At 43.1% G+C, this 111,873-nt stretch carries 135 protein-coding genes, 4 tRNA genes and 4 pseudogenes (1 of these 143 only partly in view); 86 read left to right on the top strand and 57 right to left on the bottom strand.

Annotated elements, in window-relative coordinates; all coding sequences use genetic code 11:
* The 11 genes and pseudogenes from PTE_RS14835 to PTE_RS14785 form a co-directional block, all read left to right on the top strand.
* On the top strand, positions 1–5,025 hold the 3' portion of the coding sequence (locus PTE_RS14835) for an AMP-binding protein (RefSeq protein WP_036847942.1). 1,437 nt of this gene lie to the left of the window's left edge; only the last 5,025 of its 6,462 coding nucleotides appear in the window; its start codon lies off the left edge, out of view; its stop codon occupies positions 5,023–5,025.
* Positions 5,022–10,049, top strand: a complete 5,028-nt coding sequence (locus PTE_RS14830) for a type I polyketide synthase (RefSeq protein WP_241826074.1) — start codon at positions 5,022–5,024, stop codon at positions 10,047–10,049. The genes PTE_RS14835 and PTE_RS14830 overlap by 4 nt, the downstream gene beginning before the upstream one ends.
* Before the next feature lie 12 nt (positions 10,050–10,061).
* The gene (locus PTE_RS14825; RefSeq protein ID WP_051477416.1) at positions 10,062–11,177 is read left to right on the top strand and encodes a cupin-like domain-containing protein; all 1,116 of its coding nucleotides are present in this window, start codon (positions 10,062–10,064) and stop codon (positions 11,175–11,177) included.
* Positions 11,170–12,000, top strand: coding sequence for a thioesterase II family protein (locus PTE_RS14820; protein WP_036847940.1), 831 nt, complete (start codon positions 11,170–11,172; stop codon positions 11,998–12,000). Before PTE_RS14825 ends, PTE_RS14820 begins: the two co-directional genes overlap by 8 nt.
* 53 nt (positions 12,001–12,053) lie before the next feature.
* Positions 12,054–12,734: a GNAT family N-acetyltransferase gene (locus PTE_RS14815; protein WP_241826073.1), complete on the top strand. Its 681-nt coding sequence runs from the start codon at positions 12,054–12,056 to the stop codon at positions 12,732–12,734.
* A 70-nt stretch (positions 12,735–12,804) separates the two neighbouring features.
* Entirely contained in the window at positions 12,805–13,656 is an 852-nt protein-coding gene (locus PTE_RS14810) for a 3-hydroxyacyl-CoA dehydrogenase family protein (protein ID WP_036847937.1), read from the top strand.
* Positions 13,657–14,454: 798 nt separating this feature from the next.
* A complete protein-coding gene (locus PTE_RS14805; protein ID WP_036847936.1) occupies positions 14,455–15,105 on the top strand; it encodes a DUF4431 domain-containing protein in 651 nt (216 codons plus the stop codon).
* 422 nt (positions 15,106–15,527) lie between these two features.
* Entirely contained in the window at positions 15,528–15,794 is a 267-nt protein-coding gene (locus tag PTE_RS14800; protein WP_036847935.1) for a hypothetical protein, read from the top strand.
* Between the two features lie 23 nt (positions 15,795–15,817).
* Positions 15,818–16,294, top strand: a pseudogene (locus PTE_RS14795) (phage tail protein); the annotation flags it as partial.
* The gene (locus PTE_RS14790; RefSeq protein WP_036847931.1) at positions 16,294–16,890 is read left to right on the top strand and encodes a tail fiber assembly protein; all 597 of its coding nucleotides are present in this window, start codon (positions 16,294–16,296) and stop codon (positions 16,888–16,890) included. The pseudogene PTE_RS14795 and the gene PTE_RS14790, both read left to right, overlap by 1 nt.
* Positions 16,891–17,554: 664 nt before the next feature.
* A pseudogene (locus PTE_RS14785) lies at positions 17,555–17,930 on the top strand (IS5 family transposase); the annotation flags it as partial.
* 30 nt (positions 17,931–17,960) lie between these two features.
* On the opposite strand, the gene PTE_RS14780 reads toward PTE_RS14785, so the two are convergent.
* The 4 genes and pseudogenes from PTE_RS14780 to PTE_RS14770 all read right to left on the bottom strand — a co-directional run.
* Positions 17,961–18,251, bottom strand: a complete 291-nt coding sequence (locus PTE_RS14780; RefSeq protein ID WP_036847929.1) for a hypothetical protein — start codon at positions 18,249–18,251, stop codon at positions 17,961–17,963.
* 29 nt (positions 18,252–18,280) lie between these two features.
* Positions 18,281–18,559 carry a transcriptional antitermination N peptide gene (locus PTE_RS27450; protein WP_479687515.1) on the bottom strand — a complete coding sequence of 93 codons (279 nt, stop codon included), beginning with the start codon at positions 18,557–18,559 and terminating at the stop codon, positions 18,281–18,283.
* Positions 18,560–18,792: 233 nt separating this feature from the next.
* Positions 18,793–19,944 (bottom strand): type I restriction endonuclease, encoded by a 1,152-nt coding sequence (locus PTE_RS14775; protein ID WP_036847927.1) that lies wholly within the window; start codon positions 19,942–19,944, stop codon positions 18,793–18,795.
* Between the two features lie 9 nt (positions 19,945–19,953).
* Positions 19,954–20,151, bottom strand: a pseudogene (locus tag PTE_RS14770) (S24 family peptidase); the annotation flags it as partial.
* Here PTE_RS14770 and PTE_RS27310 point away from each other — a divergent pair.
* The 6 genes and pseudogenes from PTE_RS27310 to PTE_RS14750 all read left to right on the top strand — a co-directional run bounded on the left by PTE_RS27310 (position 20,117) and on the right by PTE_RS14750 (position 22,507).
* Positions 20,117–20,347 carry a CII family transcriptional regulator gene (locus PTE_RS27310; RefSeq protein ID WP_081738249.1) on the top strand — a complete coding sequence of 77 codons (231 nt, stop codon included), beginning with the start codon at positions 20,117–20,119 and terminating at the stop codon, positions 20,345–20,347. The pseudogene PTE_RS14770 and the gene PTE_RS27310 sit on opposite strands and share 35 nt — an antisense overlap.
* 146 nt (positions 20,348–20,493) lie before the next feature.
* Positions 20,494–20,844 (top strand): hypothetical protein, encoded by a 351-nt coding sequence (locus tag PTE_RS14765; RefSeq protein ID WP_036847925.1) that lies wholly within the window; start codon positions 20,494–20,496, stop codon positions 20,842–20,844.
* An 18-nt stretch (positions 20,845–20,862) separates the two neighbouring features.
* A complete protein-coding gene (locus PTE_RS14760; protein WP_036847923.1) occupies positions 20,863–21,588 on the top strand; it encodes a hypothetical protein in 726 nt (241 codons plus the stop codon).
* A gap of 81 nt (positions 21,589–21,669) precedes the next feature.
* Positions 21,670–21,816 (top strand): annotated as a pseudogene (locus PTE_RS14755) (DNA circularization N-terminal domain-containing protein); the annotation flags it as partial.
* 215 nt (positions 21,817–22,031) lie between these two features.
* On the top strand, positions 22,032–22,238 hold the full coding sequence (locus PTE_RS23885) for an ogr/Delta-like zinc finger family protein (RefSeq protein ID WP_071992988.1): 207 nt from the start codon (positions 22,032–22,034) through the stop codon (positions 22,236–22,238).
* Between the two features lie 20 nt (positions 22,239–22,258).
* Complete coding sequence (locus PTE_RS14750) at positions 22,259–22,507, top strand: hypothetical protein (protein WP_036847919.1); 249 nt, start codon at positions 22,259–22,261, stop codon at positions 22,505–22,507.
* Positions 22,508–22,719: 212 nt separating this feature from the next.
* On the opposite strand, the gene PTE_RS14745 is transcribed toward PTE_RS14750, so the two are convergent.
* From PTE_RS14745 to PTE_RS14630, 23 genes are all read right to left on the bottom strand, one after another.
* Entirely contained in the window at positions 22,720–23,736 is a 1,017-nt protein-coding gene (locus PTE_RS14745; RefSeq protein ID WP_036847916.1) for a tyrosine-type recombinase/integrase, read from the bottom strand.
* Positions 23,736–23,963 carry a DUF4224 domain-containing protein gene (locus PTE_RS14740; protein ID WP_036847914.1) on the bottom strand — a complete coding sequence of 76 codons (228 nt, stop codon included), beginning with the start codon at positions 23,961–23,963 and terminating at the stop codon, positions 23,736–23,738. The genes PTE_RS14745 and PTE_RS14740 overlap by 1 nt, the downstream gene beginning before the upstream one ends.
* A gap of 220 nt (positions 23,964–24,183) precedes the next feature.
* Positions 24,184–24,429, bottom strand: coding sequence for a hypothetical protein (locus PTE_RS14730; protein ID WP_036847911.1), 246 nt, complete (start codon positions 24,427–24,429; stop codon positions 24,184–24,186).
* A complete protein-coding gene (locus PTE_RS14725) occupies positions 24,416–24,967 on the bottom strand; it encodes a phage N-6-adenine-methyltransferase (RefSeq protein WP_036847909.1) in 552 nt (183 codons plus the stop codon). Before PTE_RS14725 ends, PTE_RS14730 begins: the two co-directional genes overlap by 14 nt.
* Positions 24,968–25,181: 214 nt before the next feature.
* Positions 25,182–25,478 carry a hypothetical protein gene (locus tag PTE_RS14715; protein WP_036847903.1) on the bottom strand — a complete coding sequence of 99 codons (297 nt, stop codon included), beginning with the start codon at positions 25,476–25,478 and terminating at the stop codon, positions 25,182–25,184.
* Between the two features lie 5 nt (positions 25,479–25,483).
* Positions 25,484–25,924, bottom strand: a complete 441-nt coding sequence (locus PTE_RS14710; RefSeq protein WP_036847901.1) for a zinc-finger-containing protein — start codon at positions 25,922–25,924, stop codon at positions 25,484–25,486.
* A gap of 10 nt (positions 25,925–25,934) precedes the next feature.
* On the bottom strand, positions 25,935–26,291 hold the full coding sequence (locus PTE_RS14705) for a hypothetical protein (RefSeq protein ID WP_036847898.1): 357 nt from the start codon (positions 26,289–26,291) through the stop codon (positions 25,935–25,937).
* A 30-nt stretch (positions 26,292–26,321) separates the two neighbouring features.
* Positions 26,322–27,173 (bottom strand): phosphoadenosine phosphosulfate reductase domain-containing protein, encoded by an 852-nt coding sequence (locus PTE_RS14700; RefSeq protein WP_036847895.1) that lies wholly within the window; start codon positions 27,171–27,173, stop codon positions 26,322–26,324.
* Complete coding sequence (locus PTE_RS14695; RefSeq protein WP_051477414.1) at positions 27,157–27,411, bottom strand: hypothetical protein; 255 nt, start codon at positions 27,409–27,411, stop codon at positions 27,157–27,159. Before PTE_RS14695 ends, PTE_RS14700 begins: the two co-directional genes overlap by 17 nt.
* Positions 27,392–28,231 carry a hypothetical protein gene (locus PTE_RS14690; RefSeq protein WP_036847892.1) on the bottom strand — a complete coding sequence of 280 codons (840 nt, stop codon included), beginning with the start codon at positions 28,229–28,231 and terminating at the stop codon, positions 27,392–27,394. The genes PTE_RS14695 and PTE_RS14690 overlap by 20 nt, the downstream gene beginning before the upstream one ends.
* The gene (locus PTE_RS14685; protein ID WP_036847888.1) at positions 28,224–29,045 is read right to left on the bottom strand and encodes a PD-(D/E)XK nuclease-like domain-containing protein; all 822 of its coding nucleotides are present in this window, start codon (positions 29,043–29,045) and stop codon (positions 28,224–28,226) included. Before PTE_RS14685 ends, PTE_RS14690 begins: the two co-directional genes overlap by 8 nt.
* A gap of 13 nt (positions 29,046–29,058) precedes the next feature.
* Positions 29,059–29,406, bottom strand: coding sequence for a hypothetical protein (locus tag PTE_RS14680; protein WP_070974709.1), 348 nt, complete (start codon positions 29,404–29,406; stop codon positions 29,059–29,061).
* An 81-nt stretch (positions 29,407–29,487) separates the two neighbouring features.
* Positions 29,488–29,613, bottom strand: coding sequence for a hypothetical protein (locus PTE_RS26860; RefSeq protein ID WP_274534098.1), 126 nt, complete (start codon positions 29,611–29,613; stop codon positions 29,488–29,490).
* A 40-nt stretch (positions 29,614–29,653) separates the two neighbouring features.
* On the bottom strand, positions 29,654–30,046 hold the full coding sequence (locus PTE_RS14675; protein WP_036847882.1) for a hypothetical protein: 393 nt from the start codon (positions 30,044–30,046) through the stop codon (positions 29,654–29,656).
* 2 nt (positions 30,047–30,048) lie between these two features.
* Positions 30,049–30,252 carry a hypothetical protein gene (locus PTE_RS14670; RefSeq protein ID WP_036847879.1) on the bottom strand — a complete coding sequence of 68 codons (204 nt, stop codon included), beginning with the start codon at positions 30,250–30,252 and terminating at the stop codon, positions 30,049–30,051.
* A gap of 12 nt (positions 30,253–30,264) precedes the next feature.
* Complete coding sequence (locus PTE_RS14665) at positions 30,265–30,453, bottom strand: hypothetical protein (protein ID WP_036847876.1); 189 nt, start codon at positions 30,451–30,453, stop codon at positions 30,265–30,267.
* Positions 30,454–30,467: 14 nt separating this feature from the next.
* Positions 30,468–31,445 (bottom strand): hypothetical protein, encoded by a 978-nt coding sequence (locus PTE_RS14660; RefSeq protein WP_036847873.1) that lies wholly within the window; start codon positions 31,443–31,445, stop codon positions 30,468–30,470.
* A gap of 42 nt (positions 31,446–31,487) precedes the next feature.
* The gene (locus tag PTE_RS25795; protein ID WP_157890156.1) at positions 31,488–31,658 is read right to left on the bottom strand and encodes a hypothetical protein; all 171 of its coding nucleotides are present in this window, start codon (positions 31,656–31,658) and stop codon (positions 31,488–31,490) included.
* Between the two features lie 186 nt (positions 31,659–31,844).
* Positions 31,845–32,435, bottom strand: a complete 591-nt coding sequence (locus PTE_RS14655; protein WP_036847870.1) for a DUF5420 family protein — start codon at positions 32,433–32,435, stop codon at positions 31,845–31,847.
* A 53-nt stretch (positions 32,436–32,488) separates the two neighbouring features.
* A complete protein-coding gene (locus PTE_RS14650; protein ID WP_036847867.1) occupies positions 32,489–32,680 on the bottom strand; it encodes a hypothetical protein in 192 nt (63 codons plus the stop codon).
* Between the two features lie 4 nt (positions 32,681–32,684).
* Positions 32,685–32,966, bottom strand: coding sequence for a transcriptional antitermination N peptide (locus tag PTE_RS14645; RefSeq protein ID WP_036847862.1), 282 nt, complete (start codon positions 32,964–32,966; stop codon positions 32,685–32,687).
* A gap of 856 nt (positions 32,967–33,822) precedes the next feature.
* Positions 33,823–34,830 (bottom strand): hypothetical protein, encoded by a 1,008-nt coding sequence (locus PTE_RS25790; RefSeq protein ID WP_051477413.1) that lies wholly within the window; start codon positions 34,828–34,830, stop codon positions 33,823–33,825.
* 197 nt (positions 34,831–35,027) lie between these two features.
* Complete coding sequence (locus PTE_RS14630) at positions 35,028–35,432, bottom strand: helix-turn-helix domain-containing protein (RefSeq protein ID WP_036847856.1); 405 nt, start codon at positions 35,430–35,432, stop codon at positions 35,028–35,030.
* A 105-nt stretch (positions 35,433–35,537) separates the two neighbouring features.
* Between PTE_RS14630 and PTE_RS14625 the strand changes: the two genes are divergently transcribed.
* The 15 genes from PTE_RS14625 to PTE_RS23870 all read left to right on the top strand — a co-directional run bounded on the left by PTE_RS14625 (position 35,538) and on the right by PTE_RS23870 (position 42,697).
* Complete coding sequence (locus tag PTE_RS14625) at positions 35,538–35,747, top strand: helix-turn-helix transcriptional regulator (protein ID WP_036847853.1); 210 nt, start codon at positions 35,538–35,540, stop codon at positions 35,745–35,747.
* A 140-nt stretch (positions 35,748–35,887) separates the two neighbouring features.
* Complete coding sequence (locus PTE_RS14620) at positions 35,888–36,202, top strand: CII family transcriptional regulator (RefSeq protein WP_036847850.1); 315 nt, start codon at positions 35,888–35,890, stop codon at positions 36,200–36,202.
* A gap of 17 nt (positions 36,203–36,219) precedes the next feature.
* Entirely contained in the window at positions 36,220–36,546 is a 327-nt protein-coding gene (locus tag PTE_RS14615; RefSeq protein ID WP_110742921.1) for a hypothetical protein, read from the top strand.
* A gap of 272 nt (positions 36,547–36,818) precedes the next feature.
* Entirely contained in the window at positions 36,819–37,256 is a 438-nt protein-coding gene (locus PTE_RS14610; protein ID WP_036848412.1) for a replication/maintenance protein RepL, read from the top strand.
* A 2-nt stretch (positions 37,257–37,258) separates the two neighbouring features.
* Positions 37,259–38,797, top strand: a complete 1,539-nt coding sequence (locus tag PTE_RS14605; RefSeq protein ID WP_036847848.1) for a DEAD/DEAH box helicase — start codon at positions 37,259–37,261, stop codon at positions 38,795–38,797.
* Complete coding sequence (locus tag PTE_RS14600) at positions 38,760–39,713, top strand: toprim domain-containing protein (protein WP_036847845.1); 954 nt, start codon at positions 38,760–38,762, stop codon at positions 39,711–39,713. Before PTE_RS14605 ends, PTE_RS14600 begins: the two co-directional genes overlap by 38 nt.
* A 12-nt stretch (positions 39,714–39,725) precedes the next feature.
* Positions 39,726–39,959 carry a DUF551 domain-containing protein gene (locus tag PTE_RS14595; protein WP_036847842.1) on the top strand — a complete coding sequence of 78 codons (234 nt, stop codon included), beginning with the start codon at positions 39,726–39,728 and terminating at the stop codon, positions 39,957–39,959.
* On the top strand, positions 39,956–40,165 hold the full coding sequence (locus PTE_RS27305; protein ID WP_036847839.1) for a Lar family restriction alleviation protein: 210 nt from the start codon (positions 39,956–39,958) through the stop codon (positions 40,163–40,165). The genes PTE_RS14595 and PTE_RS27305 overlap by 4 nt, the downstream gene beginning before the upstream one ends.
* The gene (locus tag PTE_RS14585) at positions 40,155–40,598 is read left to right on the top strand and encodes a YbcN family protein (RefSeq protein WP_036847836.1); all 444 of its coding nucleotides are present in this window, start codon (positions 40,155–40,157) and stop codon (positions 40,596–40,598) included. Before PTE_RS27305 ends, PTE_RS14585 begins: the two co-directional genes overlap by 11 nt.
* Positions 40,595–40,816, top strand: a complete 222-nt coding sequence (locus PTE_RS14580) for a hypothetical protein (protein ID WP_036847834.1) — start codon at positions 40,595–40,597, stop codon at positions 40,814–40,816. Before PTE_RS14585 ends, PTE_RS14580 begins: the two co-directional genes overlap by 4 nt.
* Positions 40,776–40,979, top strand: coding sequence for a NinE family protein (locus PTE_RS23875; protein WP_071992987.1), 204 nt, complete (start codon positions 40,776–40,778; stop codon positions 40,977–40,979). The genes PTE_RS14580 and PTE_RS23875 overlap by 41 nt, the downstream gene beginning before the upstream one ends.
* Positions 40,939–41,538, top strand: coding sequence for a recombination protein NinG (locus PTE_RS14575; RefSeq protein WP_036847832.1), 600 nt, complete (start codon positions 40,939–40,941; stop codon positions 41,536–41,538). Before PTE_RS23875 ends, PTE_RS14575 begins: the two co-directional genes overlap by 41 nt.
* 187 nt (positions 41,539–41,725) lie before the next feature.
* A complete protein-coding gene (locus PTE_RS14565; protein ID WP_036847827.1) occupies positions 41,726–42,124 on the top strand; it encodes an antiterminator Q family protein in 399 nt (132 codons plus the stop codon).
* Positions 42,125–42,232: 108 nt separating this feature from the next.
* Positions 42,233–42,308 (top strand) — tRNA-Phe (locus PTE_RS14560).
* Between the two features lie 59 nt (positions 42,309–42,367).
* Positions 42,368–42,697, top strand: coding sequence for a hypothetical protein (locus PTE_RS23870; RefSeq protein ID WP_070974705.1), 330 nt, complete (start codon positions 42,368–42,370; stop codon positions 42,695–42,697).
* Here the strand turns inward: PTE_RS23870 and PTE_RS14550 are convergent.
* Positions 42,663–42,896, bottom strand: a complete 234-nt coding sequence (locus tag PTE_RS14550; protein WP_036847822.1) for a hypothetical protein — start codon at positions 42,894–42,896, stop codon at positions 42,663–42,665. The two genes, PTE_RS23870 and PTE_RS14550, sit on opposite strands and share 35 nt — an antisense overlap.
* A gap of 158 nt (positions 42,897–43,054) precedes the next feature.
* Between PTE_RS14550 and PTE_RS14545 the strand changes: the two genes are divergently transcribed.
* The 6 genes from PTE_RS14545 (at position 43,055) to PTE_RS14520 (ending at position 46,081) form a co-directional block, all read left to right on the top strand.
* A complete protein-coding gene (locus PTE_RS14545; protein WP_036847821.1) occupies positions 43,055–43,573 on the top strand; it encodes a hypothetical protein in 519 nt (172 codons plus the stop codon).
* Between the two features lie 132 nt (positions 43,574–43,705).
* Complete coding sequence (locus PTE_RS14540) at positions 43,706–44,032, top strand: phage holin, lambda family (RefSeq protein ID WP_036848409.1); 327 nt, start codon at positions 43,706–43,708, stop codon at positions 44,030–44,032.
* Positions 44,029–44,436 (top strand): structural protein, encoded by a 408-nt coding sequence (locus tag PTE_RS14535; protein ID WP_036847820.1) that lies wholly within the window; start codon positions 44,029–44,031, stop codon positions 44,434–44,436. The genes PTE_RS14540 and PTE_RS14535 overlap by 4 nt, the downstream gene beginning before the upstream one ends.
* Positions 44,437–44,445: 9 nt before the next feature.
* The gene (locus PTE_RS25125; protein ID WP_051477412.1) at positions 44,446–44,895 is read left to right on the top strand and encodes a lysis protein; all 450 of its coding nucleotides are present in this window, start codon (positions 44,446–44,448) and stop codon (positions 44,893–44,895) included.
* A 414-nt stretch (positions 44,896–45,309) separates the two neighbouring features.
* Positions 45,310–45,891 (top strand): Rha family transcriptional regulator, encoded by a 582-nt coding sequence (locus tag PTE_RS14525; protein ID WP_198539166.1) that lies wholly within the window; start codon positions 45,310–45,312, stop codon positions 45,889–45,891.
* Complete coding sequence (locus tag PTE_RS14520; RefSeq protein ID WP_036847818.1) at positions 45,869–46,081, top strand: hypothetical protein; 213 nt, start codon at positions 45,869–45,871, stop codon at positions 46,079–46,081. The genes PTE_RS14525 and PTE_RS14520 overlap by 23 nt, the downstream gene beginning before the upstream one ends.
* A gap of 223 nt (positions 46,082–46,304) precedes the next feature.
* Here PTE_RS14520 and PTE_RS27300 read toward each other — a convergent pair whose 3' ends face one another.
* The gene (locus PTE_RS27300; protein ID WP_422615330.1) at positions 46,305–46,517 is read right to left on the bottom strand and encodes an ECs_2282 family putative zinc-binding protein; all 213 of its coding nucleotides are present in this window, start codon (positions 46,515–46,517) and stop codon (positions 46,305–46,307) included.
* 151 nt (positions 46,518–46,668) lie between these two features.
* Between PTE_RS27300 and PTE_RS14510 the strand changes: the two genes are divergently transcribed.
* The 20 genes from PTE_RS14510 to PTE_RS14415 all read left to right on the top strand — a co-directional run bounded on the left by PTE_RS14510 (position 46,669) and on the right by PTE_RS14415 (position 61,547).
* Positions 46,669–46,848, top strand: coding sequence for a hypothetical protein (locus PTE_RS14510; RefSeq protein WP_036847814.1), 180 nt, complete (start codon positions 46,669–46,671; stop codon positions 46,846–46,848).
* A 15-nt stretch (positions 46,849–46,863) separates the two neighbouring features.
* Entirely contained in the window at positions 46,864–47,523 is a 660-nt protein-coding gene (locus PTE_RS14505) for a hypothetical protein (protein WP_036847812.1), read from the top strand.
* Between the two features lie 84 nt (positions 47,524–47,607).
* Positions 47,608–47,748, top strand: coding sequence for a hypothetical protein (locus PTE_RS25780; protein WP_157890155.1), 141 nt, complete (start codon positions 47,608–47,610; stop codon positions 47,746–47,748).
* Positions 47,749–47,983: 235 nt separating this feature from the next.
* The gene (locus PTE_RS14495) at positions 47,984–48,547 is read left to right on the top strand and encodes an RNA polymerase subunit sigma-70 (protein ID WP_241826094.1); all 564 of its coding nucleotides are present in this window, start codon (positions 47,984–47,986) and stop codon (positions 48,545–48,547) included.
* Complete coding sequence (locus PTE_RS14490; RefSeq protein WP_036847806.1) at positions 48,522–50,498, top strand: phage terminase large subunit family protein; 1,977 nt, start codon at positions 48,522–48,524, stop codon at positions 50,496–50,498. The genes PTE_RS14495 and PTE_RS14490 overlap by 26 nt, the downstream gene beginning before the upstream one ends.
* 24 nt (positions 50,499–50,522) lie before the next feature.
* Positions 50,523–50,786, top strand: a complete 264-nt coding sequence (gene gpW / locus PTE_RS14485; protein WP_036847803.1) for a gpW family head-tail joining protein — start codon at positions 50,523–50,525, stop codon at positions 50,784–50,786.
* Position 50,787: 1 nt separating this feature from the next.
* The gene (locus PTE_RS14480) at positions 50,788–52,428 is read left to right on the top strand and encodes a phage portal protein (RefSeq protein WP_036847800.1); all 1,641 of its coding nucleotides are present in this window, start codon (positions 50,788–50,790) and stop codon (positions 52,426–52,428) included.
* Complete coding sequence (locus tag PTE_RS14475) at positions 52,428–53,279, top strand: S49 family peptidase (RefSeq protein ID WP_036847797.1); 852 nt, start codon at positions 52,428–52,430, stop codon at positions 53,277–53,279. Before PTE_RS14480 ends, PTE_RS14475 begins: the two co-directional genes overlap by 1 nt.
* Before the next feature lie 30 nt (positions 53,280–53,309).
* A complete protein-coding gene (locus PTE_RS25775; protein ID WP_165577092.1) occupies positions 53,310–53,894 on the top strand; it encodes a hypothetical protein in 585 nt (194 codons plus the stop codon).
* Positions 53,894–54,295: a head decoration protein gene (locus PTE_RS14465; RefSeq protein WP_036847791.1), complete on the top strand. Its 402-nt coding sequence runs from the start codon at positions 53,894–53,896 to the stop codon at positions 54,293–54,295. Before PTE_RS25775 ends, PTE_RS14465 begins: the two co-directional genes overlap by 1 nt.
* Before the next feature lie 103 nt (positions 54,296–54,398).
* Complete coding sequence (locus tag PTE_RS14460) at positions 54,399–55,457, top strand: major capsid protein (RefSeq protein WP_036847788.1); 1,059 nt, start codon at positions 54,399–54,401, stop codon at positions 55,455–55,457.
* A gap of 1 nt (position 55,458) precedes the next feature.
* The gene (locus PTE_RS14455; protein ID WP_036847785.1) at positions 55,459–55,821 is read left to right on the top strand and encodes a hypothetical protein; all 363 of its coding nucleotides are present in this window, start codon (positions 55,459–55,461) and stop codon (positions 55,819–55,821) included.
* A 2-nt stretch (positions 55,822–55,823) separates the two neighbouring features.
* Positions 55,824–56,168, top strand: a complete 345-nt coding sequence (locus tag PTE_RS14450) for a head-tail joining protein (RefSeq protein WP_036847782.1) — start codon at positions 55,824–55,826, stop codon at positions 56,166–56,168.
* Positions 56,165–56,710: a hypothetical protein gene (locus PTE_RS14445; RefSeq protein WP_036847780.1), complete on the top strand. Its 546-nt coding sequence runs from the start codon at positions 56,165–56,167 to the stop codon at positions 56,708–56,710. Before PTE_RS14450 ends, PTE_RS14445 begins: the two co-directional genes overlap by 4 nt.
* 3 nt (positions 56,711–56,713) lie before the next feature.
* Complete coding sequence (locus tag PTE_RS14440; protein ID WP_036847777.1) at positions 56,714–56,893, top strand: DUF2635 domain-containing protein; 180 nt, start codon at positions 56,714–56,716, stop codon at positions 56,891–56,893.
* On the top strand, positions 56,893–58,395 hold the full coding sequence (locus tag PTE_RS14435; protein ID WP_036847774.1) for a phage tail sheath subtilisin-like domain-containing protein: 1,503 nt from the start codon (positions 56,893–56,895) through the stop codon (positions 58,393–58,395). Before PTE_RS14440 ends, PTE_RS14435 begins: the two co-directional genes overlap by 1 nt.
* Before the next feature lie 9 nt (positions 58,396–58,404).
* Positions 58,405–58,773 carry a phage tail tube protein gene (locus PTE_RS14430; protein ID WP_036847771.1) on the top strand — a complete coding sequence of 123 codons (369 nt, stop codon included), beginning with the start codon at positions 58,405–58,407 and terminating at the stop codon, positions 58,771–58,773.
* A 17-nt stretch (positions 58,774–58,790) separates the two neighbouring features.
* Complete coding sequence (locus PTE_RS14425; RefSeq protein ID WP_036847768.1) at positions 58,791–59,084, top strand: phage tail assembly protein; 294 nt, start codon at positions 58,791–58,793, stop codon at positions 59,082–59,084.
* Positions 59,085–59,198: 114 nt separating this feature from the next.
* Positions 59,199–61,097, top strand: a complete 1,899-nt coding sequence (locus PTE_RS14420; protein ID WP_036847765.1) for a hypothetical protein — start codon at positions 59,199–59,201, stop codon at positions 61,095–61,097.
* Positions 61,098–61,148: 51 nt separating this feature from the next.
* On the top strand, positions 61,149–61,547 hold the full coding sequence (locus PTE_RS14415; protein ID WP_036847762.1) for a hypothetical protein: 399 nt from the start codon (positions 61,149–61,151) through the stop codon (positions 61,545–61,547).
* A 51-nt stretch (positions 61,548–61,598) separates the two neighbouring features.
* Here the strand turns inward: PTE_RS14415 and PTE_RS14410 are convergent, their stop codons facing one another.
* Positions 61,599–61,937: an SWIM zinc finger family protein gene (locus tag PTE_RS14410; protein WP_036847759.1), complete on the bottom strand. Its 339-nt coding sequence runs from the start codon at positions 61,935–61,937 to the stop codon at positions 61,599–61,601.
* A 28-nt stretch (positions 61,938–61,965) separates the two neighbouring features.
* On the bottom strand, positions 61,966–62,208 hold the full coding sequence (locus PTE_RS14405; protein ID WP_036847756.1) for an Arc family DNA-binding protein: 243 nt from the start codon (positions 62,206–62,208) through the stop codon (positions 61,966–61,968).
* Positions 62,209–62,328: 120 nt separating this feature from the next.
* Here PTE_RS14405 and PTE_RS24600 point away from each other — a divergent pair, with 120 nt between their 5' ends.
* Both PTE_RS24600 and PTE_RS14400 read left to right on the top strand, forming a co-directional pair.
* A complete protein-coding gene (locus PTE_RS24600; protein ID WP_157890154.1) occupies positions 62,329–62,484 on the top strand; it encodes an Arc family DNA-binding protein in 156 nt (51 codons plus the stop codon).
* 65 nt (positions 62,485–62,549) lie between these two features.
* Positions 62,550–63,254: a P22AR C-terminal domain-containing protein gene (locus PTE_RS14400; protein WP_110742915.1), complete on the top strand. Its 705-nt coding sequence runs from the start codon at positions 62,550–62,552 to the stop codon at positions 63,252–63,254.
* 60 nt (positions 63,255–63,314) lie between these two features.
* On the opposite strand, the gene PTE_RS14395 is transcribed toward PTE_RS14400, so the two are convergent.
* Positions 63,315–63,686 (bottom strand): helix-turn-helix domain-containing protein, encoded by a 372-nt coding sequence (locus PTE_RS14395; protein WP_036847753.1) that lies wholly within the window; start codon positions 63,684–63,686, stop codon positions 63,315–63,317.
* Positions 63,687–63,688: 2 nt separating this feature from the next.
* Complete coding sequence (locus PTE_RS14390) at positions 63,689–63,991, bottom strand: type II toxin-antitoxin system HigB family toxin (RefSeq protein ID WP_036847750.1); 303 nt, start codon at positions 63,989–63,991, stop codon at positions 63,689–63,691.
* A gap of 93 nt (positions 63,992–64,084) precedes the next feature.
* On the opposite strand from PTE_RS14390, the gene PTE_RS14385 reads away from it, so the two are divergent.
* The 8 genes from PTE_RS14385 to PTE_RS14350 are packed head-to-tail and all read left to right on the top strand — an operon-like array spanning position 64,085 to position 71,153.
* Complete coding sequence (locus PTE_RS14385) at positions 64,085–65,485, top strand: DNA circularization protein (protein ID WP_036847748.1); 1,401 nt, start codon at positions 64,085–64,087, stop codon at positions 65,483–65,485.
* Complete coding sequence (locus PTE_RS14380; protein WP_245219053.1) at positions 65,482–66,558, top strand: phage baseplate assembly protein; 1,077 nt, start codon at positions 65,482–65,484, stop codon at positions 66,556–66,558. Before PTE_RS14385 ends, PTE_RS14380 begins: the two co-directional genes overlap by 4 nt.
* Positions 66,558–67,145: a phage baseplate assembly protein domain-containing protein gene (locus PTE_RS14375; protein WP_036848395.1), complete on the top strand. Its 588-nt coding sequence runs from the start codon at positions 66,558–66,560 to the stop codon at positions 67,143–67,145. The genes PTE_RS14380 and PTE_RS14375 overlap by 1 nt, the downstream gene beginning before the upstream one ends.
* Positions 67,142–67,588 (top strand): phage GP46 family protein, encoded by a 447-nt coding sequence (locus PTE_RS14370; RefSeq protein WP_036847745.1) that lies wholly within the window; start codon positions 67,142–67,144, stop codon positions 67,586–67,588. Before PTE_RS14375 ends, PTE_RS14370 begins: the two co-directional genes overlap by 4 nt.
* On the top strand, positions 67,578–68,717 hold the full coding sequence (locus PTE_RS14365; RefSeq protein WP_036847742.1) for a baseplate J/gp47 family protein: 1,140 nt from the start codon (positions 67,578–67,580) through the stop codon (positions 68,715–68,717). The genes PTE_RS14370 and PTE_RS14365 overlap by 11 nt, the downstream gene beginning before the upstream one ends.
* On the top strand, positions 68,714–69,310 hold the full coding sequence (locus PTE_RS14360; protein WP_036847739.1) for a YmfQ family protein: 597 nt from the start codon (positions 68,714–68,716) through the stop codon (positions 69,308–69,310). Before PTE_RS14365 ends, PTE_RS14360 begins: the two co-directional genes overlap by 4 nt.
* Positions 69,311–69,360: 50 nt before the next feature.
* Positions 69,361–70,527 (top strand): phage tail protein, encoded by a 1,167-nt coding sequence (locus PTE_RS27295; RefSeq protein ID WP_051477411.1) that lies wholly within the window; start codon positions 69,361–69,363, stop codon positions 70,525–70,527.
* The gene (locus PTE_RS14350) at positions 70,527–71,153 is read left to right on the top strand and encodes a tail fiber assembly protein (RefSeq protein WP_036847736.1); all 627 of its coding nucleotides are present in this window, start codon (positions 70,527–70,529) and stop codon (positions 71,151–71,153) included. Before PTE_RS27295 ends, PTE_RS14350 begins: the two co-directional genes overlap by 1 nt.
* A 121-nt stretch (positions 71,154–71,274) precedes the next feature.
* Here PTE_RS14350 and PTE_RS14345 read toward each other — a convergent pair.
* From PTE_RS14345 to uvrY, 6 genes are all read right to left on the bottom strand, one after another.
* Positions 71,275–71,361: transfer RNA gene (locus PTE_RS14345), tRNA-Leu, on the bottom strand.
* Positions 71,362–71,367: 6 nt separating this feature from the next.
* Positions 71,368–71,441: transfer RNA gene (locus tag PTE_RS14340), tRNA-Cys, on the bottom strand.
* A 49-nt stretch (positions 71,442–71,490) separates the two neighbouring features.
* A tRNA-Gly gene (locus tag PTE_RS14335) sits at positions 71,491–71,566 on the bottom strand.
* Positions 71,567–71,710: 144 nt separating this feature from the next.
* Positions 71,711–72,259, bottom strand: coding sequence for a CDP-diacylglycerol--glycerol-3-phosphate 3-phosphatidyltransferase (gene pgsA, locus PTE_RS14330; RefSeq protein WP_036847733.1), 549 nt, complete (start codon positions 72,257–72,259; stop codon positions 71,711–71,713).
* 57 nt (positions 72,260–72,316) lie between these two features.
* Positions 72,317–74,149 (bottom strand): excinuclease ABC subunit UvrC, encoded by a 1,833-nt coding sequence (gene uvrC, locus PTE_RS14325; RefSeq protein ID WP_036847730.1) that lies wholly within the window; start codon positions 74,147–74,149, stop codon positions 72,317–72,319.
* Positions 74,133–74,798 carry a UvrY/SirA/GacA family response regulator transcription factor gene (uvrY, locus tag PTE_RS14320; protein ID WP_036848389.1) on the bottom strand — a complete coding sequence of 222 codons (666 nt, stop codon included), beginning with the start codon at positions 74,796–74,798 and terminating at the stop codon, positions 74,133–74,135. The genes uvrC and uvrY overlap by 17 nt, the downstream gene beginning before the upstream one ends.
* A gap of 436 nt (positions 74,799–75,234) precedes the next feature.
* On the opposite strand from uvrY, the gene PTE_RS14310 reads away from it, so the two are divergent.
* The 8 genes from PTE_RS14310 (at position 75,235) to PTE_RS14275 (ending at position 81,522) form a co-directional block, all read left to right on the top strand.
* The gene (locus PTE_RS14310; RefSeq protein ID WP_036847726.1) at positions 75,235–75,459 is read left to right on the top strand and encodes a DUF2594 family protein; all 225 of its coding nucleotides are present in this window, start codon (positions 75,235–75,237) and stop codon (positions 75,457–75,459) included.
* Positions 75,460–75,717: 258 nt separating this feature from the next.
* The gene (locus tag PTE_RS14305; protein WP_036847723.1) at positions 75,718–76,146 is read left to right on the top strand and encodes a universal stress protein; all 429 of its coding nucleotides are present in this window, start codon (positions 75,718–75,720) and stop codon (positions 76,144–76,146) included.
* A 304-nt stretch (positions 76,147–76,450) separates the two neighbouring features.
* On the top strand, positions 76,451–76,888 hold the full coding sequence (locus tag PTE_RS14300; protein WP_036847721.1) for a universal stress protein: 438 nt from the start codon (positions 76,451–76,453) through the stop codon (positions 76,886–76,888).
* Between the two features lie 364 nt (positions 76,889–77,252).
* On the top strand, positions 77,253–77,948 hold the full coding sequence (gene aqpZ / locus PTE_RS14295; protein ID WP_036847718.1) for an aquaporin Z: 696 nt from the start codon (positions 77,253–77,255) through the stop codon (positions 77,946–77,948).
* Between the two features lie 267 nt (positions 77,949–78,215).
* Positions 78,216–79,223 (top strand): endonuclease, encoded by a 1,008-nt coding sequence (locus tag PTE_RS14290; RefSeq protein WP_036848387.1) that lies wholly within the window; start codon positions 78,216–78,218, stop codon positions 79,221–79,223.
* A 729-nt stretch (positions 79,224–79,952) separates the two neighbouring features.
* Positions 79,953–80,201: a hypothetical protein gene (locus PTE_RS14285; protein WP_036847716.1), complete on the top strand. Its 249-nt coding sequence runs from the start codon at positions 79,953–79,955 to the stop codon at positions 80,199–80,201.
* A 30-nt stretch (positions 80,202–80,231) separates the two neighbouring features.
* Positions 80,232–81,248: an AMP-binding protein gene (locus tag PTE_RS14280; protein ID WP_036847713.1), complete on the top strand. Its 1,017-nt coding sequence runs from the start codon at positions 80,232–80,234 to the stop codon at positions 81,246–81,248.
* Positions 81,214–81,522, top strand: a complete 309-nt coding sequence (locus PTE_RS14275; protein WP_051477410.1) for a phosphopantetheine-binding protein — start codon at positions 81,214–81,216, stop codon at positions 81,520–81,522. Before PTE_RS14280 ends, PTE_RS14275 begins: the two co-directional genes overlap by 35 nt.
* A gap of 152 nt (positions 81,523–81,674) precedes the next feature.
* Here PTE_RS14275 and PTE_RS14270 read toward each other — a convergent pair whose 3' ends face one another.
* The 8 genes from PTE_RS14270 to PTE_RS14240 form a co-directional block, all read right to left on the bottom strand.
* Positions 81,675–81,962: a type II toxin-antitoxin system RelE family toxin gene (locus PTE_RS14270; protein WP_036847710.1), complete on the bottom strand. Its 288-nt coding sequence runs from the start codon at positions 81,960–81,962 to the stop codon at positions 81,675–81,677.
* Positions 81,959–82,210 carry a type II toxin-antitoxin system Phd/YefM family antitoxin gene (locus PTE_RS14265; RefSeq protein WP_036847707.1) on the bottom strand — a complete coding sequence of 84 codons (252 nt, stop codon included), beginning with the start codon at positions 82,208–82,210 and terminating at the stop codon, positions 81,959–81,961. The genes PTE_RS14270 and PTE_RS14265 overlap by 4 nt, the downstream gene beginning before the upstream one ends.
* A 304-nt stretch (positions 82,211–82,514) precedes the next feature.
* Complete coding sequence (locus PTE_RS23845) at positions 82,515–83,024, bottom strand: RHS domain-containing protein (protein WP_051477409.1); 510 nt, start codon at positions 83,022–83,024, stop codon at positions 82,515–82,517.
* The gene (locus PTE_RS23840; RefSeq protein ID WP_071992985.1) at positions 82,961–83,233 is read right to left on the bottom strand and encodes an RHS repeat domain-containing protein; all 273 of its coding nucleotides are present in this window, start codon (positions 83,231–83,233) and stop codon (positions 82,961–82,963) included. The genes PTE_RS23845 and PTE_RS23840 overlap by 64 nt, the downstream gene beginning before the upstream one ends.
* Positions 83,234–83,649: 416 nt before the next feature.
* The gene (locus PTE_RS14255) at positions 83,650–84,933 is read right to left on the bottom strand and encodes an FAD-dependent oxidoreductase (protein WP_081738233.1); all 1,284 of its coding nucleotides are present in this window, start codon (positions 84,931–84,933) and stop codon (positions 83,650–83,652) included.
* A gap of 2 nt (positions 84,934–84,935) precedes the next feature.
* Positions 84,936–85,190 (bottom strand): (2Fe-2S)-binding protein, encoded by a 255-nt coding sequence (locus tag PTE_RS14250; RefSeq protein ID WP_036847704.1) that lies wholly within the window; start codon positions 85,188–85,190, stop codon positions 84,936–84,938.
* Positions 85,187–86,317 carry an NAD(P)/FAD-dependent oxidoreductase gene (locus PTE_RS14245; RefSeq protein ID WP_036847701.1) on the bottom strand — a complete coding sequence of 377 codons (1,131 nt, stop codon included), beginning with the start codon at positions 86,315–86,317 and terminating at the stop codon, positions 85,187–85,189. Before PTE_RS14245 ends, PTE_RS14250 begins: the two co-directional genes overlap by 4 nt.
* On the bottom strand, positions 86,314–87,264 hold the full coding sequence (locus PTE_RS14240; RefSeq protein ID WP_036847698.1) for a 4-hydroxyproline epimerase: 951 nt from the start codon (positions 87,262–87,264) through the stop codon (positions 86,314–86,316). Before PTE_RS14240 ends, PTE_RS14245 begins: the two co-directional genes overlap by 4 nt.
* Before the next feature lie 340 nt (positions 87,265–87,604).
* Here PTE_RS14240 and PTE_RS14235 point away from each other — a divergent pair, with 340 nt between their 5' ends.
* The 4 genes from PTE_RS14235 to PTE_RS14220 all read left to right on the top strand — a co-directional run bounded on the left by PTE_RS14235 (position 87,605) and on the right by PTE_RS14220 (position 93,272).
* Positions 87,605–88,468 (top strand): AraC family transcriptional regulator, encoded by an 864-nt coding sequence (locus PTE_RS14235; protein WP_036848377.1) that lies wholly within the window; start codon positions 87,605–87,607, stop codon positions 88,466–88,468.
* 530 nt (positions 88,469–88,998) lie between these two features.
* A complete protein-coding gene (locus PTE_RS14230; protein ID WP_036847696.1) occupies positions 88,999–89,919 on the top strand; it encodes a dihydrodipicolinate synthase family protein in 921 nt (306 codons plus the stop codon).
* Positions 89,920–89,979: 60 nt separating this feature from the next.
* Entirely contained in the window at positions 89,980–91,563 is a 1,584-nt protein-coding gene (locus PTE_RS14225) for an aldehyde dehydrogenase (NADP(+)) (RefSeq protein ID WP_036847693.1), read from the top strand.
* Between the two features lie 107 nt (positions 91,564–91,670).
* Positions 91,671–93,272 carry an APC family permease gene (locus tag PTE_RS14220; RefSeq protein WP_051477408.1) on the top strand — a complete coding sequence of 534 codons (1,602 nt, stop codon included), beginning with the start codon at positions 91,671–91,673 and terminating at the stop codon, positions 93,270–93,272.
* A gap of 193 nt (positions 93,273–93,465) precedes the next feature.
* Here the strand turns inward: PTE_RS14220 and PTE_RS14215 are convergent, their stop codons facing one another.
* From PTE_RS14215 to PTE_RS14195, 6 genes are all read right to left on the bottom strand, one after another.
* Complete coding sequence (locus PTE_RS14215) at positions 93,466–94,203, bottom strand: class I SAM-dependent DNA methyltransferase (RefSeq protein ID WP_036847690.1); 738 nt, start codon at positions 94,201–94,203, stop codon at positions 93,466–93,468.
* Positions 94,204–94,726: 523 nt separating this feature from the next.
* Positions 94,727–95,563, bottom strand: a complete 837-nt coding sequence (locus PTE_RS14210) for a siderophore-interacting protein (protein WP_036847687.1) — start codon at positions 95,561–95,563, stop codon at positions 94,727–94,729.
* A gap of 138 nt (positions 95,564–95,701) precedes the next feature.
* Complete coding sequence (locus PTE_RS14205) at positions 95,702–96,790, bottom strand: histidine kinase (RefSeq protein WP_239002303.1); 1,089 nt, start codon at positions 96,788–96,790, stop codon at positions 95,702–95,704.
* A gap of 208 nt (positions 96,791–96,998) precedes the next feature.
* A complete protein-coding gene (locus PTE_RS23835) occupies positions 96,999–97,157 on the bottom strand; it encodes a DUF2474 domain-containing protein (RefSeq protein WP_071992984.1) in 159 nt (52 codons plus the stop codon).
* Complete coding sequence (gene cydB, locus PTE_RS14200) at positions 97,138–98,145, bottom strand: cytochrome d ubiquinol oxidase subunit II (RefSeq protein ID WP_036847681.1); 1,008 nt, start codon at positions 98,143–98,145, stop codon at positions 97,138–97,140. Before cydB ends, PTE_RS23835 begins: the two co-directional genes overlap by 20 nt.
* Complete coding sequence (locus PTE_RS14195; protein ID WP_036847678.1) at positions 98,135–99,472, bottom strand: cytochrome ubiquinol oxidase subunit I; 1,338 nt, start codon at positions 99,470–99,472, stop codon at positions 98,135–98,137. The genes cydB and PTE_RS14195 overlap by 11 nt, the downstream gene beginning before the upstream one ends.
* A 130-nt stretch (positions 99,473–99,602) precedes the next feature.
* Here PTE_RS14195 and PTE_RS14190 point away from each other — a divergent pair, with 130 nt between their 5' ends.
* From PTE_RS14190 to vapC, 3 genes are all read left to right on the top strand, one after another.
* A complete protein-coding gene (locus PTE_RS14190) occupies positions 99,603–101,024 on the top strand; it encodes an aminotransferase-like domain-containing protein (protein ID WP_036847676.1) in 1,422 nt (473 codons plus the stop codon).
* Positions 101,025–101,193: 169 nt separating this feature from the next.
* Positions 101,194–101,424, top strand: a complete 231-nt coding sequence (gene vapB / locus PTE_RS14185) for a type II toxin-antitoxin system VapB family antitoxin (RefSeq protein WP_036847672.1) — start codon at positions 101,194–101,196, stop codon at positions 101,422–101,424.
* The gene (gene vapC, locus PTE_RS14180) at positions 101,424–101,825 is read left to right on the top strand and encodes a type II toxin-antitoxin system tRNA(fMet)-specific endonuclease VapC (RefSeq protein ID WP_036847669.1); all 402 of its coding nucleotides are present in this window, start codon (positions 101,424–101,426) and stop codon (positions 101,823–101,825) included. The genes vapB and vapC overlap by 1 nt, the downstream gene beginning before the upstream one ends.
* Positions 101,826–101,964: 139 nt before the next feature.
* Here vapC and PTE_RS14175 read toward each other — a convergent pair whose 3' ends face one another.
* Both PTE_RS14175 and PTE_RS14170 read right to left on the bottom strand, forming a co-directional pair.
* On the bottom strand, positions 101,965–102,780 hold the full coding sequence (locus PTE_RS14175) for a hypothetical protein (protein ID WP_036847667.1): 816 nt from the start codon (positions 102,778–102,780) through the stop codon (positions 101,965–101,967).
* 552 nt (positions 102,781–103,332) lie between these two features.
* Positions 103,333–104,139 (bottom strand): hypothetical protein, encoded by an 807-nt coding sequence (locus PTE_RS14170; protein ID WP_036847665.1) that lies wholly within the window; start codon positions 104,137–104,139, stop codon positions 103,333–103,335.
* A gap of 594 nt (positions 104,140–104,733) precedes the next feature.
* Between PTE_RS14170 and PTE_RS25765 the strand changes: the two genes are divergently transcribed.
* Positions 104,734–104,931, top strand: a complete 198-nt coding sequence (locus PTE_RS25765; protein WP_157890153.1) for a hypothetical protein — start codon at positions 104,734–104,736, stop codon at positions 104,929–104,931.
* A gap of 179 nt (positions 104,932–105,110) precedes the next feature.
* Here PTE_RS25765 and ychF read toward each other — a convergent pair whose 3' ends face one another.
* On the bottom strand, positions 105,111–106,202 hold the full coding sequence (ychF, locus tag PTE_RS14160) for a redox-regulated ATPase YchF (RefSeq protein ID WP_036847661.1): 1,092 nt from the start codon (positions 106,200–106,202) through the stop codon (positions 105,111–105,113).
* Between the two features lie 137 nt (positions 106,203–106,339).
* Positions 106,340–106,930, bottom strand: coding sequence for an aminoacyl-tRNA hydrolase (gene pth, locus PTE_RS14155; RefSeq protein ID WP_036847659.1), 591 nt, complete (start codon positions 106,928–106,930; stop codon positions 106,340–106,342).
* Between the two features lie 365 nt (positions 106,931–107,295).
* Here pth and PTE_RS14150 point away from each other — a divergent pair, with 365 nt between their 5' ends.
* Both PTE_RS14150 and PTE_RS22895 read left to right on the top strand, forming a co-directional pair.
* Positions 107,296–108,984, top strand: coding sequence for a phage tail protein (locus PTE_RS14150; protein WP_036847657.1), 1,689 nt, complete (start codon positions 107,296–107,298; stop codon positions 108,982–108,984).
* A gap of 370 nt (positions 108,985–109,354) precedes the next feature.
* Positions 109,355–111,556, top strand: coding sequence for an inverse autotransporter beta domain-containing protein (locus PTE_RS22895; protein WP_051477407.1), 2,202 nt, complete (start codon positions 109,355–109,357; stop codon positions 111,554–111,556).
* Positions 111,557–111,873: the final 317 nt, after the last annotated feature.

The following is a 111,873-nucleotide window of genomic DNA, read 5'->3' as shown; positions in this document are numbered from 1 at the left end:
GCGAACCACACTTTTGACTACTTTGTACTGGAGTGTGTCGAGTGTCTGACGCAGGACATCGTATTGGTCATGCTGCCGGAAGAGGCACGCATAGACGCCGGGAAGTGTGTCAAATTCCTGCGGGAAAACCGCATTGATCTGTTGTTCACCACGACGGTGTTGGCGGAAGAGATCATGGTGCAGGGTGATATTCCTGGCTTACAGCAACTGTATTTCGGTGGTGAAAGTCTGCGGACGTTTCAAAAGAATAACTACGAGCTGTTTAATGTATATGGTCCCAGCGAAACTGGCGTTATTACCACCTATTTGCCCATAGTGCGTAATGACCAGAAAATGACTGTCGGTAAGCCGGTGAGCGGCTGCCAGTGTGTCGTGGTGTTTCCCGATACCTTAGAGCCATGCCCAATCGGCGTGCCGGGTGAATTGTTGATAGGTGGCGTCGGAGTGGGTGCAGGTTACATTAATCGCCCGGATCTCACAGAGAAGGCATTTATATACCTAGATACTGAATGGCTGAAGGGGAAATATTATCGCAGCGGAGATCTCTGCTGCTGGGACATCCAAGGAGAGATTGAAATCCTGGGGAGGCACGATCGCCAACTAAAAGTGAACGGTTTCCGTGTCGAACTGGACGCAATTGAAAAGAGCATACTGGACTTACCGATAGTGTCCCAAGTGGCGGTTATCGGCATAGAAGACAAACGGGGACACGCCCGTGTGGGGGCCTTCATCGTTGCGATGGACAGCTGGGTAACGGAGCAAAATATAAGGGAAGCGTTATTAAGCCGGATACCGGCTTATATGGTTCCCAGTCAGATTATTTTGGTGTCGGAATTGCCGCTGACACGCAATGGCAAGCTGGATCGGCAGGCGCTAAAACAAATACTTGGCAAAGCTGCGCATGGCGATATTGTTCGGCCCAACGGCCCAACCCAAGAATGGCTAGTGACCTGTTGGGCGCGGCATTTGGAACTGGAGGTTGATGCGCTGTCGGTAGACAAAAGCTTTTTCGCTTTGGGTGGACACTCGTTGCGGGCAGGGAGAGTTCTGGCGGAAATTCAACATGAGTTTGGACAGGTCGTGTCTTTATTGACGTTTTTCCAAAACGATACGATCGAAAGTCTGGCGAAAATAATCGACGCCCAACTTATCGATGAAGACAGCATGACGATGAACGGCTTCTCTCGTCTGCTGGAAACGGCTTCCCTGCCTTCGGTTGACGGGCGTGGGCCGTTATCGGCGCAAGAAGCCCGGCTTTATGCGCAATATCGTCTGCATCCGGAATCACTGGCTTATATTCTGGCTCTGGAGATCCCTTTATCGCATGAAGTCTCCGCTGACACAGTGAAACGAGCACTACAAGCTCTGATCGATCGCCACGATATTCTGCGCACTCGATACCGCATAAATAACGAAGGGATTCCCTATGCTGAGATATTACCGTCACTCGCGGTTGATCGGGTGTTGATCGATGCGCGGAACTTGTGGTTGCAAGTGCAGGTACGGGCTTTCGATTTGGGTGAGGGCCCTCTGCTGAGAGGCTATCTACAGGAAGTGAACACGGAGCACGCCTGTTTGCAGTTGCAAATCCATCACATATTAGTGGATAAACCTTCACTGGAAATTCTCCAGAGCGAGTTTGAGCAGTTGTTGGCGCAGGCATCGCTGGCTCCTGTTGTGTTGAGTTACCGGAGCTACGCTATGGCATTGACGGACGCCCGTCAGTGCCAGGTTTGGGAACAGGCCGGGACATTTTGGAAAAACTATCTTGAGGGGCTTGAGTTCGATCCGTTCGGGCATGGCGCGGTGGACGCTGGCAGCAAGATGGGAACTGTATCCTGGTGCCTGTCGGCGGCGAACATGGCAGAAGTGAAACGTCTTTGCGGGACATTAAATGTAACCTCGGCTACGCTCTTCCTGGCGGTGTGGGGCCTTGCCGTAGCGCGTGCGGGGCGTAGCAATGCATTTTCCATTTCAGTGGCTAATGCGTTTCGTCCAAGGCGCACGCTGGAGACGGTGGGTATGTTCGTTTCATTATCCCCTTGCGCATTTCGCTTTGATCAGCAGACAGGGACTTTGGATGAATTTATCAAAAAGCTGGCGGGTGAGCAGTGGAGTGCGGTTGATCATCTTTTTTTCCCGATTGAGGAAGCCTTTGCGTTGTTCAGTCGTGATCCGCGGATGTTTGGCAGCAATCCGTTGCTCAATGTTGCTTATTCCTACATTGACATAGCGGAGGGGGAGCATGAGGTGCCGGGCGCAGACGATTCATCGGTGGAAGCGCACGGGCCGCTTAATCTTGCAGTAACCCATAGCGCGCAAAGCTGCCGACTCACTCTGGAGTATCAGGTTGACACCTTCACGGATTCACAAATAGAAACTATCGCAATCCGCTATCAGGAAATCTTGCAGCAAGTCCTGAGTCACGACCCTTACACTTTGCAGGTTGATGAACTGATCGTGTCCACCGGGGCGGTTAGAAAGGCGTTTCGGTCGGTTCAACGGCGTGAGTCATATACCCAAATTGATGCAATGCTGATTAACGCGTTTTTGACATTGGCTGACCGGCCAGCGGTTATTGACGACGAAGGCGTTGTCACTTGGGGGGAGTTCGCCGAGTTGACCGCTGTGTATACGCGGGCCTTAAACCAGAACACGATCCGGCGGGCGCTAATTTTGGAGCGTCAGGGGCGTCGGTTACAGGCGTTTTTGGCGGCCTGTTTCCTGACGCGCACGACCTATCTGGCGCTGGAGACGGGAACGCCGGAGGAACGTATTAAGGAAGTTATCCGCCATGCGGAGCCAGATCTCGTGGTTAAGACCGGCGCTGTTGCGCCGGATGGATGCGCTCAATCGCAGGATAACGCTATGGTTGATCTTCCTCCCATAGATTGGTGCGATTTTCAAAGTGTGAAATCCCGCGACGATAATCCTATCGCATGGATACTGTATAGCTCCGGCACGACCGGCAGACCTAAAGGCATTTGCGTCGCTGCGCATACGGCGGCGCAATATGTGGATTCTCTTGTCAATACGCTGGGGTTGAAACAAGGATTGAGGGTGGCGCAGCAGTTTTCTCCCAGTTTTGACGGTTATCTTGAAGAAGTTTTGCTGGCCTGGGCGTTGCAAGGAACGAGCGTAGTGGCCGACCGCTACAGTTTGCTGAATGAGCGCAAGGCGAGGGCGTTTTTAGCTCACTACCGGCCCGATGTCATTTCCGCCGCTCCTGCCCTTGTCTCTGCCTGGAACCGTATGCCGGATTTGGAACCCTTGCCCAAGGTTTGTATCTCCGGCGGTGATTTCCTCGCCGCTGGAGATATCAGCCAGTTGCTCGAACGGACGCAGATTTGGAACAGTTATGGCCCCACGGAGACCTGCATCGCCGTATCGATGGTGAATTGTGCGCGGTTGGCGTCAGGAACGGCGCTTTCCATCGGCGAACCATTTGGTCACGTCGCCTTTGCCGTGGTTGGCCCGGATGGCATTCGGCTCCAGCCTGGTCAATGGGGAGAGCTGGTGATCTATGGGGATTTTGAACGTCATGGTTATCTGAATGATCCGGCGCTTACCGCGCGTAAATTTGGTCGGGACGATCAGGGGGATTTCTTCCGCACCGGCGATTTAGTAATGGTGGATAAAGACGGACTGTTTTACCTCAAAGGGCGCATGGACGATAGCTGTAAGGTGAGGGGCAATTTTATTGGTCTGGGCGAACTGGAGAACAAAGCCGGACAATATCCGGGCGTGACCGCGGCGGGTGCTGCGGTGGCGTTCGCCGGAACGCCGGAGGCCTGCTTGGTTCTGGCGATTGAAGGAGAGATGAGTGAAGGAAAAGCCAATATTCAATCAGGTCTGCAACAGTATCTGGCCCGACATTACCCCCGATCCCATCTGCCGTCAGCGATATTTCCGGTGACGTATTTGCCCCGAACTGAAATAGGCAAGCTGGACCGGCAGCGGATCGTGGCGCTGTTTCAGGAGTGGAGCGAATACGCGCATCAAACTATGGAAGAACAGGTTTCGATGATGGACGAGGGGCTGCAAAAGCTGATCACCTGCTGGAGGAAATGTCTGGAATATAAAGGGGCGTTGACACTGGACTCCGACTTCTTCTTGGTGTCCGGATCGTCCCTGAGCGCTGTACGTCTGGCGTGTCAACTGGAAACGCTGTTCGGTATTACGTTCAGCCCTGTCGATGTGTTCCGCAACGCCACAATCGGCGAACAATGGTCGTTGATCAAAGGACGGCGGGAGCTTCATAGGGTGCGCGACACACTATTAGAGGAGCGTTTCCTGAATGCTGATGAGCCGGGCATTCCCAAACTCATGCTGCTGCCACCGGCGTTAGGTGGGCTGATTGAATTGCAGGCTCTGGCGGACAAGCTGGCGGGGCGAGTGACAGTATCTGTTTTGACGACAGAACCCGGTGCCGTCGAAAACCTGCCGGAGCAGGGGTTTAAAGAGGCGTTGTTAAGTACTCTGACGTCACGCATTGAAGCGCAGGGTACCCATCCGTTACGGCCGCTGTGGCTGGGAGGCTATTCCCTCGGGGCTGAGATATTGGCGTCATTGCTGGAGCAACAACCGGAATTGTCACAACACATCAACAAGCTGGTGTTTCTTGATCCCAATCTGCAAACCGAAGTGTTCGGCGGTGATGAGTTGTATTCGGAGTTCGTTGAATTCTTTCGCGGCGTTAATTGCCTGACCTTCGATAGCGCCGGTATTAATGTTGAGACGTTACAGAGGGAGTTCCCTGCGCTTTACCAGGAATGGTGCTATTACCGGTTACAGCACCGGATCCTTGAAGAGAGAACATTCTATGAACGGATTTTGGCTCTGTCGTTAAAGAATGTCTCCGTCACAATGTTTTTTTCCGACGACGCAGACGGAGAGTGTATTGATGGGCTTACGCAAAAACTAAAAGGATGTTGCTCCGTCCATCGCAAAAGCGGCGATCACTTTGAATTCGTTAAACAATTAACTCCCAATGACTTTATAGACCCGGAACAAGGTAAGACATGATGAGTGCAGAAATAAGAGAAGATTTGGATATCGCCGTCGTCGGTTTGTCAGGTCGATTTCCGGGTGCCGGAAACTGCGGTGAATTTTGGCGAAATCTGCTTATGGGAAGGGACGGGATCTCTCGCTTTACGGAAGATGAGTTACTTAAAGCGGGGCATGACGCCAGCAAGATACGCAATAAAGATTTTGTGCCAGTCAACGGTGTGCTTGAAGGCGCGCAGTATTTTGATGCGGAATTTTTCGGCTACAGTCAGGCGGAAGCGGCGCTTTTGGATCCGCAAACCCGTTTAATGATGGAGTGCGTCTGGCATGCTCTGGAGAACGCTGGTATCGATCCTGATAAACGGGGTCGCAATATCGGGCTGTTCTTGGGCGCGCGCAGCACGGTGCAGTGGACCATGCAGTCGATGTTGTCCGAACAGGTTGAGAATGTAGGTGGCTTTCTTGCCTCTCAGCTGTCTAATAAAGACGCGATGAGCACGCTGATCTCCTGGAAGCTGGGGCTGGAAGGCCCCAGTTTCACCCTCCAGACTGCCTGTTCAACCAGTTTGGTTAGCGTGCATCAGGCCGTGCAGAGTTTGTTGAGCGGCGAGTGTGATTTCGCCGTCGCTGGTGGAATCAGTCTGTTGTTGCCGCAACAAAATGGGCATACCTATCAAGACGGCATGTTGTTCTCAAAAGATGGTAAGACCCGTGCGTTTGATGCGGAGGCCACCGGCAGTGTGTTCGGCAGCGGCCTGGGAGCAGTGGTATTGCGGCGTGCAGGGGACGCTATCGCCGATAAAGATCCTATATGGGCTATTCTCAAAGGTTCCGCCATTAATAATGACGGCGCTCGCAAGGTAGGCTATACCGCCCCCAGTGTTAAGGGACAGGCGGAAGTGATTCGTTCCGCGTTGCAGATGGCAGAAATCGACGCTGCGGAGCTGGATTTTATCGAGTGTCATGGAACGGCGACCTCTTTGGGAGACAGCATCGAGTTCATGGCGTTGCGTGAGGTTTTCAATGAAGCGGGATCTTCCGTTGGTGCAGTGGAGACCTTGAATCCATGTATGTTAAACCAATGCGCGCTGGGTGCCGTTAAAACCAACATCGGACATCTGGACGCCGCTGCCGGCATCGCCGGTTTCATCAAAATGGTGTTGGCGCTCAGACACGGCGTGATCCCGCCTACGTTGCATTTCCAACGCCCTAATCTTCAGTTGGAGTTTGAGCAGTCGCCGTTTTATATCAACACCCGCGCTGAACTCTGGTCTTCAAAAGAAGGGAAATTGAGAACCGGTGGCGTCAGTAGCTTCGGCATCGGCGGAACTAATGCGCATATAGTGCTCCAGCAATATGCTTCCCCTCTGGAGGCCAGTGATGCGAGCGGCGACGATAAAGCGCCCGAAGTCTGTTTTTTCCCGTTTTCAGCTAAAAACAAAGCTTCTCTGGCGCTGCAATTGGCGTCGGTATCCCATTGGCTGGTATCGCAAACCGGTTCGGATTTACCTGCGTTGTCCCATACCTTGAGCAAGCGACATAATTTTCCGTGTCGAGTGATGTTCGCGGCGGATTCGAAGTTTGCTCTGATGCGACAAATTGAACAATATCTGGCGCTTGGTGAAGAGGCCGATGTTCTGGCATTGATTCGACAATCTTTGGAAAAACAAGTCTTAGAAACGACGTTGCCAGATAATCTCTCAGAGAAGCTTGAGGCTATTTCCAACTGGGTGTCCGGTAAGACGAAAGAGCTTGGAAAACTTCTTTTCAACCCCTTTAACGGACAATTGTTAATGGATGTGCCTGGATATGCTTTCATTCGCGAAGAGCATGGCGCAGGGCACATTGCGGATAAGACTTGGGCGCAAATTGCTAACATTGTTGCTGCACCCGACGGTAAAAGCTTGTCTAAAAACGCGCCGGGTCTGCTGGTGCCATTCTGGCGGCCGGTACGCTTGCCGGGAGAACCGATGCAAGAGGATAAGCCGTACGTCGTACTGCTGGTTGACCACTCTTTAGCGTTTTTTACCAGCGGGTTGGCAGACAAAAATCAGATTGAGTCAGTCAGCCTGAATATGCTGTGCCCGGCACAAGTACGAAGTGCTCTCGCGGGGCTGTCTATCGGCTCGCAAAAGGACACATCTCTGGTGTTGTCGCTGGCGTTCCCGACGGATGGATTTTCCTTTTCTCCAACTTCGCTCCAAATCTTATCTGAATTGGGCAAGACGCTTGCAGAGGCCGATTTCTCCACATTTACTTCTGTGCATATTTACTTGATCACCTCTTATTTCTCCAGAACAGGTGATAGCGAACGCCTGACCGAATCCGTATTGACGATGGCAGCTCTTAAGGCGTTGGCTTTAGTGATGCCCCAGGAGATCCCTGGCATTAATTGCGCGTTTTTGTGTATTCAGAATCCAAGTGCGGATTGGACGCCTACGGTTCTGACTGGATTGTTGCAAACTCCACTGCACGGGCCTTTGAAGCTTAATGACGAGGGGCTGTTTGTTGAAGATTTCCGTTGCCCGGATGCGGAAGAGAATGAGGTATTGGATGAAGCGCGCTTCACGGGGAAAACCTATGTTATAACCGGTGCCGGCGGCAGAATGGCCGGGGCGATGGCGAAGGTGATTGCACGGCGTTTTCAGGGACGGCTGGCGTTAATCAGCCGCCAGTCTGCTGATTCTCCTGCCATGAAGCGCTTGCAGGAGGAGCTGAAGGAAGCGGGTGCCGGGGCGGTGGAGATTTTCCCGTATGCCCTGGAGTCAGAAGCCGATGCATTGGCGTCGTTTGAGTCCATTCGTCATCGTTTGGGCGATATTAGTGTGGTTATTCACGCTGCCGGCGTCACGGATGGGGACTCTTTTTCTCCGTTGGTTCAGCTCAATGCCGACCATTACCGCGCACAACTTGAGCCAAAAGCCCGGGTGGCGGAAGTTCTGGCCAAAGTATTCGAAAGTATTCCTGTCGAATATTGCTTCGTAACTTCTTCTATGTCGACGTTTTTCGGCGGTATTGCACATGCGGCATATGCTACGGCCAACCTGTTCCTGGACAGTTGGGGACAGATTCAAAACAGAAGACCATCGGGGCCTCGTTGGGTCGTTGTGAACTGGGAAACCGTCCACTTTGAAGCGGATCCTCGAGGCGATACGTTTGTTTGGGGCGTCAACGAAGTCGCTTTCGCCGGCGCTGAGTTTCCTGCCTTGTTCGAGCGTAGCCTGCGTGAATACGACCACGAAAACCAGAAAATATTCTCTGCCGGCCAGTTTATGGACAGGTTGTACGCCTGGGGAGGAAGGCGCACCTCCAGTGGCGACCGCAGAGCGCAGTTAGCAGGTGGCGTCAAACTAAAGCCCAGGCCGGAAACGTTGACCTCTGTTTATCAACTTCCCGCTAATGATATACAGAAGGAAATCGTTGCTATATGGAGCGGCATTCTCGGCGTTGATGGCATCAGCATCGATGATAGATTTATGGAGCTGGGTGGCGATAGTCTGAAAACCATTGTAATGGCGGAAAAAGTGTATAAAAAACTCGGTAAACGAGTTTCCATTCAGGATTTTTTCGTGCAACCCACCATCCGCGAGATTGAACGGCAGTTTCTCAACGACCAAGAGGCTTCCCATCCGGTCTTGCTGGCTGTCGATCTGTCTGAACCGATTGTCGCCAGTGCAGATCAGGAGTTGCTGTACATACATCAGACAACTTTTACCGACGCCAGTTATAACATGCCTGTGGCTTTTCAATGTCCGAGTTCGGTCAGTGCGATCTCTATCGCCGCAGCGATAGAGCAGGTTGCCGACAGGCATCCGGTGTTGAAATGTCTGTTTAAAAGACAGAACGCCAATCTGATGATGTTGCCTCAGCTTGACGCTAAAGTCAGCTTGACCGTGTTTGAGGCTGGACCGACTCAGGAGGAAAACCTTGCTCGCCTCGAACAGTTTGCCAGAACGCCTTTTGATATGCATGCTGAACTTCCAATTCGCGCCATGGTGATAAAAGACGCAGACGCAGGCCGGTTTCATCAGGTGCTGATCGTCGTTCACCACATTGTATGCGACGCTGTTTCTCTGGGCATCCTCGCCCATGATTTTCAAAGCAGGCTTGAGGGGCGGCGGTTAGCTGCACCGGAGTATAGTTTCGCCGCATATCGACGCCACCAGTTAGAGTCCGGAAATGAGGATCAGGTACGGAAAAATAAAGCCTATTGGCTTGCCAACCTGTTGCCTTTGCCAGCGCCGCTGGCGCTGCCGACAGTGGATGATTATGACGGGCATGTCGGTACTGAAAGTCACCGGGGTGTAACGCTGGTCAAAAGTCTTTCGCCACAAACTAGTGAAGAAATTAGGTGCTTTTGTAGTGAGCTTGGTCTGCCCACGTTTACCTTTTTCCTCGGGACGTTCGGCGTGTTGATGACGAAAATCGCCCGTGCCGAGTCCTTTCTGCTTGGTGTTCCGGTCACGGGACGCACACAGCCGGAAGAACTGACTCTGGTCGGCTATCTTGTCAACATGTTGGCTTTGAAAATTGAGCCGGATGCGGACTTTCTCATAGCGGATTATCTCCTGGAGCTTAACGCGCAGTGGTCTGAAAGCGCGCCTTATCAAACTTATCCGATGAGCACACTGCTGGAAGATCTGAGTGCTGAACGCTATTGCCAAAGCCGTCAAGGTAAGCATCCGCTGTTTGACGTGGTTTTCGGATATCTGCCCCTGAGTTTGAACGGTGCCGATGAAGCGGCCTGGCGGTCTGGATTTTCCCGACTTGAACTGGCGTCGGATACAGCCAAGTTTGATTTGTTGATGGAAGTGTCTGAAACCGGAGAAGTCTTTGATTGCACTATACAGTTTCGTGAACGCATGTTTAGCGAAGCAACCATTGCGGCGGTGTTTGAGTACTTCTTCACTTTGATAGATGAGGTGCTTACTGATCCTGACGTGGAAATACAGGCACTGCTCAAGAGCCTCGGCTATGAGCATACGCTGGATGAGTCTGCTCAGGCGATCGACCGGGATGTGGATTTAGAGTTTAATTTTTAGGGAGGGTGAAACATGAGTTTTTTCGGCAATACATGGAATGCGCTCGGCGATATCGCGATGTGGACGTTCGAAGAAGTGAGCATTTATCGGCGCAGACAGGGGGGGCAACGGGAAACTGGAAGCAACGACGCGCTGGCACGCCTTGAGGCGGCCGAATACCGCAACGTGGAGAAAGTCTCGGATATTTCCATCACCGAGTTCAGCGAACGCTACTTGATGAAAAACGAGCCGGTTATTATCGCCGATGGTTTAAGAGACTGGCGAGCGCAGCAGATTTGGAGTTTTGACTACTTTTGCCAGCAGTTTGGCGATATGTCCGTGCAGTTGCAGGATGCCGGATTCAAACCGAAAAAGTGTGTCGAGCTGCGAACCTACCTGCGGGAGATCGCTTCATTGCCTGCCGTTGAACTGGGTGAGATGGGGAATGACCATGATTATTTGCGATACACCTACGACTCGTTTTTTAAACACCTGCTGCTCACTTGGGGATTTGGCAATTGGGTGAATACTAACTCGTTCAGTTTCCTAGCATTTCAACATATTCAGGAACATTGGCGCAGACCTTATTTCCTGCCGGATGGCGGTTATAAGATCCCTTGGGTTCAGGTGGGGTCTCTGCATCCCAACAAACGGATGTGCCAGGATTGGGGACTCTACTTTTCCGCACCGGGAGCTTGCACCCGTTTACACGTCGATGGTATGCGGACCAATGCGGTGTTGTGCCAAGTAGAGGGCAAAAAAGCGGGCTGGATCTTTTCCGCCTCGCTTGAAGATGCGGTCAGAAACGCTGCCGAGGGCCGTGCTGCTTCATCACAACCCGCTGGTGGGGAAAATCAGAGAGGCCAACCTCACAGTGAAGATCGAATATGGCGATTCGATTTGTTGCCGGGTGAGATCATGCTGATACCCAAAGGACTCGCTCATGAGGTGCATACCTTATCGCCCAGCATTTCTTTGACTTATAACTTTGTCACCAACCCGGAATACCGGGATTACTTCAATTTCAAAAGCGAGCGCGGCTCTGGATGGATAGCCAGCGCGCCAATTGCTGCCGTTCCGGAGTTCGCTCTCATTCACCAGCGCAACCCATTCCCCATCAACACAACTAAAGGGCTTAACCTTGTCTAATTCAGTTTTATTTCCTGCGATTAAAAGACCGGAGGCCGAAGTTCAGCTGGTGTTTTTACACCATGCAGGTGGTTCCAGTTACCCTTATCTGCAATTGGCTCACAAGCTATCCGGATTGATTGAAGCCTATTGTCTGGAACTGGCGGGCAGAGGCGCACGCATTTCCGAGCCTTTCCAGTCGGACGTTGAAACTGTGCTGTCCGATATCCTTGCTGCGATAAAACATTTGGGATTAGGAGAGGATAAACCCTTGCTGTTGTGCGGACACAGTTTGGGCGCGGAGCTTGCCTATCAGACTGCGTATAGACTTGAGCGCGAAGCGCCTGGAAAGAAGCTTAGCCTCATTATTTCCGCGCGTAGCTTTGTCGAGCCTGACGTCTTGGGGAGTGAGCTGCATGACGCGTTGTCGGATGCCGATATATTGCACCTGCTTGAACAGTATGAGGGAACGCCCTCAGAGATTCTGGCTGATCCTGAGTGGCGACAATATGTGATTAGCGTAATGCGAAATGATTTGCGTTTGCTGGCGTCTCTGTCCAGGTTGCCTAAGCCGGCGTTAAATGTCCAGGCTCATTTGGTGGGAGGTGATCAGGACCGTCGTGTTCCTGTTTCCCGGCTGGCGGAATGGAATCGGGTATTTACTGTGCCGGTGACGCAAAAAATTTTCACAGGAGGACATTTTTACCTGTTTACCCATGATGAAGTGATCCCATGGATCGAAGAACGAGCCAGAGAGTTGGCAGAACAAACTTCCGTTCGTCTTTCCCACGGTTCTTTAACTGAGCGCGATTGTGTGCTTAATGATTCTAACCAAGCCGAGTAAGAAATATGTCTTTATTTTCACAAACGATAACTGACTTCTGGCGGACACCATTTTTGAACGGAGACGTTCTTTATCGTGATGAAGTCTTTACTGTTGTTATCAACCCTGAACTGAGAGAAGACCGTCGGGTCATGGTGCTGGAAACTTCCGATGGCCGGATTATGGCGGTCCTGACACCGGCGCTGGCCGATAAGTTAAGCCTGTATCAGCGACAAGATCTGTCTGAGTCGATGTTTCGCCGGAAATTGAATGAAGCGGGAGTCACTCTGCATGGTGCAGACTATCTTTTTTATTTTTCAGAAGCGGATAAGAACGTATTGCTGCAAGAAAACCTAGAAGGTGTCTTGCGTCGGTTAACAGAGCAAGATGATGCGGTTTTCTCCGAGTTCCAGTCCTCCGCTTCGGAACAAGACTTGGACGACGCTTATGTGGAATTGGATCACTGGGCAGTGTTCGGTTCTTTTGAGCAAAAACGTCTGGTCAGCGCCGCCAGCATGTATCCTTGGGAGAATGCGCCAATTGCAGATCTCGGCGTACTGACTCTAACGCCCTTTAGAGGAAAAGGTCACGCTCGCAAAGTAGTACGTTCAATCAGCAAGTACGCCTGTGATCAGGGATATGAACCTCAGTACCGATGTCAGCTTGATAATCAGACGTCTGTGTCGCTGGCTAAAGCGGCGGGTTTAACGCTATTTGGCAAGTGGGAAGTGATCTCTCCCGATTCCACTGATTGAGCGATGGTTGTAATCCAAGAAGTGAACCTGAAATAGAAACCTGTTAAAACTCAATAAGAAAGTAGTCACTATGTCAAAACTTAAAATAGCCGTGGTTGGCGGCGGAAATATTGGTTCCAGTCTTGCTTTCGATTGTGCTCTGAAGGGGCATGATGTGGTTGTTATTGAAAAAGACGCGCTCTCTTGCGAACAGAGCAGGGCGCGCATCACGGAAACTGCCGGCTACGCCCCCTTATTCAGCCCGCTCGCCAAAGGAAAAACACCTGAGGAGATACTGTCCAACATCATCTGGTCGCAGGATTTGCAAGCCGTGTCCGATTGTGCATTTGTGGTGGAAAACATCACGGAAAATATAGCGCTTAAACAGTCGTTATATGCGCGAATGTCTGAGTTTATCGCGTTCGATGCAGTGCTGGCGGCGAACACTTCCTGCATTCCTATCACTAAACTGGGTTCGTTCCATAAAACGCCCTCTCAGGTGATTGGCGTGCATTTTATGAATCCGGTTTATCTTAAGCATACCGTAGAGGTTATCGTCGGCCTTAACACTTCCGAACAAACCAAAGATCGATGCCTGGAGATCCTGGGTATGTTGGCTAAAAAAGCTGTTGTGGTGAAAGACGGCCCCGGTTTTGTCTCCAACCGGATTTCCCATTTATTTATGAATGAAGCCGCTTTCACCATACAGGACGGCGTAGCTCAACCCGCGGACGTGGACGCCATATTTAAAGAATGCTTCGGCCATAAAATGGGGCCGCTCGAAACGGCAGACTTGATTGGCATTGACACGGTGGTAAATTCCCTCGATGTGCTCTACCAGATGTTTCAGGATTCAAAATACCGGGTTTGCCCACTGATGCGGACAATGGTCGATGCAGGTCATTTGGGACGTAAATCCGGCAGGGGCTTTTACACTTATTAAATATTAGATCCTTTGCGGATCAGATAATCACTTTAAATACGTAGTGTATATGTTAATAACAACAAGCCACCTGATTTGGTGGCTTTTTTGTCGCATCTCACATTAACCGCCTCTGTGAAGTGAACTCTTATGTATGGGTTAGTGTCTAACATTATTTAAATAGTTTTGAATGGTTAGAAATAAAAAAATTGGAGTGTAAATGTATTATGAGGAAATTAATATTATTGATTTTACTGCCATTTTTTGCATTTGCTAATAATGGTGCCAAAAGAGATAAGAATATGAACATCTCTATTGTAGATGGTGAATATTCTTGCAAGGTAAGAAGTGCTCCTGACGGCGGGGGGCATTTAATGAGTTAAATAATCAGCCAATTATAGGGAATGCAATATTAAATATATTCGGAGACGGCTCTCAGAAAAAAATAAAAATTGATATTCCAGATGTAAATAATACCTTTGAGTTCTCTGCTCCGTTAAAAGAAAAGAATTCCCTGATGATCAGTTATGTTATGGCTGGTAAGAAATCAATGTCTATAGTAATGGCGACTGAGCAATACGGAGTCAATGTACTTCTGATGAGAAAATCTCTGGATGATGGAGTTAATATAGTTTTGACAAATTGCCTGTTGAATAAATCCGGTGATTCGGCTAAATCCCGTTAGATCTTCGTGTATCTTGTCAGAAAAGCATCGCAAGCGGAAAGACAAATAGCAATGCTGAAAGAAATAGTAGATAAGCAAGATAAAATGATTAGTGAATTATAAGAAATTAAGCGTAATTGATTAAGGAGTAAAGGATGTTAAAGAAGGTTGCTGTTGTTTTGTTTCTGGTGTCTTTTGCTGCCAATTCTGCCAGCTTTGACTGTACAAAAGCGGCCAGTCAGGCTGAAAAGCTAATCTGTTCGACCACCACATTATCCCAAGCTGACGATAGCCTGTATATTGATTACCTTCAGGCGAAATTGGCTACAGCCAACAATGCAGACTTTAAAGCGTTGGCAAAACAAAATTGGAAACTTCGTGAGAAATGCACAACGGTTGAATGTCTTCAGAATTGGTATCAACGGTCATCTGAAATGTACAGAAGAATTGCAGCGAGTAAAACAACAGAGAACTGCCATGAAGAAGGGCAAAAAATAACTCTTGATGGCACGTTACTAAGGATCACCTATCCTGGCCCACCAAATTACGAAAGTGTGGAAAACGGGGATGACCCAGAGACTTATTGGGTGCTGCAACCGGATAAGGCGATAGGATGCGCTAAGGGTGCACCAGAATGGGGGGATCGTAACTTTATGCAACTGGTAGTCCAGTCTGAATTTTATAACGAGTATCGAAGCCTTGTCGGGCGCCGTGTGAGCGTAACTGGAACTATTATGTATGCGATTTCCGGACATCACCATACACCAATCATGCTCGAAACCCAGCGGATTGAAGCTGCTAAATAATCTAGAGGTAGTAACGCAGGAAGTTTTGTTGAATAATATTAAATAAAGCCTCTATGGGGCTTATTTTTTACCCATTGAAGTTGATGATAGATATTTATTGAATTGCGGGAAAGGATGAAAGGAAAAATATTTTCAGATGTTAAATGTAAATTTTGAATATATTTTCTATTCCGAAATATTGAAATACTTATTTCTGTCAATTATATAAAACAGTTAACCTTATAAGAAATAGGAATGCCGCATTATTCTTTTTCTGAACTAGACTTTGATTGGTGTGAATTGAATAGGGAGTGTTTTTATAATAACTTAATATGTTTATTACATGATAAAATCATTTAATTTAAGAGGAGTATATGAGCAGGAAAATAATTTTAAGGCTTTATATATTAATGATAATACTAATGTCATGAGTCAAGGAAAATATGAAGATAGCCAAACTCATTGATCAATTAAATTTGGGCAATAACGACACATTGGCGGTTACACAAAAGCTTGTTCAAAAAATAATAAATTCATTACGTGAAGAAATTAATATACTTGTGGGTTCTCCTATTCCGTGGTCATTGCCCGATCTTTCAGTAAACGCTGTAAATTATCCAACTGGAACAGAATGGTCAGCGGATTCTAATTTTATAGGAGTGTCAAGACCACGAAACATGGCATTTAACTATATTGTAAGGGTAGCATAATGAACATATCTGTACTTGAAGAGATCCCGGTAGGAATACCACTTCCTTGGCCGACTAACATACCACCAAATGGGTGGGCGAAATGTAATGGAGCGATCTTTGATAAATTTTTATATCCAAAATTAGCGGAAGCTTATCCTAGTGGCATATTACCCGATTTACGGGGTGAATTTATTCGTGGTTGGGATGATGGGCGCGGGGTGGACGTTAATCGATATCTACTTTCCAATCAATTGGCAGATATTGCTCCACATAGTCACAGGATTGGCCGGATGTGGTCCAACTCAAATGCTGGAGCCGAGGGTTTGGGTACACCAAGCCGTATTCTCAATAGTGTCTACCAAGGCGTTAACTACGGAATTGATTCTCGCGGACTGGGCATTGCTATTGGAATGGGATCGGGTGGTTTCGGTTATATGGATAATGCGGTTGCTGCTTCAACAGGAACAGAAACACGTCCGCGAAACGTAGCATTTAATTACATTGTGAGGATTGCCTGATGAATAAGGCTGTACTGGATAAAAATAATATTGCTATCAGTACCGGAAGTATCATTGTGTTTAATTACGATGCGATTACGCTAGAGTATTTAAACAGTACTGATGAGTATCTTCCTGTTGGTGTCGGTCTTCCTGCTAATTCTTGCACAGATGCACCACCTGATACCCAAGAGGGATATGTTGCCTGCCGTTCATCTGATTTAAGTAATTGGATGATTGTACCCGATTACCGTGGAAAAGCAGCTTATAACATGGAGACACGTTTACCGCAGGAAGTTACTGAAATAGGTGAGCTACCCGAAACCCTGACTTTCAAAAAACCCGTCACCGATTACGATAAGTGGGATGGTCAAGAGTGGGTAGTTGATAAAGACCTACTGAAATCCCATCAAATCGAAGAGGACAAACAGCAGAAAGCAACACTGTTACGACAAGCGAATGAAACACTATCGTTACTTCAAGACTCTGTTGACCTGGAAATCGCGACAGAGGCCGAAGAAATCGCTTTATTGGCATGGAAGAAATACCGGGTATTACTGAGCAGGGTAGATATTTCACAGGCTCCCGATGTTGAGTGGCCGGAGGTGCCGGAGTAAGGAAAGGTAAATAGGATGAGGTAGAATTATAGTGAAATGTGATTTGTGCCATAAAAAGCTACCTAAAGGTAGCTTTTCTCTAATCCTTGGATAGAGCGCTTATATTCAATTTTCCTGTGCTCGATAATTTCTTTATTTGAATAGCCAATTTTATTATAGAGTTCCGTTTCTTTATTTTCCCCCTGATGTTGATGAATATTCATTTTATAAGTCCTCGATTTTATATCCCCGGATATCGAAATATTTCTTTATTTCATTGAAGCAAGAAGTTGTTGAGTTAAATACATCTTCTGTATTTTCCTGTATAATAACATCCTTGTTTGATGTTATCTATTTCAATTATGTTCCCGTCTTTAGTTGAGATAGTTATAAAAAAATCACAATGAATCTTAAACATAATTACCTCATGAAGATTAGCGTTAATGTCCTAAAAATAATACATTGCTATTAACTAATCACTTTCGCTAATCGTTTTTTTTTCATATTGAGCTAACTCGAAAAGTTGCATATTGCAGCATTAGAGTTGCTAATTAAATTAACATTTAATGCTAATGATTTATCTTGGTTAAATTCAAGAATTATTTTTTCTTGATTCTTAGATAGTGTCGTCATAAATAAATTCATGTAATAATAACCCCATATTACATGAATGGATTACTTAACCATGAACACACCAGCACACCGCCGTCACGATATTTCTGATCATGTTTGGTGTTTACTTGAGCCTCACCTGCCAGGACGTAAAGGTGAGTCTGGGGAGCATCGCTTATGATAATCGGTTATTTATTAATGCCGTGTTCTGGATTTTACGGACAGGTGCACCCTGGCGAGATTTACCGCCCGATTATGGTGACTGGAAAAATACGCATCGCCGTTTTTGTCGGTGGCGTGACAAAGGAATATGGGAAGGATTGCTTGAGCAGCTCATCTTTGAACCGGATTTCGAATGGTTGATGATTGATGCCAGTCACATTAAGGTTCATCCCCATGCCGCAGGCGCAGAAGGCGGCAATCAGGATATGGGGCGTACAAAAGGGGGCTCAATACCAGAATACCGTGCGAATCAGATCTTACTTTAAATGTAATGCAATCATTTTCCCTTGTTTGTCTGATGATAATTTGATGATTTTTGGAGAAATATTTGTCGTAGGGAGATTATCATAATAAAAAACATCCTTTCCACACTTTTGACATGTTGCATTAGGGATTAGGAAGGATGATTTTGTGCTTAACTTTCTATCTTTGGATTGATGTTTTGGTGTAACTACATGAGATTGGATATTATAATTAGCAGCAATTTCGTCATCTACTAGCATGGGTACAACTCGGCCGTTAATTGTTCTGAAAATCGTTTTACCCATTTAATAACCCCCCTACTAATCCTTTTAAATTAAGCTCTCGCCGTTTTTTCACCTGATTCCAAAATCTTAGCATGATTTCTATGTTTTGCTGAATAAAGAGCTACTTTACTTATACAGCAATTATTGAAACTTGGTGTTGGTTCTTGTTGCTCTTCGTTGCCTTTAACTTGAGTGATTAGACCGAATATGACATTTGCACTGTCGTTTTCTGGCGTGTGCTTGAGAGTTAATACCTTGCGCGGCTCGGTTTCTACACCAAAAGCTTTATCAATAATGTTTTCCAGAACTTTTGTTTCGGACTGGCGAATATGTTTACTTCCAGATTAACGATGTTGCACTTATTATGTGAATCTACCTAATACTTTATATAAAACAAGAATTACTTGTTTAAAACAAAGGAATGCTCATGGAAATTTATATTTACTTGTTTTTAAAATGGATTTATTTTTGTGAATAGTTTGAAATGTGACCGATTAGGCGTTTTAGGTTGGTAGTAAGAAGCGAGTGAGGGAAAGCCACCGCTTGGCAGTGGCTGATATAACTATTGCGCTTTCTTTCTAAAGTTATTGTCGTTTTTAACGAACTCGAAAGCATCAAGGATAATACCTGTAATCCTCAATATATCTTCTGGGGATTCGATAAATATTCTTGAGTTATTAACAGATAACCCAGCTCTATTAACTTCGTTAGTTAGGATGTCAGTGATTTCAATAGGTATCAGGATGTAAGGTTTATTCTTTTTGTCAAAGTACCTTATAATCCATCTGTTTGATTTTCCTTGATAAAGAATGCCAAAGTAAGATTCTGTATCCTTATATTGCAAATCAACAGAATCGCCAACTATTGATTTTGCTTTTTCATATAGAGTCAATTCGTTCTTAGTGGTAACAATATTAGGATTGTCTGGATCTGCTATTTCTTCTAATTCTTGCAGGCTCTCTTGAGATTCTATTTCGTCTGGAGTGCCATCAATCGGAACATGTTTATTTGAGAGACCAGAAACAACCATTGCGCTAACAGATTTCTCAACGGCTTGCTTTACCAGTGGAGTGATTGATTCAATAAAACGCTGATTTAATTGGCGTTCGACGTTAGACCTACTGGCAACATACCTTACAAACTCACTATCAACATCCCTCAGGCTGGTGCTAATGGTTTTAGTGAAGGTGGATAGGTAAACGCTTTCTTCTGCGAGCGTTCTTAGTGCTTCTGGTTTGAATTTATCGTGTCTAAATCGATAGAGTTGGCTTACGTCTGCATCGCTAACTTCATCCATTTTGATACGTAGGAATGGCGTAGGGTCCATTACGTTTTTTTGCTTTAAATCGGTAAAGAAACGCCACTCTATTCCATTTGTAATGGCCGAAATAGTTACTTCTGGAGTGGAATTAAAATATCTAGATAACTGAGGACAGTGATTATCCAGCTTTTCGCTGTATCCTTTTGCCTCAATAAACATTACTGGAACACTTTGGCAGAACAAGGCGTAATCAACTCGTTCATTTGCTTTTACGCCGGGGAAATCTGCCCCATACTCAGCTTTAACCTTTTGAGGATCATACGGGTTAAACCCCAGAATATCTAAAAAAGGCAATATTAATGCCTGCTTAGTTGTTTCTTCGGTGGTGCAGTGTTGCCCGACGTTATTAACGTGGTTAACATGATGTTTTATTTTTATCTTAAAATTTTCCATTCCATAACCTTAGTAATCTAAAACGGAATACCAGAACATTCTTCCGATGATAAGCACTTGATCCTCATCTGTAACCTCATCTTCGTATTCATCACGGTTGTAGCTTCTGATAAGAATTTTTCCTTTCGGGCGTCTATAAAGACATTTCAGGCGTTTTAATCCATCCTGTTCAATTGCATACACTTTTCCATCAATAATTTTTTTATCACGAATACGAAAGGGAATTGTCATTACCGGGCCGAAGCATGTTGCAAATGCGGTCGGTGTACATCAATCACAGATAAGTCGCTGGCAAACAGAGCCCCTTATGGGCTTTTGTTCGTTAATGGACAGTCAGATTAGAAAGCATAAGCAACTTAGAATAACCTTAATTCAAGGATGGCTTAAATCTGAAACATTTTGATACATTACAGAACAACAAGAACACAACTTTGGTTGTTAAATTTGTTGAACTAGGGGGTCAATCGAACTATTATCACCGTAGCGATATCGTAATTTGATAACTGCTAAACATCTATTCACTTTAATTTCATAATGTTAGGGGGCTATATGAGAACTGAACATACCAGATCTATACAGACTATTAGCCACTCAACAGAAGTTATTGACTCCTTCAAGGATAATAATACAGATAAACTTTTTTGCGTCCTTCGCCTTAGTGAAAGGCGGGATGCTAACAGACAATTGTTTATTGTAACGCTTAAAGATGATAATAAAAGTGATGATTTCTATATTGTGCCATTTGCTGAATTGGTTATCAGAAGGGAAAGGGTGAAATATCTTGTTTCTCCTGAAAATCAATATCCAGAATTTGGCGATGATATTAGTTTCATTATGAAACGGATTGAGTCCGTTGTTAAGATTTTCATTGATAATTACAAACTAACGACTACCCATTAAATTATTATAGGGATAGCGATGGCCCCCAATCTTATTAGTTCATATTCAAAGGACTTGAGCAAAAAGCCAAGTTGTGTTTCATCGAATATTATTGACGAGTTTTATCATTTATCGCCGGAAGATGATTTATTGAAAATAATAGAATATGCTCTTACTGGAAGTGAGTACAATTACTATTTAGAAATAATTTATATGGGACGCTCTACTCCTGATTTTTACTCTGAACACGCAGAATGTCTGAGAAAATGCGGGTATAGCACTGAGAGAATTATCGATGAATTACTTTCTTTGGATATGCATGAATCATCAGAAGATGCTTTGGTTGGAAGAGTTTCATATAACGACTTTAATTTTGTCGATAAAGAGATAACCCAAACTGGTAAGCAAATAAAAGGTGTTTATATAGATATAGATTATCAGAGGGCAGGGCTGGCTAGTTCCATTTATAATATTTTGTTATTGAAACATAGATATCTTATTTGCGACAGTATTCAGAGTCTGTCAGGTGGTTCTCTATGGGCTGGTAGTATCATTAAATTGGGTGAAGTTCGCATTTATGATGTTATCGAAAAGAAGTTCTTGGATGTATTAACTCCACATGGCGTCGGTGTAAATGGTGTTGTTCCGTGGAGTGCCCTAGATTTGCCTGTTAGTGAGTTACCCAAGTGGGAACCAAGACCTTTATCGCCAGAATCTTGCCATCATATTGTTAACATTATAAGCAAAGATAAATTATACAGCTAAATCCGCTTTCGGTAGATTTTTTCATATCTGGCCGCTTAATTGCGGTTTTTTTTGTATCTAAAAATAACCATAGGTGGTGATATGCCATTGATTAAAGACGCCATTTCATCATTTTTGGGGAAAGATGAGGCTTGGAAATGGTCGGAGCATTTGCATCCTGCCTCGTTTCGCGGTGTGCCATTTGCTGTAGTGTCTGGTGAAAGCGTTTTCGGTAGACGTCAGGCTTCAAGTTTCAAATTGACCCGGCAGAGACTGGACACCGACCATCAACCCATCCCTAAGTGACAGTGGGTTAATGTCTTCTCTGCAATTGGAAGTGGAAGTAAAGATTTCTGATTTAGATATGATGTAGTCATGTTTAGTGTCAGTTCCAGCTATGGCAACCCATTTGTTGAAGTGTTTGCCGATGATGAGATTCCTCTCTATGTGGTCATGCCGCCCACATCCGCAGCAGTTTTGGACATACAACCCAAACCAAAGAGTGTTACAACCAGTGCCAGAATATCAATTGTAGTACGACGTTCGTTAGCTATGAAACCTTTGTCCGGTTCGTGACTACACCAACATTGATTGGGATGGTTCCGCCTCATCCTATTAATCTACTAATGATCAGTGAGCCTTATGTCTTTTTAATTAGATCCGTTGAATAAATAATCATAAAAAGTACATCATGATTCGTTCAGATGTGCTTTTTTATGTGAAAAATATTTTTCTGATGATGCTTCGAGAGGGGGAGAGATTGCCTGAAATAGATAGTGTGGATTTATACAGTGGTGCCAAGGTGCTGCCAATCTGCTGCCATTTTGCGATTTTCATGCCATCGCAGAAAGCAAAAAAAGCCACCTTACGGTGGCTTTTTCTTTTCCCTAACTCACTGAATTATCAGCAAGTTTTATATGGTGCCCAGGGCGGGACTTGAACCCGCACAGCCTTACAGCCGAGGGATTTTAAATCAGGTGTTATAATGAGATTTATCAGATAGTTACACTCTATTTTCACTATAAAAATGGATTTTATCGATCAAGAAAATCAATTAGTTAAAAACCGTAAATAATTAATATAGTGAAGATAAAAGGGATCAAAATAGAAAGGACTATAAGTCACCGGGCATTAAATTATCATATGTAATAGCTATTTTTCTTGACCGCCAACGACGGGAACTACTTTCACTTTTCTGTCGTATCTCGCCGTTTGAGTAATGTTCTTATGCCCTGAAATTTTTTGTTTTTCTGTTAATGGTCCTTCCAAGTCAGATATCCCTTTGGCTTTTAAATCATGAAACGTAAAATCAAAATCTAGTTCCGGAAATTTTTTGACAGCTTCTTCATGCGCTTTGCTCCATCTGCTATTAAATCCATCCCTAGTATATCGGGAGCCTTTACGTTGATGAACTACATATATGCTACTGATTCCGCTAGCCAGTGGTAACGATTTACTCATTTCAATAACGTTATTTAGCCGCTCTGTCCACCGTTTAATTTGTGCAACCGCCGTTTTACCTTGTTTAATAAATATTCCTGCGTCGCTTATTTGGGCATATGTCATAGCCAAAACATCCGCCTGTCTTGCGCAACATAAATATGCAAGCTCCATCGCTACTTTAACAACCGGAGGAGAAACAGAATATAGTGCGTTATATTCATCATCGGTAATATACCGATCTCGCACCTTTTCTTTAAATTGCCGCACGCCCTTACATGGGTTTCCTTTAACTAATCCCCGCTCATATCCCCAACCAAATGTCCTGGATAAAAAGCTTTTCTCTCTGTTTGCTTGAACCTTGCTCTTTAACCCGCGTTTGTCCATATATTTTCTGATGTGCTCCGGCTTAATATTATCCGGGTTCATTTTTCCAAAAACAGGCAGTAATTTATTTGAATATTTGAGGTAATCTTTTTGAGTTTCCGCACTTAGATCGGTGAAGTCAGGTGAGAGGAAGAAGGCTTTAACTAATCCTGCCAGAGTTTCCTCATTTTTCTGTTCAGATAGCATTTTTTCATATGCTACCCAAACTTCCGCTTGGGTAGATGAAAAACTACATAAACGAATAGTTCGGCCATCTTGTGCAAGAAATTCATAAGCCGATCGCCCCCGGCGAACTCGCGGAGGCATCCAATTATCTGACGGGTTTTTACGCTTTCTACCCATTAGTCTAAAGCTCCGAAATTGGGTTCTTGTGGAGACTGAGAATAATCTCTAACCCTTTGAGACAGAGGATTGTTGAAATGTTCCCATGTCGTTTTTGGTTTACCGTCTCGACGGATGACAAAAAATATTCCAGCCTCTTTTAATGCTTTGCATTGTTTGGATGGAATTTTGTATCCGGTTAGTTCTGCGATATCCGTGTCGCTAATAATGCCGGTTTGCGCATCCATATTTATTCCTTTTGCAAATTTCTGACATACTGAGAAAGCCAGGCTTTCGGCGTTGACTTCCTCATCTGATGCTCAGACATAATTAATTTGAATCGCTGTGTATATTTATCAAGAATAGCTGTAACTGCTTTGTCATCGTATTTCGATAGTTGAGTGAGCTCGTTTAAGCATTCCTTTGCTATTGCTCTGCGTCCGTTCTCATAAATTTGCTCTGACATATTCAGACTTGAACTAATGTTTCTTTCCAGTCGATATCTTCTAAATCGACACGCGCAACTGGCATGCAAAAAGTACTAAATTTAGATGCAAGCCACACCCCGTCATTCAAATTTGGTGCTTCACGATATGCATATATAAATCCGTCTTTATCTGTTGCGAGACATTCTATAAGCCTCGGAACTGTTAATTGAATGCCGAAGTAGTCAACAGTCTTTGTTTCGATCGGAAATGTGCTAATAAGTTTCATGATGCTTTATTTCCTTTAATATATTTGAGCCGATTCTAGCTAACTCTGATTTGTCAATTGTTGTGAACATACAGCGCGGCTTGATAAACGGACGCCATATTAATAGCAAGCTTCCTTTTGTATTTCCTTTTTTCTCCTTTCCATTACCAGCATTAATAAATGAAATCCTTCCACCTGTTATTATACGAATCTCATCTACAGAGTTCATAGCTAATTTAAACCAGCCCACAGATGTATCAGCCGGGACTAACATAACAACCGGCTGTAGTTGCTTCCTGCATTGTTCAGCGGCCTTTATTACCCACGGCGATATATCAGAATACGGCGGATTACAATATATTGCTCCGTAGCTAATCCATTCACTATTTAGTGCATTATTTCGTTCCGTTAGATAATGAGCACATAGAGCATTTTCATAGTCTGCTGCTGCATCGAGATAAAAACCAAATTCTATGTCTAACGCTGTGAATATCTCAATCGGGGTTTGCCATTTATCTTTTAATTCTTTGGGAGTATTACTGCCTCCGAGGTCTGCCATTAATCACTCCAATAAGATAATGCTTTTTGTGCCGCATCATGCGGATGAATATATTTCCAATCGCCATCCTTTTTTGAATATGATTCAATCTCACATTCTGCTACATGTTTTGCGTCGGATAATTTCATGCCACGATAGACAAGTACATTTACAATATATCTCTTGAACATTCGTTTCCATATGAAATAAAAGTGATGACATAAATAATCATTCATTATTCACCTATTAGTTTATTGGCATATTCATGAATTGCATTAGCCTTAATTTTCCTGATTTCAGCAATTACCTGATTCGGTGAACCCGTGTCATCTTCTTCTTTAATGCCCACAGCATCAGCTATAGAAGCTAAACCCATGCATGATTCAGCAAACATCTGCTTATAGTTTTCTCGTTCTTTTTGCAAAGAAATTAATCTATCTGCAATTTCATTCAGAATTAAATAATCGTCACAGCTTGCTACTCTTGCTAACTCGTGACATGCAGATATTAAAGACTCTGTATTTTTAGTCATGATAGTTACCTCTTTTTAATAATCATATTTTCACAAATTTCTTTTGCTCTATGACATGTGTCAACATCGAACCAGCCGAAGTGACATTCACATTTATTAATTCCTAATTTTCTTGCCAGCCACTTATACGCATCCGTTCGCGTCAATTTCCCTGATTGCCATATTTCTTCAAAATATCTTTTACTGCTTAGTCTTGCATTACGAGTTGCTTTATCTGCTAATGTGCCGAGTGGAATATCTGTAAATGGATGCATGCCAACATATGCCCCACACGATGTACATATATATAGCCACGGCCATTTGCTATAACTTTTGCCGAATACATTTTCATGATGAGCTATTGTTATGTGACCGCAGCAGTATCGACATCTTACAGGAATTGGTAACGGGTCTTTAACACGTTGAATTGCTCGTTGACTGGGATTCCACGGCGTTTTCTGAGTCATATTCACCTCATTAAATAAACTTCGGTAATTTTTTACCCGTTAATTTTTCAGCCTCATCGATAAATTCATTTGCATGTGTTTCTGTACCAACATTGAGAGCGTATTTATGAACAATGCCCTTCGTAACAAATGCGCCGGCAAATAGAACTTTTTTTAGATATTTATTGCGGCGATTGACTTTAGCTAGTCGTTTCTTTAATCTCCTGCTTTCTTGTGCTAGTTTATGAGTTTCATTTGCTAATTCGATAAACTCTTTCACTTTTGCTCTGTACTTTCTCGCGAAATAGTGCTCGAGTTCTTCATTTGGAAAAATATCTGTTGGAATTGCTTTTCGGGATAAAATAATATTTATTTGAGATTCAGTCATTATTGCCTCTTATTGATTAATAGGGTGGGGTTAAAATAGGTCTAGTTGAAATATTTCACATGATTCAGAGCAAGAACCGGTATCGAATCTTTTTGCTCTGATCATCTCTTGATATAGATTTTGATAATCTGCATTCGAATACATTCTTGCTATTCCGTCAAGTGACATATTACCTCTGTACATAATTTCTTTTGATGTTTTCCGATGGCCGTCTCTAACATGCTTTCCTGTAATACAAGTCAATTCGAATACTCTTTTTAAGCCCGGCTCATCTTGACACGCCAGTCCAATTTTTTTGCTGCTCTTTTTAATACAAAACACGCAATTACCTAAATGTTCTGGTATTTGCAGATCGAACGGTTGCTGACTCCACCAGTTCATAATATCCTGTTTATCAAAATCCGAGATATCAGCTAAATAACTTACTCCATCCTTGCGAGTTAATCTTTTCGGCTCATCTGCACGAATACCAATCCACGTGTGATAATTTCCTTTTCCGAAATTGTCATTGCAATAATCACGAAACGGCCTTAATTTCAGTCTGTCTGTACAGAATGCGCCGCCGATGTAAGGTGTGCCATATTTTTTTACCATGTCTCGAAATGGCTTTAGCACCGGCATTCGCGTTTGAATATCTTTCGGTTCCCAGACAGTATAGCTATTAGATGAACCCAGATTTGGGTTCATGTCAGCTTGCAATATGACTAACGGAATATCCCAGAATTTAACTATTTCTCTGACGAACTTATATGTCAGAGGATGTTCAGCTCCGGTATCCATAAAAATATAGCGGACATCTTCGCCAGCTTTTCGTCGTTGTTCAATTAAATACACGAGATAAGCCGATGTTCTGCCGCCTGAAAAACTAACGACATTGATCATTGTTATATCCTATTAATAATTTATTCACTCTTTCAGGATTTCCAAGAACAAATACTTTATGAGTAAAATCATCGGGATTGACTTTATTTTTACTTTCTCGCTTGGGCTTTTGAGCTTTATTTTTCGATTTCTTTTGACCGGCAATCTGACATTCAACACAATTCCCGTTTGCCATGTATCTCAACGTATGCCCGAATGGGCATGGTTTGCCAGTATACTTATTCGGTTCCTCTTTCATTGGTCGGATTCCCCATATTATTTAGTTCATCAACTTTATTTTGAGTTGTTTCAGGTTTTTCAAACCAGTCATCTATACTTGACATGCCATCACGCAAGCTTGCATAGATTTTCTTCATCTGGACCATTTGAGCGGGGCGCATAGCTTCAACACGGCACTGTATGCGCTTCTGAATTTGTTCACTTGTAACGCCAAATTCATCTTTAAACACTGAGACCATTTTCTTGATGGCATCAGGGGATGTATCAGCGTTGCTTCTGAGTGTCACGTCACACTGATTAACTGCGGCTTCGATAACATCACCGGGTATTACACCCAAAATACACGCCCGCAAACGCCTTGATCCTTGGTTTGCCACAATTTCGTAGATATCGCGTGGATCTTCCAGCTTTTTCTTTCCCTGTCGCGTAAATCGAACATGCGGAACAGTAAAGGTCTTAACTTGACGTGTGTTTGTTTCAATATCCCACGCAAACGCTTCAACAGACGATTCACCGTTTTTTTGCTCAAGCTCGCGTATACCAAACTGTATATTTCCCCAGTTTTGAGCAACGGCCTCAGCTAACCTGATGCTTGGTCCTGTCACTTCAGCGCCGCCTCTTGAGTAAGAATACAAGGCACTTTCCGCAAGAGTGGGTCGTGTACATGCTTGCAAAATTCTGTCCATTGCAACAATTGGGTCGCGGGGGAATTTCTTTGCGATCACCATCGCGGCTTGAACTTCTTGTATGGCTCTTTGTTGCTCAACTGCAACCATTCCATTTGCTTGTTGCGTATGTTGTGCACTTGAGCTAAACGGGTTAATAACACTATTATTCATCTCTTCTCCTCGCCCAGATTGGGCGTTGAATTTTTTCAAATCCCAGCCCCCAGTTACCCGTTGAGTGGCATTTGTGATATACATCTAAATCTCTTCGAAATAGATTGAAGCCAACTTCCCTGTCGTATTGATCCAATACAAACAAGCGAACTGGATATTTACCGCAGTCGATAGATTCACTGACCGCCAAAAAGCAAAATGTGGGAATAGTTCCATTTGTATACTGCCGATATCCTTCGCTATACATTGCATCCTGTACGTGATAGCGAAATTCTTCGATATGGGTGGGAAATCTATCGATATCCGAAACTTTTTTAACATCAAGAATGATATCTTTGTCGGGTATTAGCTTATCCGGCCTAATCCTGCATAACTCCTCTGTTTTGGTGTCATTCCAGTAAATTGATGATTCACAATATCCATCTGCTTCCAAAAGAAGCCTGGCTCCCGGATGAGCCATGACACTATCACGCATTATTTTCAGCTTCCGATGCTGTTCATAGTCCATGACTGTTTTCCCCGAGCCGGAGCACTTTTCAAGAAATTCCTTTTCCTCTTCTTTCCCTGCGTTAGTTCGACGACTAAACTTCGGCGCTTCGATAAATCGATTATTGAACTCGTCGGGTTCTAACAATAAACAATGAAGAGCCGTTCCCATATTAAGCGCATCCTTTTTCTCTTCATCTTCGGGAGCGTCATTGTCCCACAATAAAAGCGCCGCCTCTTTTGCGATCACATCCAACTGTGATTTACTGACTCCGGGTCCAAGATGATAATCTTCATTCGATATGTCATAATAAATACCGGGTTTCATCGTTTACCCCCAATTAAAGCCATCCGCTGGCATCTAATAATTCAAGTTCAGTTGGGTCTTGAGCTTGACTCAATTCAATATAACGCTCAATCATTGAAATCCTTTTCAATATTTCCGTTTGAGTGTCATATAAATATTCATCCATAAAATCAGAGTCAGCTAATCCGTTTAAATCATCATTGCTTAATATCATTCCGCAAATCCGTGCGTCTATGATAACCCTTTTGAGCGAAGTTAAAGTTAATTCATTTCTTTTGCATTCAATTTTATATTCAATAATCTCCTCTTCTAAAGGATTGTTGTATAATATTTTTTCATAAGCTAATAATCTCTCATCAGCTATTTGTCCGCGGGTTTTCATATTGTTTATCTCAGAAAAATTAAAATGATTGTTGCGAATAAAATTAAACAAGATGGATATAACATAGCAAAGAGCCATTCTTTAATCATATTCATAGCTTAATCTCAAATATTGCATTGCTATAAACCAGTTTATTTCGCTCATTAAGTGACGAGCAATATAAGCTTCACATTGAGCTAACTCAAAAAGTTGTTTGTTGATTTTCATGATATACCCTGAGCCGTCCGCTGGCTTTTACTCCATGTTATTAAAACTCACCCTTATTAATTTTAATTAATGCTTTATGATATTGTTTAGCTGCTTCTTCTGTTAGATGAACGAGACCATTTTTCAATAAAGAATTGTCATCGTAACTTCCACGCCAGGCATTATAGCAAACACCCAACAAAGAATTAACATACCAATACTCTTGCCCCGCTTTTAGTTCATAATCAACAGGCTTTGGAAAGCTGACTTTGCCGATAGTGATCATTTCTGGCTTGCGACGATATTTAGAATCTTTGATCCACCAGGGATGATCATCTAAGTCATCCCACCCGTCAGCGCCGTCACCTATTTCCCACAGCTTCCACGGCTTATCAGTTTTCAACGCATCTTGAGCATATTGCAACATTTTTTCAGCGTGTACGTGTGCGGCCATATTCAATCTCTCTTAATATTTATATCAATTCGTACTGCTGAATCATGTACGTGATCTTCAAAAAACATTTCGAACCAATTTCTGAGCGCGTTTATATCATTACTGTGAGCGTCCCGACACATATTAAAATAACAATCTTCATTACATACTAAAGAATTTATAATCTCATCAAATTCTTCTTGTTTTAATGTGATATCAACTTTCATACAATGTTTCCTTTAGTTCAGTTCATCTGGATAGCTCATCCAGCAATTTAATTGAATAAATTCATCAGATTCGATAACAACATTTTCAGGTTCAACTGTTAGCCACCCCCCGTTAAATTCGTCGGGGATGTCTAATTTACAGTTCATCCATTCATTACCACAACGCATTTTTAACAGTTCAATTAGTTCTGCTATTGTCATGAAGTGTACTCCTGTTATTTGTTTTGTAGATATCCAGTTCCATTGCAATGAGAACATTGTTCAATCGGTGTGTGAATAGTGTTCATCAACTCTGATAAGAAATTATCGATCATTTCTTTTAATTCCCACTCGTTACTTGCAGAAAACCCCTTGATGGCTGTATATCCCTTATAGTTCTCTTGTGCGTGAGTCATTTGGTAAATGGATATTTCTTTAGATTTTGCTGTCTTGAAATGTAGCTTTTCTCTTTGCTTTTTAGTTCTAGCAAAAACATCATGATAAGAATATATATGAGGCTCGAGTATGGGTATTATTTTTTTAACCTCAAAACAAAAACCAAAGTCGCTACTTATTCTTGCAAGTTTTGGATTTATATTATCTCTAACGTGCTGCCGAACAAGATCATACATCTCTTTTGATGATATTTCACACGGACTATTAGCTCGCAATGGAGCTGGAACGACAATGCAATCTATTAGAGAATGCTTTATATTTTGATTTGTTACGCTGTATTGCTGTTCTGAGAAGTCGTATTTCCTAACCGCTGGATAGTTAAATTCGGGTGCATCTTTAAAGTTATCAACTTCGCATATTAAATTAAAATAAACATTAATTTGTTTTAAATAATCTGGAGCGATGTCATACGCCAGAAAATAAAGAGAAGTCAACATATCTTCATCAAATTCATTCCTCTCATTGAGAGGTATTTCCAATGGAAATTTTGAACTTTGAAGTTCATCATCTTTTAATTTAAATCGTTTATTTTTTCTTTCGCCAGTAATTAATATTTCTACTTTTTTTGGATATATTGGTATTTCAAACCAACATCTCGCAAATGTTTCTTTGGGTTTATGACCATCAAATAAAAGCTTGTCTATTTGTGTTTTATGGTAATTAAAATTATAACCATTGATCTCGTTGCAGTCGGTAATAAAGCACTTACCGACATTTGTTTTAATGATGTTTATTTGTAATACTTTTTTATCTTCCATCTTCTTATCCTCTAGTCGTAATCATTTCGCTATCTCAATGATTTAGTTTTCGATACTATAAATTAACTCATCACCGAAGGCGTCAGAGTAAAATTTATTCATCGCCATTTCATCTGCACTTTGCTCGTTAGCTTTTTCTATAGCCCATCTTGTAGCATATTCTTCAGCGGTTCTGGGCTTAGTTGGCTTACCCCAAATATCATTGTACTGCACATTATGTTGTTCATTGCACTGCTCGCAAACTTCGATAAAATCACGTTATGAAATTCTAGCTCCGAATTTTGCGTATATTGCTTTAACTTGATTAATGGTGATTGCGTTCATGATTAACCCTCATTTTTAATAAATAGCTTCCCTGCCGATAATTCCCTATTGTTATTCCCCGTGTGGCGAAATTAATCATTCGCTTAAATCATAAAAAGTACCGTAAGTTATCTCTTCAAAACATTCAGGAACTTTCGGTATTGTATCCCAATCCTCTCTCTCTACACTGGGAATAGCGAATAAAAGAATGCTATTATCTTTTGATGCCTTTCCCACTGATGTTGAAATCACTGGAATGCCACGTTGATTTGGTTTTTGAGTTCCTAATGTTGTGCAACAAATATTGAATTTCTCAATAAGAAAATCTTTGTAAGTAGGCAGTTTCTTTAACTTCCTGTTTGTTTCTTCGGTTAAATCAGCAATCTTTTTATTAAATTCCTTCCCTGACTTTGAATTGCTTTTTGCATGAACTACTTTTAATTCATCGTTTTTCACAATAATTTTTACAGCAAAATCAAATTCTTTCTCTATTGGAAAAGCAAATCTTTCTATTAATGTTCCATTTACACCATACCCATGTTGAAATGTTGCCCCCTTTGCACCGATGCTATCTTTTGCAGTTTTAAGAACTTCCGCTCGCTTCTCATTGATAATTTGAAATTCATCATCAATCTGTTTAACGATATCACCAATTAGACGATAGTATTTAAAATCTCTTTCGCTCATATATCCTCCCATGATTAACTCACCACAGCCCACTCGTAAATGAGCTGGATTTATTACTGAGACAAATGAAATGGATAGATAATGTCTTCGTATATTTTCATACACTTTATTCCCGCAACACATCCTGCTAAACTTTTTAAACATTTCTCTTTGTCTAAAATATTAATTCTTTCTGCACGCAATAACGCTTCAATACTTTCTGTAATTCTTTTAAGTTCGTGTTCAGCTAAATTTTCAATAGTCATTTTATTAACCCCTCGCTGTGATACTCTTGCTGCTTTTCTTGCCGACTGAGTAGATAAATACATTAGGCATCAAACAATTATTTATTGAATCAATAACAGATGTGGTTTTTACCGAAACTGCTTTATCAACTCGATTCATTGCAGTGCGCTTAATTGTCAGAACCGGACGGACTGGCTTAACTTCTTTATCAGGATTAATCCCGTTTGTTTGGTTATATGCCTCAGTCAATGCCTGTCTACTGTCACGACGACGTTTAGCAGCGTTGTTATATGCATAACATTTCATAAATTTTCTCCTGTTGATTTCTGATTAAGCTATCTCGATAGCTCAGTCAGAAACCGACTGGTTGAAAATGTGCACTTTTCAGTGCTGTCTGTTAAAGAGCGAAACTTCCTGTTAGTTACTGCTTACTGTTATTACTGGTACTGCGTTGTTTCTTTGCACTTGCGAATCATCCGGTTCTTCGTGCGCTACCGGCAGATACTTCATGGGCTTTCCCTGCCTGTTCGCTATCTTGTGTGCCTTTGATGTGATGGATAATCACATATTGTGTTTTGATCGTCAACACGAAATGTGATTTATTTTGTAGAGCAAATATCATGTGTTTGATTTTTAAATTAATTTATTTCAAAAAATTTTTCAGGAGAGAGATTGGCTTTGGGGGTGATTGGGGGAGAGGAGGGAGTAAAAAAGCCCTCAAGGGAGGGCTAGTTATTGTTCGCTATTTATCTTATCAAAGATATCGTGGTTCAATTTTTGAACTTCCAAAAAATTGATAATAAAGAAAATAATTGAATAAATCAGCAGGCCGCAAAATAATATGGGAAAGCTAAAATAAATTGTTATTCCTTTAATATCATACGAATAGCTTGAATCAGGCAGATATTGGTTTAGCAAAAGGTAAGTTGTTGCTAAACCAAAATGCACTAAAAAGGAGTTTCTAACACTCCTTAAGCTTAACCTTATATCCTGGATGTAATTTTTATTTTTTACACCAGATATATTAAATGTAACTATCAATCCTAGACCGATGGAAAACATGATTCCGGCTACGGTATACAATGTTGAGATCAAAAAGGAATCGGGTCGTGCATCAACTAAGGATGAACAACCTACAACTATTACTATGATAAATAGTAAACTAACTACTTTCCGTTTCATTTTTCAGCTCAACAAGGAACTTGCTCATCTCTTGAAAAACCTGCTGTTCAACAAGTTTACCTGTTTCTGTTACTTCTATGTCAACAGGTTTTATTCTTAAAAGATCTTTTCCTTTTACTTCTGTTTTTCCATCAGCCCTTTTGAATGAAATGTTATCAAGATCACTAACTGGCTTCAAGTAAGCACCAAGTATATTGGCGTATTCTTCTTGTGTCATTTTTCTGGGTTTTTTGAATTTTATCAATAACTCAGCCGATATTAATTGACTATCTTGGATTTGCGCAAAAGTGGTCGTGTTTGACATTACACTACTCAAATAGGCCATGACCGCTTCCGTTAGTTTTATTTTTGTTGATGATTCAGCTATCTGTGTCGTTTGATTTTTATTATTTATTGCTGTGTTACTAGATGCTGGTAGAGGGGCAGGATCTCGGACAATGATTGCTTTTATATCTTTCAACTTAGTCTGGTTGTTGACGTCTATCATAGGCGTGAACTCAACAAGCTCGTTGTTTATAAACCAGCCAATATAGGTCTGTAGAGAGGGTATTGTTTTATTTAGAGCTAAATTTGTGACTAAAAAATCATTGCTTATAGCAAAATAGTAATGATCCTTACAAATGACCGTGGATTCAATGCCTGCACCTTCGAGCTCCTCCATAGTGAAATTTTTTTTCTCAAGCAAATTATCCGGGATTTGCTCTATCTCACTACTTGGTGCAATTCTGAGCATGGTACAAAAAACAGCATTGGCTTGTTCTGACGTTTGATAACATGAAATTAGGTCTTGTTCTTTTTTAGGATCTTCTGAACTAAGAAGCATGCATCTATCTTTTACCATAGCTGTATTATTAAGCTTAGTAAGTAACGAGTCTTTAACCTCACTGTGAGATCTAGTAATGTCAGTATTTTTTATTTTAAATGCTCGTAGTTTAATGGTTTTCGGTTTTCTGGAACGCTCAGTGATGGTATTTTTCTCTTCTTTCATAACGCCACCTTAAGTAAATCAATTTTTGACTAGTAGCGAAGGAGTGAGCTATTTTAATTCACTTGCCTTTCAAATCACTTATTCGCCAACGTGTGGGGCACCATACTGAATCACTATTACCAAGTTATTGTGTGGTAATGCTCAGAATGCGATCCATCCCCATAAACGGGGAACATTTTGATTATTAAAAAAATTCTTTATGCTTTCTTTTTGCTTTTCTTCTGTGATAGTTCTTCTAGTAATTGATTGTAATACCGTTTTTTTTCTTCAAGAGTTTTTAAAAGTTCGTCAGCTTCGCTGTCTGGTAGTTCATCGAATAGTTCAAGAAGTATTTCTTGACGTCGGCTCAACTCCTTACTTTTAAGTTGGCTATCTACACAGCATTCTTGTTGTTCGCCGAACATTAATTCAGATGGAGAAACATCAAGGGCTTTAGATAAAATGACTGCATCATCAGCGCTGACATTTCTAGTGCCAGATTCATAGTTTCCTATTCTTGACTGAGAGGCCCAGCCACACCGCTCCGCAAGTGCAGCTTGGCTCATTTTTTGTTTGTTTCTAAGACGCTTAATTCTTGCGCCAACGCTTTCATTTGTTTTCATGGACTCTTATTTAACACAGCACGTGTTTTTTATCTTTCACGATTTGTGTTTACAACGAATCACAAATTGTGTTTAATGATGATGATTTAGATACAGGGAGTAACTATGAACAAGATCTCAGATGCAAGGAAAGTGATCGGCATTACTCAAGCTGAATTAGCAACAAAGCTCGGCTGGTCACAATCACGTATCGGTAATTATGAGTCTGGAATTAGAACTCCAGATTTACACTCATGTCGCAAGATTGTGTACATACTCAATTCCTTGGGAGGGAAGTATTGTTTAGATGACATCTTCCCGCCAAAAGCGGCATAACGATAACAAACCCGCGAGCCGGTATAGCTCGCTGCTCTTTAACAGATAGCGCTGAAAAGCGCATTCCTCACAAAGACAAAGTGGGGAGCGTAACCCTAAAACAGGGTTATTAACTTTATTTTATTTAGGAAATTTAACAGATGAATAGCGCAATGGAACGCAAAACTGTAGAAATCGAGTCACGAATACGAAAGGGAATTGTCATTACCGGTCCGAAACATGTTGCGAATGCCTGCGGCGTGCATCAATCACAGATAAGTCGCTGGCAAACAGAGCAGACGGGCTTTGTTACAAAAGCCGCAAAATTGCTGGCAGCAATCGGTTTTGACGCTCCGATCAGTGAAGTAGTGATCCACGGAGAAGAAACAGCACAGATAGCTAAAGCGTTGCAAGAAATGCTATCTCACTTAAGAGAAAGCGCCCCGACTGCGGGAACAGATGGGGCACAGGAATAGCTAAGAACGAGGTGATTATGGACAGTTTCGACTATCACGTCAATGTCTTGATGCCGGCTAATTTCTTTCGTGATGATGAAAAATGGATCCGAGAAATGCTGTTGCAGCTCGATCCGTCAACTCGCGGAAAAATTACGGTGCGGTATGCCGAGGTTTATCAAGAGTCTTGGGATGAAGAACCGGTTTCATATCGGAAAGATAACACGGCAAGACGATCAGCAAATATCCGATTAAGGGAGTTTGTCAGGAAATATGCTGCTTTCAGCCAGGGGTATGTAACAACCCCGCAGGAACTTTCAACAAAGCACATGCCAGAGAACCAACCCTATCAGGCAGTCGCCTGAAACTCCGAAGCCAACATAAAAATCTGGCTTGTGTTGCTGGTAAGTGTTGAAAGGCAAGGTTTGCACAAGGCTAAAACCCGAAAAATTAAGGTCAAGGTCAACGGCAGATCGAGTCACAGAGTACCTAACCTAAGGACAAGGAGAGTGATTTTTAAAATTCTTTATAAATCAATTTGTTACGAGAAAATTTTCGACAGGATCTGTCGGGTTATACCGACAAGGCTTGTCGGGTTGGTTTTTTAACTTTAAAAATCAATATGTTAAGAGGTTTTATGCGGGGTTTTGTTAGAACATTTAGGCTTGTTGAGTTTGGAAAAAGGCTATCTGAACTGAGTCCATCGGGCCAAAAAATCTTTTGGTATTTGGTTGATGTCGCTGATTGGCGACTGGGAAGAGTCGTAACAACACAAGCTGAACTTGCAGAGAGATTCGAAACAACGATCAGGACAGTTGAGAGAGCTGTTAAGGAACTTACAAAGCAAAACTTGATAAAACACAAGAGGGGGATTTACGCAATTAACCCAGAATTTGTATGGGGAGGTCGAAGCTGGAATATACCCAAAGCGTCGTATTACACATTGAACGCTGAAAAATTACCTGGAGTTATTGATTTCGCCTCGGCAGCGCAGGCGATGAACGGAAAAAAACTTGAGGAGGCCGGGCGGAAAACTTTGAGGGAGATCTCCGCCCGAAAACTTAGAGGAACTTAATCATGTTAAATATACAACCGAAATTAAAACAAGTCACGGCATTAAACATGTTGCGGACTGAATGGAAAAAACACCGAACGTTTTTGCTATCCGCCAGTGTGGGTTTTGGAAAAACAGCGATAGCGGCGTTTATTGCTGACGGATTTGTCAGTCATGGTATGAGAGTGATGTTCGTTGCCCCATACACAGTGTTGCTGGATCAGACCGCGACCCGTTTTGTTGAATACGGACTACCCGCTGACCAGATCAGCTATGTGTGGCGTAATCATCCGTTACACGATCCCGACCGGCTAATCCAAATTGCTTCGGCTGACACACTGATACGCCGGCAATTTCCAGATGACATCGATTTGTTGATCATCGATGAGGCGCACATGAAGCGCCGCAAGTTGCTTGAAATTATCAGAGATAGCGATATTAGAGTTGTCGGTTTATCAGGAACGCCGTTCGCGGCGTGGATGGGTAAATATTACGAGAAGTTGATTAAGCCAACGACGATGAAAGAGTTGATCGGTATCGGTGACTTAAGCCCGTATGAGTTTTACGCGCCAGATAATCCCGACTTAAGCGGCGTTAAAACGACCAGTCTAGCTGCATTTGGTAATGACTATAACGAGGAGCAATTAGCGCAGATCATGGGTGATTCAACGCTGGTCGGTAATATCGTTAAGTTCTGGCTTGAAAATGGCGAGGACCGGCCAACGATTTGCTTTTGTGTGAATGTCAAGCACGCTAACTATGTCACGATGGAATTTAACAAATCGGGTATTAACGCTGAAGTGATGACAGCTGAAACCCCGCATGACGAGCGGCAGTTGATCATTAATCGATTTGAGAACGGGGCAACAAAAATCATTGTTAACGTTGGTGTGCTTGTTGCTGGGTTTGATAGTGATGTGCGGTGCATCATTTACGCTCGCCCGACTAAATCAGAGATTAGATGGGTTCAGTGTCTGGGGCGTGGGTTGAGAACTGCGAAGGGCAAAGACAAATGCCTTATTTTTGATCACAGCGGCAGCGTTCACTTGCTTGGTTTCCCGGATGAAATCGAATACGACAAATTACCTTCCAAAAACGATGGCATGAAAACCCAGTCTGGTTACAGCGAGTGTGAGAAGAAAGCAAAGTTACCGAAGGAGTGCCCTAGCTGTCACTACATGAAACCAGCCGGTATCTATGTTTGCCCTAAGTGTGGGTTTAAACCACTGATGGGCGAGAACGTTGACGTTGATGAATCTCGTGGGCTGAAAAAATTGGGCAAGGGCGACAAGATTTACTCGAAAGAAGAGAAGCAAAGCTGGTGGTCACAGATTAAATATTATCAGCGTGAACGTGCTAATCAGGGAAAGCCTATTTCTGATGGCTGGTGTGCCCATACGTTCAAGAAAAAATTTGGCGTATGGCCCAGAGACTTAAGCGATCACTTAGTTGAAATCTCACCGGAAGTTTACAACTTCATTCGTTCTAAACAAATTGCATGGGCCAAGATGCAGGAGAAGAAAAATGCGGACAGTGGAAGCAGTGAAAGGGCGGTGGCCTGAAATATTCGAATACTACGATTTGCCTCCTGTTACGGGCAAAAAGCACTATTCAGGAGAGTGCCCGGCATGCCAGCGAAAAGGAAAATACCGATGTGATGACAAGGACGGTACCGGATCGTGGATATGCAGCTGTGGTGCAGGGGATGGGTGGAAGTTACTAGAATTAACCCAAAGAAAAGATTTCAAGACGCTAGCGAGAGAAATTGATTCACTGATAGGAAACAGCTACAAAGGAGGTCAAGATAAACAGCGCCCTCCTCCAGAAATCCAGGCCACTCGCGTAAAAGTCATTAGTAAGTTCTCAACATTACTCCCACTCAAAGATACACCCGCTCAGCATTACTTATTCAATCGCGGCATATTCGAATTACCGTCCGGTCATATTCGCTTTAACACTGACGAAAATACACCATTCGGAGCCAAACAGGCGATCTGGTCAATAGCGACTGACGATAAAGGGGCGGGCTGTTATCTCCATAGAACTGTGCTTGATGGAGAGAAAAAAGCGGAGTTCGACGGCAATAAGCGGATGCTGAAATTGCAGGAAGAAAATTATCTGAACTTTGCTAATTCCATTGCTATTCGCATGTTTCCAGTTTCTTCCACATTAGGGATTGCTGAGGGGATAGAGACAGCTCTGTCATGTAAGCAGATATACGGATGTAACACATGGTCAACACTGAATGCAGGATTTTTACGGAAGTTCAGAGCGCCGAAAGGGGTTAAGCATCTGATCATATTTGCTGACAGAGATAGTAACGGAACCGGACTAGCGGCAGCGTTTGAGTGTGGCAATAAAAATATTCTGAGTAACAACGATGTCGAGTTAGTGAGTATCAGATGGCCCGAAACCGGAGATTTTAACGATATGCTGATCAATGGCGCTAAAGTATTTCAAGAGCAGTTACAGAGATGAAGGATTTTTAATATGAACTGGATTAAATGCAGTGAGCAGTTACCGGAATTAGATACGCCCGTATTTGCTGGATGGTTTAATAGCGAAGGTGAATTCATTTGGAACTGCTACGTTAGAACATGGGACTCAGAAGGCTGGCTATGGTCTATTTGTCAAGATTTCGGACAAGGTGATTGGTTGCTTGATGATGATTACTCAATGATAACCCACTGGCAACCGCTCCCAAACCCTCCGATGAAAACATGACAGAGAAACTTAAGCCGTGCCCATTTTGCGCTGGATATGAAACAATCATTATTCCAAATCAAATGTGGACAGGTCAGCGCTGGAATATATACAGCGTAACGATTCAACATCACTGTAATAGCCGTGATATTATCAAAATAACCCGAAATACTGAACATGACGCTATTCAAGCCTGGAATCAGAGGGTAAATAAAAATGGAAGCTGATTTTTGTTTTCACGAATCAAATAAATCCCAAGCATGGGAAATATTGAAAGAAACACTTCAAACGAAACAGCCGCATCGAATTATTATTAAGCCGTGGAAAGATATTCGTTCTATTCCACAAAATAGTACATTTCATATGTGGTGCGGTGAGATAAGTCGTTATTTGAATTTACACAATTCCAAGTTAACGCCGGAGGAAGTTAAAGAGGCATTGAAGCATACGTTTTTGGGTTATGAAGCAATAGATATTATTGATCTAAATACTCAGTCACCGGAACGGGTAAGAACACTTAGAAAGACATCTAAATTAGATACGGGTGAAATGTTCTATTTCATGACGCAAGTTGAAAAATGGGCATTAGATATTGGGTGTTTAGTGACTATTCCAAATAATTCACAATATATGAAATTAAAACAGGAGCAAGATAAATGAATGACTGGATACTCTATTTCTATGCTTTTGCTGGCATCGTAGCAACATTTGTTTTTGGTCTTGTGTGGCTCGCGTGTGCTGCGAGAGTACTTTGTATTTATGCGCTATGGCAACTCAGGCAGGGTAAAAGGGCACTGAATGCTATCAGGAAAATAAAGAAAGATATGGTGAAATTAAATGAGTCAACAAACATCACAGACTCAACGAGTCATCAATAATCTAATCTATAAAGTCCCGTCTAATAAAAAATCAAAGCCAGTTCCCACAGAGTCAGAAGTTAAAACGTTTGATTACGTTTATGAGCTATTGCGTGCGAAGTGGGATCGGAGGAGAAATAGAAATGAAAAAACTTCGAATAAGAAAGTGCAAGGAGTGTCATAAAGAATATCAACCCGTTCGGCAATTTCAAAATACATGTTCAATTGAATGTGCAGCAGCTAAAGGCAGGAAAGACCGAAAAAAGAAACAGGAATTAGCAGAATGGGAACTTAAAAAGAAACGTCAGCAAGAACTAACAGAACAGAAAGATAAACTCAAAGCCCGTAAATTAGCAGTCAAGCCCATCTCATATTTCAGGAATCAGGCACAGCAAGCATTTAATGCATATATCAGAGAAAGAGATAAAGACCTTCCGTGCATTAGTTGCGGGCGATCTCATAAGGGACAATATCAAGCAGGGCATTATCGAACAACTAAGGCTCATCCAGAATTGAGATTTGATGAAGACAATACTCATAAACAATGCTCTGCATGTAATAACCATTTATCAGGAAATATAATTAATTATAAACCCAGATTGATTGAGAAAATTGGGCAAGAGAGGTTTGATGCTTTAATGACGCAAAGGCCGCTAATGAAATGGCGGCGTGAAGATTACGAACGTATTTGTGATGAGTATCGTGCAAAGCTCAGGAGCTTAAGCAATGACAATCTTCACTGATATTGAAGCAGCAATAGAAGAGGCTAGGTTCAGATGCAAGATCGCTAATCAACAGTTTGCCGTAGTTCAACGTAATAACGGGAAAATGAAAGTTCTGTCTGAGAGATGGTTAATAAAGAAAGGCAATATCAAGTCAATGTATTCAACAAGACTCGATAAACATCATTCAGTTCTCCGGGGGTAAATAATGCGTGACATTCAACTAGTTTTAGAGCGTTGGGGAGCATGGGCGGCAAATGATAACAGTGACGTTGATTGGTCGCATATTGCAGCTGGGTTCAAAGGATTAATTCAAAACAAAGTTAAGTCGCGGCCACAGTGCTGTGATGATGATGGTCTCGCGGTGGACGCGGCAATGAGAAGGCTAAAAGATTATAACACTTATTATTTTCAGCTTATTGTTATGTATTACGTGAGAAGAATGCCGCTTAGAATAATGGGGTCAAAGCTTGGTATTTCTCATAATCAAGTAGCCAAACGACTGCAATCGGCAGAGGGATTTATTGAAGGGTGTCTGGCAATAGCTGAGATTAAATTAGAAATAGATGAAGTAACTCAAAAAGAAAATATTTATCAGTTTACATAAATAAGGGTTGTGTAATTACAAAAACCAATATAATGTGATAAGAGTGATAGCTATGTCACACAGCTTATTGAATTCCAAGCCTCGTACTCACGGGGTTTTTTTATATCTGGAACTTTAGCGTAGAAGGTTCGCGCGGGTGACTGAAAATCACTAGGACATGGTTCGATTCCATGAGGTTCCACCACATTATTCCAGGCTGCGCAATGCGTGGCTTTTTTCTTTATTACCGTCGAGAGGTCGGGTATGAACTTTGACAAACTATCTCCAGAATCCCAAAAACAGGCCCGATTGGCACTTATTACTATTCTGGCGCAAATGGTACCTGATGGACTGAGTGATCTTGACGCGGTATTTGTAGGTGAAGCTGTTGCCGCTGCGTTTACCGCAATGGAGCGCTATAGCAGCGTTTCTGACGAATGCAAAGATGAGAGTGAAAATTGTGATCGCGAAGCGTTTTTGGAAGCAGTAAACACCCCTCACCCTAATGGCAAGTGGGGGGGATTTATTGAACAGGAGAAAAAACGTCAGGAACTTATGCTCAGAGTTGCAAAAGAGTGTGAATCTTCTCAGTGATTTGTTTTTCTCTTTTGATTAATTGTTCGTTATCCGCAGGAATTATTTCAGAAGCTATTTGACATTCTGAAAAGAGAATATCTTTCAGGGCATCTTTTTGTACAGGTGAAAGCAGTTGTAACATTGCAATTACGATCCGTTCTGTAGCTGTGATGCTGATTTCCAGCTCGCGGACAGCTTCATTAATTGTTCTGCTCATTAGTTCCTCTTTCTATTAGCTATGGTTACTTGTCGAGATTTAATAATAGCAGATACAGTAACTCCTATAACGGAACGAATTCAATTGATTACGGAGGCTGCGTATAGCGTGGCCTTTTTTGCATTGGTCACAGTAAAATTTCTCTAAAGGTGATAAACATGAGTGTTCTATTTGGATATAGCGAGATAAAAACCATGATCACCTATGAGGACTTACAAAAAACCGCAGAGGAAGCCAATGAAAAAAGATTCACCCACGCAGAGATATTGAGGGGGTGTATTAGTCATTTTATTGAACAATATGAACAGTCTCTTGCAATAGTCGATCGGACTTTCAGGGATCACAAAGGCCAGCAAGAGAAAATTGTGACTCTGGGTATTAACGAGAATGGCATATTCAAAGAAAAGCATTTGCATGAACTCAAGCTATCTGATGACTTTAGTTTGTCGTTTGTTATCAAAACTGTTATCACAACGAAAGACCCTCAATCTACATGGATTGCATCCCCAATAACGATAAGCAGGCAATCTGGGGTTGTCACGTTTGTTTTTACTGGTAGCTCTGAAACAGCATCATGTCGTATTCCGCAGGGGAATTTATTAACTGTCTACAGCGAGGCGGCTGAAACTTTGAAGCTAATGACCATGGATCTTATTAAGCAAACCGCTCCAGAATAACCGCCCTCTTTTTTTTATAATCTATTGAAATCTTGCCGATATGTAAATTCCCATATCGGCAATTCCCATTAACTACAACTCACAGGGGCGATCATCATTCACCCCACGGACGCCCATTTTATGGGGGTGGATATGAAACTCATGGATAAGCAGCCTGATATATGGATGCAGCTATGGTTATGGCTGCTGTCAGTCAAAGAGCAGGGTATCGGTGCGGCCTTAGCCGGTTTAATGGCTTACCTCAGAGGTCGTTATAACGGGGGTAAGTTCTGGAAGACGATCATTGACGCGATGATGTGTGCATTAATTGCGTGGTTCATTCGCGACTTGTTGGTCTTCTTAAATCTGAGCACGGATTTGGCCTACATTGGCAGCGTCATTATTGGTTATCTCGGTACCGACTTTTTTGGTCAGTTGATGCGCGGGACTTTGAACCGTAAAGCGGGGATAAAAGAATGAGTACAAGCAGAGGTATTCGAAATAATAACCCCGGCAATATCCGTTGGGGTGATGACTGGCAAGGGCTGATTCCTCAATCACAGCGTACCGATAAATCTTTCTGTCAGTTTGTCAGTCCTGAATACGGTATTCGGGCAATGATAAAAATTCTTCAGAATTACAACCGGAAATACGGGATCAATACAGTAAAAGGTATCATTTCACGCTGGGCACCTCCCAACGAGAATAATACCGAGGGTTATGTTAATCGTGTATGTAAAGACACCGATGTTACTCGCGACCAGGTTGTTGATGTGTTTAATCAGGTATTTATGGCAAAACTCATTCAGGCCATTATTACCGTAGAGAATGGCAGTCAGCCCTATAACAACGCGGTCATTGATAAGGCCTTTTCCCTTTTGTAGGGCGATATGATGAAGTTTAACTCACACGGTTACACCTTCGTTGCACTGGTTCTTGTCTCGCTGGTGGCTTACCACTACTACGGCAAGTACACCCAACAGCTTAATACGACAGTTCAGTTACAGAGCGAGTTGCTGGCGCAACAGAATGAAATCGTTAGTCAGCAGGAGAGGATAAAACGCTTGTCTGAACTGGATAATCAGCACACACAGGAACTTGCTCATGCCAAATCTGAAATTGATGCTCTTCGTGATGATGTTGCCGCTGGTCGTCGCCGGTTGCGCATCGCGGCCACCTGTGATCAAGACAAAGCCAGTTCCTCCCCCGGCGTGGATGATGCAGCCAGCCCCAGATTGGAAGACCCCGCTATCAGGGATTATTTCACTCTCACCGAAAGAGTAACAACGATGCAGGCACAATTAGAGGGCTTGCAGGACTACATTAAAACTCAGTGTCAGTAACAGAAAGCCGGAAAAGCGAGGCATAGCCCCGCTGAATTAACCAACAGAAAAAAGGTTTGAAGATGAAACAGAAACTCGATTCAATGTCTAAATCTCCTCTATATGGGAAAAGTCCCGATGAAATATTAGAGCACTTTAAGAAATATAACTTTGTAGACGATCACGGACATAAGTTAGCACTGTGCCAAGACTTTATAGATCTTGTGAAGTTATCCACAAAATAAAGAATATCCAATCAATGAGCCTCGGTTAATCCGGGGCTTTTTATTATCAGTATTTCACCGCGCACTAGCATGCGCCAATCCCAACCAAGAGCTTACAGAAATAGAGCCTGAGAAATGTCGTTATAGGTGGCGACCTTCTTGGGGCGATATTTCTATGCTGGCAGGCTCTAATTTCTATAGGTATACGCAAATGAACGCATTAACAGTCAAAACACATTCGTCTGTAACCGAAGCCCCAACAATGACCAGTCTTGAAATGGTGGATTACATCAATGCCGAAAGGAAAGCTAAAGCAGAGATGGAAGGACTTTCATTTCCATGCAAGAAATACAAGAAGCTCCAACACAAGGATTTTCTTAAGAAAGTCCCAAAAGTATTGGGTGAGGAACACTCAGCGAAATTTTTCGCTCAGTACAAAGACAGTACCGGTCGTGAGCTGCCATGCTATCGATTCCCCAAGCGTGAATCCTGTTTGATGGCAATGAGCTACAGTTACGAGTTACAGGCTCAAATATTCGATCACATGACTGAACTTGAGGTTAAATCTGGATTTGGGTTTACCATCCAGCAACTGCAACACATGCTTGTTCTGGCAAAAAGGGCATCTGATGAGGATTCATCCGATGCAGGCCGCAGACTAAGAAAGCGACAAGATGACCTAGTTACCCTCAATAAAGCTGAAAAGCTGATCGGTGATATCAGTCAGATGGCTCTCGGTTTGGTTGGGGGAGGCGCAAAGGAGATTGCACATGAACCACGAACAATTTATTGAGAAGAACATCCAGGCCGAGTTAACCAAGCTCGGCTTTTCTTCATCTATTTCCGGAATGGCAAGTGACAAAGCGGTAGATCACTATCGGCGCAGTTCATCGGCAAGCAGAAAAGGCAAGATGTATGACGACTGTCTGCATATTGCTAAAGCGTGGGCGAGTAAATACAGCTCGGTCAAGCCATCAAAGTAACTCATTCAGAGCATTCTGCTGACAGAGTGCACGATAGTAGTGATTTTTTTATGTCCACCCAGCGGGCGGATACTGACTTTTTAGCAGAATATTCTAATTCCAACTGTTTCCGATTTGGAAACAATTCAGCGAGGGTTTTTATGTGGAAATAAAAAAACCAATACTGGCATCAATACATTTAGATGCCAGTGAATTAAAAGATCAAATTAATACCTTGGTTGAGTTACTTAGACTTGAACCCTGCCTTCTTGAAGGCATCCGAGACGAGTTTCTTGGCATAATCTTTGGACTGCTTGACGATGTCATCCTTACTGATGGACTTCCCGCATTTACTGCAAATGGTTCCATCGATATCACTTATTTTCTTAAGTTTGATTTGGGATCTTACAACAAGGTGATTGCCGCAATGCGGGCAAGAGTAGTTGATCTTACTCATGGGTAATCCTCATTTGACTGTGGACTGACCAACATATCAATTTTTCTTGACTGTGGAAAGCAGGAAGCCCATGCCGCCTGAGTGGGTTAACAAAGCAGGCATAAATTCAAACCCGGTCGCCCAGTGCGGCCTTTTTATTTAAGGGAAAGAGATGACACAAGATGAACAAACAATACTGATGTTTCGAGGGTTAATTGCCTCATTGTCAGAGCAGCAACAAGAAAACATCCGCGAATGCGAAAAGGTAATACGTAAGATGCTGGTTGATTACCCAGAGGAGGCTGTTTTCGCACTTGGATTGATTGGTGCAGAGCTACAGTTATCTATTTAACTTAAGGTCAATAAGATGGCAGGATTAAAAGAACTGTCTAATAAGCTGAATCAAATAAAGAAGCAAGTCCCGTTTGCCACTGCTCAGGCATTAACAAAAGTTGCCCGGCAGATTGAACAAGCTGAAAAAAAGGCGATAGAACGTAAGTTAGATAGTCCGACTCCTTTTACTGTTAACTCAGTTCGTTCTGTTGGTGCGCGTAAAAACAATCTGAAAGCCAAAGTCTTTGTTATGCAAACCGCAGCGGGTTACTTAGAATCGTTTGAGGTTGGCGGAGTCCATAAGCTCAACGGTAATGCTCTATTAAACCCAAAGGATATTAAGTTAAATAAGTATGGCAACTTACCCCGCAATAAGCTCCAGCAGTTAAAAGCTAAGCCCGATGTATTCATCGGTGAAGTAACAACGCGATACGGTAATAATGTTAATGGCGTATGGCAGCGTAAGAAGGCCAAGAAAGTTAAGAAGAATAAAAAGCGGCTAAAACGCTCTCCGAATGGCACACGTCGGGACAGGGTAAAGCAAAGACCACCAAAATTACTTATTCGGTTCGGTGATGCATTACCTGTTGCGCCAATACTCGGTTATCAAGAACGCGCAAGAAAGATGGCTGATGCATTAATGCCACAGGCTATCAGTCAGGCACTGAGCGAGGCAATCAGAACAGCTAAATAATAACTGGGATCGCGGTTCCAGTGAGGCTAATTTATGAATAACCAAATGCAACAAGTACAAGAGGCCATTGCTCGTCTGAAATCGATGAGTAGACAAGAACTACTGTCTGCACTTGTGAAAGCTGGAATAGCAAATGCTGATGATGCAGCGCCTTCTATCGACGAAAGTGAAGGAGGCAAAAGAGGTCAGGTAACGCGAGGTAACAGAGATGGTAACGCTGTGTAATTTTTTGGGTCCTTACTCAGACTCCCTTAAAATGAGGGCATTGCGCGCCCCGATGTTTCACTAGCTATGAACTTTTGAATTTGTGTCCCATGTCCCATTGTGATGAGGGTGTTGTGTGCGCTGGCGTGACTGGCTTTGTGCCGAAACGGGTGATTTTTTTATGTCTCAATTTGTGTCCCAAAAAACTGAGACATTACCCATCTTTTAGTTATGTCCCATTTTTAAGGAATGTCCCATGTCAACAATGAGTATCAGCGCTTATGCAGAGCATGTTGGTGTCGATAGGAAAACCATCACGCGATGGATTAAATCTAATCAGTATATCGTCATGGAAGGCAAAAAAATTGATGTTGAGGCCAGCGACGCAAACTTACGCCGATATCGAGATGGGACGGATATTCGTACAAGAAATGCAAAGAAAAAGCCAGATGTTGAAACCGATCAGCTCAAGGCTCGCGCTAAAGAAATTTATGATGAGCTGTCAAGCGGAAAAATAGAGATTCGTGACATTGAAGAGTCCAGAGCAATTAAAGAACATTATTTGGCCGAGCTGACAAAGTTAGAACACAGTATCAAGGCTGGAGAGGTTCTTCCCTACAAAGACATGATTGAAGCTGTTGGGCAAGAATATTCAAGAATGCGCACTCGTTTAATCGCTATTGCTCCTGAACACGGACCTCGTTTGCGTGTGCTGGCTTCCACCACCAATGATACGGAATTTGTACAGGCATTACAGGAGGTGGTTTACGAGGCGATGGAGGAATTAAGCCTTGATGATAACAATAGAGGAGAAAGCTAGTACCTCCGCCTGGCAAAATTTCACGCAAGAGTTATATAAACGTCGCCCTGATATTCGGCCTCCTGAGCCACTCTCATTAAGCGCATGGGCTAATAAGTATGCGGTGTTGTCAAAAGAAACCAGCGCCCAAACAGGCCGTTTTCGTTCGTTCGCATATCAAGATGGCATGATGGATGCCATTACAGACCCGGCTGTTACTTATGTTTCAGTGATGAAATCGGCGCGTGTCGGCTATACAAAAATACTGGATCACGTAGTGGGTTATTATCTGGCACATGACCCTTCTCCGATACTCGTTGTTCAGCCGCGCGTTGAGGATGCGGAGGACTACAGTAAAACTGAAATTGCGCCGATGCTGCGTGACACTCCGGTATTAGCTGAAATCTCTGGTGACCCCAAAACCAAGAATAGCAATCAGACTATTCTGAAAAAAACGTTTTTAAATGGTGCCAACTTAACGCTTGTAGGGGCTAACAGCCCGGGCGGGTTTCGTCGTATCACATGTAGGATCATCTTGTTTGATGAAGTGGATGGCTACCCATCCGGCGGCGCCGGTGTCGAAGGTGATCAGATAGCACTGGGTACAAAGCGCTCTGAAACATTCTGGAACCGCAAAATCGCATTGGGTTCAACTCCCACGGTAAAAGGCACCAGCCGTATTGAAAAATCATTTGAAGACAGCGACCAGCGTTACTACTATGTCCCTTGCCCACACTGTGACGAATATCAAGTATTAGAGTGGGGCGGACCAGATACACCCTATGGGATTAAATGGGACAAAGACGAACGCGGGGAAGGGATACCGGCATCAGCATACTATGTTTGTCGTCACAACGGTTGTGTGATCCATCATAACGAAAAAGCCGGCATGGTGAAGCGTGGCGAATGGCGGGCAACGAAGCCTTTCAAAGGTCATGCCGGGTTTCATATCTGGGCGGGTTACAGTCTGTTCCCCAATGCCGCTTGGAAATACTTAGTTGCTGAATGGTTGCGGGTGAAAAATGACCCGCTGATGCGTCAGACATTTATCAACCTGGTTCTGGGTGAACCGTATGAAGATCGGGGCGAGAAAGCACTCAGTGAAAAGCGTTTGCTTGAACGTTGCGAGGTCTTTGCGGCAGAGGTGCCGGATGGCGTTGCGGTTCTGACGGCGGGTATTGATACCCAAGATGATCGCTTTGAAATAGAAATCATCGGCTGGGGCCGGAACGAAGAAAGCTGGTCTATTGCTTATGATGTGATTGAAGGCGATTTAGAAACTGATGAGCCGTGGAAGCGATTAGATGCTTACCTTAAGCAAGTCTGGCGCCGTGCTGATGGGCGCGGTTTTACTATCATGGCGGCATGCATGGATTCTGGCGGTCACCACACTCAGAAAGTCTACGAATTCTCAAAAGCCAGAATAGGCAGAAGAATATGGGCGATAAAAGGGGAATCGGCTCGCGGCGGTAAACGCTCCCCCGTTTGGCCGACCAAAAAACCGACATCCCGTACTAAGTCAAGTTTCAAGCCCATTATTCTCGGTGTTAATGCAGCAAAAGATACGGTCCGGGGGAGATTACATATCAATCCACCGCTACCCGGTGAGGCAGCGGCAAGCTATATGCACTTTCCGGCAGACAGGGATCTGAATTATTTCAGTCAGCTTCTAGCGGAACGTTCTGTATTAAAAGAGTCAGGCGGGCAGCGTTTCCGAGTGTGGGAACAATTACCCGGCAGGGCTAACGAGGCGCTGGACTGTCGGGTCTATGGTTATGCTGCGCTGTGTGGCTTGCTGCATATGGGACTAAAACTGAATGCATTAGTCACAAGCATTACAGAAAATCCGGGCAGATTATTGCCCCCACCCGCAGAACCGGAAGAGAAACCGAGCTTGCAATATCCCGGCGTTATTATTCAGGAACCGGAAAAGCCGAAGCGTAAGCGTATATCCCAACTCTTGCCCTCTTAACCCTCAGCTATCTCAAGGATATTTATGTTTAACAGAAACACGAGTTTGTTAGCGGGTGCAATGACGCGTGAGCAACTTCAAGATGCACTAGCGAAAGCTCAACAAGCTTATATCGATCTGGCGACGGGAAGCCGGGGCGTGTCTTTTTCTTACACACAAGGGGATGGCACCCGTTCGGTTTCTTATCAACAAAGCTCACTAGCGGATTTACTGGCGCTGATCCAACTCTTACAAGCCCAACTGGGCATTGTCTCCCGGCCACGGCGCCCGATAAGGCTCAGGTACTGATATGAGTGAAATACGAATTTTAGGCCCGAACGGGCAGCCGTTGCCACCTTCCCGTCCTAAGCAGTCTATGCTAGTCGGCGGCAGTCGTGTGCCCTATGACGCCGCCGACACATTTAGCGATCAGCTGGCGAACTGGCAACCGGCTCTCTGGTCACCAGACAATGAAATCAACATCTATCGCGACCGCATTGTTTCCCGTGTTCGTGATCTGGCAAGAAATGACGGGTGGGCCAGTGGTGCGATCACCCGAGTTCTTGATAATGCTATCGGGGCTAATTTCCGGCCGATTATCAAACCTGATTACCGGATGCTGTCGCTGGTGACCGGTAATAAAGCATTTGATGCGACCTGGGCTGACGAATACGGCAAAGTCGTAGAAGCGCACTGGCGTTCTTGGGCTAACGATCCCGGTCGCTATTGTGACGTTGAGCGAAAGCAAACTGTTTCACAGATGTTGCGTTTGGGTTTCCGGCATAAATTGTTAGATGGTGATGCGCTTGCGGTACTGCAATATCGGACAGACAGATTGGGTTTAGGCAAGGGGCGTTATGCTACGACAATTCAAATTGTGGACCCGGACCGACTCAGCAACCCGCAACAAAATTTTGACATGCCGCATATAAGAGGCGGCGTAGAGATAGACGATGACGGTGCCCCTACGTTTTATCATATTCGGGAAGCCCATATAGGTGATTGGTGGAGTGGTGCAAAAACCATGACATGGGAGCGTATACCGCGTGAAACTGTGTGGGGTAGGCCGCATGTAGTTCATGATTACGATCATGAAAGAGGGGCACAGCATCGGGGTAACGGCATTCTGACACCAGTTGTTCAGCGTCTGAAAATGCTGATTAAGTATGACCAGTCCGAACTTGAAGCGGCAATATTGAATGCTATTTTCGGGGCTTATATTGAGTCCCCGTATGATCCTGCGTTAGTTGAAGCGGCTTTGGGTGAAAGTGAAGACGAGAATTTAGGTGCGTATCAACAGGGACGTGTCGAGTTTCACAATGATCGCCGCTTGTCTTTACAAAATGGGGCGCGTATCCCAATTATGTATCCCGGCGAGAAAATCACTACTGTCAATGCTGCGAGACCGCATAGCAATTTTGAAGGCTTTGAAAGTGCGGCGCTGCGTAATATCGCCGCAGCAACGGGGTTGTCTACTCAACAAGTGACGCAAGACTGGTCTGATGTGAACTACAGTTCGGCGCGTTCCGCCATGTTAGAAGCGTGGAAAACATTAACCCGGCGTCGCGCTGATTTTTCAATCGGCTTTGCTCAACCTATTTTGACCGCGTTTATTGAAGAAATTCACGACATAGAGGATTTACCCCTGCCAACGGGTGCCCCAGATTTTCTGGAAGCACGGGCGGCTTATTGTCGGGCGCAGTGGATGGGGCCGGGCCGGGGTTGGGTAGATCCTGTTGCGGAGAAGAAGGGCGCTATCTTGGGTATGGATGCCGGGCTTTCTACTCTTGAGATGGAGGCAGCAGAGAACGCGGGTGAAGACTGGGAAGAGATGCTCGATCAGCGTAAGCGTGAACTTGATGCATTCGAAGAGCGCGGTTTGACTCCGCCATCATGGGCGCAACTGGATGTTCCCGCTGATAAAACTATTCAAGATCCCAAGGTAGAGTAATGAATTTACCACACTTAGCCCAACGGCTATTTAACACCCCGCTGGCACTACATCCGCGCAAAGCCGAAGTCGTGATGGCTGCACTGACTGACCGATTTGGCATCACGCGGATTAATACTATGAGTGCATGGGAAGATGATGACAGTTTTTCCCGACCCCGAAATAATGACACCGGTTACGATTTTGTTGAAGGGATTGCGGTTATCCCAATACAGGGAACGCTAGTACAAAAATTAGGTTCGCTACGTCCTTACAGTGGTATGACGGGATACGACGGTATTCGGCAATCCTTTCTGACTGCACTGCATGATCCCGAAGTAACAGGAATTTGCTTAGATATTGATTCCCCCGGCGGAGAAGTTGCAGGGTGCTTTGACTTAGTGGATGAGATTTATTCAGCAAGAGGGATAAAGCCGATCCATGCCATTTTGACAGAAAGCGCGTATTCCGCTGCTTATGCGTTAGCAAGCGCCGCTGACAAAATCTACGTTCCGCGAACTGGTGGCGTCGGTTCAATTGGTGTAATCGTGATTCATTGTGACTGGTCACAGCGGATTAAAGATGACGGGTTACAAGTAACGATCATCACATACGGAGACCGAAAAGCGGAAAGCAACCCTTATGTGCCGCTAACTGATCAGGCTCGTGGTGCAATACAAGATGATGTAGACACGATGGGAAAACTGTTCGTGAGTACGGTTGCCCGCAATCGGGGCATTTCTGAAAAAACGATTCGTAACACTCAAGCGGCATGCTTTTTAGCTAACGAGGGTGTTGGTCTGGGATTAGCTGACGAGGTAATTACCCCCGACGCTGCATTCCGAAAATTACTGAGTGAATCAGGAGCTTAATAGATGGCTAGTTTAAAATTCGCCCACTTGTTGGGTCTCAAAAAGTCAGCGTCGGAAGATGATGACGACAAAGAAAAAAGCAAAAAAGCGAAATCCCGTCGTGCCGAAGAAGAGGACCGCGACGAAGAAGACGCCGAAGATGAGGATGACGATACCAAGGCTGATGAGGATGAAGATGATACTGACGCTGAGGAAGATGACGATGACCAAGATGATGAAGATAAATCAGCTAAAAAAGGGAAAAAGGCTAAGTCTCGCCGGGCGGAAGAGAACGACGACGATGAAGATGCCGAAGAGGATGACGATAAAAAAGAGGGGCGTCGTGCTGAACGTAAGCGCTGTGCTGCCATTTTTGGCAGTAAACACGCAGCAAATCGCCCAGATATGGCCGCCCATCTGGCGTTCAATACTCGCATGTCTGCGCGTGAAGCCATTAGCACTCTTGCCGCAATGGGGAGTGTTTCAGCTCCGCGTCGCGCGTCATTAGATGAGCGCATGCAACAGGCACAACAAGTCAGACTGGGACCTGACGCACGACAACCCGCTAGCGGCTCTGTTGAGGCACTTATAGCAAATGCAACCCGTCTCTACAACTCAGCAAAAGGTAAGAAATAATGGAACAAATCGGACAAAACCCATTCGCGCCCGGCATGACATCGACAATGTTCGTTCCCGATCAACTAGTCTCCGGTCCGCTTCAACTAGTGACTGATACAGTAACCATTGCAAAGGTAGGGTTATTGAAGAGGGGGACAGTTTTAGGGCTAATCACTGAATTAAAAGAGTATGCCCTGAGCGTTAAGACATCGACAGACGGCAGAGAGAAACCTATCGCTATTCTCGCTGATGATGTTGATACAACAACCGAATCAAAATCATGCGGGGTTTATCTGATGGGTGAGTTTAACCAAAATCGCCTGATATTTGACAAGAGCTGGACGCTTGAAGATCTGAAAACCGCGTTACGTACATCAGCTATTTTCATTCGCGATAGCATTCAAGCCCCCATCGCTTAACTCCTTACTTAATTGCACCTGATGCCTTAACCCGGCAGGGATGCGCTCGTTTTAAATTCAGTCTGGCAGCTCTGGCTGTCAGCATTGCATATAGAGAAATTGCATGAGTAATAATATTAGCATTTACGATACTAACGTATTAGTGCAAATCGTCCCGAATCTAATGACTAGCCAAAATTTTCTATTAGATCGATTTTTCCCCAATATAGTAACGGAAGATACAGAGAAGGTCTCAATTGATGTAGATGTAGGTAAACGCAGGATGGCGCCGTTTGTCTCGCCACTTGTGGAAGGAAAATTAGTAGAAAGTCGTCAATACCAGACAAACACACTCAAGCCCGCGTATATAAAAGATAAACGCGCCCCAGATTTACGTAAACCGATTCGTCGTCAAATTGGGGAGCGTATCGGCGGTGAGTACACAGCAGCAGAACGCGAAATGCTAAATCTGCAATTCGAAATGGCCGATCAAATTGACATGATTAACCGGCGATTAGAATGGATGGCTGCAAATGCGTTAGTAAAATCCCAAATTACTGTGGTAGGTGATGGATTTGAGACCACAGTAATTGATTTCGGTCGCTCATCTAATTTGACTGTCACATTAAGTGGTTCAGACAAATGGCCGCTAAAAGTCGCAGCAGGGGCAACAAACACGCAGCCATCTGATGATATTGAAGCCTGGCAGACATTAATTCTGAAAGAATCTGGTGCAATACCTACTGATTTAGTCTTTACGCCTTCTTCATGGAAAGCATTCCGTCTGGATACATCTATCAAGGATACCGCGATAACTTTTCCATCGTTGAACCCATTCGGCAACCAGGTGAATATCGGTCCAACAGTTCAAAAAGGAGGGGTATTTAAGGGAATTTGGGGCAACTTTAATCTCTGGTTATACAACGACTGGTTTATTGATCCTGTTGATAATGTTGAAAAACCCATGTTGCCGGATGGTGCGGTTATCATGTCAGGTGCGGATTTGATGGGAACGCGTGCGTTTGGTGCGATTCTTGATCCCACTTTCAACTACGGACCTTTGGCCTATGCGCCAAAGAGCTGGTTAAACCCTGATCCGGCACAGCGTTATTTAATGGTGCAATCGGCACCGCTGGTTATCCCAAGCCGGGTGAATGCCGCTTTATGTGCAACGGTGGTGTGATATGGCAAAGAAACAAGAAACTGAAAACGAACTGGGCGGCTTGCCGCCCGAATTGATGGTCGATGGTCAAGAGTTGCCAGCTTCTCAGATAGAAACGGTGGAAGAAGATCCCACTGTTCCCGATACAGACAAGCAGGAAAATCAGGGTGAGGTAATTGTTGTTGTGCTAAAAGGCCAAACAGTTAAGCATAACAGCAAAGAATACAAGGAGTTCGTGCAACTCACTCTAAGTAAAGAGGATGCAGATCGCTTGATTGAACTGGGGGTTGTGGCTGACGTTAACAAGCTGAGACAACAAGCCCTTATTCAACATGGCCCAACGGTCACAGTCAGTGACGGCGTTAAAATCAGTCATGAGGCTTGATTATGGGGATCAATTGGGACCAGCATTTATTAGCGCCGCTGCATGATGTGTTTGGGGACCCGGTTGAATACCGTCCAGCAAGCGGCGCTCATTACACTATCAGCGGCATCTTTGACCGGGCTTACACGCAAGAAGTGGAATCACTTGATGACGGCAGCACCATCAATACAACTTCTCCCGTACTTGGGGTGCGCGACATTGAGTTTCAGGCGCCGCCAAAAAAGGGAGATCGGGTATTGGTTGGTGTTGTGGGCGGTGTTCCTGTCAATACTTTGTTTGCCGTGGCTGATATTCAGCCCGATAGCCACGGCGGGACAAAATTAATACTTAACAGGGTGAAATCATGAACGCGGCAGGTATCAGGGCGTTAGTCATTGACGCGCTCAAACATAAGACCGATGCAGAAGCGCGGGTTTATTCTCCGCGCGACTGGTCAACAACGGAAGATATGTATCCAGTTATTTTGGTACAGACGCCAATCGATGTTAAGCAGTCACTGGGACGTAACGCGCCCCAGTTCAACACTGTTACGACAGTTCGCGTCACTGGCCGGTTGCAGGAACTTGACAGCGAAGCGGAAGATGATGGCGCAGCTAAAGCCGAAGAATCTTTGGAACGGTTACGTGAGCAGATAGAGCGTGCAGTGATTAACAGCTATGAACTGACTCGTCAGATTCAGCAATTTGCTCAAGTCCGCTCGACGATTGATATTGATGCTTCCGGGGAAGGCCATACAGCACAATTACTGCTTGAACTTGACATCGAATACTACCAGGGGCCGGAAGATTTCTACGAAATTGAAGCGGATCAACTGGACGAGATAGACGTCACCATCGCTATGCCGGACGGCACCCCGGAACCGCATTTCAGAATCGATTTTCAGGAGTAATCCATGTTTGTAAAACCTGTTATCGGGAGACGTGTACGCGATCCCGTAAAGGGTGTCTTTTTGCCCGAATCCGGTGCGGAAGTACCCAATAATATTTTCTGGCATCGTCGCTTAAAGGACGGTGACGTTGAAATATGTCAGCCCGAAAAAGCAGTTAAAAAGGCAGTTAAGGAGAATGAATAATGGCTATCCCATTTTCACGTGTACCGAATAACATTCGGGCACCCCTGTTTTATGTCGAGTTCGATAATTCGATGGCGAACAGCGCTATTGCGACTCAGCGAACATTGATTATCGGTCAGATGCTGAGTACTTCGACAGAAAAACCGAATGTGCCCGCTCGCATCTCCTCCGCTGCTCAAGCTGCTAGTCTATACGGTAATGGTTCACTGTTACACAGTATGTCATCGGCGTATTTTGCTAACGATCATGCGGGTGAAACGTGGGTTCTTCCCTTAAGCGATGCTGACAATATGGTCGCAGCCAAGGGCAGTGTAAAAGTGTCTACCCCAGCAACCGACACCGGCGTTATTTCGCTGTATATCGGCGGTCAGCGTGTGCAAATCACGACTGTAGCAACGGATAAAGCCGAGCAAGTGGCTACGGCACTTTCAGCAGCGATTAATCAGAAAGCCGCCTTGCCTGTTACAGCGACAGTAGCATTTGACTCGGCGGATGCGGTGACTTTGACAGCCAAAAATAAGGGTGCATCCGGGAATAGCATTGATTTACGTCTGAATTACCGGGGGCAGGCAGGCGGTGAGGCGACTCCTCCTGGCATGGATTTGAAAATCACGCCGATGGCAGGCGGGGCGGGTGCCCCCGAACTGAAAGATGCGTTGTCTAGTCTGAAAGATCGCTCGTTTGATTTTATCGTCAACCCTTATACGGACACGGCGTCACTGGATGACATGAAAGCGTTCTTGTCTGATAACGGCGGGCGTTGGTCGTGGGAGCAACAGTTATATGGACATTCATTCGGCGCTGTCGGCGGAACTTACGGGGAACTGGCAACAATCGGTGAACAGCGTAACTATCAGCATGAAACATTGTTCGGAGTCACAAAGTCCCCATCTCCCAACTACGTTTGGGCGGCAGCGTTAACCGGGGCAATCGCTCAAAGCCTACGCAATGACCCCGGCAGGCCATTACAGACATTGCCGATTAGTAGTGTATTGGCCCCGGCATCTGAGGACCAGCTTGATCTGATTGAACGTAATAACTTGCTACACAGCGGGATTTCCAGCTTTACCGTCGCTGATGACAGCACAGTACAAGTCGAGAACGTTATCACGACGTATCAAAAGAATAGCTTCGGTGATAACGATGACAGCTATTTGCAAGTTGAAACCCTGTATTTGTTGATGTACGTCACGCGTTATATTCGCACGCAAATTACGAGTAAGTTTGCCCGCATGAAACTGGTGAAAAACGGTACCCGCTTTGCCCCGGGTTCAGCCATTGTGACGCCCAATGTCATCCGCGCTGAACTCATCGCTCAGTACAGGTCATTGGAATATAACGGCTACGTGCAGGATTCGAAAAGTTTTGCGGGCGGGCTGATTGTTGAAATTAATGCCCAGAATCCGAATCGTGTTGATGTGCTGTGGACGGGTACACTCATCAATCAGTTGCGTGTCTTTGCCGTCCTTAATCAGTTCCGCTTGCAACCGGCAGCAGCATAAGAGGTAAACATGGGTAATACATCAAACAGACTCGCGGGTACCGCTTATGTCACCGTGGACGGCATTCGAATAATGGTCGCAGGGGATTTCACCTGGAGTCCCTCAACAGTCACCCGCGAGACTCTTACGGGGATGGACTACGTACACGGTTACAAAGAGAAGCCGCAAGCGGGCTTTATCTCCTGCAAGGTTCGTGACAGCGGCGGGACAACCGTTGCTGATTTTAATAATCAGACGAATGTCACTATCGTTGCTGAACTGGCAAACGGCAAGACCATCATTGGTGAAGGGATGTGGACGGTTAACACGCAGGAAGTGGCAAGCGAAGATGCAACCTTCGAAGTCCGCTGGGAAGGCACTTCCGTGACTGAAAATTAATTAAGAGAGAAATAATCATGTTAGAAACAACGAAAACTATCGTATTGAACACCCCGATTGAAAGCAATGACGGCAAAGTCCGCTACGAGCAGATCGACTTGAAAGAACCGGTATTGATTCAGGTTGAGCAGTTTTATGAAGCACAGAACAAATCAAATCATTCAATTGCCGCTATGCGTCTGTTGATTTCATTGGTTTCAGAAATCCCCGAGCCAGTACTGAAAAAAATGGCTATCAGTGATTTTCACAAATGTCAGGAGTTCCTTCTGGGTTTTTTGGACTCGAAGCGCTCGATGGCTGGCAACAACTAGCCGCTGACGTCACATTTTATTATAAGTGGGGGCCGCGCGATGCGTGGCTTCTGACAAGATCATGGCTTGAGTGGTGGGTTGAACAAGCTAATCGAATGAATAAGGAACGAACAAATGGCTAACGCTTTTGATTTTGAATTAAATGCTGATGAGAATGTCACGAAAGTTATTGATGAAATCAATGCAAAGTTGAATAGCCTCAATCCTAACTTGGCAAAAACCAAGGAGGGATTGAAATTTGGGGGATCCGAATCCACTGACGGGGTAGATGTACTTGGTACAAAGTTACGTGATATGTCTCAATATGCAAAAGATAATGTTCAGCATATCGGTGACATGGTGCCACCCCTTAAAAATGTCGGCGAACTTGCGACAAAATACGCCGGAATAGGGGCAAAAATTGGCGGCATTGGTATGGTAGCCTATGGCGCTACAAAGGCATTTAAAACTCTAAATGAGGGTGCCTCTAATGCCTACAATCTTGACGTGAGTGCAAAAAATGCCGCAATGACACCTGAAAATTTTTCGCGTCTTAGGGGGGCAATGATAATACTTGGTGCCGAGGCCGATAAAGCCCACCAAGCCGTTGAAAGTTTATATGAGGTATTTAATGAACCATTACAGACGAGAAATGTTGCTAAGTTAGCTCAATTAAACAGTATGGGAGTACATATCTATACAAATAAAGATGGTACCGCAGATGCATATAAAACAATTCAAGAATTGGCTAAAGTGTTTCCTGAATATTCTTCTGATAAACAGAAGACAATAGCTAAACTTCTTGGGCTTGATGATAACACTCTTGCGTTATTACGCGATGCTGTGGGGTTAAAAGAACGATTAAAACAATCTGATAGGTTTGGTTTTACTATTGATCCTGAGCTTAATAATCGACTTAATGAGCTTAATAGTTCATTAAGGGAATTAAATGCATCTTGGGAGGGTTTCAAACAGAGAGGAGAAAATAATCTTAATAACCTTTTAACTTTCGATGGCTCAGTTAAAGATGGGCTAGAAGGTGTAACAGATATCCTAACTAATGGGCTAGACAGTATTTCTCTGGCTCATGCGCTTGGTGCTACGCGTGGCAAAGAAGCCGATCAGCTTAGGTGGGGCTATAATACGCCAGAGTTTTATCAAAGTTTAAGCTGGAGCGATAAGGTTGCCCTTGATTTTGGTGTAATGTCTGATGGTTTTCGCGAAAAATATAATGAATGGCAAAAAACGCATCCTCAAAATGAAGCTATTCCCCAACCGCAGAAAATCCCAGAGCCACAAAAAATAGAACCTCCCAAATATCCTGATCCTTACGCAAAACCAGTGAAAGACTCATTCGGTTTGAGAAATAACAATCCCGGCAATGTGCGTGACGCTCCAAACGGCATTGGATATGTACAAGGGAAAAGTGGAACATTTGTTAAGTTCGATAATAGTCATGATGGTCTTTCTGCAATGGCTAGACAGTTAATGCTTAACGGCGACAGGGGAAAGAATACCGTTAGTAGCACAATTAGCACCTATTCACCGCCAGGAGGCATAGATAGAAATAATACTCAGGCATACATCAATTTCGTGTCAAAAGAGACAGGCTTTCTTCCTAATCAACAGTTAGATATGCATGCCCCCAAAGTGCTAGGTAATCTGATGGAAGCGATGATCAAACAAGAAAATCATGGTCAACAACCCTTTAATCAAAAACAAATCGCGGATGCAATAAACGCCGCTATCTTTGACCCGCGCTGGCAAGGTAAACGTGACATAAACTATTTACAGCTACAACGCCTGCAATATCAACCCGCTCCGCCTGAGTCTGATAAAAGATCCGCTTCCATCTTTGCAAATCAAGCAAATAACAGTGAGCTTGCTCAGAACATGGCTGAGGCGATTCAATCGGTAATAGGTGAAAATAAATTCCAGGTAGAGATTACACTGGTCAACAGCAAGACCGGAGAGCGCCAGCAATTTAATGCAAAAACTGGGGGCAGAGTGACAACCTCAATGCAATATTCTTGATTTTCTTACTTGTCTAAATGATGATTGGCCCTTTAATAAAAGGAGGTGTTTATGTCTATCTGGCAAGTCATACTGTTGCTTGTTTTCTTGTTCTTTATTGCATTATATTTATCTTTTAAAAAAGAAAAAACAGGACTAAGAACTACAATGAGGGTGCTGTCTATTGTTATCCCTATTATCTTGGTTTCTGCATTTTTTATAATGGAAAACGCCGTCAGTAAAGGTTGCTATAGTAATGAGCAGAATTTTTATGAAAGGAAAGATGCTCTTTGCTATGGAACTGGCAGAATCACACAAGTGACCATAGGTGATAGGAATCTTGAAATAGATCGCTTTATGGTTTTATCAAAAAACAAGGTAGTCATTCATACAAAAGATGGCGGTGATTTTGTTGGGTCATATGCGAACGGTACGTTCATTGTGAAGTGGCTTGATGATTTAGTTTATTAGATATAAGTTCAGCATTGCAGTAAGCCCCGCTTGGGGCTTTGATAATAAACTTTATCCACCGCGCATCACTTTAGCGGCATTCCTTTTCGCAAGTGATATCGCTCTTTTTATATCATCTAGCAGAGACTCAGCTCTTTTGATATCTTCAAGTGCAGCTTCTATAGATGAATTTGGCAGCCATTGCTTTGAAATGATATCCACCTGTTGAATATTGTCGCTGACAATATTTCGAGTATCTCCATTTATTATGTTGATCCTATGTTTGCAGTACATTCCGTTTTCGCCTGCCGGGCAAGTGCAGAATGCTAGGAAATCTTTTCCGTCTTTTATAAAAGTAGCCTTATATGGCTCTTCCGCTGATCCTTGCACGAGAAAATTTATTTTTTCCATGAAACGCCTCATGAGCTGAGTTTATCAACTATTTCTTGGTTTCTATCAGTTTTTTGATTTTTTCAACATCCAACTCAATAGAAACCAATCTTTCTTCTATGCTTGGTTTATGAACTATATCTGAATTTTGAGAAATCCAATTTTCAATGGCCGCAACCATTTCGGCGTTAAGAGATCGTCCTGTTTTATCAGCAATTCTTGCCATTTCCTCTTTTAATTCAATAGGAAGTCTTAAATTAACTTGAGGGTGTTTGTATGGTCGCTTGGTCATTATGAGTTTCTATTATTCAGTTAACTATAAGATAGATTAAGTGCGTACCTATTGACTATCAATACGTACCATATTAATATGTATGCGTACCACATACAAAAGCATACAAAGGAGATGTTAATGAAAGTGGCTGAACCCGTATCTGTTCGGATGCCAACAAAGCTAAAAGAGATTCTTCAATCGATAGCTGATGCAGGTGATAGATCTTTGAGTAAGGAAATTCTTCGGAGAGTGAAGGAGTCACTAAAAAATGAAGGGATAGTTATCCCAGAATGACAAAACCCCAAAGGCTGGCACCAATGGGGTCTTATAGTGGCCGGAAATCTTAGAGGAAAACCGACATGTCAAGTATAGCAATTAATGAAATGCATAACACTATCAATGCTGAAAATTTGCCTGTTATTACCCATAACAGCATTCCAGTAATTACTACTGAGTTGCTAGCTAAATTGTATGGGACTGAAATTATCAATATTCAAGTTAATTTCTCTCGTCATGCAGACCGTTTTATTGCCGGGAAGCATTATTTTAAACTTGAAGGCGAAGAGCTTAGGGAGTTAAAGCGCGAACTTACTCAAAGTAAGTCTGTGGAAATTGCTAGGAATGTCAGAGCGTTAACACTGTGGACAGAGCGCGGAGCAGCACGTCACGCCAAAATGCTGGAAACAGATCAAGCGTGGGACGTATTCGAAGCACTGGAAGATTTTTATTTTAACCAGAAAGAAGGTGAGTTCCTTGGAAAACAACAGGAATTACCAGTACCTCATAAAACTCAATTCACTGATGAAGAGTTGTGTAGTTTATGTTGGTTATGGAGAAATGCTGTTGAGATGATTAGTTCAATATCTGATGTTTATCCCATTCTTCGAGCAGCAGAGCATAGGCTTGCAGGTAAATACTATTCAATGCAACGTGAATATCCACGAAACACAAATATAGTCAGACGTTTGCTAGAAAGAGAGACAGCACATATTGAGTGTGCATCGTTTATTGATAATGACTGGCGAGTATTGCACAGTCTGAGAATTCCTAATAGTCCGTTCTAAGCCCAAAGCCAAGGATGGCTTAACAAATAACCCGCTTTAATAGCGGGTTATTTAGGGAAATTAAGCATGGTTTGCCGGTTTTATTAAGCTTTCCGCTGGTATTCCGAACATTTTATGTAAATTCCATACCATCGGTAGTGTGAGGCTACGTTTGCGATTAAGTATTTCATACACGCGATTTACTTTGCCAATTGCTGGTACCAAGTCTTTTGCTGTTAATCCAGATTGTTCCATTCTGAATTTTATAGCTTCAATCGGGTCTGGCGGGTCTATGTGATAGTGTTCTGCTTCATAAGCTTCAATAAGCAGCACCATTACTTCCATGTAATCAAATTCAGGTGTTCCGATTTCAGGCTGGTTATCAAAAAGTGGCGAAACAGCCTTTAACGCTGCCTGATAGTCTTGTTCGGTACGAATAGGTTTAATGTTCATTTTTACTCCGGTTCTACGGTATTGGCATCTACAGTATCGTATTGTTTATGTGTGCCAATGAATTTTACGTACACCCAGCCGATGGGATAAACAATAGAAACTATCAGGCGGTAGCTGTTCCCTTTAATGTTAAATACCACGCGATTGTTTTTTAGAATACTCGCATTGCGGTACTGGGTTTTAATTTCAGCAGGGGTTTTCCAAGTTGCTTTCTTGGCCTCGTCAACCCACGCTTTTAACTGTTGTTCAGCATCGGGATACGTTTCCCAGAACTGTTTTAATGTACTGACTGAGATGATTTTCATAAAGTTATACTAGTCCCAATTTGGGATAAAAGCAACTATTTCTGCCGCTTAATTGCGGTTTTTTTGTATCTAAAATAACCACAAGGTGGTGATATGCCATTGATTAAAGACGCCATTTCATCACTTTTGGGGAAAGATGAGGCTTGGAAATGGTCGGAACATTTGCATCCGGCATCATTCCGGGGTGTGCCATTTGCCGTAGTTTCAGGTGAAAGCGTTTTCGGCAGACGGCAAGCCGTGCATGAATATCCTTATCGTGATACGGCGTGGATTGAAGACCTTGGGCGCAGTAGCCGAAAAATCACCTTGCGCGGCTTTATTATCCAAGACAGTAAAGTTTATTCCGCGCCGGATGTGATCACTCAACGTAATAATTTGGTGGCAGCATGCGAAGAAGGGGTAAGCGGTACTCTGATTCACCCCACGCTTGGCGAGTTAACTGTCAGCGTCACTGAATCGGGCTTGCGTGTAAATGAAAGTGCGGATAATGGCCGGGTGTTTGAGTTCACTTTGACTGTGATTGAGTCTGGTCTCAAAGTCTTTGCTGTCACAAATAGCACCGCCGCAGACAGTAAAGTGAATGCTAATTGGCTCAGAACGGTCACAACGACAGCAGCTAAATTTATCGCCATGGTGAAAGGCGAGATCCGCACTGTCACACAAGCCGTGAAAACCATCAAACAGACCATTAATTTTTGGACAAACATGGTGCAATCGTCAATTGATGAAGTCACCAATCTTAGTGACATGTTGAATTCCACCTTTGGTAGCAAACGTTACGGCCGTTACAGCCGAGGCAAGATCGGCGGCTCTGTATCCGGGGCAACCGGCGTTGTACTACGAAACAATGACAGTGAAAACTATAAAAAGGTAGTCAATGAAAAAATGGCCGGGGCTGTGATGGGGCGAGAGGCAATATCAAAAGCCCTTTCGCAACTTAACGATGCTAATTCGATTGAGGGCTTGGCCAGTGGGGTGCAGTTAGTTATCAATGTGATCATTAACGCAACGGGCAGTACAGTAGAGAAAGTCCGGGTATTTGAAAATCTTGCCAGTTTTAAAAATACGCAATATCAGCAGAGCAGTGTAGACCGGAACGTAGCAGAAGCCACGACATTATTACTCGTTGTTCTGTCTGCTGGAGCAATGGCAAAAACAGCAAGTGAACTTATTCCGGCCAATCGTGATGAGGCGGCAACCATTCGGCGACGTGTTTGTGAGTCTCTTGATAACGCGATCATTAAAGCGGGTGATTTGGCGGCTGATGATGTTTTCCAATCATTAGTTCAGTTACGTTATGAGTTTGTCGAAAGTTTCTCACTGAAAGATGCAAAAGGGCGATTAACCCAGTTTAACTTACCCTCTGTATTGCCTGTACTGAATATTGCTAACCGAATCTATCAAGATGCGGGACGCAGTGATGAACTTGTGCAAGCGGTATCTCCTACTCACCCGGCATTTATGCCCGTTAAGTTTAAGGCGCTGAAACAGTGAAAAATGATGAGTTGTCATTAGTGATCGGCGGGCGCCGCATATTTGGTTGGGATAGTGTACGGGTGACGCGGGGTATTGAACGATTACCCTCCGATTTTGATTTGATGCTGATGGACTACTACCCCGGCAATGATGAGAAACAGCTTGTAGAACCCGGCGAAAAATGCGAAGTGTTCCTTGGGGATGATCGGGTAGTGACAGGATATATCGATAGCTGGAATCCGTCTATTTCCAAAAATAAACACGAAATCAAAGTAGCGGGACGGGGTAAATGTCAGGATTTAGTAGACTGCTCAGCGAAGTGGCCGAACAACGTTATCAGTCAGGCTACTCCGCTACAGATTGCTCAGAAACTGGCCCAATGGTACGACATTCAGGTGACCTCTGATGTTGATGATATGCCAACTGTCCCTCAGTTCACACTGAACTGGGGTGAATCCTCGCAAGAAGTCATTGATCGCGTTACCCGGTTTGCTGCTCTTCTTTACTACGACTTGCCCGATGGGAACTTAATCATGACGCGAGTAGGCACAGAACTGGCAGCGAGTGGGGTTGAGCAAGGGAAGAACGTCGAAACATCAGATTATAATAGTTCAATGAATGAACGGTTTTCTGAGTATACCGGCCTGTCTTTTGCTATTAGCGGACTCAATGAGACAAGTAATGATAGCGGTTATGATGTCGTCACGTTAGCAACAGCGAGTGATCCCGAAGCTAAAAAGATGCGTTATCGGAACTATGTCACCATCATAGAAAGCACACTCATATCAGCAAAGCGATCACAAGAGTCCATTGATTGGGAAATGAACCGACGCTACGGACGCTCAAAAGTGCTGAAAGTCACAATTGATAGCTGGCGGGATAGCGGCGGTAAATTATGGCAACCCAATACATTAATCCCAATTCATATGCCAATTTTTGGTCTTGAGAATGAACAGTGGTTGTTATCTGAAGTCACTTATACGCGTAACGGCGATAATGGCACACAAGCGCAATTAGTCTTAATGCCTCCAGCCGCTTTTGCTGTTCAACCATACGAATTTTACGCAATTTTGAGAGAGACGATCAGATGATGAATGATGCAATCAGAAAGTTATCTCGACGTGTCGAAATGATGCTAGGGCTTGGAAAAATCAAGACTTCACGTGATAGCGGAAACATTCAAGTTGTTCAGTATCAAACGCCGATTGAGGTCCGAGATAACACGGCCCGAATGGCTGAGTTTGGCTTCTCGTCTGCACTTCCAGCCGGGACAGATGTTGTAATTGGTTATCTTGGCGGGGATCGTTCAAGTGCTGTAGTGATTGCAAGCAACAATAAAAAATATCGGCATAGGAATTTAAATCCCGGCGAAGTGGTGCTTTATAACCAGTGGGGCTTACACATCTTACTAACCGAATCAGGGATCACGATAGAGGCAAAAGGCCAGCCCGTCACTGTGAATAATGCAACTCAGGTGACTATTAACGCGAGCGAGAGTGTGCTCTGCAATACGCCAATTTTAAAAGTGACTGGTGATATTATTGATAATTGCAACAGCAATGCTTCAACAATGAAACAGTTGCGTGATTCGTATAATAATCACACGCATAAAGTATCTGGTGTTGAGTCGGGTGGTTCAACAGTGACGAGTCAACAAACCGGGGAACCAGTGAAATGAGTGATATTACCTCTTATTGGGATGTGAATAAAATTCATGCTGACTGGCAGGCGGGGAACGGAGATTTGGTAATAGGCAACGATTTACAAACTGCAATGATTATCAGCTTATTCACAGACAGACAAGCCCGGCCTGATGATGAAATTGATGGAGTAGACCGGCGCGGCTGGTGGGGTGATATCGGTTCAGATTATCAAATCGGCTCTCGATTGTGGCTGATACGGCGCCAAAAACTCACTACCGCTGTAGCACTGAAAGCGGAAGACTATGCACGTGAGGCGCTACAGTGGATGTTAGACGATGGTGTTGTAGCTTCTGTAAATATCAATACTCAAATCGTTTATCCAAACCGGTTAAACATAGCCATTCGTTATCAGCGTCCCGGAAGAGAAAGCGAAGACCTGAGATTTTTCTGGGTATGGGAAAAAAATAATGCCATTTAAACGACAAACACTATCGGAATTACGGGAGCAGAACCGCAGTTTCTTACAGTCAGAACTCAATGAACCTGGTCCTTTGCTGAGATTCTCAAACATGGGTGTTCTTGCTGATATGGACGCGGGAATGTCTCATCTGCATTACGGCTATCTTGATTATATCGCACTGCAAACTACGCCCTTTACTGCCACAGATGAACATCTTGCGGGCTGGGGGGCAATGAAAAAAGTCTTTCGCAAACCGGCTAACGCGGCCATTTGCAATGATTATTTATTTACCGGTATTGAAGGGACAATTATTCCAGCCGGGACAATATTAAATCGTGGCGACGGTTATCAGTACAAAACGCTTTATGATGTCCGCATTGCACAAGATGGCGCTGCTAATGCATTAATAACGGCAATTTTGCCGGATATTTCTGATGATACAACGGGTGGGGGAAGTGCGGGTAATGCTGACGCAGGAACGACGTTGACACTCGATCAGAGTATTGCAGGTGTTGATGTTCATGGAAAAGCAGTGACGCCAATTATCGGCGGGGCTGACATTGAAGATGAATCTGATTTTCGCTCACGGATTTTGCTTGCGTATCAAGGGCTTTTGTCCGGTGGTTCTGATGATGACTATAGGCTTTGGGCGTTATCTGTGCCGGGTATTACCCGCGTCTGGATTCGTCGGAGAGCGATGGGGGCAGGTACTGTTGGCATCTATATCATGTGCGATAATAACGGCAAAGGCGGTTTCCCAACGGGTACGGATGGATTTTCCAGCTTAGAAAATTACGGAACGGCGGCAACAGGGGACCAAGCGAGAGTTGCTGATTATATTTACCCGTTGCAGCCAGTCACTGCATTAGTCTGGGTATGCTCCCCAATTCAGCGTAAAATTGATATCACAATCAACGGTATATCTTATGTTAGTCGTGATGTGACGAATGCCATAGCCGCCGCTATTGACAATGTATTTTTTGAAAGTGGTAACCCCGATGGGACCGGGCGAGTGCTTATTTCAGAGCTGCAATATGCGATTGCTGATGTGCCGGGAACTGCGGGGTTTGTTATCACATCCCCGACAAGTAACATTAAGCTCGGTACCGGGGAATTACCTCTTAGAGGGGAGGTTATCTATACATGAGTCGATATAGCGTAGAAGACTATACATCAGCATTAAACGGGCTATTGCCTGTTGGTTTGGCGTGGACTCGTCAGCATTCATCAGTCATGAGTGCCGTAGCAAAAGCAATTGCTCGCTCATATTATCGAAGTGATCGTGACGCATGGGGATTAATTGAAGGGGCTTTCCCGGCAACGGTAACTATCATGTTACCCGAATGGGAAAAATCGCTAGGGCTACCCGACGATTGCGGGATTGGGGAAGTTGATACTATCCCTTTAAGACAGAAAACCGTTGTTTCGCGATTACTGAGAGATGGCGGGCAGTCAAAAGAGTTTTTTATTAATCTGGCGGCAACGATGGGCTATACCATTACGATTACGGAATACCGACAAGCACGCGCGGGCCAGTCTCGTTGCTGTGATGCCTTGAACGGTGAAGATTGGCCTTTCGTATGGCGAATTAATGCCCCCAAAACTACCATCTTTTACGCTGTAGCCGGTGGGAGTTATTGCGGAGATCCGCTTCGCTCGTGGGGTAACAAACGGCTTGAATGTCAATTTAACCGTCTTTGTCCTTCACATACAATTCTGCAATTCGGTTACAGTAACTAAATAACCCTTTATTTATTATTTTCAAATCACATTTATTGTGAGGTTTTGTTATGCAAAAAATTGGTGATATTACAAATACTGCGGATAAGAATGGGGAATTTACTAACGGTAATGTTGCCGCTGGTATTGCACCGACAATATTAGATGCAGGATGGTTTAATACCGTTCAGCGTGAACTCATTAATGCAATATTGGGATCGGGGATTAAATTAGACAGTAAAAATGACAGTCAGCTTTTTGCTGCTATCAAAAAATTAATTGACAGCAGCGCAGTAGAAGTTCACGACGCTTCACTAACCCAAAAAGGCATAGTTCAACTTACCGATGTAACAGGGAGTAGCAATACACTTGCAGCCACTCAGAAGTTGATTACCGACGTCAACAACAACGCCAACACTCGCCTGGTAAAAAACCAAAACGGCGCCGACATCCCTGATAAAAGTGAGTTTGTGAAAAACCTCGGTTTGTCGGAAACGGTGACTAAGGCGAATAGTGCGGTATCTAAAACAGATGCAGATAGCACATATGCGCGGAAAAAATCACAAGACGATTTTACTTGCGGTAGTTTAAATGTTGTTGCTAATCATGAGTATCCCGGAATCAAATTAGAAAAAAAAGACGGTAGATACGTTCAAATTTATGCAAATCCCGACGAGCAAGACCCATTAACGATCTCATATAGAGACAAAAACGGCGATACAATCTATTACGCAAGTGTACAGAAGAAATCTGGCATTCTGGCAATGCTAGATGATATCAACGTTCCTGTTGGCGTCCCGCTTCCGTACCCCCATCGATATACGCCCGCAGGTTACTTAACATGCAACGGTCAGACATTCGATAAGTCTTTATACCCAAAGCTAGCAGAAGCTTATCCTGCCGGTAGAGTGCCTGATTTAAGGGGCGAGTTTATCCGGGGGTGGGATGATAGCCGAGGTGTTGATCCGGGGCGGGTGTGTGGAACGTGGCAGGGTGATGCAATGCAAAATATTACAGGCGGGTTTACAATCCGGCGTCACAAATCGTGGTCGCAGCTACAAAGCGTAACTGGCTGTTTTGATAGTAAATTTAACTCATCATCAGGGCTTGTAGCAAATCAATCATCCGGCGAACACGGCGAAGACGGCGTTACTTTTGACGCATCACGCGTAGCACGTACTGCAAACGAAACCCGCCCCCGCAACGTCGCATTTAATTACATAGTGAGAGCAGCATAATGACAGAACAAAAATACTCTTTAGAGCATGAAACAGCAGTGTTAGGTAAAGATGGTTTAGCCGAGAAAGCCGGTTGGATAAAGATTTACCACACTAATCAGATGACGAGGGAATTCACAGTTTCAGACATTGAATATGTGATGCTGGGTGTCAGTCTATCAGCCGGTGCTTATCCTGATGCTCCAAAGCTGCCCGATTCTCATGATGAAGCCGTTTGTCGCAGCGAAGATGGAAAGTGCTGGGAAACCGTCCCGGACTATCGCGGAAAGACAGCTTACGATACGTTGACTCGTGCACCAACTGAGATAACAGAAATCGGTGAATTGCCGGATACGCTGACCTTCAAGAAACCCGATACCGACTACGATAAATGGAACGGTAAAGAGTGGGTAGTTGATAAAGACCTTTTGAAGGCCAGTCAGATCGATGAAGCAAAGCAGCAACAAGCCACACTGTTACAACAAGCAAATGAAACACTCTCATTGCTACAAGACTCGGTTGACTTAGAAGTCGCTACAGACTCAGAGAAAGCCGCTTTGCTTGAGTGGAAGAAATACCGCGTTCTGCTCACTCGTGTAGATGTTAATCAAGCGCCTGATGTGATTTGGCCGGAAGTGCCGAAGTGAGGAAAATATAGCGAAAGGATATAGTGAACGAATAGTGAAATGTGATTTGTATCAACAAAAAAGCCACCTTGCGGTGGCCTTTTCTTTTCCCTAACTCACTGTTTTATCAGTGAATTTTATATGGTGCCCAGGGCGGGACTTGAACCCGCACAGCCTTACAGCCGAGGGATTTTAAATCCCTTGTGTCTACCGATTTCACCACCTGGGCTGAATTTGGAGGCGCGTCCCGGAGTCGAACCGAGGTTAACGGATTTGCAATCCGCTGCATGGCCACTCTGCCAACGCGCCTTACTTATTCAGCTATTAAGTTACCAATCATTTATCCTAACTAGTAACCTGGAGCGGGAAACGAGACTCGAACTCGCGACCCCAACCTTGGCAAGGTTGTGCTCTACCAACTGAGCTATTCCCGCACCGCTTCGAACCGACTGATTTACTTATTTGTTTTCGTAAATCTCATGTGCCGTTCGATGCGTTGCATTCTACTTACTTCACGTATCGAGTCAACACAATTATTGTTAGGATGTGTTTGTTCGATGTTTTTTACGTCACTTCGATCAAGCTTCCCGCAAATCAGACCACGCCGCGCTGACATATTGAAACATTGACCAAAATGTTATCGCTGTAGCAACGTAAAGTAATATGAATCCACCTAGTTCGAATTCAAAATTAGGACGCCATAATAAGGTAATTAATGCCGCCATCTGTGCTGTCGTTTTTACCTTACCCATCCAGGAAACGGCAACGTTACTGCGTTTTCCTAATTCAGCCATCCATTCTCTGAGAGAAGAGATGATAATTTCACGTGCTATCATTGTTGCAGCGGGGAGTGTTATCCACCATGTATGATAATGCTCGGAAACTAATACTAATGCGGTGGCAACCATGATTTTGTCAGCGACAGGATCAAGAAATGCGCCAAAGCGGGTTGTTTGCTTCCAAAGGCGGGCGAGAAAACCGTCAAACCAGTCTGTCGCCGCAGCGACAACAAAAATTATGGCACAGACCATCGGCGCCCAATTGAATGGCAAGTAAAATGCCAGTACAAAAAATGGGATCAGGGCGATACGGAACAGAGTGAGCCATGTTGGTATATTTAATTGCATAGTGCTTCTTAACTATCTGGCTATAGTGGAATTTATAAGTATGGTGCATCAATGCACCTAGTGTTTCAATGCATTATGAATTTTTTCTGCTAATGCATAGGAAATAGTCGGTACTTTTGCGATCTCTTCGACACTTGCGTTGCGTAAAGGCTGTAACCCCCCCATATATTTCAGTAACATTTGCCGGCGTTTTGGACCAACACCGGCAATAGATTCTAACGTACTGGTTTTTCTCACTTTATCTCTCCGCTGGCGGTGCCCCGTTATCGCATGGTTATGTGATTCGTCACGGATATGTTGAATCACATGCAGGGCAGGTGAGTCCGGTGGTAATGCTATACCTTCACCTTCTGCCGCGAAAAATAGTGTTTCAAGCCCGGCTTTGCGATCGCTTCCTTTGGCAACGCCTATCAACTGAGGGCGTGTTTTGTCCCATTCAACATCAAGAGACTGGAATACCTCTATTGCCTGAGCTAATTGCCCTTTTCCGCCATCAATGAAAATAATGTCGGGAATTTTTGATTCATCCCATGTCTTTCCGTATCGACGGCGCAATACTTGATTCATGGCAGCGTAATCATCACCGGGCGTAATGCCACTAATATTATAGCGCCGATATTCAGAACGTAGTGGGCCATTACTATCAAAGACAACACAAGATGCAACAGTTTGTTCCCCCATAGTGTGACTGATATCAAAACATTCCATTCTCTGAATTTTTGCCAACTTAACTAAATTAGCGAGAGATTCTAATCTTTGGTGAATGGTGGATTGTTGAGATAAGCGAGTAACTAAAGCTGTTGCTGCATTTGTCCGGGCGAGTTTCAGATAACGGGCCCTGTCTCCGCGAGGGCGGGTTTGAATATGAATTTTTCGACCGGATATTTCAGATAATGAATCAGATAAAATGTCTTTCTCTTGCAGAGCAAAATCCAGCAAAATTTCTGATGGCAAAGTCCGGTTTTGGCTGCCTTGTAAATAAAATTGACCAAGGAATGTCTGCACAATCTCGTCGGGTTTTGTCCCAGCCGGTATTTTAGGGTAATAACTTCGGCTCCCCAGTACTTTCCCCTGACGTATAAACAGGACATGCAGACAAGCTATGCCCGCTTCAAATGCAATGCTAATAACATCCAAATCGTCGTCTGTACCTGAAACAAATTGTCTCTCAGTGACCTGACGAACGGTTTGAATTTGATCGCGATATCTCGCAGCATCTTCAAATTTCAGTTGTTGGCTGGCTTCTTCCATTCGGCTAATCAATTTGGTTAAAACTTGCTGATCTTTGCCTGAAAGGAATAGGCGAATATAATCAACTTGCTGTTGATATTCTTCTTCACTTACCAGCCCATTAACGCAAGGCCCAAGACATCGGCCAATTTGATATTGAAGGCATGGTCGGGAGCGATTGCGGTAGATACTATCCTCACATTGCCGGATAGGAAAAAGTTTTTGCAGTAAGATTAATGATTCACGTACTGCATAAGAGCTTGGAAATGGGCCAAAGTATTCACCTTTAGCATGTTTAGCACCCCGATACATTGCCAGCCGTGGGTGTTTATCTGCGCTGAGAAAAATATAAGGATAAGATTTGTCATCTCGCAGTAAAACGTTATATCGGGGCTGATAAAGCTTGATGTAATTATGTTCCAATAGCAATGCTTCGGTTTCTGTATGTGTGACAGTCACATCTATTTGAGCAATGCTTCTGACCAGAGATTCGGTTTTACGGCTGGCGACCTGCGTACGAAAATAACTGGAAAGCCGCTTTTTTAAATCTTTAGCTTTACCGACATAAATAACCGTTCCCAAGGTGTCATACATACGATAAACACCAGGCTGACTGGTTACTGTTTTTAAAAATACTTTTGAATCAAATTGTTCCGTCACTGTTTAACAGACTCTCTGTGTCGAACAGCCCATAACGTATTGCCATATGTGTTAATTCTACATCACCGCCGATATTTAGTTTACTAAACATTCTATAGCGATAGCTATTGACGGTTTTTGGGCTGAGATTAAGTTGTTCAGAGATATCACTCACCTTTTGTCCCTTTGTGATCATCAGCATAATCTGTAATTCACGATCAGACAGGCAACTTAGTGGATTATCTGCCTGTGGGTTAATTTGGCTAAGGGCCATTTGCTGGGCAATATCGGGAGCGATATAGCGCTGTCCGGCATTAACCGTACGAATCGCATTGACCATATCCTGAGGAGTAGAGGCTTTACTGAGATACCCTCTGGCACCCGCCTGCATCATCTTCATTGGCAATGGATTTTCAGTATAGATAGTCAGCATAATTACCCGGACATCGGGATGATAACGCAGAATTCTTTTTGTTGTCTCCAGGCCACCGATGCCTGGCATATTCATATCCATTAACACGATATCTACTTTATTCGTCCGGCACCATTTTATCGCGTCTTCACCACAATTGACTTCTCCTGTAACTGTTATCCCTTTCACGTCATCAAGAATACGTTTTACACCAACCCTGACCAATTCATGATCATCGACTAACAAAACATTTATCAAAAAAGTGTCTCCAACTGGCCCTATGCTCATACATGAGCTTTCATTGATATTGCTTGTGAATTAAATTTGTTTCGGAAGAGTTAACTTCAGTAAGCTATTTTTTGATTTTTAGTAAAAATTATATAAAACAATAGAATAGATAAATTATCCCAAAAACTCATCAGGAATGTGAATATTATACTTATATCTCTCAAAGACAAAAGAGAATTATCTTATATGGCGATATACATTATTTATTTACAACAGGAGCATCCTGAATATTCTGATTATAATAGAATTAATAACTGCATAAATAGTTATAAAATAAATAAATTTAACAATAAGTTAACATTTGTTTTTGTAGATCTATTTGCCAGGTGTATAAAAATAGGGGGCAAATTATGTGGTATAATTATTATTTTCATGATGTAATTAATACTTAAGATAGGTAACGACTATGAGTAAAATTGATTTGACTTCATCTTCCGATACCGAAGTTCTGGCAACAGAAGTGACATGTTTAAAAATGTTGTTGGCTTTGGTTCTTAAAACGATGGGGCAAGCTAATGCCGGGAAAGTTATACTGAATGTAGAGCGTGCTATTGCAGAAATGGAAGATAAAAAACAGGCTAAGGTATTTGAAAATACCGTTCAGCAGATAAAAGCGTTATATCGGCAGTAAAATAGGTTTCAGGGGCTGATGTTATTGCCCCTGTACATTTTCCTTTTGGCATATGTGAAAATGCTAAACGTTTATTTTCATAAGTATTAATTCTATGTGAAAGATATTGGTTATATTCTATATGGATATGAAATATAAGAATTTTTATTGCTTTTTATCATTGTTTTCGTTTGGTTAAATAACTCATAGTAATTAACAGTATATAGAGTATACTGAATGTAGTAGTCTGGTTTGGTATGTAAATATAGGAGGGTGCGTATGTACAAAACTATTTTAGTACCAGTAGATATTTCAGAAGATGAATTAACGAGTAAAGCCGTTAAGCATGCCCTGTCTTTAGCTAAAGAAACGGGTGCGAAGCTCCATATACTTCATGTATTGCCAATCTCATCGGCGATTGTTAATGCATATTCATTAGGATATGAGGAAATTAAGGATAAAGCGACAATTAAAGCAGAAGATGATTTAAGAATGCTGCTTGATACGATGGCTCTTCCTGATGATAAGCTATCCTATTCCATTGCATTTGGTTCGCCAAGAGACGAAATAACAGAAACTGCTACAGAAATTAATGCTGATCTTATTGTTATTGGCTCAAGGAGGCCTAATATCACAACGCATTTATTAGGATCTAATGCAGCAGGAGTTGTCAAATACTCGAAAATATCTGTTTTGGTTATCAGGTAAGATAGCTGAAGCTTAAAGCCTATCCCAGATAGGTATCGTTGTTGAAAACGGTTCTTGTGAATAAACCGCTAATATGGACAGTGGATAATTGGATAAGCCATCGCAGGATGGCTTACCATTAGCTAAAGCTGTTTTAGTAAATCTTGATCTGGCTTCATTTTCATTGAGATTGCATGTGTCTGTGTAGAATTAACGAATTATACAGTAATTTGTTTGATTTAGTTAAACAACTCACAGCAAATGATGGAATATTTCATATACTCATTGAAGTAGTTCGGTTTGGTATATAAATATAGGAGTGTATATGTACAAAACTATTTTAGTACCGGTGGAAATTTCAGAAGATGAATTGACCGATAAAGCGATTGCACATGCGGAGTATTTGGCTAAATTGTCTGGTGCCAATATACATCTTTTTCATTCCATTCCTGATATCTCAAGATTTTCAGTTAGTTATAGTTATCATTATGATCTGATCAACTCTTTTGCCAAGAAATCTATTGCAAGGTCAGAAGAAGAACTGGCAAAAGTTGCTGAAAGAATAGACTTGCCAAAAGAGCGAGTCTCTTTCTCCGTCGCTTTTGGATCACCAAGGGACAAAGTATTATCAACAGCAAATGAGGTTGAAGCCGATTTAATTATCATTGGTTCCAGGCGACCTAATATTTCGACTCATTTATTAGGTTCAAACGCTTCAGGAATTGTCGGGTATGCAAATATTTCAGTTTTGGTAGTCAGATGAGTTATTTATTTAGTAATGAAAAAGCTATCTTTTATATCGTACCCATTGTTTAATATATATTAAGCTATTAAATACTTATGTGATAATCCGGTGTCTATATTCTGCACCGGATTTTTATATTTTAAAAATAATGTTGAGCTTATTCTGGAGATAATTGATTTTAAATGATCCATATTTTATCGAAAAGTTGATCCAGTACGGCAAATTCTGCATTGAATATTGTGCTTAAAGTGAATTTAGTATAAATATATCTAATCAATCAGCAGCTTATGCGGTTATGCTAAAAATAAGCGTGATTTTCATTTATTAGCTATAGTTAATTCCAGCAAGGTGACTCTATTCGATAACAGGGTGAGGATAAAATATGTTAAAAAAATTAACGGCTGAATTGCTTGGAACGTTCGTTCTGGTTTTTGGGGGATGCGGTAGTGCTGTATTAGCTGCTGGATTTCCTGAATTAGGTATTGGTTTTGTCGGTGTCGCTTTAGCATCTGGTTTAACCATTGTGGCGATGGTGTACGCAGTAGGGCATATTTCTGGTGGACATTTTAATCCTGCGGTGACAATTGGCCTTTGGGTGGGAGGGCGTTTTAGGGCCGCAGAAATTATTCCTTATGTTATTTCTCAAGTTATAGGCGGTATTCTTGCGGCGGCTGTGTTGTATGTTATTGCCAGTGGGCAGGCTGGTTTTGATGTGACAGCCAGTGGTTTTGCATCTAATGGTTATGGTGAGCATTCACCTGGTGGATTTTCACTTCAGTCAGCTATTGTTGCTGAAGTCGTTTTGACGGCTATTTTCCTGATTGTCATTATTGGTGTAACAGATAAACGAGCCTATGCGGGTTTTGCGCCATTAGCAATAGGTTTGGCGTTAACTTTAATTCACTTGGTCAGTATTCCTGTTACAAACACCTCAGTTAACCCTGCGAGAAGCACCGCTGTTGCTATATTCCAGAATACCTGGGCTTTAGAGCAGTTATGGCTATTCTGGGTTATGCCGATTATTGGCGGGATTGTGGGCGGTGTAATTTACAGGTTACTGCTTGCTGAAAAACAATGATTTTTACCGATGGAGTTACTTTGTTTTAAGGCCACGCGATAGCGTGGTCTTTTTCATACTGTTTCCAAATATATTGCCAGGATTGCAAATCGGATTTATTTGTCAGCAAGTGCCAGATCCCATTCTTCGTCATGTTAGATAGTCTTTCGTTTTAAAAGGAGTATTTAAGAAGAAATGCAAATAAACAATGTTTGTCTTATAGGTCGATTATGAGGCAATATAAAAGGGAGAGATCAAAATGATATTTTAAATAAATAGGGTATGTCATTGAAACAGAAAGTTAATTTTTGGGCGATTTATATTGGGTGTTTCAGTTTAATTGTTCCATCATCTTCTTTTGCTGCTCCGGCTACATTTGAGCAAGCTAAAACTGAACTGCGTAACCATATCTATCATGATCAATTTAAATCAAAGGCGGGAACATTGTATTGTGGCTGCCATTGGCAATGGACGGGGAAGAGTGGTGGGCGCGTCAATCTGTCTTCGTGTGGTTATCAAGTCAGGTCACAACAAAATTGGGACCGGGCCGAACGGATTGAATGGGAACATATTGTTCCTGCCTGGGTTTTTGGACATCAGCGGCAGTGTTGGCAAAAGGGAGGCAGGAAAAATTGTGTATCCTCAGATCCGGTTTTCAGGGCAATGGAATCTGATATGCATAATTTGTCTCCATCCATTGGCGAGGTTAACGGTGATCGCAGTAATTTCAGTTATGGAATGTTACCAAAGAATGAGCCGAATGATTATGGCGCTTGTACCAGTAAAGTCGATGCTAAATCTCGCACGTTCGAGCCGCGGGACGCAGTAAAAGGGCAAATTGCCCGGATCAATTTTTATATGCACGATCGTTATAATCTTTCTATGTCACGTCAGCAGCAGCAGTTATTCATGGCCTGGGATCGTCAATATCCACCAAATCAATGGGAACGGGAGAGAGATAACCGAATTGCCGGCATTATGGGGCATCATAATCCTTTTGTTACCGGTGAACGGAAATGGGAATTGTGGCATAAGAATTCAGCTATCGGTGTTTCACCAGCAGAGCAGAGAAAGGGGCAGGTGAAGAATAATCAAACAGATACCCAGAAAAAACGGGTGTCATCTGATTCGTCACATACAGGATTAATCAAAGGTAATAACAATAGCAAAATTTATCATTTCTCCCATTGTTCAGGATATAAGGCGATTTTGGAGAAGAATACTGTTTATTTTCAAACAGAAGTTGAAGCAAAAAATGCCGGCTTCCGATTGGCTGGAAACTGTAAGAGTACTTAACAACCCAGATAATTAATTATTGCTCTGTTGCCAACGCCGTTGAGGTTTTTTGCAAGATCCCTCACGGCGTGATCCTTAGTCTGTTTTTCTGATTATTCGGCGTCTTTGCCTTCATCGTCTAATTCAGATTAAATTTTTTATAATTAATGATTATCTTGGAAAAGTCATTGAATATAATGCCATTATATTCTCGCAGTATCTTACTAAAGTTATTCATTTTTTGTTTTTTTATATCAATCCGGTAAATTATAATTTTAATAAAATTTTCTTAAGTAAATATAACCAGTGTTATATTTAAATCTTTTTATTTTATTCTTGGTGATCTTTATTTTTTGATAAATTATGGCTTGCGTTAAAAATAATTATTAATATTATACCTGTAGTGAGTTATATTTTATATTGTGTGATGATGGTTATAATTAAATTTACATACTTGTTGATATAGCATAATAAATTAAATATCAGATTGTTTAACATGCATTTATAGTGAGAATGATTTACATCAATCTTACTATTTGTAACATCATCATTTAAATATATTTTATCAGATTTAGGTGTAGCTTGTTATTTCTGTCAGAGGTTAATTGCTTGCAAAATTTGTGGTTATCCACATTTCATATCAGTCCAAAAGAGGATTGTGCGGTAGCTATTGCCTATTTGATTGAAGTGACCAGCCAGAAAAGATTCATGAAACTCGTTAATGTATGACACAGAATTTAGGATGTTATTATGGGAATTAATGAATATTTGAGTGATCTTGATGAGAGTGAAAAAGATGAATTTTATCATCTGATATCAAAATATAACCGGAGTAAGAATCGATCGCTTATAAGGCGGGAAAGATTAGAAGAGCTGTTTCCATTATCTTTACCGCAGAATAGGTTATGGTTACTCAGTCAATTAGAGAAAGCGCTCAATTATATCATTAATCATCATGAATCTTTGCGTACAATCCTTGATTTAATAAACAAACTGTAGATCGTCAGCTGAATTATTATTTTGCAGGCAATGGCAGATAAGATTGCCCAGCCAGTTAAAGATATTGATATTCTGCCGGCAGAGGAAAGAGATCTATTGATAAATCAATGGAATGACCTGGCTGATGATTATCCGTCAGCGGGTTGTCTCCATGAACTCTTTGAGCGACAGGTTACCAAGACACCAGATGCATCTGCGCTGATATTTAATGATCATGCCCTGAGTTATGCTGAACTTAATCGTCGGGCTAACCAACTGGCACATCGGCTGATTGCCGAAGGCGTTGTACCGGATAGCCGGGTGGTGATTTGTGTTGACCGGACACCATTAATGGTTATCGGTTTGCTGGTAATTCTAAAAGCCGGTGGCTGCTATGTTCCTCTGGATCCTGATTATCCCCAGGAGCGGTTGCACTTTATTCTGGCGGATGCGTCCCCGATATTGGTATTGCATGATAATGCCGGCCAGAAGGTACTGACAGCCGCACAAGAAAATGGCTTGCTGACATTGGAACTGACCCGAACATTGCCGGAACAGGCTCCGCAAGTCACAGGATTAACACCACGCCATCTGGCTTATGTGATTTATACCTCGGGTTCAACGGGCCAGCCGAAAGGGGTGATGATAGAACATCATTCTGCTGTGCGAAAATTACCGGTATTGCGTGACGTGCTGGCAATTAATGCCGATAGCCGATTGTTGCAATTTTGTAATTTCTCTTTTGACGTCTCGGTATCGAAATTTTTCTGTCCGCTTATCAGCGGTACCGGTGTGCACTTGCTTGAGAGCCATGCCAGACAGGAACTGATGCAGTTCTGGTCACTGTGTGACCGGCAGGGGATCACTCATGTATCGTTGCCGTTCCAGTACTGGAATAAGTTGATTGAGACCGGGTTTCCTGATGCAACGTCAAGCCTGAAATGTGTCTGTATTGGTGGTGAGAAAATTTCAGCTAAAGCGATTAATGCCTGGCTGGAAAGCAGCGCAAAACAGATCAAATTGGTGAACTATTATGGGCCGACGGAAACCACTATTACCGCCACCTGACAGTGCAGAGTTTGTTTCTGATAACTATATTGCACCTGCTAATACCATTGAAAAAATAATCGCTAAAATTTGGATGAAAATCATCGGTACTCCACAAGTGGGAAGAAATGACAATTTCTTTAATTTAGGAGGGGATTCCATTCTGAGTATCAGAATGAATAGCCAGATTCGTCATGTTTTTAATATGCATGTTGATAACTCGACTGTGTTTAATAATCCGACTTTAGCGGGATTTGCTGCGGTGATTGCTGAACAATTGGCGAAAGGGGAGTAATGCAGATGTAATTGCATTTGTTCAACTTGTAAGAAGAACTTGCCGTTGAGGTTTTTTTCCTTTGTGAAGTAGATAATTGCTAAAATAGCCGGAAGATCTTTCCGGCTTTATTCAGTGTGACCTTCATTAACTTATTGTGTGATTTTCCCTTGTTAGCGCAAGCGTTCGCTGGCGAGATGATAAACATCACTCCGTTCGCGTTTACCCACGGCAACAACGATAATGATCAGGCAGTCATCAATAACTTCATACACCAGACGAAAACCCGAAGCGCGTAACTTAATTTTGTAACAGTTAGGCATTACCCGAAGTTTTGCTGATGGTATGTGCGGGTTATCACAGCACTTTTTGAGTTTTTTGGCGAACTGCTGCTGTATTGCCTTATCTAACCTCTCCCATTCTTTCGCTGCTTCCTCCTTGAACTTTACGCGGTAGTTCATAGATACTTATCCAGATCCACGTCCACTAATGGTTGGTGTTGGCGCTCTTTGACGAGGCGTGATAATTCCTGATCGTCCAAGGCATCAAGCAGCTTTTCGTACAATTCAGCCGGAACACAGTAAAAGGCAGGTTGATTGCGGTTTAGGATAGCGACGGGGTAACCGCCACCTTCCCCCACGGTAGCCATTGGATTTTTCTTTAACTCACTGATGCTTGCGCTCGTGTCGCTTAGAATAACGTTTGCCATACATCCTCTCAATAAGACTGGTTAACAAGTCTCATCGTAGGCAGAAAAAGACCTGTTAACAAGTCTTTTTTTACGTGTGATTTCTTTTCAACTTGCGATTAATGGTTAATAATTTTCGATTAAATGCCATTAACTATTATTTTGAAAAGCTGCATTTATTAAGTTAAATCTGTCCTTGATATAAAAGCTTTAATACTTTGGTATTCTCGCTTTTAAATGATTAGGTAGGTTAGGTAAATGTAAAATAAGTGGAGCATAGAATCGTGGATAAATGACTTAAACAAGGCAGGGTAAACAAAATAAATCATACCTCTTTCCGGGCTGAGACGGTCCAGAACTCCGATTCACCCCAGGTGAACAGCCTGCCCGCCCACGCCACTTTTCCTTCTTCCGTGCATATTTCCCGCGGGGTTCCCTGATGATCACTGACCACATAATGCAGCTGCCCCTGTTCATAACGCGCCGAGGGGGTCAGTTTTCTCGGTTCATACAGCCAGTGAATGCTGTGCTCATATCCCACCGTGCCGTCTGCATACACCGGCGTCTCTTCTATCAGCTGGTCACCACTCCACAGGTAATCGTAACCCATAATCGCCGTCGGTTTCAGTTCCAGATCCGGTAACCCGTCAAGCCACCGTTTCAGGCTAGTGGCCTCCAGCGTGCTGTCCACTTCCTTGCGTTTACTGATACGCCGGCCAAAGGCATCATAGCGATAACGCCAGCGGGTCCCTTCCGGGGTGATAAATTCAGTCAGCTGGTTATGCGCATCCCAGTGGTAACAGAACGTCCTTGACCGGTAACCGTATTTATGCATGGTTTTTTCCACCCGCCGGCCATTTTCATCATATAGGTCTCGCCGGTGGCGTTCGTCACCGCGGTCAGGCGGGTCAGTTTGTCGTAGGCAAAGGTGAGGGCGGTCCCATCCGGGTGGGTAACGCAGCTCAACAGGTCAAAGGCGTCATAGGTATACCGGGCAAGGTGTTTGGCACCAGATGGCCTGGGTTGATTTTTCTGCAATGACATCACGCCCCCTTATTTTTCATGAGGATATTCAACGCACAGACCCTCGGTCCGGCGGTTTTTTGCGTGTAGTCAAAATCATCAAGGGGTTAAAGAGACCCCTTTGGGGAAAAACATTAAGCCAATGAAGTTGCTAGCAGTCTGTTGCTGATAGTCTTGTTGATAACCTGCATTGAACAGGTAACCTGGGCTGCTATACCATCGGTTACCAAAGAGAGAGTCACGACAAATAATGCGTAGTTTTATCTGTTTAATATCTCATCGGTAAAATATAACAAAAAATTGACTGCGTCTTGTTTGTTTGGTTGGCTAATGTCCGATCAATTTCAAAAATGTGATGCATGTCACGAAATTTTTTGTGCAGTGCGGCTGTAACGGAATCAGCGCTGTTTTGTTAAAAATATCAAGCCCCTTCATGATTAATCAATGGTCTTATCAACGTCTGTCGTCAGCGTTTCAAGACTAACAGGCGATAGTGGGATGCGAGGGGATGGTATTGCCCAATGCTTGATATCGTGGAGAATGGCGGAACAGATTTTTCCCTGACAAGCCCCCATGCCGCACCGTGTTGCCATTTTTGCACTATGCCAATCCTGAAATGGTTCAAGTTCTTTTAAACGCACGTCTTCACAACGGCAGATCAAGGTATCGGGTGGAAGTACCTGTGTGATCTCTTCATTCAATTTAAACGCCTGTGCCGCCGCTGTTGCAAAACGCCGCCATGTTATCCGTTTCTGCCGCCATTTTTCAGCTAATGCGTATTCACCACTTGCGGCAAACCCGGCAATAAATCCTTCACAAAGTGCAAGCTCACTGCCGCCAATACCGGTGCATTCTCCTGCGGCATAGACATCAGGTATCGTCGTTTGTTGCCATGCATCTGCCTGAATATTTCCTTGTTCATCCAGCAAGCAACCAAGCAATTGCGCCAATTCCGTATTGGGCCTTAAACCAAAACCGCAAGCCAAACGCGTACAGGATAATTTCTGCTGCTGCCCTTTATCGCTGATATACACGCCAGTTAACCTTCCTTCTGCTGAGGTTTCCACTCCCAACACCATACTGTTTTTGTAATAATTTTTAAGTGGCATGAGAGTGGTGGCTTGATGCAATTTTTCTGACCAACGGATCAGTTGTAAGCCAAACCAAAATAAGCGGTGCAAAGGTGCCTGTTCAATGATGCCAACCACGTTCCCGCCCGCTTTTTTCACCGTTTCTGCAACTGCAAGCAAAAGCGGACCGCTACCCGCAATCACAACACGCTCATCGGTCATGGGCAGGCCATTTTTTATCAACGCCTGTAATCCCCCAGCTCCCGTGACACCCGGTAATGTCCATCCAGGAAAAGGAAGTAATTTTTCTTTGGCTCCGGTACAAAGAATGATGCGTTGGTAGTGAATAATTTGGTGCTTACCGGCCGCTTCAGCAATCACGCATTGGTTGTCTACTGCAACCACTTTACAACCTGGTAAATAGATTAATGCATCTGCTGATAGCACCGATAAATAACGTTTTGCCATCGGTGGTAATGCATGAGATGGCCCTTTACGCCAAATTTGTCCGCCTGCACTGGGATTGTCATCAATCAGGATCACGGATTGCTGTCCCTGTACGGCGGCCTGTGCGGTAGCCAATCCCGCAGGCCCTGCGCCAACAATCAGTACATCACAGTGCAGTACCATAGAAGATGATGATGTTGCCATATTCAGATCCTCTCAACTTTCATATCAGTTTCACAAACTGTCTGGCACGCTACACGACGGCGACCATTAATCATCAAACGGCATTCCTGGCAGATCCCCATACCACAGAAAGGCACTCTCAATTGATGTGATACAGACATACGGCAATGCTCATCACCGGTATAAGCCAGTGCCGCTGCAACCGTGATCCCCGCAGGAACTGTGATCATTTCGCCATCAATAAACAATGCAATAAATGGTGGTTTTTTGAGTGTCATGGCAACCTCTTTTGACGGGCCATAGGGGTAAAACGAGCAGGTTGGTAAGGTGATGGATCAATCTCTGTTTTTCTATTCAGCATCAATGCAGAGATGATTCTGGCGCTGCCCGGTGCTGTCGTCACCCCTAATCCTTCATGGCCTACAGCCAGCCATAGCCAGTCATAATCGGGATGTTGTCCCAATAACGGTAAGCCATCCGGAGTCGCAGCACGAAAGCCGGACCAGCAACGTAAGATGTTCATCTGACCAAGTTGAGGTAAAAAATGGAGTGCGCGTTGGAGCATAGAACGGAGTAGGGCAAGATCAATCGTGGGTTTTTCGTTATGAAACTGGCGTGAAGATCCAATTAAGAGCTGACCCGTAGGGCGGGCCTGGACGTTAAAAGCGGTTGACGTACCATCCGGGGCATGCGCACTGGCGCTATACCCTAATTCCACCAATTGATGTGTGATGCAGGTAGGGTAACGATCTGTAATCGCCAATTGCCCTTTTTTAGGGACAATAGGTAATTCAGGTAACAGATGTGTGCTCCACAGCCCATTTGCCAACAATATTCTCGGTGCGCAATATTTTGTTCCATCACGCAACACAACGGTTTGAGGTTCTAAGGCGTGTACTTGCCCTTTAATGAACTGAATCTTTTCATTACCGGCAGCAAGAAACCAGTGTACGACATTCGGTGCATAGATAATCCCATCCCCTGGAACACACAAACCACCCGCGATTCCAGCCCTCACCATAGGTTCCATTTGGTGAATCTGTGTCGCTGTCATCGGAATATTCTCAATGCCATAGGTGGCAAGACGTGCGCTTTTTTCCTCAGCAAGTTTCATTTCATCTTCTGCATCCGCCAGCCAAAGCGTACCGCATCCACGCCATGCACAGTTTTCTGGCATATACGGGGTTAATGTTCGCCATATATCTAATGAATAACTACTCAATGCCAATTCAGCAGGATTATCGTCCATACACACCAGATGGCCCATTCCTGCCTGTGTCGCTCCTTTACCGCCATCATCAATCACAGCAACGCTTAAACCATCCTGTACCAGTTGATAAGCACACGCGGCTCCAACGATACCCGCGCCAACGATGATGATGTCCGATATTTGAGGTGGGGTCATACGCGGATCCCCCAGACGAAAGGATCGTCCTTCGCAATGATTAATTGGTTATCGCCGTAAACATGTGCTGTTCCTCGGATCACCGGGGCAATTTTCTGACCAACCCATTGATATTGGGCTTCAAAAACACTCCCAATAATGCTGGACTGTCGCCAAATCTCACCAGGCTGCAATTTTCCATCCGCCGCCAGGCAGGCTAATTTAGCACTCGTTCCTGTGCCACACGGTGAACGGTCATAGGCTTTCCCCGGACATAGCACAAAATTGCGGTTGTCAGCATCGTTATCAGGAGCAAACAATTCAATATGGTCGATACACTCGCCATTTTCCCCCGTGATCCCTGCTTGTTCCAGTGCCTGCCTAACGGCCCAACTGTATTGCGTGAGTTTATCGATATGGCGGGTGGTTAACGAATAACCATGCTGACTGATCAGAAAAAACCAGTTTCCTCCCCAGGCAATATCCCCGTTAACATCACCCACACCAGGCACATGCACGGTGACATTTTTCTGATAACGGTAAGAGAGGACATTATGAACAGACACTGCTCCATCCTCGTGGAGCATGGCCTCCACAAGGCCCACAGGCGTCTCAATTTTATACTTGCCAGGTCTCAACCAGCCCAGATGATGGAGAGAGGCAATAAGGCCCATGGTGCCATGACCACACATGCCCAAATACCCTGCGTTATTAAAGAAGATAACACCTATATCTGCTTCAGGTGCAGCGGGCGGACACAAGAGTGCGCCTACTAACACTTCATTCCCTTTGGGTTCAAGAATGAGAGCCTTGCGCCAGTGATCAAATTCGGCTTTAAAGCGTTGCTGCTGTTTGGCGACAGTTCCTTTGCCAAGAGATGGAAATCCCTCTATTACGGTGCGCGTGGGTTCTCCACCTGTGTGTGAATCAATGACGCGAATAATCTGATACTCATTTTTCTCTGCCATAAGGCCACCAAATTAACGTATTTTTAACAAATGGTGGCGTACTATTTCCCTTGCCGCTTGATGCATTTCATACCGCAACATGCCGAAATCAGCACAATGAAAAAATCACTGAATTATCATTTAAACACCATGAAAAATAATGATTTAAAAATTAAATGGATAAATAAGAACGATCGGAATAACTTTCTGTGATAATTATCACATGAACACAAAATAGTTCTTTTAAACATTGCGGATAAGTTGAATCTGATATTTATTTTGATCTTTTTAATCAAGATAAATAACCAAATACACGCGTTAAAAATCTTATTCTAATGATAATAGACTGGAGATGTTGATGATGAATATAGCCCATGACAGCCTATACCTGCACAATGAAAAAAACGGCATTGGTACAAGTGACCATGATGTTTGTAATATTGAGTTTTTATCAACACTGTGTAGTGGGCTTGTTAATCACAAACCCAGTCACCTGCAAGATATTCTCAATGCGGTTGCTTTAATTACACCATTGCTGAATGCGATTCCCAGTGTGGTTTTCTTTATCAAAGATACCAAAGCACGTTACCTGATTGCGAATCTTACGCTGGCTACACGCTGCGGATTTAAATCGATCTCTTCGCTACTGGGTAAAACTTCCTCCGAGATCTTTCCTGCTCAGATGGGTAGTTGTTACACCGAACAAGATTTACGTGTATTACACCAAGGGGTAATTATCCAAAACCAACTGGAGCTCCATTTTTATCATGGACGCAAAACAGGTTGGTGCATGACATATAAATTGCCGTTGTATAATCAACATAATCAAATTATTGGTATGGCGGGAATTTCTCATGATCTGATGGAAGTTAAGGAAAACCATCCCGTGTACCAAAAACTGGCTATCGTTGATGATTATATTCGTGAACATTTTGATCGAACAATTCGTCTCGAAGAGCTGACGAATCTAACACATCTCTCGGTTGCTCAATTGGAACGTTACTGTAAACGCATTTTTCACCTGACGCCCCGGCAGATGATCCACAAAATCAGAATTGAAAAAGCGTCTGAATTGCTGGCGACAGAACTACCTATTACAGATGTTGCCTTGCAATGTGGTTATACTGATCACAGCGCATTTACCCGGCAATTTAAGGCGTTAACTGGAATCACGCCCAGTAATTTTCGCCAGTCAATGGGCAGGAGTCATTTGCCACTTGCCTGATATATCCATCCTTTTGTGGTCCAATTTGTCGTTTTACTACCACGACATTGGGTTAATTCATTTATTAAATAAATGTGCTTTTATAATCATCTTTAGATATTAATGGTCATTTTTAATCATGAAAATAAATTTAATTAATTGATTTATAGATTGTATTTTTTTGTTTGGTTTGTCTTAGTCGTAAATAATTATAAATATTCATTTGGTATAATGACGGATATGTATATACCGGTGTGCATAAACTATATTAAATAAAGCTTTATTTGTTTATGGTTGCTGAAAAATAGGAGGAAAAATCATTTCCGTTGGGGTTTATACTGAAGCTCAACAGTAATCACACGCCGCTTCCGCAAAATCCCTCAGCTTTAAGTTTGTTATTCCTATTATGCTGATTTCGTCATTGTTCACTGCGAAAAGTGACAAGCTTCTTTTTGGCGAAATAGCCATCATTCAGTCAAAACCAATGAGTCACATTTTATTAACAAAATAAAAACAATTTGCATGTCAAATATCAATCAAAGGATAAGACTATGAGCAAGAAAAAGGTTAACTGGCATGGTGTTTTCCCGGCAGTAACAACCCAATTTAACCCCGATTTTTCCATTAATTTGGATGACACTCATAAAGTGATGACAAACCTGATTAAAGATGGGGTTTCCGGTTTAGTTGTCAATGGCTCCGTGGGGGAAAACACTTCCTTGTCCATGGAGGAAAAGCGCGCTATCGTTGAACTCGCGGTGGATGTGACTGCTGGGAAAGTTCCTGTTCTTTCGGGTATTGCAGAACTGACCACCGACAATGCGTGCAAAATGGTCTCTGAATGCCGCCAGGCAGGTGCGAATGGGGTGATGGTTATGCCACCACTGATTTATACGCCAACACTTAAAGAAAGCAGGGCATATTTCCGTACCATTGCCGCCTCTACTGATTTGCCCATCATGCTATATAACAACCCCCTGCTGTATAAAAATGACATTACGCCAAAAATTCTGACATCTCTGGCCGATTGCGAAAATATCGTTGCGTTTAAAGATTCATCAGGCAATACCCGACCTTTTAGTGATATTCCCAATGAAGCAGGTGATCGCTTCATTCTTTTTGCTGGTTTGGATGACGTCGTTTTAGAGTCAGTCGCCGTGGGCGCAGAAGGTTGGATTTCAGGTATGTCGAATGCCTTTCCACGGGAAGGAGAGACCTTATTCCGTCTGGCTAAACAGAAACGTTATGAAGAAGCCAGGGAGTTATATCGCTGGTTTATGCCTTTGCTGCATCTGGATTTCCGTCCTGATTTGGTGCAATGCATCAAACTGTGTGAAGAAATGGTTGGCCGTGGCAGCGCGATTACCCGCCCACCCCGTTTACCACTTGAGGGGGAAATATTGGCTGAAATACGCGCCATTGTAGAAAAAGCCCTCGCAAATCGTCCTTCATTGCCTGATGTCGGTCTCTGAATGCCATTTTAGGCTGTAATAACCCATCGCGCCCATTTTGATACCTTTGGAGGAATCGCTATGTCAATAACACATTCTGGTATGCAGTTTATTGGTGGTCACAGGCAAGCAGAGGGAGAACGTTGTTTACACAGCCGGCGGGCAGTGGATAACTCATCAATAGGTTATGTGTTCTATCAGGCGACAGTACATGAGGTCGATCTTGCTGTTCAAGCTGCCGCTGATGCATTTTCACGTTATAGCCAAACATCATTAGAAGAACGTGCCGATTTTTTAGATAAAATTGCGGATGAAATCGATACTCTTGGCAATGACTTCATTGCCCTTGTATCGGAAGAAACGGCTCTTCCGCCAGTCCGACTTCAGGGCGAACGGTTGAGAACGAGCGGGCAAATGAGGCTGTTTGCCACGCTGTTACGCCGTGGTGATATTCATGCTGCCCGCATTGATACGGCACAACCTGAGAGAAAACCTCTCCCCAGAGTTGATATTCGCCAGTGCTATATTCCTCTTGGCCCTATTGCGGTTTTCGGCGCCAGTAATTTCCCTTTGGCTTTTTCAACCGCGGGGGGTGACACGGCGTCAGCATTAGCAGCGGGCTGCTCCGTTGTTTTCAAAGCACATAGCGGTCATATGGCAACCGCCGAAATCATCGCGCAAGCCATTGAACGCGCTGTCATCGCCACACAAATGCCCGCAGGTGTATTTAATATGATTTATGGCAATAGTGTGGGGGCGGATCTCGTCAAACACCCAATGATTCAGGCGGTTGGTTTTACCGGTTCACTCGCGGGTGGGCGTGCATTATTCAATATGGCTATGCAGCGACCACAACCTATTCCGGTTTTTGCTGAAATGTCGAGTATCAACCCGGTCATTGTGCTGCCAAATGCTTTAATACAGCGGGGAAAACAAATTGCCCAAGAACTGGCAAATTCATTCACATTAGGTTGCGGTCAGTTTTGTACTAAACCGGGAATGATTTTGGGTATTCGTTCACCAGAATTTGATCGATTTATTGCTCAATTAGCGCAGGACATCACTCTTCGTCCGGCACAGTCAATGCTAAACCAAGGCACATTACTCAGCTACCAAGAAGGTATTCATCAACTGGATAATGAACCCTTAATGACGCAGTTAGCCACTGGTGAATATCATGAAAATCAGGCAACTACGATGCTGTATCGTGCAGATATTGCTTTGTTGTTGAATAAAAATGCTCTGCTGCAAGAGGAGGTTTTTGGTCCTGTTGTTATTGTGATTGAAGCTGAAAGCCAGCACCAGCTTTTACGCGCAATTGACTGTTTGCAGGGGCAGCTTACCGCGACCTTGATTGGTGAACACGATGAATTAGCTAATGCGCATGAACTCAGCCGACGATTACAGAACATCGCCGGCAGAGTGGTTGTCAATGGCTACCCGACAGGCGTTGAAGTCTGTGATGCCATGGTTCATGGTGGGCCTTACCCAGCGACTTCAGATGCGAGAGGGACTTCGGTTGGCACATTAGCTATCTGGCGTTTTCTGCGTCCGGTATGTTTCCAAAACTATCCCGAATCCTTACTTCCCCCAGCACTGCAAGACCGTAATCCGTTAAATATTTCCCGATTAATCAATGGGGTGATGAGCAGGGATGCATTGTAAATCAGTTTAATACTTGCATTGCTGCTAGTTATGCACATTGCGCCACTGTCACGCGAAATTACCCTACTGGCGTATATCAAATAAGAAACAGAAAAGAGCGAATAATTATGGCGCCATATGAAACCTCTCCACTGCCAAAATCCAATTCAGGGCAGGGAAAATTTAAGAAACAGTTAACACTTACGGATTTAACTTTCATCGGATTAGGTGCCATTTTTGGTTCTGGCTGGTTATTTGCTGCCAGTCATGTGTCTGTTATTGCCGGGCCAGCAGGGATTTTTTCCTGGGTAATTGGTGGTATCGCTGTGCTCTTACTCGGCATTGTGTATTGCGAATTGGGTGCAGCTCTGCCGAAATCAGGTGGCATTATTCGTTATCCGATGTTTTCTCATGGTGAACTCATGGGATATTTAATGGGTTCTATCACCTTAATTGCGTTTTCCAGCCTGATAGCCATTGAAGTTGTCGCTGCCCGGCAATATGCGGCTGCGTGGTTCCCTTTTCTCAGTCAGCCGGGTTCTGGTGATCCGACTCTGGCAGGCTGGTTGGTTCAATTTATTTTATTAGCATTTTTCTTTTACCTTAACTACAACAGCGTAAAAACTTTTGCGAAATTCAACAATATTATTAGTCTCTTCAAGTTCATCGTTCCGCTGCTCGTTATTGCTATCCTTTTTAATTATTTTAATCCGAGTAATCTGCAAGTTCATGGATTCTCCCCGTTTGGGATCTCTGGTGTTGAAGCCGCGGTTTCAGCGGGCGGTATTATCTTTGCTTATCTTGGCCTGACGCCAATTATTTCTGTTGCCGGTGAAGTGGAGAAACCGCAAAAAACCATCCCTATTGCTCTTATTCTGTCTATTTTACTGTCTACGGTCATTTATGTTTTATTACAGTTAGCTTTTCTTGGCGGAATACCCTCTGATCTGCTCTTTGGCGGCTGGAACCAAATTGGGCAATATTTTTCACTGCCGTTTCGTGATATAGCCTTAATACTCGGTGCGGGATGGCTCGCTTTTTTGGTGGTATGTGATGCAGTGATCTCTCCAAGCGGCACTGGGAATATTTATATGAATGCGACTCCGCGTGTTATCTATGGCTGGGCAAAAAGTGGCACGTTATTTAATGTGTTTACCCATATCGATGAAAAATCGGGAATACCACGTCCTGCACTCTGGTTGACGTTTATTCTTTCTATTTTTTGGACATTACCTTTTCCTTCATGGGAAAAACTTATCAGTGTTGTTTCAGCAGCGTTAGTCCTGAGCTACGCATTAGCGCCAGTCACGGCCTCTGCTTTACGCCGTAATGCCAAAGGGATGAAACGCCCTTTTTATGTTAAAGGGTTTATCATCATTGGCCCGCTCTCTTTTATTGTTTCCGCCTTCATTGTTTACTGGTCTGGTTGGAAAACCGTTTCCTGGCTGCTCGGATTACAAATTATCTTGTTCTTCATCTACTTGTTATTCAAAAACAGAATCCCCACAGGCAAAGTGAGCCTGCGCCAACAGATAATCTCTGCCTTGTGGCTGATCGGTTTCTACAGTGCCATGATCATTTTGTCCTATCTAGGCACATTTGGTGGGAAAGGCATTATTCCTGCACCCTGGGATATCGTTGCAGTGGCAGTGATGTCTTTGATTGCCTTTTATTGGGGAACCTTTAGTGCTCTGCCCAACGCTATTTTACCAACGGAAGATGAGGATTGATTAGAGTGCTAATGGAACATTTTGATTGCTCCTCTTCCTAATTGGGGTAAAGCCTGTTCTGGCTTTACCTACCAACCTATCTGGAAAAAACAACCCCCATTATTTTGAATGAGGTTTGTCAGCGGTCTGAAATCCCTCGATGAAAATCGAGGGATTTGTGTAGGAAAGACAACGGATCTCGGGGATTATCTTGTTAAAACTGACAAATAAGAGCTGTATCAAGGCAATTTCGTTGATAATCATCCCAAAAACCTAGGGGATAATCCTCAATATCGCTTTTTAACAGCATTGGTTTTTGCCATCTAAATTGTTTGAATCCCGCTTTTTGGATAGCCGCTTGATATTGTTCACGACTCCAATGATACATGGTGAAAGGGCTGGGTGGTGTGGTAAGAAATTCAGCTCTCACGAGAGTTGTGTCTTTCACGGGCTCTTTACTCAGAATTTTTATACAATAATTTTCATACTTCACTTTTTCTAATCGACAATCAGGTTCAGCGGTATACGCAATGAGTTTACCTGAAGGCTTGAGATGAGCGGCAATGACACGGAACATAGTTTCAAGGTCTTCAATAGATTCTGCATGGCAGAATAACCAGGCTGCATTGACTATGTCAAATTTGCCAAATGACTCCATCTTGCAGACATTTCTTACGTGAAATTCGATATCGTCACCGTATTGTTGTGATTTGCTTTTCGCAATTGCTATCATGTTATCTGATATATCGACTCCAATGACTTTTGACGCACCACGATTTTTGTATTCTCGACTAAAAAGACCATATCCACAGGCTAAATCTAACACTGATTTCCCGTGTATATCTCCTGCCAGATCGAAGACAGTTCTGATTTCTACTTTGATATGGGCAGCAGCATCTGAAAAACTCTCGTAAAGATGTGCAATAGGATCATATAAAGTGTTATCTTTCATGTTTTTTATCCTTAGCTAAAGGTCAAAGTACTTTATTTATCGAAGAGATATTATTTAGTATGAATTTAATAATTACTGAAGGTCTTTCTCTTATTATATACTAATACGTTAGTGATGAATTAGATATACCCGTTATCTTTCAAGTTGCTGCTTTGTTGGATGCACTCGCTCACCCCGGTCACAGAGTTATCTATGCTCTTGGGAATACCTATAATATGTTTTGTAGAACTATTATTTTTGTAGTAATTATGTCGTGTCATCAATTGTTGAAATAAGCGATACATACAAGCAACTATCTTGAACGATAATTTATGAGGTAGCCCGGTGATACAACTCATCCTATTTTGCGTTCTTTCTGAGCATTGCATTTAGCGATTTGGTTCGGCACACCAAATCGCTGGCTGGGTAATAAAAAACCAAAAGTGGAAAGCAGGTATACCTATTGATCACACCGTTAAGATTCCTGAAAAAATCTCCCGGCGTGATCTTTTGCCTATTATGACTGGCCGAAATTATGCACTAATCATAGCGCAAAGCTATCCATCACTTCATGGCGCAGCTCGTGATAACCTTCTTCATTAAAGCCATGTCTCCAGTAAGGGATAGCATACAGCTGGTGGCGTTCATAACCTTTTTCACGGCGAACATAGCGACGAAGCGCTTTTACCATTTTATCTTCACCGGCAAGCCAGAAAGTGACATCTTCTGTTGGTAATGACCAGGATTTGAACGTGGATACCATCTTGTCAGTCACTTCAACACCGCCGGTAATCCAGTGGATTGTTATTCCCGCCGGTTTTTTCAACTTCTGAATATCTTGTTCACTTTCGATACGGATAATCACCTGCCCGGCAGCGTCTGGTTTCATTGTTTCCAATAGCGCCGCAATTGCCGGCAGGGAACTTGGGTCGCCGGCCATATAATAGTTGCTGACTTTTGGCAGTAGTGGATCAGGGCCTCCGGGGTTAGTGATGCCGATCCAGTCACCGATTTTGGCTCTGTGAGCAAACTCCACCGCCGGACCGCCATGGTCATGCAGTGCGAACTCAATATCGATCTCTTTTTGTTCGGAACGGAGAGCCCGAACAGTGTAAGCACGGGTAACCGGGCGCAGTTCTTTTGCCGGCCATATTGGGCCTTCTGGGGATAGAGTGGGTAAGATCGGTTTGGTCTGTCCCGGAAGAGGTAAAAATATTTTTACCAGCCCGCCTTCGCATTCAGTGGGATAAGTGTTCAGGTTTTCACTTTCGAAAGTAATGCTGCGCATATTGGGGGTTACGTCGAAAATTTTTTTTACCTGAACAAGCCTCGGTGGTGCAGGGCGGTAAATATTTTTCTCTTCAATTGTTTTATTCGCCACGTAAAATTCCTCTGGAAAATTTATCGAAGGTAATGATCTGATAAAGCAAAATGCAGTGTAACAGTAATTAACACAAATGCTAATCATTATCATTCAATAAATTGCACTGATGCTAGTAATTTGATTTATTTGTCTTTTTCAATCCAGTGATAATTGAATTTCTATTTCTGTACCACCATTTTTACGGTTTTTTATCTGTAATTGTCCACCGATAAGAGTGACTCTGTCTTGCATAATAGCCAGTCCAAATCTGTTTTTATCAATTGCATTTAGATCGATGCCTCGGCCATTGTCACTGACAACAGCAATGATTTTGTCATCAATAGGATAAATACGGATACTGATCCAGTTTGCATTGGAATGCTTGTAGCAATTGTTTAGACACTCCCGGATGATTTGTATTAAATGTTTACAGTAACTGTCAGGGATGTGCTGATGTGTCAGACGGTAATTGAATTCAATATTGAAGCCCAGACGATGGTTAAACTCATTAATCAACGTCTGTAAAGATTCTTGCAGATTACATTGAGGCTGTTCGTTCCTGAAGGTTGCTAATAATTCTCTTAGCTGGCGGTAAGCGATATTCAATTCATCCTTAATCATATTGAGCGAGGTTAAACTTTGCTTGGATAAGTTGTCACTACCGATATACAGGCAATTAACCTGAATCTTAAGGAAAGAGAGCGATTGGGCAATTGAATCGTGGAGTTCGCGGGAAATAGCCGCCCTTTCTGCTGCCAAGATACTCTGATGGTAGCACTGGATTTGGTTTTCCCGTAACAGTTTATTCGTCATTAAGGCAACCACATTCTGAACCAGGCTTTTTTCATCGGGGGTCAGATCACTATTTCTGTGTGTTTTTATCCAGAGTGTCCCATAGTTATCAATATTATCATCCAGATTCCATCTCATAATCAGAGGCATATCGAAATAGGGGCACTGGTGGGGATTGCGGAAGAAATATTCTTGTTGCGATGGATAAAGGATGATTTTGGCTTCACAGAAAGGGATCAGGCGATTGAGATGAGAAAAAATCTCCTGTAGCTTTTCAGGAAGAAGTTTACAGTTTTGTAGTTTGAAATGGCTTTGACAGAGGAAATCCAAATGGCCATTTTTTTGTTTCAGTGCGTTAATTTCTGCTTTGTATCTTGAATGTTGCCATTCTTTGACAGGAACAGAGTTATATACTACTTTTATCAGGAAATACACATTTGTAATGCTTAACATTATCAGCAACGGTAGAATTAAATCTTGAATAGACTGTTTGTTAATCAATAACAGTATAAAAAGTAAAAATAAATTTATAATAGAGTTGATTACAAACAACTTTTGGTTTGTGAAGATAGAGTTATTTGAACTTGTTTTCATCAGGTTAAGATTCCGTTCTGCGATACTGATGAAAACTTTAGCTCAATTTATTAAATAGTGTTAACAATTACTTTAATTTCATGCCTGCTGCTGTCATCAGAAGGCGAAATAGTGTGGAGACAGCAAAAAGAGTCATCACACTGCAAAGCCAGATTACCGCCATCCAGCCTATCCGTTTCCATACGGAAGGGCGTTGGATATTTTGATCAGTGGTAGCCTTGTTCATGGTTCACTTTCCCCCGGAAAACGTAGTAGCTCCAATAGGTATAAACCAGGATCACTGGGATGATCAGCAGGGCGCCAACCAGCATAAAACCTAAACTTTGTTGTGGTGCTGCGGCGGCTTCATAGCTGATCGCTGGTGGGATCAGGTTAGGCCAGATACTGATACCCAATCCGCTGTAGCCAAGGAAAACCAGCAACAGCGCTAACAGAAATGGTGTGTAATGGGTTTTGTGTTTGATGGAGCGCAGCAGTTTCCAGCCGGACCATACCACTAACAGTGGTACAGGAAGGAAGAACAATAAATTAGGTAAACTGAACCAACGTTCTGCAATTGCCGGATGGATTAATGGTGTCCACAAACTGATAATGGCGATGACAGCTAGCATCAGAAAAATGAGTGGGCGGGCTACACGGTACATCGCCTGTTGCAGATGGCCTTCAGTTTTCATAATCAGCCAGCCGCAGCCTAACAGGGCGTAAGCAACGATAAGCCCAAAGCCACAGAACAGCGGGAACGGTGAGAACCAGTCAAAATAGCCACCCGCATAAGCCCGGTTTTCAACAGGGAACCCCTGAATAAAGGCACCAACTACAATCCCCTGAACGAAGGTGGCAATCACAGAACCACCGATAAAGGCTTTATCCCAGATATGACGATGCTCAGGCGTGGATTTGAAACGAAACTCAAAGGCGACGCCACGAAATATCAGGCCAAATAACATTAATGTCAGGGGGATGGTCAACGCGTCAAGGATAACAGCATAAGCCAGAGGAAAAGCACCGAATAAACCCGCACCCCCAAGTACCAGCCAGGTTTCGTTACCATCCCAGACGGGGGCGACACTGTTCATCATTAAATCACGGTCGCTGTCGCTTTTAACCGTGGGATAGAGCAGCCCAATCCCAAGATCAAAACCATCCATGACAATGTACATCATGGTGCTGAACACAATGATGATGAACCAGATTAACGGCAGATCAATACCCATTTTCTAACTCCTTTTTGGGGCCTTTGCGGATAAGTTTCATCATATAGGCGTAACCCACACCAAATACCGAGCTATAAACCACGATAAACAGCAACAGGCTGATGCTCATATGGATTTCACCGTGTGCGGATACAGCGTCTTTAGTGCGTAACAGACCATAAACCACCCATGGTTGACGGCCTATTTCTGTGGTAAACCAGCCGGCAAGAATGGCGATCAGGCCGGAAGGTGCCATCAAAAATATAAAACGCAGGAAGGGTTTTGATTGGTAAAGCCGTTGCTTATAACGTAACCAGAGTCCCCAGCAACCGGCAATGATCATCAGCATACCCAGGCCGACCATCACTCTGAATGACCAGAAAACCATCAGGGCATTTGGTCTGTCTTCCGGTGGAAACTCTTTAAGAGCAGGAACCTGTTTATCGATGCTGTGAGTCAAAATCAGGCTGGCGAGATATGGGATCTCCACGGCATAACGCGTCTCTTCCCGTTCCATATCAGGAATACCGAACAGGATCAGCGGAGTCGCTTCGCCGGGACGATTTTCCCAATGGCCTTCCATTGCCGCGACTTTAGCGGGTTGATGCTTGAGTGTGTTAAGACCGTGAGCATCACCAATCAACGCCTGCAAAGGCGCAATAATCAGGATCATCCACATCGACATGGAGAGCATTTTTTTCATTGCTGTCGAGTCATTGCCTTTTAATAAATGCCATGCCGCTGAAGCTGCAACAAAGAATGCTGAGGCAAGGAATGCCGCAGTACACATGTGAGCCAGACGGTATGGAAAGGAGGGATTGAATATGACTGCGAGCCAGTCGACGGGGACGACCTGATTATTGATAATTTCATGGCCTTGTGGGGTTTGCATCCAGCTGTTGGAGGCCAGTATCCAAAAGGTGGATATTAGAGTACCTAGCGCAACCATACAGGTGGCGAAAAAATGTAACTTCTCACCCACACGGTTCCAGCCAAATAACATCACGCCAAGAAAGCCCGCTTCAAGAAAGAACGCGGTCAGCACTTCGTAAGTCAGCAAGGGGCCAGTGATCGAACCGGCAAACTCGGAGAAAAAACTCCAGTTGGTGCCGAATTGATAAGCCATAACCAGGCCGGAAACCACGCCCATGCCGAAGTTAACGGCAAAAATTTTCGACCAGAAGTGATATAACTCTTTGTAATCACTATGACGGGTTTTTAGCCATAATCCTTCCAGTACCGCTAAAAAACTCGCCAGCCCAATCGTGATTGCTGGAAAGATAATGTGAAAGGAGACAGTAAAAGCGAACTGAATTCTGGCCAGTTCCAGGGCACTTAAACCAAACATAGTGACCTCTTATTTTAGTTTGAATAAAGGCAGGAAAAGTATGTGGGTAAGTAGAGCATGAAAAAAATAACTATAATAGTGACAATTTTCTGTATATTAACTATAACAGTTTCCACGGAGGTCTGAACTTATGACGCGTTATGAACAATTTGCCAAGCAAATTCTGCAACATATTGAAGATGGTACCTGGCTGGTAGGCGATAGATTACCTTCTCTGAGAGAGTCAGTGAAATTATCGGGTTTGAGTTTGATGACGGTTGTTCAGTCGTATCAGTTATTGGAAAGTCAGGGATGGATCGCTTCCCGGCCTCAGTCTGGTTATTATGTCACCAAGCGTTTACAACCATTTGCGGCGGTGAAAGGGGGAAAGCGATTACATCTGAGCGAAAGCGTGGAAATAAGCGCTTCTATTTTTGATGTATTACAAGCGTGCAAAGATCCCTCGATTATTCCTTTTGGTTCAGCATTCCCGGATCCATCCTTATTGATTCAGCCTAAACTTACCAAAGCGTTAGCGGCAGTCGCCAGGCGAATTGCGCCGCATAGCTCTTTAGCTAACTTACCACCGGGTAACGATAAGTTACGCCGTAACATATCGCGCCGCTACGCGATGCATGGTATTCATGTTTCTCCTGATGAAATTGTCATTACCGCCGGTGCGATGGAATCATTAAGTTTCAGTTTGCAGTCAGTGACTGAGCCGGGTGATTGGGTGGTCATTGAATCACCGGCTTTCTATGGTGCTTTGCAGGCAATTGAACGTTTACGCTTAAAAGCGGTGGCAATAAAAACCGATCCGCAAAACGGTATTGATTTAGATGCGTTGGAGGAGGTGCTGCAAAAATATCCGGTAAAAGCCTGCTGGTTAATGACTCACTTCCAGAATCCATTGGGCGGAACGATGTCTGCCGAAAATAAATTACGATTGGTGAATATCCTTAACAGTAACCAAATAGTACTGATTGAAGATGATGTGTATGGTGAACTCTATTTCGATCAGCAACGGCCTGTACCGGCGAAAGGGTTGGACAGTGAAAGCAACTTTATGCATTGTTCTTCGTTTTCTAAATGTCTGGCGCCCGGATTCCGGGTGGGGTGGGTCGCGGCAGGAAAGCACGCCAGAAAAATCCAGCAGTTACAAATGATGAGTACCGTTTCTGCCAGCATGCCGACACAACTGGCTATTGCCGATTATCTAGCCGAAGGGGGATACGATAAACATTTGCGCCGTCTTCGCCGTATATTGGAACAGCGTCAACACCAAATGCTACGGGCGATTGGTGACTATATGCCTGCATCAGTGAAAGTGAATCGCCCGAAAGGCGGGTATTTCCTCTGGCTGGAATTTGAGCCACTGTTTAGTGCCGAGCGGCTTTATCAACTGGCGTTGGCGGAAGGGATCAGTATTGCGCCTGGCAGTATGTTTTGTACCAGCCAACAGTTTAACCATGCCTTTCGTCTTAATGCCTCTTTTGATTGGAATGAGGAAATGGAACGTGCTATGCAGACTTTAGGTCATCTTTGCCATACTTTATTGGCTGAATGTGGATAATAACTATAACACATTGGTCAGGGTGAAACTTAGTTCAAGCGCTACAGAGGAAGGAGCAAGCCACATATAGAGTGCTTAAATAGAAAAAATCAGGTATATCCCTTTGACATATTTCTCCTGGTGCTTATTATGGATATATAAGAAGTATATCCCTATGGAGGAGGATCTTATGGTGCAAACAACAGTATTTAAAAGTAACCGTTCTCAAGCAGTCCGACTTCCCAAAGCTGTAGCTCTACCGGAAGAAGTGAAACGGGTTGATGTGGTGGCTGTGGGGCGTACCCGTATAATCACGCCCGCTGGTGAGTCTTGGGACAGTTGGTTTGACGGTCCTGGTGTGACTGCCGATTTTATGGCAGAACGTGAGCAGCCGCCAGTGCAAGAGCGTGAGGGGCTCTGATGCTGAAATACATGCTTGATACTTGTATCTGTATCTACACTTTCAATAACCGGCCCCAGAAGGTGCGTGAAGCTTTTTTGCGCCATCATGGTCAACTGTGTATCAGTACGGTGACATTAATGGAACTGGTGAAAGGGGCGGAGAAATCAGGAAATCCAGAGGCCAATATGAAGTTAATTGAGGAGTTTGCTGCCAGGTTGGAGGTGCTGAATTTCGATAGTAAGGCTGCTGTGCACTCAGGTCAAGTCATTGCAGAGCTTGAGCGCAATGGTTTGTGCATTGGGGCTTATGACAACCAGATAGCAGGACATGCCAGAAGCCAAGGACTGATTATCGTCACCAATAATGTGCGTGAATTTGAGCGAGTTTCTGGTCTTCGCGTGGAGAACTGGACCAACTAAGGGGGTAATTATTGTATTTATTGCTTGTTTTAATAAAGTGTTTTATATCAGAGATATTCATCATGGTGTCCACGATGAATTTGCGGACACCATTTTGTCAGTTATTTCACTATATCAACTTATTCTATACAACGTGCCCTTACTTCTTTTCTTTCTTCCTGGTTGTCATATTGTTAATCCAATCTTCTAATGTTTCCTTCTGCGCTTTCTCGAATGCGGGCCGCGCGTTTCTCCATGCTTCGTAACTCAGTTGATATTCTGCTTGCGGTAGAAGGTAAGTAGATTGAAATTCGATAGTGCCTTTATTATCTTCTAAAGCGATTATTGAAAATTCAGACCAATATAAGAAGCATGATACACCTCTTGGCGATGTGGCAAGCACGTTTTGTACGAAATTAGATCGAGTCTGCTTTTTACCCGCATATGATAACGCAGCGAGAGCCAGTTGTCTCAAGGGGGTTCTCATCTGGTCTCTCTCCAGATAAGTTAAACCTTGGAAGCTTTCCAGGAAAGAGTTGATCAAAACATCCAGATTACGGCTTTTTTGGACAACATTTTGTACGCTTTTTGATATTAAGGAAAGGATCGGTACACCCGATAATTCTTTTGTAAATGCAAAGAAGTGTTCTTTATTGCCTTTGCCTTCAGGATCTAACGCATTATAACCTGAAACTGCACGACATATATTCACTATAGTTTGCAGACCTTCGGTAACGCTTACCGGATACTTATATGATGTAGCAGATTGATTTGCCAGGAGTATATAATTTTCTGTCGCTGCGGCATTAGCTGGGCTTTGTACTTTGGAATAATCTTCAAGATCGGAAATATCTGTGAAAATGTTATCTGAGCGTTGCCAATCTTTCAGCAACCTTGTTCCTCCTTTCTCAATATGTTCCATCCATTCTTGTGTTTTTTTTACTGCGTAATCAGGATTGCTTAAGGTATTTTCCATGATTTTTGTCCTTTATAGGTTTATTAAACTAGATATTGAATGTTAAAATACTGTTGAAAATAGGGAACGATATTGAGTCCTATTTGCAACAATGCCTATGTAAACTTATTTTTTATCTTAAAATTTTTCGTTAATAGATTTCAAACGATTAATAAACACACTTTCCTATGAGCCAATTATATCTATAAGTGAACGTTTTTCATTATAAAATATTGATGATGGATAGTATGTAATTTAATTTATTTCTCATTGATAAATGATTGTTCATGTGGCGTTTTTATATTAGTATAAAAACGCCATTTGTAAAATTTTCTCTCTGGAAATTAATCTTATAAGATTAATTCATATTGTATAGTTGAACGATATATTTTCATATGCACTGATGGTATATCTCATTCATTATATTATTGTTATCTATTTTTATTGGAAACTAGTCATTCTATGTGATAACTATGATTAATGGTGGAAATTTATTTAAAATATTCTCGAAAGTATGTTTTTAATAATTCCGTTGATCTGGATCAATTAATCTATTTATAAAAATATTTTAATTTATGTTTTTAGTCTGGTTGTCATGCAGTCAATTAAATATTCGATTGATATTTTATTTTCTTTCTCGAATGCCGGTTTTACATTTTCCCATGATGCTTGGCTGAGATTATATTCTGCCTGTGAAAGTTTATAACTGGATGTGAATTTTATAGTACCTTTATTATTCACTCTCTTTATTGTTAACACAGATGAATACAATACAAGTGAAGCGCCATTTGGGGGTTTAGTAAGAGCGTATTGTACGAAATTAGATTGTCTTTCTTTCTCATCAGCATATGATAAAGCAGTATTAGCCAGCGCTTTTAGATAGATTTTGATTGTAATTTTATCCTGAGGAGAGAGTCCTTTAAAGGCTTGGACAAAAGAATCTATTAGGATATCGGTATTATGGCTTTGTTGAATCACAATACTTGAGTCTGCCCACAATAAAGAGAGAAATGGAATATTTGCTATTTCTTTTGTGAATGCAATGAACTTTTTCGCATTGCCATTACCTTCTGGCTTTAAAGGGTCATAACCTGAAGCTATCCGACATAAGTTGATGATAGTTTGCAAACCCTCAGTGACGCTTACTGGGTATTTATATGATGTAGCAGATTTCTTTGCAAATATTGAATATTCATTTGTTACTGCTACACTGGCTGGGCTTTGCACGTTAGAAAGATTTTCAGGTGCCGGGGAATGAGAAAAAATGTTATCGGGGTATTCCTGTGTTTTCAGGTATCTTAGTTTTCCTTGTTTAATATACTCCAGCCACTCTTGAGCCTTTTTAAATTCATAGTCAGAGCTGGTGAATATATTCTTCATGATTATTTTCCTTATAAGTTTATTTAATTAACTATTGAATATTTACTTTTAATCCAGGTTAATTCTGTCTTCAGGAAATATAATTTATTTTAGATCAATAAGATATGGTTTTATTTTGTATGATAAATATTTTTTCTGAAAACTGGTAATATCTATGTCAATTGATAGAAATTGCGTCTATTATATTTCCATAATAGTTTAAAAATACAGTATGTAAAGCTTGTTATCATGAAATTTGTTTTTTAGAGTATTTTATAAAAATAACTCTTTATTATACAACTGGATATGTATTTATATCTGCTAATAATTTATTTTATTATCAATTATATATTGATTTGTTTTTTATTTATATTGATTTTAAATGAATAATTACGAGTGAAGATTGTTGTTGATTATATTATCGTCTTGGTTAAAATGTTTTTTGTCATTTGGTTTATCTTGTTTTATTGTTATTAGATATGAAGGATGGCGATAATAACGAAACTTTAAGAACTTATATTAATCAAGGGAAAGTCGGAGATAAATAAAAAGCGATTTCGATTTTGCCGGAAATTTGAAGCGCCTTCTGAAATAACAGAAGGCTTTAAATTAAATTTGGATAAGTTCAACAGTGATGGATTTCAGGCAGACTTTCCAGTTAGTAAGCAAAATTTGCATTCAATTAATTGTGATAAGGGGATTAAGGCACTTATTCATCAGCATCGTCCGATTGCGTTGCTGGAAGGGATGGTTTGTTACACCGACGCCGTCAAGCTACAATTGAGTTGCTGGCTACGGTTGATTGGTTACTGACACGCGAAAACTGCCCGCCAACACTGATGTCCGTGAAAGAGGGATTACACTATTGGCCTGCCGGTGAAAGGTGGGCTAATCGAAGATTGAAAATAAAAATCCACGCAACTGCGTGGATTTTAAGTGTTTTTCTGATCCTCATGAAATATCGTGAGATGTCATGAGACAGAAAAAAATATTTAGACGTTGAACAAGAAGTTCATCACATCGCCATCTTTAACGATATAATCCTTACCTTCTGAACGCATTTTACCGGCTTCTTTTGCGCCTTGTTCGCCTTTATAAGTGATGAAATCTTCAAAAGCGATAGTTTGCGCGCGGATAAAACCTTTTTCGAAATCAGTGTGGATCTTACCGGCAGCCTGCGGTGCGGTTGCGCCTACAGGGATTGTCCATGCCCGGACTTCTTTCACACCGGCGGTGAAGTAAGTTTGCAGATTCAATAACTGATAACCAGCCCGGATAACGCGGTTTAAACCGGGTTCTTCCAGACCAAGTTCAGCCATAAACTCTTCGCGTTCGTCATCTTCCAGCTCTGCGATATCGGATTCTACCGCAGCACAAACAGGGACGACAACCGATCCCTCTTGTTCTGCGATGGCACGAACAATATCCAGATGAGGATTGTTTTCAAAACCCTCTTCGTTGACATTAGCAATGTACATCGTGGGTTTCAGCGTCAGGAAACTCAAGTAGCGGATAGCGGCTTTCTCTTCGGCACTGAGATCCAATGCTCGCAACATACCGGCTTGTTCCAGATGCGGCAGGCATTTTTCCAGCGCTTCCAGTTCAGCTTTGGCATCTTTATCGCCACCTTTGGCTTTTTTCTGGACACGATGAATGGCTCGCTCACAAGTGTCCAGATCGGAAAGTGCCAGTTCTGTATTGATGATCTCAATATCAGCGGCAGGGTCAACCTGGCCGGAAACGTGAATGATATTGTCGTTAACAAAGCAACGCACAACATGGCCGATAGCTTCCGTTTCACGAATATTAGTCAGAAACTGGTTGCCCAGACCTTCACCTTTTGATGCGCCTTTCACCAGACCAGCAATATCGACGAATTCCATTGTGGTAGGCAGGATACGTTGAGGTTTTACAATTTGCGCCAGTTGCTCAAGCCGTGGATCGGGCATAGGTACTACACCGGTATTGGGTTCAATGGTGCAGAACGGGAAGTTTGCTGCTTCGATACCTGCTTTGGTCAGCGCATTGAATAATGTTGATTTTCCGACGTTAGGCAAGCCAACGATACCGCATTTGAATCCCATAAATTTTCACCTTAAATTACTTATAAATCAAAAGGCTGGGGTAGCCTTTGTGATGAATCAGAAAAAAATTGGCGCCATTATACACGGAATGGCGAGCTATCACGATCCCGCAAATAGGATTTATCTATTCTGTGTCGTCAGGCACTGGCTTTGAAGCTGTGCAAGCGGTTGATCGCTTTATCCATATCTTGTTTCATCAGAATATCAGTGCAGCGCAGAGCTTCATCAATCGCGTCATCAATCAGCTTTTGTTCACTGGCTGGTGGTTTTCCCAGCACAAAGCCAATAACTTTATTTTTATCGCCCGGATGACCGATACCAATACGTAAGCGATAGAAGTTAGGATTATTGCCAAATTTGTTTTGAATATCTTTCAAACCATTATGGCCGCCATGACTTCCGCCCAGCTTCATTTTTGCCACTCCCGGCGGTAAATCGAGTTCATCATGGGCCACCAGAATTTCATCTGGTTGGATACGGTAAAAGGAGGTGAGGGCTGCAACAGATTTACCACTGAGATTCATAAATGTCGTTGGGACTAACAGACGAATATCATGACCGCACATATTAATCCGGGCGGTGTAACCGAAAAATTTACTCTCTTCTTTCAGTGATTGATTGTGGCTCCGAGCGAGTAGATCAACATACCAGGCTCCGGCATTGTGTCTGGTTTGGGCATATTCAGCACCGGGATTAGCCAGACCGACGATTAATTTTATGTTACTCACTATTTTTCTTCACTTTTGGCAGTAAAACAAAAAGAAGAATAGTTTACCTGTCGGGGGCTACAAGTACAAAATTCAGTTTGAAAGCTTGGAAATATTGTTACGAAAATTTTCGAGAGGAAATTGGAAGGAGAAAAGTCATTTACAGATATTAAGCACAAATAGTTTTGATATCTGTTTGGTTTGAAAATATTAAATTTTTTATTATTGCCAGTGGTACAAAAATAGTTAACTACCTAAGTCATAAGAAAGTTTTATTATTGTTTTTTCGAGATAGACTATAATTGAAATAAATTATGTAGAACGATTTTTACGATAATCCAACATGTTGATTATGAAATGATGTTTTTTTAATTTTAGGAGGATGTATGAGTCAAAAAAATGATTTTAAAGCTTTTTCTATTAGTAATAATGCTAATGTGGTGAGTCAGGAAAGATATGAAGAAAGTAAGGATTTGCTGACTGGATTTCCACCAGAAAATATTACTACTCATTTACTAAACAAGGTATTACGTCAGTCATCGACAATAGCATCTGTTGTAGCCAATTTTATCGCAACATATTCCGGCAATGATGTTCTGGATGATGGGGATATAGCTAAACTTATTGTTCAATTAAATAGAGCATTAGAACAAAAAATTGCAATAGAAGTACCTAGTGCTTCATTAACACAAAAAGGTGTTACTCAGCTCACAGATAAAATAGGTAATAGTCATACTCTCGCGGTAACGCAGAAGCTTGTTTCTGATGTAAATGATAACGCTAATAACCGATTGGCAAAAAATCAAAATGGCGCAGATATTCCTGATAAAAACGCGTTTGTGAAAAACCTCGGCTTATCGGAAACGGTAGCGTTAGCAAAAAATGCGGTATCGGCCAATGGTGGAAATTATCCACAGTATTTTAGGTTTAAACAGGTTGAAACACTGCCCACTGAACGTAATGCGACTATGTTAGTTTCTTTGCAGGGTGCTAAACCGACAAGTGAAATAGTCGCGTTTACGCTTTACAATTGGTATGACAATTATATTAAAACAGGTATTGTGCGTGGCGGTAGCGTCGATACTTACGGATATACGATAGATATTAATGGTAAACGAGTTTTTTCTGTTTCTCCTGCGGGTCAGATTGAAGCCGCGTCAGCGAATATAAAGGGGAATGCCGGAGTTTTTAATATAACTCATGACACGGGTAAACATGCATATTGTCAGTTTATTGAAGGGGCAAAAAGAACGGCTTATGTTGGATTTCCAGGTGACGGGTCATCGGATTTTGATATTTGTAACGAAAAAAAATCTAGCAAATTAACAATCGGTGGTGAGTTGGCTGCATATATTAATAATAATCGGGTCTTTTCTGTTTCTCCTGCGGGTCGAATTGAAGCCGCATCGGCAAATTTAAAGGGGGGTGCGGGTATTTTTAACATAATATACGATACAGGCGGACATGCATATTTGCAGTTTTATGAGGGGGCAACAAGAACGGCATTCGTTGGATTTCCGATTGGCGGGTCATCGGATTTTGATATTTGCAATGAAAAAAAATATGGCAGGCTGACAGTTGGCGAGAAGTTGAGATATAACGGTAACCCTATTGCCGTTTTTAATGATAATTGTATCGCCGATACTAACGGTAATCTTAGAGTATCCAGCCCCGTAGTGAGTATTTATCCAGACGGAACTTATGAGCTAACTCGCGAAGCGGAAGGGATGATTGTTAAGCGGATAGAGACCGGGAAATATCGCATCAGCGGCTGTAACGGTTTTGCTAAAGATGGGGAATGGGGAGTTCACGGTGGTACCATCGTCCCGGCAGACAGTAACGGGTTAAATCTTATTTGGGTTTATGAATCGGTAGACACATCCAACGGCGATATAACCATCGAATGTTATCATCGTCAAAATACCGATGCGCCGATATTTGCCCAAAATAAGCGCGTCAAAAGTATTAACGGTGATGGGGAAGTCATTTATTACAATGATGGTGAGTTATGCGACATCCCTGATGGACGAGTACTCAATGTTCGGGTACAACTACCGGAAAAACCACAAGAATAATGTAATCGGGGACACATGGTCCTTTGTTATACGTTGTTATCCGCACTCTCTGTCCTCATTATTTCAACAGCCTTAAAAAGCTGAGTTATTTACTGGGTTCACAGAGAGTCGGCCTTAACTGTCAGTACATCAACGTATTAACCACTCTAGAGATACCTCATTTATTGCCTCACATACTCCGTTTTATTTTTGGTTAGTACCCAGGCTACTGTGCCAGCAGATCGAGGTACCAGGCCTGGCGTTTATCTAAGTGATTACTTATGGTTATCGGCTGATAATTTAATTTCATTATACAAAATTATATAAAGATAATTTAATGTGTTCAGCAGTTGTAACTTAATATAACCGTAAGAATTTTCTGGTATCGCTGATGAATATTAATCATAATTTTCTTGATGTAATGATTTGTAAGGTAATTAAGGGTGTGTCAATCGTCTGTTTTTTACTTACAGCGCTTACACCGCTGAAAAGTTATCCTATTCTACCTGAAACAGGAAAATCTTCGATTAGTATTGAAAGTTGCCAAGAACACCAAAAAGCAGTTATAGAACATAATATTGATAGAAAAAAACAGATAACCGAGCAAGGTAGTAAGAAATTACACGAAGACATCATTCATAAAGAAAAAAAATTATCAGAGCAGAAAGGATGTGGTAAGTGGTTGTCAAAGAAAAGCGCAATAGAAAAAAATGATAGCGGTGAAAAATCCAAAATACCTCGACTATATGAAAATAGTCATCAAGATGATAATCAAAATACGCCTCCTTTAATTTTATCCCGTGGCCCTGAATTCCTTGGTTTATTAAATACAGATCCAAAAAAATTAGCGCAGGACTATATTGTCAACAAATTGAATAGCCAAATAACAAATAACACTCAGAAATGGTTATCACAGTTTGGTACCGCTAAAATTAATTTAAATGTTGATCATCATGGGCGCTTGGATGAAAGCTCTGTAGACTTGCTCATTCCTTTCTATGATGATAAAGATCATTGGCTTGTTTATACCCAATATGGATATCGCCATAAAGATAGCCGTAACACGGTGAATCTAGGCGTCGGAACCCGTTTATTCATAAATGACTGGATGTATGGGGCGAACACTTTTTACGATAATGATTTAACCGGTAATAACAGTCGATTCAGCCTGGGTGGTGAACTGTGGACTAACTACCTAAAAATGTCCACTAACGCATATTTTCGCTTGAGTAATTGGCATAACTCCCGTGATTTAACCAATTATTATGAACGCCCGGCAAGTGGTTATGATCTTATTGCTGATATGTATTTACCTTCAATGCTGTCACTCGGTGCCAAAATAAAATATGAACAATATTTTGGTGATAATGTTGCGTTATTCGGCACTAACAATAGGCAAAAAGATCCATATGCCGCAACTATTGGGGTAAATTATACACCAATTCCACTGATAACAGCTGGGGTTGACTATAAATTAGGAAAAGAGGGGAAAAGTGATGGTATATTTTCGCTCAATGTGAATTATCGATTTGGTACGCCATTATCAGAGCAACTTTCACCGGAGAATGTTTCCTCACTAAGGAGCTTGGCAGGAAGTCGTTACGACTTAGTTGAAAGAAATAATAATATTGTTTTGAATTACTTGAAAAAACAGAAACATATTAGATTAGTGGCCCCTATATTAGAAATTAGTGGTTACGGTGGTGAAGTTAAACCAATAAAGATTCAATCTGACACTCCATTCGAAAATATTGCTTGGGATATGCCTGAATTATTCCAAAAGAATGGTGGAATTATAAATATAGAAAGTAATAATGGTTATACAATTCGGTTGCCAGAATATCAACCTGACGGAAAAAATGATTATGTAATAACAGGTACAGGTAAGGATGATCAGCAGGGAATACAGATACAAGCCAATGTATTGCAGCGTAATATTTCTTTGAGTGTTAATACAACGGATCCTTTAGTTGCTGATGGAAATGCGAAATATGTCTACACAGCCACTTTGCTTGGAGCTGACAGAAAAACGCCGATAGAAAATGCTAAATTGGTTTGGGATACGGATAAAAAAGATCCTGGATTGAAATTAAAACCTGATTCAGAGGCAACAGATAAAAATGGGCAACAGACTGCGACATTAACGAGTACAACACCATTATCCGATATACAAGTCAGTGTCAGTATTAATGGTGAACGTGTTACTACGGATAAAAAGGTCAGTTTTAATGAGGTCGACACTAGTTATCATGTCACCGGTGTCACGGTGGACAAAGACGGCGGGCTCTATAATAACGGCACTGACAGTTATACCTTCACGGCGACGGTGGTGGATGCGTATGGCAAGCCGGTGGCGGATAAACCGGTTGATATTGACTGGCAGATGGATAAAACGGTGGCCGGATTAACCCTGACGAAGCAGAGCAGCCCGGTGAGTAACGCCCAGGGACAGGTCACGGCGACGTTAAGCAGTACGGCGGCGGTAGCGGATGTGCAGGTGTCGGCAAAAACGGCCACTCAGTCGGCGGCGGNGNACGCTAACAGGCGGTCAGCTTTGCGGAGCTCAGCACCAGCTATCAGGTTACCCATGTAACGGTGGACAAAGACGGCGGACTCTACAATAACGGCACTGACACTTATACCTTCACGGCGACGGTGGAAGATGCGTATGGCAATCTGGTAGTGGATAAACCGATCGATATCGACTGGCAGACAGACCCAACGGTTGATGGATNTGAAACTGACGAAACAAAGCAGCCCGGTGAGTAATGCGCAGGGGCAGGTCACCGCGACCTTAAGCAGCACGGTGGCAGTGGCGGATGTGCAGGTGTCGGCGAAAACGGCCACTCAGTCGGCGGCGGTAAACGCTAACAGGGCGGTCAGCTTTGCGGAGCTCAGCACCAGCTATCA

This window comes from Photorhabdus khanii NC19, assembly GCF_000517265.1.
Taxonomy (GTDB): Bacteria; Pseudomonadota; Gammaproteobacteria; order Enterobacterales; family Enterobacteriaceae; genus Photorhabdus; species Photorhabdus khanii.
This window is presented reverse-complemented; position numbering and strand designations above follow the sequence as displayed.

Bases quoted from the DNA above. Each gene is read 5' to 3' on its own strand.
- PTE_RS14445 (WP_036847780.1), top strand. From the start codon at position 56,165: ATGAACGCGGCAGGTATCAGGGCGTTAGTCATTGACGCGCTCAAACAT.
- PTE_RS14545 (WP_036847821.1), top strand. From the start codon at position 43,055: ATGAGTGTTCTATTTGGATATAGCGAGATAAAAACCATGATCACCTAT.
- vapC (WP_036847669.1), top strand. From the start codon at position 101,424: ATGCTGAAATACATGCTTGATACTTGTATCTGTATCTACACTTTCAAT.
- PTE_RS25125 (WP_051477412.1), top strand. From the start codon at position 44,446: ATGAAGTTTAACTCACACGGTTACACCTTCGTTGCACTGGTTCTTGTC.
- PTE_RS14275 (WP_051477410.1), top strand. From the start codon at position 81,214: ATGGGCCGACGGAAACCACTATTACCGCCACCTGACAGTGCAGAGTTT.
- PTE_RS14170 (WP_036847665.1), bottom strand. From the start codon at position 104,139: ATGAAGAATATATTCACCAGCTCTGACTATGAATTTAAAAAGGCTCAA.
- PTE_RS14420 (WP_036847765.1), top strand. From the start codon at position 59,199: ATGGCTAACGCTTTTGATTTTGAATTAAATGCTGATGAGAATGTCACG.
- PTE_RS14780 (WP_036847929.1), bottom strand. From the start codon at position 18,251: ATGGGTAAAACGATTTTCAGAACAATTAACGGCCGAGTTGTACCCATG.
- PTE_RS14410 (WP_036847759.1), bottom strand. From the start codon at position 61,937: ATGGAAAAAATAAATTTTCTCGTGCAAGGATCAGCGGAAGAGCCATAT.
- PTE_RS14705 (WP_036847898.1), bottom strand. From the start codon at position 26,291: ATGACTGAATCTCAAATAAATATTATTTTATCCCGAAAAGCAATTCCA.
- PTE_RS14225 (WP_036847693.1), top strand. From the start codon at position 89,980: ATGTCAATAACACATTCTGGTATGCAGTTTATTGGTGGTCACAGGCAA.
- PTE_RS14600 (WP_036847845.1), top strand. From the start codon at position 38,760: ATGCGGACAGTGGAAGCAGTGAAAGGGCGGTGGCCTGAAATATTCGAA.
- PTE_RS14475 (WP_036847797.1), top strand. From the start codon at position 52,428: ATGAATTTACCACACTTAGCCCAACGGCTATTTAACACCCCGCTGGCA.
- PTE_RS14575 (WP_036847832.1), top strand. From the start codon at position 40,939: ATGAAAAAACTTCGAATAAGAAAGTGCAAGGAGTGTCATAAAGAATAT.
- PTE_RS14400 (WP_110742915.1), top strand. From the start codon at position 62,550: ATGTCAAGTATAGCAATTAATGAAATGCATAACACTATCAATGCTGAA.
- PTE_RS14695 (WP_051477414.1), bottom strand. From the start codon at position 27,411: ATGAAAGAGGAACCGAATAAGTATACTGGCAAACCATGCCCATTCGGG.
- PTE_RS14625 (WP_036847853.1), top strand. From the start codon at position 35,538: ATGAACAAGATCTCAGATGCAAGGAAAGTGATCGGCATTACTCAAGCT.
- PTE_RS14460 (WP_036847788.1), top strand. From the start codon at position 54,399: ATGAGTAATAATATTAGCATTTACGATACTAACGTATTAGTGCAAATC.
- PTE_RS14365 (WP_036847742.1), top strand. From the start codon at position 67,578: ATGCCATTTAAACGACAAACACTATCGGAATTACGGGAGCAGAACCGC.
- PTE_RS14305 (WP_036847723.1), top strand. From the start codon at position 75,718: ATGTACAAAACTATTTTAGTACCAGTAGATATTTCAGAAGATGAATTA.
- PTE_RS14265 (WP_036847707.1), bottom strand. From the start codon at position 82,210: ATGGCAAACGTTATTCTAAGCGACACGAGCGCAAGCATCAGTGAGTTA.
- PTE_RS14665 (WP_036847876.1), bottom strand. From the start codon at position 30,453: ATGACAATAGCAGAACTAATTGAACTGTTAAAAATGCGTTGTGGTAAT.
- PTE_RS14480 (WP_036847800.1), top strand. From the start codon at position 50,788: ATGAGTGAAATACGAATTTTAGGCCCGAACGGGCAGCCGTTGCCACCT.
- PTE_RS14390 (WP_036847750.1), bottom strand. From the start codon at position 63,991: ATGAAAATCATCTCAGTCAGTACATTAAAACAGTTCTGGGAAACGTAT.
- PTE_RS14490 (WP_036847806.1), top strand. From the start codon at position 48,522: ATGATAACAATAGAGGAGAAAGCTAGTACCTCCGCCTGGCAAAATTTC.
- PTE_RS25780 (WP_157890155.1), top strand. From the start codon at position 47,608: ATGAGTAGACAAGAACTACTGTCTGCACTTGTGAAAGCTGGAATAGCA.
- PTE_RS14360 (WP_036847739.1), top strand. From the start codon at position 68,714: ATGAGTCGATATAGCGTAGAAGACTATACATCAGCATTAAACGGGCTA.
- PTE_RS25790 (WP_051477413.1), bottom strand. From the start codon at position 34,830: ATGAAAGAAGAGAAAAATACCATCACTGAGCGTTCCAGAAAACCGAAA.
- PTE_RS14565 (WP_036847827.1), top strand. From the start codon at position 41,726: ATGCGTGACATTCAACTAGTTTTAGAGCGTTGGGGAGCATGGGCGGCA.
- PTE_RS14760 (WP_036847923.1), top strand. From the start codon at position 20,863: ATGGCCCCCAATCTTATTAGTTCATATTCAAAGGACTTGAGCAAAAAG.
- PTE_RS14415 (WP_036847762.1), top strand. From the start codon at position 61,149: ATGTCTATCTGGCAAGTCATACTGTTGCTTGTTTTCTTGTTCTTTATT.
- PTE_RS14455 (WP_036847785.1), top strand. From the start codon at position 55,459: ATGGCAAAGAAACAAGAAACTGAAAACGAACTGGGCGGCTTGCCGCCC.
- PTE_RS14595 (WP_036847842.1), top strand. From the start codon at position 39,726: ATGAACTGGATTAAATGCAGTGAGCAGTTACCGGAATTAGATACGCCC.
- PTE_RS14230 (WP_036847696.1), top strand. From the start codon at position 88,999: ATGAGCAAGAAAAAGGTTAACTGGCATGGTGTTTTCCCGGCAGTAACA.
- pgsA (WP_036847733.1), bottom strand. From the start codon at position 72,259: ATGCAATTAAATATACCAACATGGCTCACTCTGTTCCGTATCGCCCTG.
- PTE_RS14680 (WP_070974709.1), bottom strand. From the start codon at position 29,406: ATGAAAACCCGCGGACAAATAGCTGATGAGAGATTATTAGCTTATGAA.
- PTE_RS27295 (WP_051477411.1), top strand. From the start codon at position 69,361: ATGCAAAAAATTGGTGATATTACAAATACTGCGGATAAGAATGGGGAA.
- PTE_RS14495 (WP_241826094.1), top strand. From the start codon at position 47,984: ATGTCAACAATGAGTATCAGCGCTTATGCAGAGCATGTTGGTGTCGAT.
- PTE_RS14685 (WP_036847888.1), bottom strand. From the start codon at position 29,045: ATGAAACCCGGTATTTATTATGACATATCGAATGAAGATTATCATCTT.
- PTE_RS14505 (WP_036847812.1), top strand. From the start codon at position 46,864: ATGGCAGGATTAAAAGAACTGTCTAATAAGCTGAATCAAATAAAGAAG.
- PTE_RS14240 (WP_036847698.1), bottom strand. From the start codon at position 87,264: ATGGCAGAGAAAAATGAGTATCAGATTATTCGCGTCATTGATTCACAC.
- PTE_RS14620 (WP_036847850.1), top strand. From the start codon at position 35,888: ATGAATAGCGCAATGGAACGCAAAACTGTAGAAATCGAGTCACGAATA.
- PTE_RS14215 (WP_036847690.1), bottom strand. From the start codon at position 94,203: ATGAAAGATAACACTTTATATGATCCTATTGCACATCTTTACGAGAGT.
- PTE_RS14660 (WP_036847873.1), bottom strand. From the start codon at position 31,445: ATGGAAGATAAAAAAGTATTACAAATAAACATCATTAAAACAAATGTC.
- aqpZ (WP_036847718.1), top strand. From the start codon at position 77,253: ATGTTAAAAAAATTAACGGCTGAATTGCTTGGAACGTTCGTTCTGGTT.
- PTE_RS14430 (WP_036847771.1), top strand. From the start codon at position 58,405: ATGGGTAATACATCAAACAGACTCGCGGGTACCGCTTATGTCACCGTG.
- PTE_RS14375 (WP_036848395.1), top strand. From the start codon at position 66,558: ATGAATGATGCAATCAGAAAGTTATCTCGACGTGTCGAAATGATGCTA.
- PTE_RS14810 (WP_036847937.1), top strand. From the start codon at position 12,805: ATGTCAAAACTTAAAATAGCCGTGGTTGGCGGCGGAAATATTGGTTCC.
- PTE_RS14150 (WP_036847657.1), top strand. From the start codon at position 107,296: ATGAGTCAAAAAAATGATTTTAAAGCTTTTTCTATTAGTAATAATGCT.
- PTE_RS14805 (WP_036847936.1), top strand. From the start codon at position 14,455: ATGTTAAAGAAGGTTGCTGTTGTTTTGTTTCTGGTGTCTTTTGCTGCC.
- PTE_RS14710 (WP_036847901.1), bottom strand. From the start codon at position 25,924: ATGACTCAGAAAACGCCGTGGAATCCCAGTCAACGAGCAATTCAACGT.
- PTE_RS14580 (WP_036847834.1), top strand. From the start codon at position 40,595: ATGAATGACTGGATACTCTATTTCTATGCTTTTGCTGGCATCGTAGCA.
- PTE_RS14435 (WP_036847774.1), top strand. From the start codon at position 56,893: ATGGCTATCCCATTTTCACGTGTACCGAATAACATTCGGGCACCCCTG.
- PTE_RS14385 (WP_036847748.1), top strand. From the start codon at position 64,085: ATGCCATTGATTAAAGACGCCATTTCATCACTTTTGGGGAAAGATGAG.
- PTE_RS14245 (WP_036847701.1), bottom strand. From the start codon at position 86,317: ATGACCCCACCTCAAATATCGGACATCATCATCGTTGGCGCGGGTATC.
- PTE_RS26860 (WP_274534098.1), bottom strand. From the start codon at position 29,613: ATGAAAATCAACAAACAACTTTTTGAGTTAGCTCAATGTGAAGCTTAT.
- PTE_RS14405 (WP_036847756.1), bottom strand. From the start codon at position 62,208: ATGACCAAGCGACCATACAAACACCCTCAAGTTAATTTAAGACTTCCT.
- PTE_RS14750 (WP_036847919.1), top strand. From the start codon at position 22,259: ATGATTCGTTCAGATGTGCTTTTTTATGTGAAAAATATTTTTCTGATG.
- PTE_RS23875 (WP_071992987.1), top strand. From the start codon at position 40,776: ATGAGTCAACAAACATCACAGACTCAACGAGTCATCAATAATCTAATC.
- PTE_RS14690 (WP_036847892.1), bottom strand. From the start codon at position 28,231: ATGAATAATAGTGTTATTAACCCGTTTAGCTCAAGTGCACAACATACG.
- PTE_RS14395 (WP_036847753.1), bottom strand. From the start codon at position 63,686: ATGAACATTAAACCTATTCGTACCGAACAAGACTATCAGGCAGCGTTA.
- PTE_RS14270 (WP_036847710.1), bottom strand. From the start codon at position 81,962: ATGAACTACCGCGTAAAGTTCAAGGAGGAAGCAGCGAAAGAATGGGAG.
- PTE_RS27300 (WP_422615330.1), bottom strand. From the start codon at position 46,517: ATGAGTAAGATCAACTACTCTTGCCCGCATTGCGGCAATCACCTTGTT.
- PTE_RS14675 (WP_036847882.1), bottom strand. From the start codon at position 30,046: ATGGCCGCACACGTACACGCTGAAAAAATGTTGCAATATGCTCAAGAT.
- PTE_RS14280 (WP_036847713.1), top strand. From the start codon at position 80,232: ATGGCAGATAAGATTGCCCAGCCAGTTAAAGATATTGATATTCTGCCG.
- PTE_RS14190 (WP_036847676.1), top strand. From the start codon at position 99,603: ATGACGCGTTATGAACAATTTGCCAAGCAAATTCTGCAACATATTGAA.
- PTE_RS14540 (WP_036848409.1), top strand. From the start codon at position 43,706: ATGAAACTCATGGATAAGCAGCCTGATATATGGATGCAGCTATGGTTA.
- PTE_RS14715 (WP_036847903.1), bottom strand. From the start codon at position 25,478: ATGACTAAAAATACAGAGTCTTTAATATCTGCATGTCACGAGTTAGCA.
- PTE_RS14615 (WP_110742921.1), top strand. From the start codon at position 36,220: ATGGACAGTTTCGACTATCACGTCAATGTCTTGATGCCGGCTAATTTC.
- PTE_RS14285 (WP_036847716.1), top strand. From the start codon at position 79,953: ATGGGAATTAATGAATATTTGAGTGATCTTGATGAGAGTGAAAAAGAT.
- PTE_RS14450 (WP_036847782.1), top strand. From the start codon at position 55,824: ATGGGGATCAATTGGGACCAGCATTTATTAGCGCCGCTGCATGATGTG.
- PTE_RS14235 (WP_036848377.1), top strand. From the start codon at position 87,605: ATGAATATAGCCCATGACAGCCTATACCTGCACAATGAAAAAAACGGC.
- PTE_RS14670 (WP_036847879.1), bottom strand. From the start codon at position 30,252: ATGAAAGTTGATATCACATTAAAACAAGAAGAATTTGATGAGATTATA.
- PTE_RS14465 (WP_036847791.1), top strand. From the start codon at position 53,894: ATGGAACAAATCGGACAAAACCCATTCGCGCCCGGCATGACATCGACA.
- gpW (WP_036847803.1), top strand. From the start codon at position 50,523: ATGTTTAACAGAAACACGAGTTTGTTAGCGGGTGCAATGACGCGTGAG.
- PTE_RS14775 (WP_036847927.1), bottom strand. From the start codon at position 19,944: ATGGAAAATTTTAAGATAAAAATAAAACATCATGTTAACCACGTTAAT.
- PTE_RS14645 (WP_036847862.1), bottom strand. From the start codon at position 32,966: ATGAAATGTTATGCATATAACAACGCTGCTAAACGTCGTCGTGACAGT.
- PTE_RS14195 (WP_036847678.1), bottom strand. From the start codon at position 99,472: ATGTTTGGTTTAAGTGCCCTGGAACTGGCCAGAATTCAGTTCGCTTTT.
- cydB (WP_036847681.1), bottom strand. From the start codon at position 98,145: ATGGGTATTGATCTGCCGTTAATCTGGTTCATCATCATTGTGTTCAGC.
- PTE_RS14730 (WP_036847911.1), bottom strand. From the start codon at position 24,429: ATGAAACTTATTAGCACATTTCCGATCGAAACAAAGACTGTTGACTAC.
- vapB (WP_036847672.1), top strand. From the start codon at position 101,194: ATGGTGCAAACAACAGTATTTAAAAGTAACCGTTCTCAAGCAGTCCGA.
- PTE_RS14655 (WP_036847870.1), bottom strand. From the start codon at position 32,435: ATGAGCGAAAGAGATTTTAAATACTATCGTCTAATTGGTGATATCGTT.
- PTE_RS23835 (WP_071992984.1), bottom strand. From the start codon at position 97,157: ATGAACAAGGCTACCACTGATCAAAATATCCAACGCCCTTCCGTATGG.
- PTE_RS23840 (WP_071992985.1), bottom strand. From the start codon at position 83,233: ATGTCATTGCAGAAAAATCAACCCAGGCCATCTGGTGCCAAACACCTT.
- PTE_RS23870 (WP_070974705.1), top strand. From the start codon at position 42,368: ATGAACTTTGACAAACTATCTCCAGAATCCCAAAAACAGGCCCGATTG.
- PTE_RS14440 (WP_036847777.1), top strand. From the start codon at position 56,714: ATGTTTGTAAAACCTGTTATCGGGAGACGTGTACGCGATCCCGTAAAG.
- PTE_RS14525 (WP_198539166.1), top strand. From the start codon at position 45,310: ATGAACGCATTAACAGTCAAAACACATTCGTCTGTAACCGAAGCCCCA.
- PTE_RS14255 (WP_081738233.1), bottom strand. From the start codon at position 84,933: ATGGCAACATCATCATCTTCTATGGTACTGCACTGTGATGTACTGATT.
- PTE_RS14310 (WP_036847726.1), top strand. From the start codon at position 75,235: ATGAGTAAAATTGATTTGACTTCATCTTCCGATACCGAAGTTCTGGCA.
- PTE_RS14740 (WP_036847914.1), bottom strand. From the start codon at position 23,963: ATGGATGCGCAAACCGGCATTATTAGCGACACGGATATCGCAGAACTA.
- PTE_RS14745 (WP_036847916.1), bottom strand. From the start codon at position 23,736: ATGGGTAGAAAGCGTAAAAACCCGTCAGATAATTGGATGCCTCCGCGA.
- PTE_RS14700 (WP_036847895.1), bottom strand. From the start codon at position 27,173: ATGATCAATGTCGTTAGTTTTTCAGGCGGCAGAACATCGGCTTATCTC.
- PTE_RS14765 (WP_036847925.1), top strand. From the start codon at position 20,494: ATGAGAACTGAACATACCAGATCTATACAGACTATTAGCCACTCAACA.
- PTE_RS14510 (WP_036847814.1), top strand. From the start codon at position 46,669: ATGACACAAGATGAACAAACAATACTGATGTTTCGAGGGTTAATTGCC.
- PTE_RS14830 (WP_241826074.1), top strand. From the start codon at position 5,022: ATGATGAGTGCAGAAATAAGAGAAGATTTGGATATCGCCGTCGTCGGT.
- PTE_RS14205 (WP_239002303.1), bottom strand. From the start codon at position 96,790: ATGTTAAGCATTACAAATGTGTATTTCCTGATAAAAGTAGTATATAAC.
- PTE_RS14250 (WP_036847704.1), bottom strand. From the start codon at position 85,190: ATGACACTCAAAAAACCACCATTTATTGCATTGTTTATTGATGGCGAA.
- PTE_RS14725 (WP_036847909.1), bottom strand. From the start codon at position 24,967: ATGGCAGACCTCGGAGGCAGTAATACTCCCAAAGAATTAAAAGATAAA.
- PTE_RS14535 (WP_036847820.1), top strand. From the start codon at position 44,029: ATGAGTACAAGCAGAGGTATTCGAAATAATAACCCCGGCAATATCCGT.
- PTE_RS14220 (WP_051477408.1), top strand. From the start codon at position 91,671: ATGGCGCCATATGAAACCTCTCCACTGCCAAAATCCAATTCAGGGCAG.
- PTE_RS14550 (WP_036847822.1), bottom strand. From the start codon at position 42,896: ATGAGCAGAACAATTAATGAAGCTGTCCGCGAGCTGGAAATCAGCATC.
- PTE_RS14425 (WP_036847768.1), top strand. From the start codon at position 58,791: ATGTTAGAAACAACGAAAACTATCGTATTGAACACCCCGATTGAAAGC.
- PTE_RS14630 (WP_036847856.1), bottom strand. From the start codon at position 35,432: ATGAAAACAAATGAAAGCGTTGGCGCAAGAATTAAGCGTCTTAGAAAC.
- PTE_RS14800 (WP_036847935.1), top strand. From the start codon at position 15,528: ATGAAGATAGCCAAACTCATTGATCAATTAAATTTGGGCAATAACGAC.
- PTE_RS14585 (WP_036847836.1), top strand. From the start codon at position 40,155: ATGGAAGCTGATTTTTGTTTTCACGAATCAAATAAATCCCAAGCATGG.
- PTE_RS14650 (WP_036847867.1), bottom strand. From the start codon at position 32,680: ATGACTATTGAAAATTTAGCTGAACACGAACTTAAAAGAATTACAGAA.
- ychF (WP_036847661.1), bottom strand. From the start codon at position 106,202: ATGGGATTCAAATGCGGTATCGTTGGCTTGCCTAACGTCGGAAAATCA.
- PTE_RS14300 (WP_036847721.1), top strand. From the start codon at position 76,451: ATGTACAAAACTATTTTAGTACCGGTGGAAATTTCAGAAGATGAATTG.
- PTE_RS14350 (WP_036847736.1), top strand. From the start codon at position 70,527: ATGACAGAACAAAAATACTCTTTAGAGCATGAAACAGCAGTGTTAGGT.
- PTE_RS14605 (WP_036847848.1), top strand. From the start codon at position 37,259: ATGTTAAATATACAACCGAAATTAAAACAAGTCACGGCATTAAACATG.
- PTE_RS27305 (WP_036847839.1), top strand. From the start codon at position 39,956: ATGACAGAGAAACTTAAGCCGTGCCCATTTTGCGCTGGATATGAAACA.
- PTE_RS14370 (WP_036847745.1), top strand. From the start codon at position 67,142: ATGAGTGATATTACCTCTTATTGGGATGTGAATAAAATTCATGCTGAC.
- PTE_RS14610 (WP_036848412.1), top strand. From the start codon at position 36,819: ATGCGGGGTTTTGTTAGAACATTTAGGCTTGTTGAGTTTGGAAAAAGG.
- PTE_RS14790 (WP_036847931.1), top strand. From the start codon at position 16,294: ATGAATAAGGCTGTACTGGATAAAAATAATATTGCTATCAGTACCGGA.
- PTE_RS14825 (WP_051477416.1), top strand. From the start codon at position 10,062: ATGAGTTTTTTCGGCAATACATGGAATGCGCTCGGCGATATCGCGATG.
- PTE_RS14175 (WP_036847667.1), bottom strand. From the start codon at position 102,780: ATGGAAAATACCTTAAGCAATCCTGATTACGCAGTAAAAAAAACACAA.
- PTE_RS23845 (WP_051477409.1), bottom strand. From the start codon at position 83,024: ATGCATAAATACGGTTACCGGTCAAGGACGTTCTGTTACCACTGGGAT.
- PTE_RS14520 (WP_036847818.1), top strand. From the start codon at position 45,869: ATGAACCACGAACAATTTATTGAGAAGAACATCCAGGCCGAGTTAACC.
- PTE_RS24600 (WP_157890154.1), top strand. From the start codon at position 62,329: ATGAAAGTGGCTGAACCCGTATCTGTTCGGATGCCAACAAAGCTAAAA.